General features: G+C 71.9%; 105 protein-coding genes (1 of these 105 cut by a window edge). 27 read left to right on the forward strand and 78 right to left on the reverse strand.

Annotated elements, in window-relative coordinates; translation table 11 throughout:
- Positions 1 to 550 precede the first annotated feature (550 nt).
- A complete protein-coding gene (locus ACIBF7_RS37485) occupies positions 551 to 1138 on the reverse strand; it encodes an HAD family hydrolase (RefSeq protein WP_397199264.1) in 588 nt (195 codons plus the stop codon).
- A gap of 119 nt (positions 1139 to 1257) precedes the next feature.
- Here ACIBF7_RS37485 and ACIBF7_RS37490 point away from each other — a divergent pair, with 119 nt between their 5' ends.
- The gene (locus ACIBF7_RS37490) at positions 1258 to 2700 is read left to right on the forward strand and encodes a glycosyltransferase family 39 protein (RefSeq protein ID WP_397199265.1); all 1443 of its coding nucleotides are present in this window, start codon (positions 1258 to 1260) and stop codon (positions 2698 to 2700) included.
- 3 nt (positions 2701 to 2703) lie between these two features.
- On the opposite strand, the gene tyrS is transcribed toward ACIBF7_RS37490, so the two are convergent.
- Positions 2704 to 3969, reverse strand: coding sequence for a tyrosine--tRNA ligase (gene tyrS, locus ACIBF7_RS37495; RefSeq protein WP_397199266.1), 1266 nt, complete (start codon positions 3967 to 3969; stop codon positions 2704 to 2706).
- A gap of 177 nt (positions 3970 to 4146) precedes the next feature.
- On the opposite strand from tyrS, the gene ACIBF7_RS37500 reads away from it, so the two are divergent.
- Positions 4147 to 4455 (forward strand): PH domain-containing protein, encoded by a 309-nt coding sequence (locus tag ACIBF7_RS37500; protein WP_219543298.1) that lies wholly within the window; start codon positions 4147 to 4149, stop codon positions 4453 to 4455.
- Here the strand turns inward: ACIBF7_RS37500 and ACIBF7_RS37505 are convergent.
- From ACIBF7_RS37505 to argC, 9 genes are all read right to left on the reverse strand, one after another.
- The gene (locus ACIBF7_RS37505; protein WP_378525347.1) at positions 4395 to 5153 is read right to left on the reverse strand and encodes a DNA-3-methyladenine glycosylase; all 759 of its coding nucleotides are present in this window, start codon (positions 5151 to 5153) and stop codon (positions 4395 to 4397) included. The genes ACIBF7_RS37500 and ACIBF7_RS37505 overlap by 61 nt on opposite strands.
- Before the next feature lie 8 nt (positions 5154 to 5161).
- Positions 5162 to 6559: an argininosuccinate lyase gene (gene argH, locus ACIBF7_RS37510; RefSeq protein WP_364234499.1), complete on the reverse strand. Its 1398-nt coding sequence runs from the start codon at positions 6557 to 6559 to the stop codon at positions 5162 to 5164.
- 67 nt (positions 6560 to 6626) lie between these two features.
- Positions 6627 to 7826 (reverse strand): argininosuccinate synthase, encoded by a 1200-nt coding sequence (locus tag ACIBF7_RS37515; protein WP_148031226.1) that lies wholly within the window; start codon positions 7824 to 7826, stop codon positions 6627 to 6629.
- A gap of 42 nt (positions 7827 to 7868) precedes the next feature.
- Positions 7869 to 8375 carry an arginine repressor gene (locus ACIBF7_RS37520; protein WP_148031225.1) on the reverse strand — a complete coding sequence of 169 codons (507 nt, stop codon included), beginning with the start codon at positions 8373 to 8375 and terminating at the stop codon, positions 7869 to 7871.
- Positions 8372 to 9313: an ornithine carbamoyltransferase gene (gene argF, locus ACIBF7_RS37525; protein ID WP_148031224.1), complete on the reverse strand. Its 942-nt coding sequence runs from the start codon at positions 9311 to 9313 to the stop codon at positions 8372 to 8374. The genes ACIBF7_RS37520 and argF overlap by 4 nt, the downstream gene beginning before the upstream one ends.
- Positions 9310 to 10479 (reverse strand): acetylornithine transaminase, encoded by a 1170-nt coding sequence (locus ACIBF7_RS37530; protein WP_364234474.1) that lies wholly within the window; start codon positions 10477 to 10479, stop codon positions 9310 to 9312. The genes argF and ACIBF7_RS37530 overlap by 4 nt, the downstream gene beginning before the upstream one ends.
- A complete protein-coding gene (gene argB, locus ACIBF7_RS37535) occupies positions 10479 to 11345 on the reverse strand; it encodes an acetylglutamate kinase (RefSeq protein ID WP_148031222.1) in 867 nt (288 codons plus the stop codon). The genes ACIBF7_RS37530 and argB overlap by 1 nt, the downstream gene beginning before the upstream one ends.
- Complete coding sequence (argJ, locus tag ACIBF7_RS37540) at positions 11342 to 12493, reverse strand: bifunctional glutamate N-acetyltransferase/amino-acid acetyltransferase ArgJ (RefSeq protein ID WP_397199267.1); 1152 nt, start codon at positions 12491 to 12493, stop codon at positions 11342 to 11344. Before argJ ends, argB begins: the two co-directional genes overlap by 4 nt.
- Positions 12490 to 13527 (reverse strand): N-acetyl-gamma-glutamyl-phosphate reductase, encoded by a 1038-nt coding sequence (gene argC / locus ACIBF7_RS37545; RefSeq protein WP_378525348.1) that lies wholly within the window; start codon positions 13525 to 13527, stop codon positions 12490 to 12492. The genes argJ and argC overlap by 4 nt, the downstream gene beginning before the upstream one ends.
- Before the next feature lie 202 nt (positions 13528 to 13729).
- Between argC and ACIBF7_RS37550 the strand changes: the two genes are divergently transcribed.
- The 4 genes from ACIBF7_RS37550 to ACIBF7_RS37565 all read left to right on the forward strand — a co-directional run bounded on the left by ACIBF7_RS37550 (position 13730) and on the right by ACIBF7_RS37565 (position 17644).
- Entirely contained in the window at positions 13730 to 15391 is a 1662-nt protein-coding gene (locus tag ACIBF7_RS37550) for a class I adenylate-forming enzyme family protein (protein WP_148031219.1), read from the forward strand.
- 166 nt (positions 15392 to 15557) lie between these two features.
- Positions 15558 to 15962: a hypothetical protein gene (locus ACIBF7_RS37555; RefSeq protein ID WP_271279871.1), complete on the forward strand. Its 405-nt coding sequence runs from the start codon at positions 15558 to 15560 to the stop codon at positions 15960 to 15962.
- 22 nt (positions 15963 to 15984) lie between these two features.
- Positions 15985 to 16341: a nuclear transport factor 2 family protein gene (locus ACIBF7_RS37560; RefSeq protein WP_271279872.1), complete on the forward strand. Its 357-nt coding sequence runs from the start codon at positions 15985 to 15987 to the stop codon at positions 16339 to 16341.
- 172 nt (positions 16342 to 16513) lie between these two features.
- A complete protein-coding gene (locus ACIBF7_RS37565) occupies positions 16514 to 17644 on the forward strand; it encodes a hypothetical protein (protein ID WP_397199268.1) in 1131 nt (376 codons plus the stop codon).
- 86 nt (positions 17645 to 17730) lie between these two features.
- Here the strand turns inward: ACIBF7_RS37565 and ACIBF7_RS37570 are convergent, their stop codons facing one another.
- Positions 17731 to 17964, reverse strand: coding sequence for a hypothetical protein (locus ACIBF7_RS37570; protein ID WP_148031215.1), 234 nt, complete (start codon positions 17962 to 17964; stop codon positions 17731 to 17733).
- Positions 17965 to 18037: 73 nt separating this feature from the next.
- Here ACIBF7_RS37570 and ACIBF7_RS37575 point away from each other — a divergent pair, with 73 nt between their 5' ends.
- The gene (locus tag ACIBF7_RS37575; protein ID WP_271279471.1) at positions 18038 to 18646 is read left to right on the forward strand and encodes a Uma2 family endonuclease; all 609 of its coding nucleotides are present in this window, start codon (positions 18038 to 18040) and stop codon (positions 18644 to 18646) included.
- A 41-nt stretch (positions 18647 to 18687) separates the two neighbouring features.
- Here the strand turns inward: ACIBF7_RS37575 and ACIBF7_RS37580 are convergent, their stop codons facing one another.
- From ACIBF7_RS37580 to infC, 7 genes are all read right to left on the reverse strand, one after another.
- Positions 18688 to 21243 (reverse strand): phenylalanine--tRNA ligase subunit beta, encoded by a 2556-nt coding sequence (locus tag ACIBF7_RS37580; protein ID WP_397199269.1) that lies wholly within the window; start codon positions 21241 to 21243, stop codon positions 18688 to 18690.
- Positions 21243 to 22283, reverse strand: coding sequence for a phenylalanine--tRNA ligase subunit alpha (gene pheS, locus ACIBF7_RS37585; RefSeq protein WP_246639256.1), 1041 nt, complete (start codon positions 22281 to 22283; stop codon positions 21243 to 21245). The genes ACIBF7_RS37580 and pheS overlap by 1 nt, the downstream gene beginning before the upstream one ends.
- A 120-nt stretch (positions 22284 to 22403) precedes the next feature.
- Positions 22404 to 23486, reverse strand: a complete 1083-nt coding sequence (locus ACIBF7_RS37590) for an ATP-binding protein (RefSeq protein ID WP_148031212.1) — start codon at positions 23484 to 23486, stop codon at positions 22404 to 22406.
- A gap of 50 nt (positions 23487 to 23536) precedes the next feature.
- Positions 23537 to 24340 carry an RNA methyltransferase gene (locus ACIBF7_RS37595; protein ID WP_271279473.1) on the reverse strand — a complete coding sequence of 268 codons (804 nt, stop codon included), beginning with the start codon at positions 24338 to 24340 and terminating at the stop codon, positions 23537 to 23539.
- A gap of 70 nt (positions 24341 to 24410) precedes the next feature.
- Positions 24411 to 24794, reverse strand: coding sequence for a 50S ribosomal protein L20 (gene rplT, locus ACIBF7_RS37600; protein ID WP_148031211.1), 384 nt, complete (start codon positions 24792 to 24794; stop codon positions 24411 to 24413).
- A gap of 23 nt (positions 24795 to 24817) precedes the next feature.
- Complete coding sequence (gene rpmI / locus ACIBF7_RS37605) at positions 24818 to 25012, reverse strand: 50S ribosomal protein L35 (protein ID WP_148031210.1); 195 nt, start codon at positions 25010 to 25012, stop codon at positions 24818 to 24820.
- Between the two features lie 122 nt (positions 25013 to 25134).
- Complete coding sequence (gene infC, locus ACIBF7_RS37610; RefSeq protein ID WP_219543471.1) at positions 25135 to 25722, reverse strand: translation initiation factor IF-3; 588 nt, start codon at positions 25720 to 25722, stop codon at positions 25135 to 25137.
- A gap of 331 nt (positions 25723 to 26053) precedes the next feature.
- On the opposite strand from infC, the gene ACIBF7_RS37615 reads away from it, so the two are divergent.
- Entirely contained in the window at positions 26054 to 26311 is a 258-nt protein-coding gene (locus tag ACIBF7_RS37615) for a type II toxin-antitoxin system Phd/YefM family antitoxin (RefSeq protein ID WP_148031209.1), read from the forward strand.
- Positions 26308 to 26724: a type II toxin-antitoxin system VapC family toxin gene (locus ACIBF7_RS37620; RefSeq protein ID WP_364234450.1), complete on the forward strand. Its 417-nt coding sequence runs from the start codon at positions 26308 to 26310 to the stop codon at positions 26722 to 26724. Before ACIBF7_RS37615 ends, ACIBF7_RS37620 begins: the two co-directional genes overlap by 4 nt.
- Here ACIBF7_RS37620 and ACIBF7_RS37625 read toward each other — a convergent pair.
- The 9 genes from ACIBF7_RS37625 to ACIBF7_RS37665 form a co-directional block, all read right to left on the reverse strand.
- Positions 26699 to 27553: a shikimate dehydrogenase gene (locus ACIBF7_RS37625; protein ID WP_397199270.1), complete on the reverse strand. Its 855-nt coding sequence runs from the start codon at positions 27551 to 27553 to the stop codon at positions 26699 to 26701. The two genes, ACIBF7_RS37620 and ACIBF7_RS37625, sit on opposite strands and share 26 nt — an antisense overlap.
- A 31-nt stretch (positions 27554 to 27584) precedes the next feature.
- Positions 27585 to 28748 (reverse strand): endolytic transglycosylase MltG, encoded by a 1164-nt coding sequence (gene mltG, locus ACIBF7_RS37630; protein WP_271279477.1) that lies wholly within the window; start codon positions 28746 to 28748, stop codon positions 27585 to 27587.
- Between the two features lie 717 nt (positions 28749 to 29465).
- On the reverse strand, positions 29466 to 29936 hold the full coding sequence (gene ruvX, locus ACIBF7_RS37635; RefSeq protein WP_148031205.1) for a Holliday junction resolvase RuvX: 471 nt from the start codon (positions 29934 to 29936) through the stop codon (positions 29466 to 29468).
- 1 nt (position 29937) lies between these two features.
- Positions 29938 to 32610: an alanine--tRNA ligase gene (gene alaS / locus ACIBF7_RS37640; RefSeq protein WP_364234441.1), complete on the reverse strand. Its 2673-nt coding sequence runs from the start codon at positions 32608 to 32610 to the stop codon at positions 29938 to 29940.
- 17 nt (positions 32611 to 32627) lie between these two features.
- Positions 32628 to 32858, reverse strand: a complete 231-nt coding sequence (locus ACIBF7_RS37645; protein ID WP_148031203.1) for a hypothetical protein — start codon at positions 32856 to 32858, stop codon at positions 32628 to 32630.
- Complete coding sequence (locus tag ACIBF7_RS37650) at positions 32855 to 33229, reverse strand: DUF948 domain-containing protein (protein ID WP_219543314.1); 375 nt, start codon at positions 33227 to 33229, stop codon at positions 32855 to 32857. Before ACIBF7_RS37650 ends, ACIBF7_RS37645 begins: the two co-directional genes overlap by 4 nt.
- A 453-nt stretch (positions 33230 to 33682) precedes the next feature.
- Positions 33683 to 34882 carry a hypothetical protein gene (locus ACIBF7_RS37655; protein ID WP_364234437.1) on the reverse strand — a complete coding sequence of 400 codons (1200 nt, stop codon included), beginning with the start codon at positions 34880 to 34882 and terminating at the stop codon, positions 33683 to 33685.
- 199 nt (positions 34883 to 35081) lie between these two features.
- Entirely contained in the window at positions 35082 to 36326 is a 1245-nt protein-coding gene (locus tag ACIBF7_RS37660) for a replication-associated recombination protein A (protein WP_246639258.1), read from the reverse strand.
- A gap of 70 nt (positions 36327 to 36396) precedes the next feature.
- Positions 36397 to 36858 carry a DUF2231 domain-containing protein gene (locus ACIBF7_RS37665; RefSeq protein WP_219543316.1) on the reverse strand — a complete coding sequence of 154 codons (462 nt, stop codon included), beginning with the start codon at positions 36856 to 36858 and terminating at the stop codon, positions 36397 to 36399.
- A gap of 167 nt (positions 36859 to 37025) precedes the next feature.
- Here ACIBF7_RS37665 and ACIBF7_RS37670 point away from each other — a divergent pair, with 167 nt between their 5' ends.
- Entirely contained in the window at positions 37026 to 37916 is an 891-nt protein-coding gene (locus ACIBF7_RS37670; protein ID WP_148031199.1) for a peptidylprolyl isomerase, read from the forward strand.
- A gap of 55 nt (positions 37917 to 37971) precedes the next feature.
- Here the strand turns inward: ACIBF7_RS37670 and aspS are convergent, their stop codons facing one another.
- The 3 genes from aspS to ACIBF7_RS37685 are packed head-to-tail and all read right to left on the reverse strand — an operon-like array spanning position 37972 to position 41647.
- Positions 37972 to 39708 (reverse strand): aspartate--tRNA ligase, encoded by a 1737-nt coding sequence (gene aspS, locus ACIBF7_RS37675; protein ID WP_148031198.1) that lies wholly within the window; start codon positions 39706 to 39708, stop codon positions 37972 to 37974.
- The gene (hisS, locus tag ACIBF7_RS37680; protein WP_271279056.1) at positions 39705 to 40964 is read right to left on the reverse strand and encodes a histidine--tRNA ligase; all 1260 of its coding nucleotides are present in this window, start codon (positions 40962 to 40964) and stop codon (positions 39705 to 39707) included. The genes aspS and hisS overlap by 4 nt, the downstream gene beginning before the upstream one ends.
- Positions 40964 to 41647: an MBL fold metallo-hydrolase gene (locus tag ACIBF7_RS37685; protein WP_148031196.1), complete on the reverse strand. Its 684-nt coding sequence runs from the start codon at positions 41645 to 41647 to the stop codon at positions 40964 to 40966. The genes hisS and ACIBF7_RS37685 overlap by 1 nt, the downstream gene beginning before the upstream one ends.
- 139 nt (positions 41648 to 41786) lie before the next feature.
- Here ACIBF7_RS37685 and ACIBF7_RS37690 point away from each other — a divergent pair, with 139 nt between their 5' ends.
- From ACIBF7_RS37690 to ACIBF7_RS37700, 3 genes are all read left to right on the forward strand, one after another.
- Positions 41787 to 42653, forward strand: a complete 867-nt coding sequence (locus ACIBF7_RS37690) for a peptidylprolyl isomerase (RefSeq protein WP_148031195.1) — start codon at positions 41787 to 41789, stop codon at positions 42651 to 42653.
- A gap of 61 nt (positions 42654 to 42714) precedes the next feature.
- Positions 42715 to 43944, forward strand: a complete 1230-nt coding sequence (locus ACIBF7_RS37695) for a DUF349 domain-containing protein (protein ID WP_148031194.1) — start codon at positions 42715 to 42717, stop codon at positions 43942 to 43944.
- A 93-nt stretch (positions 43945 to 44037) separates the two neighbouring features.
- Entirely contained in the window at positions 44038 to 45129 is a 1092-nt protein-coding gene (locus ACIBF7_RS37700) for a cupin domain-containing protein (RefSeq protein WP_397199271.1), read from the forward strand.
- Between the two features lie 10 nt (positions 45130 to 45139).
- Here the strand turns inward: ACIBF7_RS37700 and ACIBF7_RS37705 are convergent, their stop codons facing one another.
- From ACIBF7_RS37705 to pgsA, 21 genes are all read right to left on the reverse strand, one after another.
- Positions 45140 to 47332: a bifunctional (p)ppGpp synthetase/guanosine-3',5'-bis(diphosphate) 3'-pyrophosphohydrolase gene (locus tag ACIBF7_RS37705; protein WP_148031193.1), complete on the reverse strand. Its 2193-nt coding sequence runs from the start codon at positions 47330 to 47332 to the stop codon at positions 45140 to 45142.
- A 188-nt stretch (positions 47333 to 47520) separates the two neighbouring features.
- Positions 47521 to 48039, reverse strand: coding sequence for an adenine phosphoribosyltransferase (locus ACIBF7_RS37710; RefSeq protein ID WP_148031192.1), 519 nt, complete (start codon positions 48037 to 48039; stop codon positions 47521 to 47523).
- 142 nt (positions 48040 to 48181) lie between these two features.
- Positions 48182 to 49168 carry a protein translocase subunit SecF gene (gene secF / locus ACIBF7_RS37715; protein WP_148031191.1) on the reverse strand — a complete coding sequence of 329 codons (987 nt, stop codon included), beginning with the start codon at positions 49166 to 49168 and terminating at the stop codon, positions 48182 to 48184.
- Between the two features lies 1 nt (position 49169).
- Positions 49170 to 50960: a protein translocase subunit SecD gene (gene secD / locus ACIBF7_RS37720; RefSeq protein ID WP_261808501.1), complete on the reverse strand. Its 1791-nt coding sequence runs from the start codon at positions 50958 to 50960 to the stop codon at positions 49170 to 49172.
- Positions 50961 to 50994: 34 nt separating this feature from the next.
- Complete coding sequence (gene yajC, locus ACIBF7_RS37725; protein ID WP_246639244.1) at positions 50995 to 51339, reverse strand: preprotein translocase subunit YajC; 345 nt, start codon at positions 51337 to 51339, stop codon at positions 50995 to 50997.
- A gap of 219 nt (positions 51340 to 51558) precedes the next feature.
- The gene (gene ruvB / locus ACIBF7_RS37730) at positions 51559 to 52590 is read right to left on the reverse strand and encodes a Holliday junction branch migration DNA helicase RuvB (protein ID WP_271279058.1); all 1032 of its coding nucleotides are present in this window, start codon (positions 52588 to 52590) and stop codon (positions 51559 to 51561) included.
- A 52-nt stretch (positions 52591 to 52642) separates the two neighbouring features.
- Positions 52643 to 53263 carry a Holliday junction branch migration protein RuvA gene (gene ruvA / locus ACIBF7_RS37735; RefSeq protein WP_271279059.1) on the reverse strand — a complete coding sequence of 207 codons (621 nt, stop codon included), beginning with the start codon at positions 53261 to 53263 and terminating at the stop codon, positions 52643 to 52645.
- Entirely contained in the window at positions 53260 to 53790 is a 531-nt protein-coding gene (gene ruvC / locus ACIBF7_RS37740) for a crossover junction endodeoxyribonuclease RuvC (protein WP_148034510.1), read from the reverse strand. Before ruvC ends, ruvA begins: the two co-directional genes overlap by 4 nt.
- An 84-nt stretch (positions 53791 to 53874) precedes the next feature.
- Positions 53875 to 55041 (reverse strand): enhanced intracellular survival protein Eis, encoded by a 1167-nt coding sequence (eis, locus tag ACIBF7_RS37745; RefSeq protein ID WP_397199272.1) that lies wholly within the window; start codon positions 55039 to 55041, stop codon positions 53875 to 53877.
- Between the two features lie 11 nt (positions 55042 to 55052).
- A complete protein-coding gene (locus tag ACIBF7_RS37750) occupies positions 55053 to 56849 on the reverse strand; it encodes a carbohydrate ABC transporter permease (protein ID WP_397199273.1) in 1797 nt (598 codons plus the stop codon).
- Positions 56850 to 57055: 206 nt separating this feature from the next.
- Complete coding sequence (locus tag ACIBF7_RS37755) at positions 57056 to 57808, reverse strand: YebC/PmpR family DNA-binding transcriptional regulator (protein ID WP_148031186.1); 753 nt, start codon at positions 57806 to 57808, stop codon at positions 57056 to 57058.
- Positions 57809 to 57811: 3 nt separating this feature from the next.
- Positions 57812 to 58390, reverse strand: coding sequence for a pyridoxal 5'-phosphate synthase glutaminase subunit PdxT (gene pdxT, locus ACIBF7_RS37760; protein ID WP_148031185.1), 579 nt, complete (start codon positions 58388 to 58390; stop codon positions 57812 to 57814).
- 62 nt (positions 58391 to 58452) lie between these two features.
- Positions 58453 to 59325, reverse strand: coding sequence for an endonuclease/exonuclease/phosphatase family protein (locus ACIBF7_RS37765; protein WP_345483110.1), 873 nt, complete (start codon positions 59323 to 59325; stop codon positions 58453 to 58455).
- Between the two features lie 825 nt (positions 59326 to 60150).
- Positions 60151 to 60306: a hypothetical protein gene (locus tag ACIBF7_RS37770; protein WP_271278464.1), complete on the reverse strand. Its 156-nt coding sequence runs from the start codon at positions 60304 to 60306 to the stop codon at positions 60151 to 60153.
- A gap of 122 nt (positions 60307 to 60428) precedes the next feature.
- Complete coding sequence (locus ACIBF7_RS37775) at positions 60429 to 62096, reverse strand: alkaline phosphatase (protein WP_271278463.1); 1668 nt, start codon at positions 62094 to 62096, stop codon at positions 60429 to 60431.
- 209 nt (positions 62097 to 62305) lie between these two features.
- Positions 62306 to 63220 (reverse strand): pyridoxal 5'-phosphate synthase lyase subunit PdxS, encoded by a 915-nt coding sequence (pdxS, locus tag ACIBF7_RS37780; RefSeq protein WP_148031182.1) that lies wholly within the window; start codon positions 63218 to 63220, stop codon positions 62306 to 62308.
- Between the two features lie 112 nt (positions 63221 to 63332).
- Complete coding sequence (locus ACIBF7_RS37785; protein WP_261808499.1) at positions 63333 to 64349, reverse strand: DUF3048 domain-containing protein; 1017 nt, start codon at positions 64347 to 64349, stop codon at positions 63333 to 63335.
- Positions 64350 to 64411: 62 nt separating this feature from the next.
- Positions 64412 to 64942 carry a hypothetical protein gene (locus ACIBF7_RS37790; protein ID WP_222709133.1) on the reverse strand — a complete coding sequence of 177 codons (531 nt, stop codon included), beginning with the start codon at positions 64940 to 64942 and terminating at the stop codon, positions 64412 to 64414.
- An 8-nt stretch (positions 64943 to 64950) separates the two neighbouring features.
- Entirely contained in the window at positions 64951 to 66078 is a 1128-nt protein-coding gene (locus tag ACIBF7_RS37795; protein ID WP_148031180.1) for a glycosyltransferase family 4 protein, read from the reverse strand.
- Positions 66075 to 66980 carry a phosphatidylinositol mannoside acyltransferase gene (locus tag ACIBF7_RS37800; protein ID WP_148031179.1) on the reverse strand — a complete coding sequence of 302 codons (906 nt, stop codon included), beginning with the start codon at positions 66978 to 66980 and terminating at the stop codon, positions 66075 to 66077. Before ACIBF7_RS37800 ends, ACIBF7_RS37795 begins: the two co-directional genes overlap by 4 nt.
- Positions 66977 to 67579 carry a phosphatidylinositol phosphate synthase gene (gene pgsA, locus ACIBF7_RS37805; protein WP_397199274.1) on the reverse strand — a complete coding sequence of 201 codons (603 nt, stop codon included), beginning with the start codon at positions 67577 to 67579 and terminating at the stop codon, positions 66977 to 66979. The genes ACIBF7_RS37800 and pgsA overlap by 4 nt, the downstream gene beginning before the upstream one ends.
- A 166-nt stretch (positions 67580 to 67745) precedes the next feature.
- Between pgsA and ACIBF7_RS37810 the strand changes: the two genes are divergently transcribed.
- Together ACIBF7_RS37810 and ACIBF7_RS37815 are read left to right on the forward strand one after the other, a co-directional pair.
- The gene (locus ACIBF7_RS37810) at positions 67746 to 69887 is read left to right on the forward strand and encodes an elongation factor G-like protein EF-G2 (protein WP_187281128.1); all 2142 of its coding nucleotides are present in this window, start codon (positions 67746 to 67748) and stop codon (positions 69885 to 69887) included.
- A 120-nt stretch (positions 69888 to 70007) separates the two neighbouring features.
- Positions 70008 to 71576, forward strand: coding sequence for a glycoside hydrolase family 10 protein (locus ACIBF7_RS37815; RefSeq protein ID WP_148031177.1), 1569 nt, complete (start codon positions 70008 to 70010; stop codon positions 71574 to 71576).
- Here the strand turns inward: ACIBF7_RS37815 and ACIBF7_RS37820 are convergent.
- From ACIBF7_RS37820 to ACIBF7_RS37835, 4 genes are all read right to left on the reverse strand, one after another.
- Entirely contained in the window at positions 71573 to 72103 is a 531-nt protein-coding gene (locus tag ACIBF7_RS37820; protein WP_315970612.1) for an HIT domain-containing protein, read from the reverse strand. The genes ACIBF7_RS37815 and ACIBF7_RS37820 overlap by 4 nt on opposite strands.
- 67 nt (positions 72104 to 72170) lie before the next feature.
- Entirely contained in the window at positions 72171 to 72980 is an 810-nt protein-coding gene (locus ACIBF7_RS37825; RefSeq protein WP_261808498.1) for an alpha/beta hydrolase, read from the reverse strand.
- Positions 72981 to 73007: 27 nt separating this feature from the next.
- Positions 73008 to 73421 (reverse strand): hypothetical protein, encoded by a 414-nt coding sequence (locus ACIBF7_RS37830; RefSeq protein ID WP_397199275.1) that lies wholly within the window; start codon positions 73419 to 73421, stop codon positions 73008 to 73010.
- A gap of 74 nt (positions 73422 to 73495) precedes the next feature.
- Positions 73496 to 74503 (reverse strand): RNA polymerase subunit sigma-70, encoded by a 1008-nt coding sequence (locus ACIBF7_RS37835; protein ID WP_397199276.1) that lies wholly within the window; start codon positions 74501 to 74503, stop codon positions 73496 to 73498.
- A 78-nt stretch (positions 74504 to 74581) separates the two neighbouring features.
- Between ACIBF7_RS37835 and ACIBF7_RS37840 the strand changes: the two genes are divergently transcribed.
- A complete protein-coding gene (locus ACIBF7_RS37840) occupies positions 74582 to 75304 on the forward strand; it encodes a PIG-L deacetylase family protein (RefSeq protein WP_148031173.1) in 723 nt (240 codons plus the stop codon).
- A gap of 810 nt (positions 75305 to 76114) precedes the next feature.
- Here the strand turns inward: ACIBF7_RS37840 and thrS are convergent.
- Genes thrS through ACIBF7_RS37855 form a run of 3 tightly spaced genes read right to left on the reverse strand, consistent with a single transcriptional unit; the run spans position 76115 to position 79685 of the window.
- Positions 76115 to 78079: a threonine--tRNA ligase gene (gene thrS, locus ACIBF7_RS37845; protein WP_364234398.1), complete on the reverse strand. Its 1965-nt coding sequence runs from the start codon at positions 78077 to 78079 to the stop codon at positions 76115 to 76117.
- 43 nt (positions 78080 to 78122) lie between these two features.
- The gene (locus ACIBF7_RS37850; RefSeq protein WP_148031171.1) at positions 78123 to 78731 is read right to left on the reverse strand and encodes a glycoside hydrolase family 25 protein; all 609 of its coding nucleotides are present in this window, start codon (positions 78729 to 78731) and stop codon (positions 78123 to 78125) included.
- 42 nt (positions 78732 to 78773) lie between these two features.
- Positions 78774 to 79685, reverse strand: a complete 912-nt coding sequence (locus ACIBF7_RS37855) for an LLM class F420-dependent oxidoreductase (RefSeq protein WP_148031170.1) — start codon at positions 79683 to 79685, stop codon at positions 78774 to 78776.
- A 98-nt stretch (positions 79686 to 79783) separates the two neighbouring features.
- On the opposite strand from ACIBF7_RS37855, the gene pgm reads away from it, so the two are divergent.
- Positions 79784 to 81415 (forward strand): phosphoglucomutase (alpha-D-glucose-1,6-bisphosphate-dependent), encoded by a 1632-nt coding sequence (pgm, locus tag ACIBF7_RS37860; protein ID WP_364234393.1) that lies wholly within the window; start codon positions 79784 to 79786, stop codon positions 81413 to 81415.
- A gap of 10 nt (positions 81416 to 81425) precedes the next feature.
- Here pgm and ACIBF7_RS37865 read toward each other — a convergent pair whose 3' ends face one another.
- Positions 81426 to 82667, reverse strand: a complete 1242-nt coding sequence (locus ACIBF7_RS37865) for a hypothetical protein (protein WP_148031168.1) — start codon at positions 82665 to 82667, stop codon at positions 81426 to 81428.
- 446 nt (positions 82668 to 83113) lie between these two features.
- Here ACIBF7_RS37865 and ACIBF7_RS37870 point away from each other — a divergent pair, with 446 nt between their 5' ends.
- The 3 genes from ACIBF7_RS37870 to ACIBF7_RS37880 are packed head-to-tail and all read left to right on the forward strand — an operon-like array spanning position 83114 to position 85323.
- Entirely contained in the window at positions 83114 to 84286 is a 1173-nt protein-coding gene (locus tag ACIBF7_RS37870; protein ID WP_148031167.1) for a cytochrome P450, read from the forward strand.
- 18 nt (positions 84287 to 84304) lie between these two features.
- Entirely contained in the window at positions 84305 to 85045 is a 741-nt protein-coding gene (locus ACIBF7_RS37875) for an HAD family phosphatase (RefSeq protein WP_148031166.1), read from the forward strand.
- A complete protein-coding gene (locus tag ACIBF7_RS37880; RefSeq protein ID WP_148031165.1) occupies positions 85042 to 85323 on the forward strand; it encodes a DUF4031 domain-containing protein in 282 nt (93 codons plus the stop codon). Before ACIBF7_RS37875 ends, ACIBF7_RS37880 begins: the two co-directional genes overlap by 4 nt.
- Here the strand turns inward: ACIBF7_RS37880 and ACIBF7_RS37885 are convergent.
- The gene (locus ACIBF7_RS37885; protein WP_364234387.1) at positions 85255 to 86760 is read right to left on the reverse strand and encodes an ATP-binding protein; all 1506 of its coding nucleotides are present in this window, start codon (positions 86758 to 86760) and stop codon (positions 85255 to 85257) included. The genes ACIBF7_RS37880 and ACIBF7_RS37885 overlap by 69 nt on opposite strands.
- A gap of 70 nt (positions 86761 to 86830) precedes the next feature.
- The gene (locus tag ACIBF7_RS37890) at positions 86831 to 87436 is read right to left on the reverse strand and encodes a metal-dependent phosphohydrolase (protein ID WP_219543338.1); all 606 of its coding nucleotides are present in this window, start codon (positions 87434 to 87436) and stop codon (positions 86831 to 86833) included.
- A gap of 133 nt (positions 87437 to 87569) precedes the next feature.
- Here ACIBF7_RS37890 and ACIBF7_RS37895 point away from each other — a divergent pair, with 133 nt between their 5' ends.
- Positions 87570 to 88721 (forward strand): alpha-hydroxy acid oxidase, encoded by a 1152-nt coding sequence (locus tag ACIBF7_RS37895; RefSeq protein WP_364234384.1) that lies wholly within the window; start codon positions 87570 to 87572, stop codon positions 88719 to 88721.
- Positions 88722 to 88732: 11 nt separating this feature from the next.
- On the opposite strand, the gene ACIBF7_RS37900 is transcribed toward ACIBF7_RS37895, so the two are convergent.
- The gene (locus tag ACIBF7_RS37900; protein WP_187281127.1) at positions 88733 to 88906 is read right to left on the reverse strand and encodes a hypothetical protein; all 174 of its coding nucleotides are present in this window, start codon (positions 88904 to 88906) and stop codon (positions 88733 to 88735) included.
- 90 nt (positions 88907 to 88996) lie between these two features.
- Here ACIBF7_RS37900 and ACIBF7_RS37905 point away from each other — a divergent pair, with 90 nt between their 5' ends.
- Positions 88997 to 89593, forward strand: a complete 597-nt coding sequence (locus ACIBF7_RS37905; protein ID WP_364234381.1) for a hypothetical protein — start codon at positions 88997 to 88999, stop codon at positions 89591 to 89593.
- 209 nt (positions 89594 to 89802) lie between these two features.
- Positions 89803 to 91230 carry a PepSY domain-containing protein gene (locus ACIBF7_RS37910; RefSeq protein WP_364234378.1) on the forward strand — a complete coding sequence of 476 codons (1428 nt, stop codon included), beginning with the start codon at positions 89803 to 89805 and terminating at the stop codon, positions 91228 to 91230.
- A gap of 22 nt (positions 91231 to 91252) precedes the next feature.
- Here the strand turns inward: ACIBF7_RS37910 and ACIBF7_RS37915 are convergent, their stop codons facing one another.
- Genes ACIBF7_RS37915 through ACIBF7_RS37925 form a run of 3 tightly spaced genes read right to left on the reverse strand, consistent with a single transcriptional unit; the run spans position 91253 to position 93767 of the window.
- The gene (locus tag ACIBF7_RS37915; RefSeq protein ID WP_364234375.1) at positions 91253 to 91912 is read right to left on the reverse strand and encodes a 3-oxoacid CoA-transferase subunit B; all 660 of its coding nucleotides are present in this window, start codon (positions 91910 to 91912) and stop codon (positions 91253 to 91255) included.
- The gene (locus ACIBF7_RS37920; protein ID WP_148031159.1) at positions 91909 to 92583 is read right to left on the reverse strand and encodes a 3-oxoacid CoA-transferase subunit A; all 675 of its coding nucleotides are present in this window, start codon (positions 92581 to 92583) and stop codon (positions 91909 to 91911) included. The genes ACIBF7_RS37915 and ACIBF7_RS37920 overlap by 4 nt, the downstream gene beginning before the upstream one ends.
- The gene (locus ACIBF7_RS37925; RefSeq protein WP_364234372.1) at positions 92580 to 93767 is read right to left on the reverse strand and encodes a thiolase family protein; all 1188 of its coding nucleotides are present in this window, start codon (positions 93765 to 93767) and stop codon (positions 92580 to 92582) included. Before ACIBF7_RS37925 ends, ACIBF7_RS37920 begins: the two co-directional genes overlap by 4 nt.
- Positions 93768 to 93923: 156 nt before the next feature.
- Between ACIBF7_RS37925 and ACIBF7_RS37930 the strand changes: the two genes are divergently transcribed.
- On the forward strand, positions 93924 to 94559 hold the full coding sequence (locus ACIBF7_RS37930; RefSeq protein WP_364234370.1) for an ankyrin repeat domain-containing protein: 636 nt from the start codon (positions 93924 to 93926) through the stop codon (positions 94557 to 94559).
- Between the two features lie 5 nt (positions 94560 to 94564).
- Here the strand turns inward: ACIBF7_RS37930 and ACIBF7_RS37935 are convergent, their stop codons facing one another.
- From ACIBF7_RS37935 to ACIBF7_RS37955, 5 genes are all read right to left on the reverse strand, one after another.
- Entirely contained in the window at positions 94565 to 96139 is a 1575-nt protein-coding gene (locus ACIBF7_RS37935) for a FadD3 family acyl-CoA ligase (RefSeq protein ID WP_397199277.1), read from the reverse strand.
- The gene (locus ACIBF7_RS37940; RefSeq protein WP_397199278.1) at positions 96136 to 97311 is read right to left on the reverse strand and encodes a lipid-transfer protein; all 1176 of its coding nucleotides are present in this window, start codon (positions 97309 to 97311) and stop codon (positions 96136 to 96138) included. The genes ACIBF7_RS37935 and ACIBF7_RS37940 overlap by 4 nt, the downstream gene beginning before the upstream one ends.
- Positions 97308 to 97733 (reverse strand): MaoC family dehydratase, encoded by a 426-nt coding sequence (locus ACIBF7_RS37945; protein ID WP_148031154.1) that lies wholly within the window; start codon positions 97731 to 97733, stop codon positions 97308 to 97310. Before ACIBF7_RS37945 ends, ACIBF7_RS37940 begins: the two co-directional genes overlap by 4 nt.
- Entirely contained in the window at positions 97730 to 98686 is a 957-nt protein-coding gene (locus tag ACIBF7_RS37950; protein ID WP_397199279.1) for a bifunctional MaoC family dehydratase N-terminal/OB-fold nucleic acid binding domain-containing protein, read from the reverse strand. The genes ACIBF7_RS37945 and ACIBF7_RS37950 overlap by 4 nt, the downstream gene beginning before the upstream one ends.
- 93 nt (positions 98687 to 98779) lie before the next feature.
- Positions 98780 to 99388, reverse strand: a complete 609-nt coding sequence (locus ACIBF7_RS37955) for a TetR family transcriptional regulator (protein ID WP_397199280.1) — start codon at positions 99386 to 99388, stop codon at positions 98780 to 98782.
- Positions 99389 to 99540: 152 nt separating this feature from the next.
- Here ACIBF7_RS37955 and ACIBF7_RS37960 point away from each other — a divergent pair, with 152 nt between their 5' ends.
- A complete protein-coding gene (locus tag ACIBF7_RS37960) occupies positions 99541 to 100098 on the forward strand; it encodes a flavin reductase family protein (protein WP_364234359.1) in 558 nt (185 codons plus the stop codon).
- An 81-nt stretch (positions 100099 to 100179) separates the two neighbouring features.
- On the opposite strand, the gene ACIBF7_RS37965 is transcribed toward ACIBF7_RS37960, so the two are convergent.
- From ACIBF7_RS37965 to ACIBF7_RS37980, 4 genes are all read right to left on the reverse strand, one after another.
- A complete protein-coding gene (locus ACIBF7_RS37965) occupies positions 100180 to 100995 on the reverse strand; it encodes an IclR family transcriptional regulator (RefSeq protein WP_397199281.1) in 816 nt (271 codons plus the stop codon).
- Between the two features lie 106 nt (positions 100996 to 101101).
- The gene (locus ACIBF7_RS37970) at positions 101102 to 102262 is read right to left on the reverse strand and encodes an ABC transporter substrate-binding protein (RefSeq protein ID WP_187281126.1); all 1161 of its coding nucleotides are present in this window, start codon (positions 102260 to 102262) and stop codon (positions 101102 to 101104) included.
- 32 nt (positions 102263 to 102294) lie between these two features.
- Positions 102295 to 103134, reverse strand: coding sequence for an ABC transporter permease (locus ACIBF7_RS37975; protein ID WP_148031150.1), 840 nt, complete (start codon positions 103132 to 103134; stop codon positions 102295 to 102297).
- A complete protein-coding gene (locus ACIBF7_RS37980) occupies positions 103131 to 103931 on the reverse strand; it encodes an ABC transporter ATP-binding protein (protein WP_397199282.1) in 801 nt (266 codons plus the stop codon). Before ACIBF7_RS37980 ends, ACIBF7_RS37975 begins: the two co-directional genes overlap by 4 nt.
- Before the next feature lie 96 nt (positions 103932 to 104027).
- On the opposite strand from ACIBF7_RS37980, the gene ACIBF7_RS37985 reads away from it, so the two are divergent.
- Positions 104028 to 105254 (forward strand): CaiB/BaiF CoA-transferase family protein, encoded by a 1227-nt coding sequence (locus ACIBF7_RS37985; RefSeq protein ID WP_271278202.1) that lies wholly within the window; start codon positions 104028 to 104030, stop codon positions 105252 to 105254.
- A 141-nt stretch (positions 105255 to 105395) separates the two neighbouring features.
- Here ACIBF7_RS37985 and ACIBF7_RS37990 read toward each other — a convergent pair whose 3' ends face one another.
- From ACIBF7_RS37990 to ACIBF7_RS38000, 3 genes are read right to left on the reverse strand one after another with little or no spacing between them, the layout of a single operon-like run.
- Positions 105396 to 107549 (reverse strand): hydantoinase B/oxoprolinase family protein, encoded by a 2154-nt coding sequence (locus ACIBF7_RS37990; RefSeq protein ID WP_271278201.1) that lies wholly within the window; start codon positions 107547 to 107549, stop codon positions 105396 to 105398.
- Between the two features lie 24 nt (positions 107550 to 107573).
- Entirely contained in the window at positions 107574 to 109670 is a 2097-nt protein-coding gene (locus tag ACIBF7_RS37995; RefSeq protein ID WP_397199283.1) for a hydantoinase/oxoprolinase family protein, read from the reverse strand.
- Complete coding sequence (locus ACIBF7_RS38000) at positions 109667 to 110500, reverse strand: SDR family NAD(P)-dependent oxidoreductase (RefSeq protein ID WP_271278199.1); 834 nt, start codon at positions 110498 to 110500, stop codon at positions 109667 to 109669. The genes ACIBF7_RS37995 and ACIBF7_RS38000 overlap by 4 nt, the downstream gene beginning before the upstream one ends.
- Before the next feature lie 71 nt (positions 110501 to 110571).
- Between ACIBF7_RS38000 and ACIBF7_RS38005 the strand changes: the two genes are divergently transcribed.
- Positions 110572 to 112603, forward strand: the 5' portion of a protein-coding gene (locus ACIBF7_RS38005) for an acetate--CoA ligase family protein (RefSeq protein WP_397199284.1). 86 nt of this gene lie beyond the right edge of the window; only the first 2032 of its 2118 coding nucleotides appear in the window; it begins with the start codon at positions 110572 to 110574; the stop codon falls past the right edge of the window.

Consider the following 112603-nt stretch of genomic DNA (forward strand, 5'->3'; position numbering starts at 1 on the left):
AGGAATCCGTCACATGAAAAATCATGACGGGGTTGTGCATCATGCACTGGCTTTTAACACACTGTTGAGTTCTCAAGAAACGGACGCGTACACCCGCACCGAAGATTATCGCCTTCAGCGCCAGGGGCGCACATCTGCTCTTCTCCACTTTATCAGGTGGCCCGATATCCGGTCAAATCCGTTTATCGGTTCATCTGATCAAGATTTTGGCAGTCCCCGGAACTTACCGTGTCATCCTGCGCCTGTCGAATCAACCGATTTATTCGGTGATCACGCCGGACGCCCGAGACAACCCGATCAAGAGCGCATTGCAGCGCTCCGGCCGAGTGGCTTGTTCTCAAGGGACTCTGCCCTGGGGCCCGTCCGCCTGACCGGCGTCCGGCTCACTCCCGGGGCGAGTTATGAGGTTAGGTCGCGATCCGCCAGACGTCAAATCACACGCCGGACGGCCGGCCGGGCTGTCGTCCTCGCGCCACAGCGATGTGGTGCTGAAGGAAGCGTTCTCATCCCCCGAAGCCACCACGCCATGCGTCGGAGGGACGCGGGCCCGCTAACGGATGAGGGCGCGGACCTGGTCCGGTGAGGTGAACAGCTCGGCCGGCATCCCCGCCGCCCGCGCCCCCGCCACGTTGACCTCGTTGTCGTCGAAGAACAGCGCGTCCCGCGGAGCCACCCCGAGCCGCGCCGCGCAGATCTCGTACGCCCGCGGGTCCGGCTTGGCGACCCCGATCCGGCACGAGTACGTCAGCGCGTCGAACCGCCCCAGCCAGTCGCCGTGGTTGCGTTCCCACACCGGCACCAGGTCTTCGATGATGTTCGACAGCAGCCCCAGCTTGACCCCGCGGTCGGCGAGCTCGTGCACCAGCGCCACCATCTCCTGGTCCACCTGCGACCAGCTCTCCAGATCAGCCGCCGTCAGGGCCGCCACGTCGGCGAACTCCACTCCCAGCCGCTCGCCGACCGCCGCCCAGTACGCACCGGTCTCCTGCCCGGCGTCGTAGGCGGGCCGGCAGCCCCAGTATGCCTCCCAGAACGCCTCGGCGGAGACCCCGCCCAGGTCCACGAGCTGCTGCTTCGCCTCGTCCGTCTGGGTCCGGGCGATGACACCGTACAGATCGAAAACGATTACTCGATTCATGCATCAGAGCCTATGCGCCGTATTCTGCACCGATGATCTCTGCGGCCACACTTGCCCCTGACGCCCCGCCAGTTCCGCGACAGAGTCGCACCCGCGGCAGGCCGTACGCGGAGGGGGTGATGGCCGCGCTGGCCGGTGGGGTGGCGTTCAGCGGGTCGGGCGCGGCGACGCTGAACGGCGACGAGCTGGCCACGATCAGCGCCGCCACCCGCTCGCTGGCCGGGCTGTGGGAGCTGGTCCAGCACATCGACGGCCATTTCCTGCCCTACTACCTGTTCATGCACGTGTGGGCGCTGGCGGGCACGGCGGAGCTGTGGCTGCGGCTGCCGTCGGCGCTGGCGATCGGCGCGGCGGCGGGCCTGCTGGTGGCGCTGGGCAGGCGGCTGCACAGCACGCGGGCCGGGGTGACGGCGGCCGCGCTGCTGGCGGCGCTGCCGTCGGTGTCGTACTACGGGGCGTTCGCGCGACCGTACGCGTTCGCCGCGGCCGCGGTCGTGCTGTCGTTCTGGGCGTTGCACCGGGCGCTGGAACGCTCCGGCCCGCGCCGGTGGGCGGCGTACGGCGCGACTGTGGCGCTGGTCTGCTGCACGCACCTGTTCGCGGTGCTGGTGCTGCCGGCCCATCTGCTGCTGATCCGGCGGGAGACGGCGGCGCGGATGCTCGCCGCGCTGGCGGCGGGGTGCGTGCCCGCCGTGGTGCTGGGCCTCGTCGGGTACGGGGAGCGGCACGCGATCAGCTGGATCCCGCAGCGTGGCCCCGATGTGCTGCTGAAGTTCCCGAAGATGGCGGCGGGGGCGGCCGAGGCCGGGGTGCCGCTGTTCGTGGTCGCGCTGGCCGGGGCGGCGCTGCTGGGGCTGTCGCGGCGGGCGGCCGGGCCGCGGGGCGCCGCGAGCACGGGTCTCCCGCCCTGGCGCTGGGCGGGTGCGCTGCTGGGGTGGCTGGTGCTGCCGCCGCTGCTGTTGCTCGCGGTGTCCCACCTGGTCACGCCGGTGTACGTGGATCGCTACCTGTTCGTGACGGCGCCGGCGCTGGCCCTGCTGGCGGGGCTGGCCGCCGCGCACGCCGGAAGCAGGCGGGTGTCCGTGGCCGCCTGCTGGGCGCTGGTCGCGGTCTGCCTGGCGGCGGGAACGTACCAACATGCGGAGGTCCGGGATGAGAACGGGCGGTTCGAGAACTTCCCGTGGGCCATCTCCCGGATCCAGGCCCAGCCGGGCGACGCGATCGTGTACGGGCAGAGCCAGGTGCGGTCCGGGTTCGACTACTACGGCCCCGCCTACTACGGGCTCGACGGGTTCGGAGACGGCTCGATGCCGGAGGACGTGCTCCGGCTCGGCCACGACCCGTCGCCGACCGGCTTCGGCTACCGCGAGCGGAGCGCCGTCGCCGGCGCGCTGCGCGGGCGCGAGCGGGTGTGGGTCGTGTGGCGCGGCACCAAGGCCACGGGCGACCGTCTGGCCCGGGTGCGGGAAGTCGAGGAGGCCGGGTACGAGCGGGAGGGCTCGTGGCACTCGGCCGACCTGCCGGGCATGACGGTCGCCCTCTACACGAAGGCGGGCGGCTGAGGGTCAGCCGACCTCGACGCCGCCGACCGACTTCTTGCCGCGCCGCAGCACCAGGAAGCGGCCGTGGAGCAGGTCGGCGGCGGCCGGGACGTACGCCTCGTCCGTGATCTTGGTGTTGTTGAGGTAGGCGCCGCCCTCCTTGACCGCCCGGCGGGCGGCCGACTTGGACTCGACCAGCCCGCTGTCGGCCATGAGGTCGACCAGCGACGCGCCGAGCCCGGGGACGGTCGCCTTCGGCACCTCGGCCAGCGCCGCCGCCAGGGTGGAGGCCGGCAGCTCGTCCAGCGAGCCCTGGCCGAACAGCGCCTTGGACGCCGCCACCGCCGCGGCCAGCTCCTGCGGGCCGTGCACGAGCGTGGTGAGGTCCTCGGCGAGCGTCCGCTGCGCCTCGCGGGCGAACGGCCGGTCGGCGACGGCCTTCTCCAGGTGCTCGATCTCCTCCCGGGAGCGGAAGGTGAACACCTTGAGGAAGCGGATCACGTCGCGGTCGTCGGCGTTGAGCCAGTACTGGTAGAACGCGTAGGGCGTGGTCAGCGCCGGGTCGAGCCAGACGGCCCCGCCGGCGGTCTTGCCGAACTTGGTGCCGTCGGCCTTGGTGATCAGTTTGCCGGTGAGGGCGTGCACGTGGGCGCCCTCGACCCGCCTGATCAGGTCGACGCCCGCGGTGATGTTGCCCCACTGATCGCTGCCGCCGAGCTGGAGGGTGCAGCCGTGGCGCCGGTAGAGCTCCAGGTAGTCGTTGGCCTGCAGGATCTGGTAGCTGAACTCGGTGTAGCTGAGCCCTTCGCCGCCGAGCCTGGCCGAGACCGACTCGCGGGCGAGCATCCGGTTGACCGGGAAGTGCTTGCCGACGTCACGCAGGAAGTCGATGGCCGACAGCTCGGCGGTCCAGTCGAGGTTGCTGACGAGCGTGGCCGCGTTGGGGCCCGGCTCGAACGACAGGAACTTCTCCACCTGGACCCGGATCCGCGCCACCCATTCGGCCACCACCTCGCTGGTGTTGAGCGCCCGCTCGGTGCTGCGGCCGCTGGGGTCGCCGATCAGGCCGGTGGCGCCGCCGACCAGGCCGATCGGCCGGTGGCCCGCACGCTGGAAACGGGTCAGGATCAGCAGCGTGGCGAGGTTGCCGACGTGCAGCGACGGTGCGGTCGGGTCGAAGCCCGCATAGACCGTGATCGGACCCTTCGACAGCGTTTCGCGCAGGGCGTCGGTGTCGGTGGTCTGCGCGGTCACGTCGCGCCATTCGAGCTCATCGAGGATGTCGGTCACGATGCTGACTTTCCTGATAGATGGTGAGTGGGTACAGCGTGCCTGATCGCGGCCGGACGCCGCCACTTGGATAATGTCGGCCCCATGTGGAAGGTCCGTCGTGAACTGGCCGTTTTCAAGATCTTAGGGGCTCTGGCGTGCGCGGGGCTCGCAGCGTACTGGTATGCCGACGGTGACGTGCCAGGAGTGGTCCTCGCCGTGCCGGCGGCGGTGCTGCTGGGCGGGATGGGGTTGCGCGACATACTGGCCCCGGTGCGGCTGGCGATGGACGAGAGCGGCATCACGGTCGTGCACGGTTTCGCGGGCAGGCGGCACGTGCCGTGGGACGCCATCCGGGACATCGAGGTGGACGTCCGCAGGCGGTGGGGCCTGCGCAGCGAGATGCTGGAGATCGACACCGGCGACCATCTGCACATCTTCAGCGCTCACGACCTAGGCGCCTCACCCACGGAGGTGGCCGCGGCGTTGCGCCGCCGCGGCATGTGAGCGCGGTACGGGGAGACGGTCGGATCCCCGTCGACCCAGAACCGCCACGGGGTGTCCTTGGCCGTCGAGATCCCGGTGCGCGGCCCCGACCTGATCGCTCCGGGCTCCGGCGGGCGGCCCTCCAGGACCACCGCCGACCCGGCGGGCCACACCGGCGGGCCGTCGGCCTGCGGCGCGGCGCTGATCAGGCGGTCGACGGCGGGGATCGCGCCGGGCGGGCCCTCCCAGACGGCGTCGACGCCGTTGTGCTCGCGCAGCAGACCGAGCGCCACGGCCAGCCTGGCCGGCCCCCGGCCGAGGTCGCGGTCGGCCACCGGCCTGGGGCCGCCGTCGCCCGCGGGCGCTCCCCTGCCCGACCGCCGGGACCGGGCCAGGCCGACGCCGCCGACCACCTCACCGGCCCGCAGCAGCACCGCCGAGCCCTGGTCCTCGGGCAGGCAGACGAGGTTGGCGCAGAAGTGCATGCCGTAGGTGAAGTACACGTACAGGTGTCCGGGCGGGCCGAACATGACCGCGTTGCGCGCCGTCTTGCCGCGGTAGGTGTGGGCCGCGGGGTCCTCGCCCGGCCCGCCGTACGCCTCGACCTCGGTCAGGCGTACGGCCACGCCGCCGTGCACGATGAGGCGCCCGAGCAGGTCGGGCGCGACCTCGTGGGACGGCCGGTCGAAGAAGGCCCGCGGCAGCGGGGCCGTGCTCAGCACCCCGCTCAGGAGCCGGCCGCCCAGGCCGCCTGGGCGTCGACCGCCTCGCGCAGCGCCACGAGCTGGTCGCGGACGCGGTCGGGGGCGGTGCCGCCGGGGGCCTTGCGGGCGGCGAGCGCCCCCGGCACGTTGAGCACGTCGCGCACGTCGGGCGTCAGGTGCGGCGAGACCTTGACCATCTCGTCGTCGGTGAGGTCGCCGAGGTCCTTGTCGTTGACCTGGCACCACACCACGAGGTGGCCGACCGCCTCGTGCGCCTCGCGGAACGGCACCCCGCGCCGCACCAGCAGCTCGGCCAGGTCGGTGGCGAGGGCGAACCCGTCGGGCGCCGACGCCTCCATCCGGGCGGTGTTGACCCGCATGGTCGAGACGAGGCCGGCCATCGCGGGCAGGACCAGCAGCAGGGTGTCGACCGAGTCGAACACCGGCTCCTTGTCCTCCTGCAGGTCGCGGTTGTAGGTGAGCGGCAGGCCCTTGAGCGTGGTCAGCAGCGCCATCAGGTTGCCGATGAGGCGTCCGGACTTGCCGCGGGCCAGCTCGGCCACGTCGGGGTTCTTCTTCTGCGGCATGATCGACGAGCCGGTGGAGTAGGCGTCGTCCATCTCGATCCAGCGGAACTCCTGCGAGGCCCACAGGACGATCTCCTCGCCCAGCCGGGACAGGTGGGTGCCGATCAGGGCCGCGGCGAACAGGAACTCGGCCGCGAAGTCACGGTCGGCGACCGCGTCCATCGAGTTGGGCGCGGCCGAGTCGAACCCGAGCTCCTGCGCCACCGCCTGCGGGTCGAGCGGCAGCGACGAGCCGGCCAGCGCGCCGGAGCCGAGCGGCGAGACGGCCGCCCGCTTGTCCCAGTCGGTGAGCCGGTCGACGTCGCGGGCGAACGCGTGCACGTGCGCGAGCAGCTGGTGGCCGAACGACACCGGCTGCGCGTGCTGCAGGTGGGTCATGCCGGGCGCGGCCGTCTCGGCGTGCTGCCCCGCCTGCTCCATCAGCGCCGTCTCCAGCTCCACCAGCCGGGAGACGATCGTGCGGGCGTGGTCGCGGAGGTAGAGACGCAGGTCGGTGGCGATCTGGTCGTTGCGGCTGCGGCCGGCCCTGAGCTTGCCGCCGAGCGAGCCGAGCCGCTCCAGCAGGCCGCGCTCCAGCGCGGTGTGCACGTCCTCGTCGGCGACGGTGGGCCGGAACTCGCCCTCCTTGCAGGCGCGCTCCAGGTCGTCGAGCGCGCCGATCATGCGCTGCAGCTCCTCGGCGCTCAGCAGCCCCGCCCTGTGCAGCACGCGGGCGTGCGCCCTGGACGCCGCCAGGTCGTAGGGCACCAGCCGCCAGTCGAAGTGCACGCTCACCGACAGCCGGGTCAGCGCGTCGGACGGGCCCCCTTCGAAACGCCCGCCCCACAGCCGCATCGGCTTGCCATCACTCACCGTCTTCTCCTCAGCCTTCACCGCACGTCCTCCGCGACCTTAGTGCACTTCACCCCTGCTTCGCGTCGCGAGCCGCCGCGATCTTCGAAGGCAGGCTGAACAGTTGTACGAAACCCTTGGCCAGCGACTGGTCGAACGAGTCGCCGGTGTCGTAGGTGGCGAGCGAGAAGTCGTACAGCGACTGCTCGGAGCGCCGGCCCGTGACCGTGGCGCGGCCGCCGTGCAGGGTCATCCTGATGTCACCGCTGACGTACCGCTGCGCGTCGGCGATGAGCGCGTCGAGCCCGCGCTTGAGCGGCGAGTACCACAGCCCGTCGTAGACCAGCTCGCTCCACCGCTGGTCGACGCCCCGCTTGAAGCGGGCCAGGTCGCGCTCGACGGTGACGCTCTCCAGCTCCAGGTGCGCCGTGATGAGCGTGATCGCGCCGGGCGCCTCGTACACCTCGCGTGACTTGATGCCGACCAGCCGGTCCTCGACCATGTCGATGCGCCCGACGCCGTGCGCGCCGGCCCGCCGGTTCAGCTCGTCGATGATCTCGTACGGGGTGAGCGGGCGGCCGTCGAGCTTGACCGGGACGCCCCGCTCGAAGGTGATGACCACCTCGTCGGGCTCGCGCGGCACGGCGGGGTCGGCCGTGTAGGCGTAGACGTCCTCGCTGGGCGCGTTCCAGATGTCTTCCAGGAAGCCGGTCTCGATGGCGCGGCCCCACAGGTTCTGGTCGATCGAGAACGGGTTCTTCTTGGTGGTCTCGATGGGCAGGCCCCTGCGCTCGGCGTACTCGATCGCCTTGTCGCGGGTCCAGGCGAAGTCGCGGGCCGGGGCGACCACCTTGAGCTCGGGGGCCAGCGCCGCCAGCCCGGCCTCGAAGCGGACCTGGTCGTTGCCCTTGCCGGTGCAGCCGTGGGACACGATCGTGCCGCCGAGCTGCTTGGCCGCGGTGACCAGGTGCTTGACGATGAGCGGGCGCGAGAGCGACGACAGCAGCGGATAGCGGTCCATGTAGAGGGCGTTGGCCTGGAGCGCGGGCACGCAGAAGTCGGCCGCGAACTCCTCCTTGGCGTCGACCACCACGGACTCGACGGCGCCGCAGTCCAGGGCGCGCTCGCGGATGGCCTTCATGTCCTCGCCGCCCTGGCCGAGGTCCACCGCGACGGCGATGACCTCGGCGTTCATCTTCTCGGCGAGGAACGGGATGGCCACCGACGTGTCCAGGCCCCCGGAGAACGCCAGGACCACTCTCTCCGTCATTGCTCTGTCTCCATCGATTGCGATAAAGCGTGATAATTCGGTCTAAGTGCGCCGGTCTGCCGCCTTCAGCAGCGCCTCCGCGAGAGCCGGCCCGCCCTGCGGGTCTCGGCTGATGACCAGGATCGTGTCGTCACCCGCGACGGTGCCGAGAATCGACTCCCAGTCGGCGTGGTCGATGGCGGAGGCGAGGAACTGGGCCGCGCCCGGCGGAGTCCTGACGATGACCAGGTTGGCCGAGGCGTCGGCGCTGACCAGCAGCTCCTCCGCGATGCGGTGCAGCCGCGCGGCCGGGGACTCGCCGGTGCCGAGCCTGGCCAGCGGGATCCGCCCGCCGCCCTCACCGGGCAGCGCGTACACCAGCGAGCCGTCCTCGGCGCGCAGCTTGAGCGCGCCCAGCTCGTCGAGGTCGCGCGAGAGCGTGGCCTGGGTGACCTCGACGCCGCTCTCCGCCAGCAGCTTGGCCAGCTCGGGCTGGGAGCGCACCGGCTGGCGCTGGAGCAGGTCGGTGATCTTCGCCTGCCGGGCCGCCTTGGTCATCGGGATCGTCATGGTCTGGTCACCAGCCAGTGGAGCAGCGCCTTCTGCGCGTGCAGCCGGTTCTCCGCCTGGTCCCACACGGCGCTGCGCGGGCCCTCCAGGACGTCGGCGGTGATCTCGTTGCCGCGGTAGGCGGGCAGGCAGTGGAGCACGACCGCGTCTCCGTCGGCGTGTGCCAGCAGCTCGGCGTTGACCTGGTAGGGCATGAGATCGCGGACCCGGTCGTCCTTGCCGTCCTGGCCCATCGACACCCAGGTGTCGGCCGCCACGACCTGCGCCCCCTGGACGGCGGCGACCGGGTCGGAGACGGACACCACGGAACCGCCGGTGGTGGCGGCGATGGCCGCGGCCCTGGCCAGGACCACCGCGTCGGGCTGGTAGCCGACCGGGGCGCCGATCCGCACGTGCATGCCGGCGGTGGCGCCGCCCAGCAGGTAGGAGTTGGCCATGTTGTTGGCGCCGTCTCCCACGTACGCGAGTGTCAGCCCGGCGGTGCGGCCCAGCCGCTCGCGCACCGTCTGCAGGTCGGCGAGGATCTGGCAGGGGTGGAACTCGTCGGTGAGCGCGTTGACCACGGGCACCGCGGAGTTCGCCGCCATGGTCTCGATCAGCTCCTGGCCGCTGGTGCGCCACACGATGGCGGCCACCTGCCGGTCGAGCACGCGGGCGATGTCCTCGACCGGCTCGCCGCGGCCCATGAGGGTGGAGACGCCGTCGACGATCAGCGGCAGGCCGCCCAGCTCGCCGATGCCCACGTGGAAGGAGACGCGGGTCCTGGCCGACGGCTTGTCGAACAGCACCGCCACGGTCTTGGGCCCCTCGAACGGACGGTGGCCGAAGCGGTCCTTCTTCATCTCCGCCGCCAGGACGAGCACCTCTTCCTGCTCGGCCGGCGAGAGGTCGTCGTCCCGCAGAAAGTGCCTGACGTCCGCGTTGTTTCCTGCGGTCACTGGCTCGCCTCCGTGAGAATGTTCGGGAACGCGGCGGTGAAGGCGTCCACCTGGCCGGCCGTCACGACCAGCGGCGGCGCGATCCGCACCGCGTCCGGCTGCACGGCGTTGACGAGGAAGCCCGCATCCTGCGCCGCCTTCTGCACCTTCCCCGAAACGGGCTCGGCGAGCACGGCGGCCAGCCACAGGCCGCGTCCGCGCACCCCCTTCAGCAGCGGGTGCGCGATGGATTCGAGACCGCCGCGCAGCCGCGCGGCGACCTCGTTGACATGGCCGAGGTCCACGTTGTCGAGCACGGCCAGGGCCGCGGCGCAGGACACCGGGTTGCCGCCGAAGGTCGAGCCGTGGTCGCCCTTCTCGAACAGGGTGCCTGCCTCACCGAAGCCGACGCAGGCGCCGATCGGCAGCCCGCCGCCCAGCCCTTTGGCCAGGGTGAGGATGTCGGGGGTGAAGCCGTCGGCCTGGTGGGCGAACCAGTGGCCGGTCCTGCCGATCGCCGACTGGATCTCGTCGGCGACCAGCAGCGCGCCGGTCGCGTCGCAGATCTCGCGGGCCGCCGCCAGGTAGCCGTCGGGCGGCGGCACCACGCCGGCCTCGCCCTGCGTCGGCTCCAGGAACACCGCCGCGCAGTCGCCGGTCACGGCCTCCTTCAGCGCGTCCGCGTCCCCGTACGGGACGAACCGGACGTCGACCGGGAAGGGGCCGAACTGGTCGCGGATGGACTTCTTGCCGCTCAGCGACAGCGCGCCGATCGTGCGGCCGTGGAAGCCGTTCTCGGCCGCGACGAAGTAGGACCTGCCGGTGCGCTTGCCGTACTTGACCGCGAGCTTGTAGGCGGCCTCGTTGGCCTCGGTGCCGGAGTTGGCGAAGAAGACCCGGGCGGGGGCGCCGAGCAGGCCGGTCAGCCTCTCGGCCAGCAGCACCTCGGGCTCGTGCAGGAACAGGTTGCTGGTGTGGGCGATCGTCGCCACCTGCTTCGACACCGCCTCGACCAGCGCGGGGTGGGCGTGACCGAGCGAGACGACCGCGATGCCGGCGATGAAGTCGAGATACTCCCTGCCCTCGACGTCCCACACGCGGGCGCCCTCGCCCCTGGCCAGCGCGACCGGCGGGACGCCGTAGTTGGGCATGAAGACCTGCTCGAACCGCTCGTACAGGCTACTCATCAGGGCACCACCATGGTTCCGATTCCTTCGTTGGTGAAGATCTCCTGCAGCAGCGAGTGGGGCACCCTGCCGTCGAGCACGTGGGCCTGCGGGACGCCGTTGCGCACGGCGGTCAGGCAGGCTTCCATCTTGGGCACCATGCCGCTGGACAGCGTGGGCATCAGCCGCTCGAGCTCGGCCGCGTCGATCTCGTCGATGACGTCGGTGTCGTCCGGCCAGTTGGCGTACAGGCCCTCGACGTCGGTGAGGACGATGAGCTTGTCGGCCTTGAGCGCCACGGCCAGCGCGGCGGCCGCGGTGTCGGCGTTCACATTGTAGATTTCGCCGTCGGCGCCGCGGGCGATGCCGGACACGACCGGGACGCGCCCGTCGGCCAGCAGCGCCTCGACCGTGCCGGGCTCGACCTTGACGATCTCGCCGACCTGGCCGATGTCGACCGGGCTGCCGTCGACGATGGCGCTCTTGCGCTCGGCGGTGAACAGGTGGGCGTCCTCGCCCGACAGGCCGACCGCGAACGGGCCGTGGCGGTTGATCAGGCCGATGATGTCGCGGCCGACCTGGCCGACCAGCACCATCCTGACGACCTGCATGGCCTCAGGGGTGGTGACCCGCAGCCCGGCGGTGAACGTGGACTCGATGCCCAGCTTGTCGAGGTGGGCGTTGATCTGCGGTCCGCCGCCGTGCACCACGACCGGCCGCAGCCCGGCGTGGCGCAGGAAGACGACGTCCTCGGCGAACGACTCCTTGAGCGCCTCGTCGGTCATCGCGTTGCCGCCGTACTTGATGACGACGGTCGCGCCGTGGAAACGCTCCAGCCACGGCAGGGCCTCGATGAGCGCGGCCGCCTTCTCCTGTGCGTCCCTCATGTCGAGTACGCCGAGTTCTCGTGGACGTACTCGGCCGTCAGGTCGGTGGTGTGCACCGTGGCGGTGTGCGGGCCGGCCGACAGGTCGACGGTGATGGTGACGTCGCGCGGGCGCATGTCGACCTTGTCGCGGTCGTCGCCGACGGCGCCGCCGCGGCAGATCCAGATGCCGTTGATGGCCACGTTGAGCCGCTCGGGCTCGAACTCGGCGTCGGTGGTGCCGACCGCGGACAGCACCCGGCCCCAGTTGGGGTCCTCACCGTGGATGGCGCACTTGAGCAGGTTGGAACGGGCGACCGCGCGGCCGACCTTGACCGCGTCGTCCTCGGAGGCGGCGCCGACCACCTCGATGGAGATGGCCTTGCTGGCGCCCTCGGCGTCGACGAGGAGCTGCCTGGCCAGGTCGGCGCAGACCTCCGTCACCTTCTGCTCGAACTCCGCCAGGTCCGGCCTGACCCCGGCGGCGCCGCTGGACAGCAGCAACACGGTGTCGTTGGTGGACATGCAGCCGTCGGTGTCGAGCCGGTCGAACGTCGTGGACGTCGCCCTGCCCAGCACCGAGCCCAGCTCCTCGGCGGTCAGCTCGGCGTCGGTGGTGATCACGCAGAGCATGGTGGCCAGGGCGGGGGCCAGCATGCCGGCCCCTTTGGCCATCCCGCCGACCATGTAGCCGGCGCCGCGCTTGAAGGAGATCTTGGACACCGTGTCGGTGGTGCGGATGGCGTCGGCCGCGTTGAGCCCGCCGTCGCGGGACAGCTTGGCGGCTGCCTGCTCCACGCCGGACAGCAGCGCGTCCATCGGCAGCCGCTCGCCGATCAGCCCGGTCGAGCAGACCGCGATCTCGCCGGCGGAGTCGTCGAGCAGCGCGGCCGCCTTCTCGGCGGTCGCGTGCGTGTCCTGGAAGCCCTCGGGGCCGGTGCAGGCGTTGGCGCCGCCGGAGTTGAGCACGACCGCCCGCAGCCGCCCGCCTCGCAGGACCTGCTGCGACCACAGCACGGGCGCCGCCTTCACCCTGTTGGCGGTGAAGACGCCTGCGGCGGCGCGGCTGGGCCCGTCGTTGACGACGAGGGCCAGGTCGCGGGCGCCGCCGGACTTGATGCCGGCGGCCACGCCCGCGGCCCGGAAGCCTAGGGGGGCGGTCACGCTCATGGAGCTACTCCATTCGTGGGGAGACCGAGCTCTTCTGGCAGGCCGAGGGCGAGGTTGGCGCTCTGGATCGCGCCTCCGGCCGTGCCCTTGGTGAGGTTGTCGATGGCGATGACGGCCAGCACGCGGCCGGCCCGCTCGTCGAGCGCCACCTGCAGGGCGGCGGTGTTGGCGCCGTAGGTCATCGCGGTGGCGGGCCAGACGCCCTCCGGCAGCAGCGTCACGAACGGCTCGGCGCGCAGCGCCTCCTCGTACGCCTCGCGCAGCGCGGCCCCGGTGAGGCCGGGCGCGGCCGGGGCCGTGCAGGTGGCCAGGATGCCGCGGCTCATCGGGGCGAGCGTGGGCGTGAAGGAGACCCGCACCGGGACTCCCGCGGCCGCGCTCAGCCCCTGCTCCATCTCGGGGGTGTGGCGGTGGACGCCGCCGGCGCCGTAGGCGCTGACCGAGCCGATGACCTCACTGCCGAGCAGGTTGGGCTTGAGCGACTTGCCGGCGCCGCTGGTGCCGCTGGCGGCGACCACGACGACGTCCGGCTCGGCCAGGCCCGCGGCGAACGCGGGCGTCAGCGCGAGCAGGACCGAGGTGGGGTAGCAGCCGGGCACCGCGATGCGGCGGGCGCCCTTGAGCACCTCGCGCTGGCCGGGCAGCTCCGGCAGCCCGTAGGGCCAGGTGCCCGCGTGCTCGCCGCCGTAGAACTCCTGCCAGGCGGCCGCGTCGGCGAGCCGGTGGTCGGCGCCGCAGTCGACGACCAGCGTCTCGTCGCCGAGCCTGGCGGCGATGGCCGCCGAGTGGCCGTGCGGGAGCGCGAGGAAGACCACGTCGTGGCCGGCGAGCGTCTCTGGCGTGGTGTCTTCGATGATCCGCCCGGCCAGCGCCGGCAGCTGCGGCTGGTGGGCGCCGAGCGGGCTGCCCGCGCTGGAGGCGGCGGTGAGCGCGCCGATCTCCAGTCTCGGGTGGCCGAGCAGCAGGCGGAGCAACTCGCCGCCCGCGTAGCCGCTGGCTCCGGCGACCGCTGCTCTCATGCCTGCCTCCTGCATAGTCATGCATCTTACCTCATGGATTTGCTTTTTAAGAGGATGCACCGCAGGGGATGAACATGCAACCCGTAGACCGTATATCGGGACGGTGACGGAACGCGCACGGCCACGGATAATCCCCGGTGAATCACGGTCTAGCGCTACGTACCTACCGGTCGGTACTGTGATGTATCCGACAGCCGTCCAGCGGGAGTACTGCGTAATGACCCTTTCGCACGCCCAGGTGGAAGCCCAGCTCACCGGACCCGGACAGCTCTTCGAGATGGAGGAGATCGGCGGCACCGGCATTCGGACGTGGAAGCACGCACCCGCCCACTTCCGCGTGCTGCTGGAGAACAGCCGGTGGCACGGCGACAAGGTCTTCCTCGTCTACGAGGACGAGCACATCACCTTCGAGGACCACTACCGGCGCGCCGCCACCCTCGCCACCCGCCTCGCCGACGACTACGGGGTGCGCAAGGGCGACCGGGTGGCGGTCGCCATGCGCAACTACCCCGAATGGTCGATCGCCTTCTCCGCGGCGCTCGCTGCGGGCGCCGTCGCGGTGCCGCTGAACGCCTGGTGGACCGAGCCGGAGCTGGCGTACGGGGTGAGCGACTCCGGCGCGAAGGTGATCATCGCCGACGACGAGCGGGCCCCCAGGCTGGCCGGCACCGGCGTGCCGCTGATCGTCGCCAGGGGCGCGGCGCCCGAGGGGGCGCGGACGTTCGACGAGGTGCTCGGCGAGGTCAGAGCCGACGTGACGCTGCCCGAGGTGGAGCTCTCCCCCGACGACCCGGCCACCATCTTCTACACCTCCGGCACCACCGGGCGGCCCAAGGGCGCGCTCGGCAGCCATCGCAACCTGGGCCAGTCGCCGATGACCGTCGCCTACGGGCTCTACCGCGCCAGCGCGCTGGCCGGCAAGGACCCCGGGGAGGCCACGGCCGTGCGGCGGGTGACGCTCCTGACGGTGCCGCTGTTCCACGTCACCGGCTGCTTCTCGGCGCTGACCACGACCCTGTTCAGCGGCGGCGGCCTGGTGCTCATGTACAAGTGGGACCCGGGCCAGGCGCTGAAGCTGATCGAGCGGGAGAAGGTCAGCGCCATGATCGGCGTGCCGACCAACGCCTGGCAGCTGATGTCCCACCCCGACTTCGCCAAGCACGACCTGTCGTCGCTCAACACGCTCGGCTACGGCGGCGCGCCCGCCCCGCCCAGGCTGCTGGAGCGCATCACCGAGAACCTCCCCGCCCGCGCCGCGTCCAACGGCTACGGCATGACCGAGACGACCGCGCTGGCCATCGGCAACGGGGGCGCCGACTACCAGGCGCACCCCGACAGCATCGGCAGGCCCTCCCCCGTGGTCGACGTGCGCGTGGTCGACCCGATGAACAACGAGCTGCCGCCCGGCGAGGTCGGCGAGCTCTGCGTGCGCGGCCCCAACGTGATCCTGGGCTACTGGAACAAGCCGGAGGCCACCGCCGAGACGTTCGTCGGCGGCTGGCTGCACACCGGCGACCTGGCCAAGATCGACGAGGACGGGTTCGTCTACATCGTCGACCGGGCCAAGGACATGGTGATCAGGGGCGGCGAGAACGTCTACTGCGCCGAGGTGGAGGCCGCGCTGTTCGAGCACCCGGCCGTGGACGACGTCGCGGTGATCGGCGTGCCGCACGACGAGCTGGGCGAGGAGGTGGGCGCGGTGATCCGCCTCGCCGCCGGCGTCCCGGCCACCGGCGAGGAACTGCGGGCGTTCCTCGACGGGCGGATCGCCGCGTTCAAGGTGCCGCGCCACTTCTGGTTCCGGGAGGGCGAGCTGCCGCGCAACCCCGGCGGCAAGATCCTCAAGACCCACCTGCGCCGGGAGGTGCTCGGCGCCTGACGACGCCCGAAGCGGCCCGCCCTCGACCGGCGGGCCGCTTTTTTCATGACATATCACCAGGTCAGCATGTCTGCACCAGATCGCATTACCTTCCACGTAATCGCGTGGCCTATGTGCTCGCTGGCACCGTTGCGGGTGTCGGAACGAACACCTAAGGAGACGCGAGATGAGCACCCCCACCAGCGCCACTACCGGCCGCGCGAGCTTCCTGCGGCTCGTGCTCGCCGCGGACGCCGTCGTCACAGGGGTCAACGGCCTGGCCTACCTCGCCGCCGCCGGCCTTCTGAGCGACCTGCTCGGGCCGGACGCGGGCCCGCTGCGCGGGATCGGGATCTTCCTGCTCGCGTACGGGGTCGCCGTCGGTCTCCTCGCGGGCCGCCGCCAGGTCAGCGAGGCGGGCACCCAGGTCGTGATCGGTCTGAACGTCGTCTGGGCACTGGCAAGCATCGCCGCCGTCGTCACCGGTCTCCTCGCGTTCACCACGATCGGCGCGGTGTGGGCGATCCTCCAGGCCCTCGTGGTCGCCGGGTTCGCCGTGCTGCAGATCGCCGGTCTCCGCAAGCTTCGCTAACCATCTGAAAGGCTGATAAATCATGACGAACCTCGTCGAGCGTTACGTGGCCGCCTGGAACGAGACCGACCCCGCCGCCCGCGCCAAGGCCGTGGCCGGCGTCTGGACCGAGGACGCGACGTACACCGACCCGCTGGCGGACGTGGCCGGGCACGCCGGCATCGCCGCCGTCATCGAGGGCGCCCAGGGGATGTTTCCCGGCCTGGTCTTCACCCCCGGCGAGCTGTACGACGCCCACCACGGCATCGCCCGCTTCACCTGGCACCTCGGCCCGGAGGGCGGGGAGCCGGTGGCGACCGGCTTCGACGTGGTGGAGCTGGCCGAGGACGGGCGCATCAGCAAGGTGCTCGGCTTCCTGGACAAGGTGCCGGCCGCCTGACCCTCCTCCCCCCATGGCCCCCGCCCCGGCGGGGGCTTCCGCTTGCCGCTCCGATGTTTCCACGGATGGTCATGGACTTGTCAGGTGGAAGTCAGTAAAGATCTAACTTGCAGCTTTAGCGTGATTTGCGCTCAAGAAAGATCAAAGAAGGGTACGTAACGTACACATGCGGGTGGCAAACGCACTACTCACGGCAGTCCTGGCTTCGGCCCTCGTCACCAGCGCCTCCGCCGCCCACGCGGCGGCGCCGCGCTCCGAGTTCCCCGCGGAGGTGTACGGCGGCGCCTGGCAGGCGGGTCACGTGCAGGGGATCGCGGTGGACGAGAAGAAGGGCTTCATGTACTTCTCCTTCACCAACCTGCTCGTCAAGACCGACCTGTCCGGCAAGCCCGTCGGCTCCGTCACCGGCTTCACCGGCCACCTCGGCGACCTCGACTTCAACCGTCAGGACCGCCGGGTGTACGGGTCGCTGGAATACAAGGACGCGCAGGCGTTCTACATCGCCATCTTCGACGTCGACCGCATCACCAGCCTCGGCATGGACGCCGAGACCTCCGACGTGGTGACCGCCGTCTACCTCAAGGAGGTGGTCGACGACTACAGCGCCGACATGAACGGCGACGGCGTCTTCGACGGCAACGTGGCCAACACCCCCGACCACCGCTACGGCTGCAGCGGCATCGACGGCGTCGCGTTCGGCCCCGAGTTCGGCAAGCGGCACGGCAAGCAGAAGCTGACCGTGGCCTACGGCGTCTACTCCAACACCGCTCGCCAGGACAACGACCACCAGGTGCTGCTCCAGTACGACATCACCAAGTGGCGCAAGTACGAGCGCCCTCTCACCCAGAGCGCCCCGCACACCTCCGGCCCGGCCAAGGTCGACGGGAAGTACTTCGTCCGCACCGGCAACACCCGGTACGGAGTCCAGAACCTGGAGTACGACGGCCACACCGGCAAGTGGCTGATGGCCGTCTACAAGGGCGCCAAGCCGCAGTTCCCCAACTACTCGATGTTCACCGTCGACGGCGCCACCCGCCCGGTGCGCGGACCGATCGAGGGACAGCCCCAGCCGGAGCAGGGCGACCTGCTCACGCTCGCGCCCGAGGGCCTGCACCACGAGGCGTCGGGCGTCCGCGGCTGGGAGTCCTCCGGTGAGTACGGCCTGGCCTCGCTGGACGACGGCCGCTTCTACCTGGTGGACGCCGGCACCGTGACCGAGGACGGCGTCACCAAGCAGACGGCCCACTCCCGCCTCCACCGCTGGACCGGCAGCACCCCGACCCCGTTCGAGCGCCTCCCCTAGCCATCCGGGACAGGGCTCCCGACCGGCGAAGCCGGGGAGCCCCCGGCGCGGGCCCCGCCACCGCAGCGGCGGGAGCCCGCGCCACATCAGCCCTCCTCGCGCCACCCCTCGAACCGCTCGGTCAGCTCGTCCACCTTGGCCAGGCTCTCCCCGGCGAGCCCCTCCACGACGACGAGCCACTGCGCGTCCTCCGCGTCGTCCTCCCCCGCCAGCGTCTCCCGCACCACCCGCGGCACGCCCAGGCCCGGGAACCACTCGCCGAGCGTCGCCGCGACCTCCTCGGCGTCGTCCCGCTCAGAAAAGATCAGCAACTGCCTCATGAACGGCATTCTGGCAGCAGGCGAGAGCACGCGTTCACGAACAGTGAGCGGGGTACGTTGCTAACGTAAGACCATGACGGCCGAAGCGGTGAGCATTCCCATGGCGCCAGAGTCCTCGCTGCCCGACTGGATCTTCCCTCCCCCCGAGGGGTTCACGGCAGAAGACCTCGATCACCTTCCGCATTTGCCTGCGCACACGGAGTTGATTGACGGAAGCTTGGTCTTCGTGAGCCCGCAGCTAGACTTCCACACCTCGACGATCTACCTGTTGGAGGCCGGTCTGCGCCGTGCTGCTCCGAAGGGCTACCGCGTGCGCCGCGAGATGAGCGTCAAACTCGGTCCCAGACAGCGCCCGGAGCCGGATCTGATCGTTCTCAAGCCCGGCGCCGACGTCCGTTCCTCAGCCACCTACTACCCGGCCGGCGACGTCGCCCTCGCCGTCGAAGTGGTGTCCCCCGAGTCCGAGGAGCGCGACCGCAAGCGCAAGCCCCTGCTCTACGCGGAGGCGGGCATCCCCCACTTCTGGCGGGTCGAGAACGACTCCGGCAGGCCTGTCGTCTACGTCTACGAACTCGACCCTGCCACCCGCGCCTACGTGCCCACGGGTATCCATCACGACCGCGCCAAGGTGACCGTCCCGTTCGACATGGACATCGACCTCGCCGAGATCGACTCGATCTGACCGAAAAGGGCCGGTACGAACCCGTACCGGCCCTTGACGCGTCAGGCAGAGCGCAGCTGGGCGCCGACGCGGTCGGCGGCGAGCGCCACGGCGGCGTCGCGGGCGGCGGAGATCTCCTCGGCCGTCAGCGTGCGGTCGGGGGCGCGGAAACGCATCGCGTACGCGAGCGACTTGTTGCCCTCGCCCACCTGGGCACCGGCGTAGACGTCGAACAGCCGCACCGACTCCAGCAGCTCACCCGCGCCGTCGCGGAGCGCCGCCTCGACGTCGGCCACCGGGGTGAAGTCGGGCACGATCAGGGCGACGTCCTGGGTGGCGACCGGGTAGGCGGAGATGGACGGAGCCTGGGCCGGGCCGCGCATGGCCGTCTCCAGGCGGGTCAGCTCCAGCTCCAGCGCGGCCGTGCGCGGCGGCAGCCCGTAGGCCTCGATGACCCGCGGGTGGAGCTCGCCCGCGTGGCCGACGAGCAGGTCGCCGAGGTAGAGGGCGGCGCACCGGCCCGGGTGCCACGGCTCGTGCTGGTCGGCCACGACCGACAGCTCCAGCCCGGCCTCGGCCGCGACGATCCGTCCGGCCTGCACCGCGTCGGCCCACGACGCCTGCCGGCCCGCGCCCCACCAGCCGGAGCGCTCGAACTCGCCGGCGAGCACCACCGCGACCCGCCACGGCTGGTCGGGCAGCGCCGCCTCGATCGAGGCCAGCTCCTCCTCGGTGGGCCGCCGCTCGACGCCGAGCACGGGGGCCGCCTCGGGCGCCCCCTCGCGCGGCCGGTAGACGGCGCCGGCCTCGAACAGGGCCACGTCGGCGAAGCCGCGTCCGACGTTGCGTACCAGGGTCTTGAGCAGCCCGGGCAGCAGCGTGGTGCGCATCAGCGGCTCGTCCTCGCCCAGCGGGTTGGCCAGCCGCATCGCGCGGCGGCGGGCGTCGTCGGCGGGCAGCTGCAGCCGGTCGAAGTCGTCGGCGCTGATGAACGGGTAGGCCAGCACCTCGGCGTAGCCCGCTTCGGCCAGCGCCCGGCCGACCCTCCTGCGCAGCCGCTGGCCCTCGGTGAGCCCTGCCCCCGCGGGGGCGCTGGGCAGCACGGACGGCAGCCGCTCGTACCCTTCCAGCCGGATGACCTCTTCGGCGAGGTCGCTGGGGTCGGTGAGGTCGGGCCGCCACGACGGCGGGGTCACCGTGATCATGTCGTCGCCCTTGACGGCCAGCCTGGCCGCCAGCTCGCCGCCGGTGACCACGCCGGTCGGGTCGACGCCGCCCTCGCGCACGGCCGGGTCGTCGCCGTCGACCACGACGCAGCCGATCTGCTCCAGCCTGCGCACGACGGTCTCTTTCGCGTACGGCATGCCGGCGATGTCACCGGGGTGGGCGGCGGGGATCGACACGCGGGCGGGCCTGACCTCGACCTCGGCGTGCGTGACCCCGGGCACGATGGTGGCGCCGCCCAGCTCGGCCAGCATGCTCACGGCCCGCCAGGAGGCGACGAGCGGCAGCTCACGGTCGACGCCGCGCTCGAACCGCTTGGACGCCTCGGAGACGAGGTTGTGGCGGCGGGACTCGCGCGAGATGCCGGTGGCCGAGAAGTGGGCGGCCTCGATGACGATCTCGGTGGAGCCGTCGGAGATCTCGGTCTCCAGGCCGCCCATGGTGCCGGCCATGGAGATCGGCCCCGACTGGTCGGTGATGAGGATGTCGTCCGGGTCGAGGTCGCGCACGACGTGGTCGAGCGTCTCCAGCCGTTCGCCCGGCAGCGCGCGCCGCACCACGATCTCGCCGGTGAGCTTGTCGGTGTCGAAGGCGTGCAGCGGCTGGCCGAGCTCCAGCATGAGGTAGTTGGTGATGTCGACGGCCAGCGACACCGGCCGCATGCCGGCCCGGATGAGCCGGGTGCGCATCCACAGCGGGCTCTTGGCCTCCGGGTCGAAGCCGGTGACCTGGCGCAGCACGAACCGGTCGCACGCGGTCGGGTCGTCGATGTAGGCCGGCCAGGCCCGGCTGGTGTGCTCGGGCGGCCGCACGTCGGCGGGGTCGCGGAACGCCGCCCCGAACGCGATCGCGACCTCGCGGGCCACGCCCCGGATCGACAGCGCGTAGCCGATGTCGGGGGTGATCTCCAGCTCGATCACGTCGTCGCGCAGGCCGAGCAGCTCCACCACGTCGGCGCCGACGGGGGTGCCGGCGGGCAGCACCATGATGCCCGCGTGGTCCTCGCCCAGGCCCAGCTCGCGCTCCGAGCAGATCATGCCCTCGGACAGGCGGCCGTAGGTCTTGCGGGCGCCGACCTCGAACCCTCCGGGCAGCACGCCGCTGGGCAGCACCACGGGGACGCGGTCGCCGACGGCGAAGTTGGTGGCGCCGCAGACGATCTCGCGCGGCGTCGGCTCGCCGACCTCGACCCGGCAGTGGCGGATCGGCTTCTTGAAGCCGGTCAGCTCCTCGATCTCCAGCACCTCGCCGACGACGACGTTCTTGACGTCGTGGCCGTGGGAGGCGATGGACTCCAGCTTGAGCCCGGCGGCCGTGAGCTTGTCAGCCACCTCTTGGGCGGTGACCGCCGGGAGATCGACATACTCCCGCAGCCAGGAAAGCGGGACCCTCATCAGATCTCCATTCCGAACGGGAGCGTGAAGCGCACGTCTCCCTCGATCATGTCGCGCATGTCCTCGGCGTTGTGGCGGAACATCAGCGTCCGCTCGATGCCCATCCCGAAGGCGAACCCGGAGTAGACCGACGGGTCGATGCCGCAGGCGACCAGCACCCGCGGGTTGACCATGCCGCAGCCGCCCCACTCGATCCAGCCCTCGTTCTTGCAGGTGCGGCAGGGCGGGTTGCCGGGCACCGCCGAGGCGCCGCGGCAGACGAAGCACTTGAGGTCCATCTCGGCGGACGGCTCGGTGAAGGGGAAGTAGTTGGGCCGGAACCTGGTGGTGATGCCCTCACCGAACATGACCTCGGCGAACCGGTCGAGCGTGCCCTTGAGGTGGGCCATGGTGAGGCCCTTGTCGACGGCCAGGCCCTCGGTCTGGTGGAAGACCGGGGTGTGGGTGGCGTCGAGCTCGTCGGTGCGGAACGTCTTGCCGGGCGCGATCGCGTAACACGGCGCGCCGCGCTCCAGCAGGGCGCGGATCTGCAGCGGCGAGGTCTGCGTGCGCAGCACCATGCCCGAGTCGGTGGAGCCGACGAAGAACGTGTCGTGCTCGGAGCGGGCCGGGTGGTCCTTGGCGATGTTGAGCGCCTCGAAGTTGAACCACTCGCCTTCGAGCTCGGGGCCTTCGGCCACCTCGTAGCCCATCGCGACGAACGTGTCGGCGATGCGCTCCTGCAGCGTGGTCAGCGGGTGGCGGGCGCCGCGCGGGCGGCGGTCCCACGGCAGGGTGACGTCGACGGTCTCCTCGACGAGCACCCGGGCGTCGCGCTCGGCCTCCAGCTCGGCCTGCCGGGCGGCCAGCGCCTCGGCGACGGCTCTGCGGGCGGTGCCGACCCGCTTGCCCGCCTCGGCACGGGCGGCGGGCGGCAGGGCGCCGATCTCGCGGTTGGCCAGGGCGAGAGGCGAGCGGTCGCCGGAGTGCGCCAGCCTGGCCTGCTTGAGTGCGTCGAGGCTGCCGGCCGCCTTGATCGCCGCGATGGCGTCGGCCTCCATCCGGGACACCTCGTCGGCGTGCAGCGGGGTGACCTCGACCGGGTCGTAGTCAGACAAGAGTGAGCTCCGTATCCAGGGCTTGAGCGGGAAAAGTCTAGTGGTGGCCCACCGGTCCCGGTGTCACGCGAAGTCGGGCGTGCCGGTGGGCACGGTAAATCGGAACTCCGCCCCGCCCTCGGGCGCCTGCTGCACGGTGATGGTGCCGCCGTGGGCCTCCACCAGCCCCTTGACGATGAACAGGCCGAGGCCGGTGCCGCCACGCTTGCGGCTGTTGCCGCGCCAGAACTGCCTGAATACGCGCGGGGCCACCTCGGGCCTGACGCCCTCGCCCTGATCGCGCACCGACACGGCCACTCCCCACCCGACGGACTCGATCTCGATGGTCACGGTGCCTCGACCGTGACGCACCGCGTTTTCCACCAGGTTAGCCAGGATCTGGTCAACCTTGTCCTGGTCAAGCCACATTTCGGGAAGATCGTCACCCGTGATGAGGCGGAAGCGGTCCTCCTGCTCGCCCGCCGCGACCCGCCCGGCGACGACCCGTCGGGCCCTGGCGGGGATGTCGACGACCTGGCGGCGCAGCTCCAGCCGGCCGGACTCGATGCGGGAGACGTCGAGCAGCTCGGTGATGAGCCGGGTGACGCGGTCCGCGTCGTTGTTGACGGTCTCGAGCATGACGAGCTTCTGCTCTTCGGTGAAGCGGCCCCACTTGGCGAGCAGCGTCGCGGTGAACCCCTTGACGCTGGTCAGCGGCGAGCGCAGCTCGTGGGCGACCGTGGAGACCAGGTCGGCGCGGCTGCGCTCCAGCCGGGCCCGGGCGCCGCCGTCGCGCAGCGTGATCGCCACCCGCTCGACGTCGCCGCACCGCTCCGGCTCACGGACGAACCGCGCGGTCACGTACAGCTCCTGGCGGCCGGGCAGGTGGAGGGGCTTCTCCGGGACGCGGCTGCGGGTGCGCAGGCCGCCCTCGGGATCGAGCGCCTTCCACCAGTCGCGGCCGTCGTTGTCGCGGAACGGGAACACCTCGTTCATGTCGCGGCCGACGGCGCGTTCGGGCGTGACGCCGGTGAGCCGGGCGGCGGCGCGGTTGACCGCGAGCACGCGGCCGAACCGGTCGGCGACGACGAGCCCGTCAGGGAGATCGTCGATCGCTATCGTGCACGCGGCGGCAACCAGCCGCCCATCGGTGTCTGCGCCGTGCACGACCTCGCCTCCTCCGCCTCCAAGGCCGACAATAGCGGGTTTCCCGCCGCCTAGGGCACTCGCTGAGCCCTGGCGGAGGAGTAAAGGCACACCGCCGCGGCGGTGGCCAGATTGAGGCTCTCGGCCTGTCCGTAGATGGGCACGCGCACCACATCGTCGGCCACCCCGAGCACCTCTTCGGGAAGGCCCCACGCCTCGTTGCCGAAGATCCACGCGGTGGGCCCCGACAGGTCGACGTCGTCGAGCGTGTGGCGGCCCGCGCCGTCCGCCGCGAGCACGCGCAGCCCACGCTCCTTCAGCCGGCGCACGGCCTGCGCGACCGGGGCGCCGACGGCCACGGGCACGTGGAACAGGCTACCCGCGCTGGCGCGCACGCACTTGCCGTTGTACGGATCCACGCTGGCATCGGTGAAGAGCACCGCGTCCGCGCCCGCGGCGTCGGCGGCGCGCATGACGGTGCCGGCGTTGCCCGGGTCGCGCACGTGCGCGAGCACCGCCACCAGGCGGGCGGCCTCGGGCAGGGCGTCGTCGAGCGGCACGTGCACCGGCCGGCAGACGGCGACCAGGCCCTGCGGGGTGACGGTCTGCGACAGCTCGGCCATGACTTCGCCGCTGGCCCGGTGGACCGGGACGCCCTGGTCGGCGGCCGTGCCGACCAGCTCGGGATGGCGCGCCTCGGCCTCGGCGGTGGTGAACAGCTCCAGCGTGATCCCGTCCAGCTTGAGCGCCTCGCGCACCGCCTGCGGGCCCTCGGCCAGGAACTTGCGGTCCTGGTCCCGGAAGGCGCGTTTGGTGAGCCTGCGAGCCGCCTTGACCCGCGGCGACCGGACGTTGGTCAGCTCGGCTCCGGCCATCTCACTCCTGTTGGGTGCGTGCATGGAAAAGGGCCCACCACTCGGGTGAGCCCTTCCCGCAGAATTCGGGTCAGCCCGCGGCCGGCGCGTTCACGTTCGCGGGCAGCGCCTTCTTGGCGGCCTCGACGAGCGTGGCGAAGGTCTGGCTGTCGTTCACCGCGAGATCGGCGAGGATCTTGCGGTCCACCTCGATGTTGGCCAGGCGCAGGCCCTGGATGAGGCGGTTGTAGGTGATGCCGTTCTGACGAGCCGCGGCGTTGATCCGCTGGATCCACAGACGGCGGAAGGCGCCCTTGCGGTCCTTGCGGTCCCGATAGGCGTACGTCATCGAGTGGAGCATCTGCTCCTTGGCCTTGCGGTAGAGCCGCGACCGCTGGCCACGGTAACCGGTTGCCCGCTCGAGAACGACCTTGCGCTTCTTCTTGGCGTTGAGCGCCCGCTTCACGCGTGCCATTTTATTCTCCCCGGGGGTTCGCGCTACTTGCCGAGCAGCTTCTTGATCTTCTTGGTGTCGGCCTCGGAAAGGACGACCTCGTTCTTGAGACGGCGCGTCAGCTTAGACGACTTCCACTCGTTGTAGTGAGCGCGGTTGGCGCGGCGGCGCTTCACCTTGCCGGTGCCGGTAAGCCGGAACCGCTTCTTCGCACCGCTGTGCGTCTTCATCTTCGGCATCTCGCCGTCTCTCCTCAATTCGGTCGTGCCGCTGGCCGGGCCGGCGGCGGAGCCGGCCCGGTCTTCGGCGTCTTCGTCTGGCTGCTCGGGGGTGCGCCAGTAAGGCTAACCCGAGCCGCGGGTCACGCCTCCTGCTTGGAGGGCTCCTCGCTGCCATGCTGGGCCTTCGCGGCGGCCTTCTCGGCCTTGGCCTCGGCCTTCTTCTTGTGCGGACCGATCACCATGATCATGTTGCGGCCGTCCTGCTTGGGCTGGGACTCCACGAAGCCGAGCTCCTGGACGTCCTGCGCGAGCCGCTGCAGAAGCCTGAATCCCAGCTCGGGCCGGGACTGCTCGCGGCCCCTGAACATGATCGTGACTTTGACCTTGTCTCCCGCCTTGAGGAACCGGACGACGTGACCCTTCTTGGTCTCGTAGTCGTGCGGGTCGATCTTCGGCCGGAGCTTGATCTCCTTGATGATCGTGTGCGCCTGATTCTTGCGCGCCTCGCGCGCCTTCATCGCGGACTCGTACTTGAACTTTCCGTAGTCCATGAGCTTGCACACGGGCGGTCGAGCCGTCGCCGCGACCTCGACGAGGTCAAGGTCGGCTTCCTGGGCGAGCTTGAGTGCGTCGTGGATGGACACGATGCCCACCTGCTCGCCGTTCGGGCCCACGAGGCGCACCTCGGGAACTCGGATACGCTCGTTGATGCGGGGCTCAGTGCTGATGGGGCCTCCTAGGTTTGCGATCCCTACGTGCTCGTCGTGCCGGGAGCTCCCGCGAAAACGCGAAAAGCCCCGCACGTCGCGCATGCGGGGCCACTGAGCTCTTCGGCATCGTGGCCTTCAAGCTCCCCGGAGTAGTCCGGCGTGATCCTTGACCCGGCCACCTTTCGGCCGCTCGGGTGGGAGGGAGACCTCCGCTTGCGCGTCCAGCAATGGCATGCCGGACCGATCAGAGAGCTACGCTACCACAACACCGGCGCGACCTCGAATCTTCCCCGGTGAGCGGCGGCCTCCCTGGTAAACTTCTGTCCAGTCTGGACAGAAGGGGGGTTTCATGGGCGTTTGGCAGCTTCAGGAGGCCAAGCAGCGCTTCAGCGAGGTCGTCAGGAAGGCGCACGACGAGGGACCGCAGATCGTCACCCGTCACGGGTTGGACGTGGCGGTGATCATCGACATGGAAGAGTACCGCCGGTTCAAGGGCGAGCAGCCGGACTTCAAGGAATTCCTGCTCAACGGACCAGACCTGTCCGATTTGGAGCTGACCCGCTCCCGGGACCTGCCTCGGGAAGTCGACTTCGGTGACGGCTGGTGAGCCACCTCCTCGACACGAACGTCGTGTCAGAGATGACCAAGCGCTCGCGAGACCCGCATGTGCAGGCCTGGCTGGACAGCACCAACGGCCCCATCCTGCACCTGAGCGTCCTTGTGCTGGGTGAGATCCGCAAAGGCGTCGAGCAGCTGCGCCGCCGCGACCCGGCGCAGTCCGGGGTCTACGAGGCCTGGCTCGACAGGCTCCAGCGCGAATTCAGCACGCGGATCATACCGATCACGACCGACGTGGCCGAAGAGTGGGGACGGCTGCACTCCAAGCGACCGCTCCCCGTCGTCGACGGCCTCATCGCCGCCACGGCCCGCGCCCGTAGTCTCACGCTGGTCACTCGCAACGTCAAGGACTTCGACGGCCTGGCCGTGAAGATGGTCAACCCGTTCGACTGGCCCGTCTGAGGATCTCGGCCTCGCCGGCCGCTCGCATCGCCGCCACCGGGACGTCGGCGCGGCCCGTCATCAGCTCCACCTGGCGCACCGCCTGGTGGAGCAGCATCAAGAAACCGCCGATCACGATGCCGCCCGCCGCCTCGACGGCCGCCGCCGCCCGGGTCGGCCAGGGCGAGTAGACCACGTCGAACAGCGCGGGCACCCCCGCCAGCCGGTCGGCGTGCGCGTCGGCGGCGCCGCCCGGCAGGGTGGAGACCACCAGGTCGACCCCGAGGACCGTGTCGAGCTTGTCGAACGTCTGGACGGCCAGCGCCATCCCGAGCCGCTCGGCCGCGCCCGCCGTCTCGCCCGCCCGTGCCGGGTCGCGGACCACCAGCGTGGCCTCGTGCAGACCCAGGTCGCGCAGCGCGGCCAGGGTCGAGCAGGCGGTGGCGCCGCCGCCCAGCACGGTCGCCGAGCGCGGCGCGGGCACCCCCGCCTCGGCCAGGGCCTGCTCGATGCCGTGGACGTCGGTGTTGTGGCCGTGGGCGGCGCCGCCGGCGAACACCACGGTGTTGGCCCCGCCGACCTCCAGCGCCACCTCGGACACGGTGTCGAGCAGCGGCAGCACGGCGCGCTTGAGCGGCATGGTCAGCGACAGCCCGGCCCACGTGCCCGGCTCCTCCGGCCCTTCGCCGCGCACCGGGCGCAGCTCGCGCAGCAGGCCAGGCAGCGCCGCCTCGTCGCACTCGAACGCGTCGTAGCTCCAGCCGGACAGCCCCATCTCACGGTAGGCGGCCCGGTGCAGGTGCGGCGAGAGCGAGTGGGCGATCGGCGAGCCCATCACGGCAGCTCGCATGCACCCCCCTTTCGGTCCGCCATCATACGGGTCAGCCGCCGGACGAGTTCCGCTCCAGCTCGGCGAGGAGCGCCTGGAACTCCGCGTCGGTGGTGGCGAACTTGGTGACGTTGCTCTTCGGGTCGGTGGCGGCGAAGAACAGCCACGGCCCCTTGGCGGGGTTGAGCGCCGCCTCGATGGCGTGGTCACCGGGGTTGGCGATCGGGCCGGGCGGCAGGCCGAGGTTCTTGTACGTGTTGTACGGAGACTTGATCTCCAGCTCGGCGTGCGTCGCCCTGGTGCGGTAGCGGCGCCAGGCGTACATGACCGTGCTGTCCATCGACAGCGTCATCTCCGGCTCGTGGTTCATCCGGTTGTAGATGACCCGCGCGATCTTCGGCATGTCCTCGTGACGGCCCGCCTCCGCCTGGATGATGCTGGCGATGGTGATCATCTCGTGCGGCGTGTAGCCCATCTTCTTGGCGCTGGACTCCAGCTCGAACTTCTCGGCCGTCTGGTTGAACCGCTCGATCATCTGCGCGAGCATCTCGGCCGGGGTGGCTTTCGGCTGGAAGTCGTACGTGGCGGGGAAGACGTAGCCCTCCAGCTTGCCCTTGGCGTACGAGGGCAGTCCGAGATCCTCGGCGCTCTTGGCCGCGTTCTCGAAATCCTTCGGCTTCTTGCCGGTCTTCTCGGCGAGCTGCTTGAAGGTGTCGGACAGCCGTAGGCCTTCCTTGATCGTCGCCTTGGCCACGATCAGGTTGCCCGGGTCGAGCAGCTTGACCGCCTCGGCCGCGGCCATCTGCTTGCGCAGCTTGTACGTGCCGGGCTGCAGGGAGGAGCTCTTGCCCGCGCTGTCGATGGCGTTGGTGAAGGCCCTGGCGCTGGCGACGACACCCTGCCGCTGCAGCTCCTGCGCCACCTCGGAGGCGCTCTGGCCGTCCTTGATCTCGATGACGACCTCGCCCGTGCCCTGGCCGGTGTAGTCGTCGGGCACCAGCGCGTCGCTGACCCATCGGTAGCCGTAGTAGCCGCCGCCGCCGATGATGCCGGCCAGGATGATGAAGGCGAGCAGCGGGGCGAGGAAGCCGCCCCGGTTGCGGCGGCGCCGCCGCCTGCTGCCCCGCCGGCCGTTGCGGCCCCGGCCCCGGCGCCTGCCGCGGCCGTCGTCGTCATCCGAACCGAGCAGGAAGTCCATGTCGTCGAGATCGTTCATAGGTGAGCTGGCCAATCTCCCGGTACTGCTGGCCCGGCGCCGATTGGGAGCGCCTGGCGGCGGGGGGTCACCGAGCGGATGAGGGGGATGCGCCGGTCACGCCCTGACGACCGGCCGAGGTCACTGTGGGTAGCCATGCTAGAGGATGGAAAGAGCGCGTGTGTCCCGGCTCGGAAGGGTCGCCTGGATGGTGCGACGTCCTCCCGAACTGCGGTTACTGGCCCGGTGAGCATGAGTTCGTCCCGAGTCTCTCGTTCGGCTCTTTCCGGTATCTCACGAACTCGCTCTCTTTGCGGGTGAATTGGGTGATTCTATGCACCTGAGGTTGGCTACCAAACCTGCTGCCCGAACCCTCGGCTGTGTGTCCGCCGCCTGGCGTGCGAGCGGACGGTTCACCCAGAGTGACGGGTACACGCCGGTACGAGACGTCCGTTCCGGCATGAGCGTGCCCGCCCACTTTAGCGATCTTCAACGGCAGGGGCGTCCTGCTCACAAATGCGAGTCTTCCCCCGAAAACGGCACACACACGAACCCGTTCACAACCGCCTGTGTTTCCGGGCGAATCGGACGAAGCATCTGCGCGCGTCCTCTTCCGTACCACCGCGCGACCAGCGGGGACCTCGCGCGGAACCGGCGCGCGGGAAGCCGTCCGGGCAGGCCGGAGCGCGAAGGCGCGCGGATGGGTGGGTGAGATGTGCGGGGGTGGCCGGCGGCCCGTCATGAGGCGGGGTCGCCGGGCGGGGTGACGGGGTGGCCCGGCGGCCTGTCGGTGGCGCGTTCGGAGTCGAGGGCGTCCTGCAGCAGCACCACCGCCGCCGCCTGGTCGATGACTCCGCGCTGCTTCTTGGCCCGCACGCCGCTGGCGCGCAGCCCGTGCTGCGCGGCGACCGTGGTGAGCCGCTCGTCGAAGAGCCGGACCGGCGTCGGGGCCAGCCGGGCCGCGAGCAGGCCCGCGAACTCGCGGGCGAGCGCCGCGGCGGCGCCCTGGCGCCCCGAGAGCGACGTGGGCAGCCCCACCACCACTTCGATCGCCTCGTGCTCGGCGGCGATCGCGGCGATGCGGTCGAGGTCGCCCTTGCCGCGCTTGACGGTCTCCACCGGCGTGGCGAGCATCCCCGATGGGTCGCTGCGCGCCACGCCGATGCGAACCGACCCGACGTCGACGCCGAGCCGTGTGCCGAACCTCATGTCAGCCGAGCTGCTCCGTGATGGCCTGTTCGACGAGCCGCAGCGCGTCGCCGATCGCCTCGGGACGGCTGCCGCCGCCCTGTGCGACGTCGTCCTTGCCGCCACCGCCACCTCCAAGCGCCTTGGCGGCGACGCCGACCAGTCGTCCGGCCTTGAGCCCGCGCTCGCGTCCCGCCTCGTTGACCGCGGCGACCACCACGGGCCGGTCGGAGGGGACGCCGGCGACAACGATCACCGCCGGCCGGTCGGACGGGAACCTGCCGCGTACGTCCAGCGCGAGCTTACGCAGATCGTCGGCGTTCGTGCCATCAGGCGCGCGGTGTGTCACGACGGACACTCCGTGCAGGTCGGTGGCCTTGCCCGCGAGTTCGCCGGCCACCTGCAGCACCTGGGCGGAGCGGACCTTCTCCAGCTCCTTCTCCGCCGCGCGGAGCCGGGTGACGATGCCCTCGACGCGCTCGGGCAGCTCCTCGCGGCGCGCCTTGAGCTGCTCGGTGAGCTGCGAGACCAGCACGCTCTCCCGCGCCAGGTAGCGGAAGGCGTCGATGCCGACCAGCGCCTCGACGCGGCGCACGCCCGCGCCCACCGACTGCTCGGCCAGCACCTTGACCAGGCCGAGCTGGCCGGAGCTGTGGACGTGGGTGCCGCCGCAGAGCTCGCGGGAGTAGTCGCCGATCTCGACCACGCGGACCTCGTCGCCGTACTTCTCGCCGAACATCGCCAGCGCGCCCATCGCCCTGGCCTCGGCCTGCGAGGTGTAGAAGGCGTTGACCTTGAGGTCGTTGACGAGGACGGCGTTGACCTCGTCCTCGACGTCGCGCAGCACGCTCTGCGGGACCGCGCCCGCGGCGGTGAAGTCGAAGCGGAAGCGGCCGGGCGAGTTCTCGGAGCCCGCCTGGGCCGCCGTCTCGCCGAGCGCGTTCTTGAAGCCGCGGTGGACCATGTGGGTGGCGCTGTGGCTGCGCGAGATCGCCCGCCGCCGCTCCAGGTCGATCTCGGCGTGCGCCTCGTCGCCGGTCTTGAGCTCGCCGCTGCGGATCCTGCCGCGGTGGACGACGAGGCCCCCGATCGGCGACTGCACGTCGAGGATCTCGACCTCGGCGCCGCCGGTGCGGATGACGCCCTGGTCGGCGAGCTGGCCGCCGCCCTCGGCGTAGAACGGGGTGCGGCCGAGCACGACCTCGACCTCGGTGCCCGCGCCCGCCGCCGGCACCGGCGCGCCGTCGACGAGGATGCCGACGATCGTGGTGTCGGCCGCGGTCTCGTCGTAGCCGAGGAACTCGACCTTGCCCGCCTCCTCCAGGAGCCGGCCGAAGATGGAGACGTCGGCGTTGCCGATCTTCTTCGCCGCCGCGTCGGCCTTGGCGCGCTCGCGCTGCTCCTTCATCAGGCGGCGGAAGCCCTCTTCGTCGACCTTGAGCCCCTGCTCGGCCGCCATCTCAAGGGTGAGGTCGATCGGGAAGCCGTAGGTGTCGTGGAGCTGGAAGGCCTGCTCGCCGGAAAGCGTGGCCGCCTTCTTGCGCTTGGTCTCCTCGACGGCCACGTCGAAGATCGCGGTGCCGGTGCGGAGCGTGCCGAGGAACGACGCCTCCTCGGCGTCGATGACCGCGTGGATCTGCGGCGCGTCGGTCTTGAGCTCGTCGTACTGCTCCCCCATGACGTTGATCGCCACGTCGGTCAGGGTGTGCATGAGCCGCCGGTCGCCGGAGCCGAGCAGGCGCAGGTTGCGCACGGTGCGGCGGAGCAGGCGGCGCAGGACGTAGCCGCGGCCCTCGTTGCCGGGCATGACGCCGTCGGCCACCAGCATGGTGCCGGCGCGCACGTGGTCGGCGATGACCCGCAGGCTCACGTCGGTGCGCGGGTCACGGCCGTAGGCGGTGCCGGTCAGCTCCGCCGCCTTGTCGAGGATCTTGTAGGTGGTGTCGATCTCGTAGATGTTGTCGACGCCCTGCAGGATCGCCGCCATGCGCTCCAGGCCCATGCCGGTGTCGATGTTCTTGCTGGGCAGCTCGCCGGCCACGTCGAAGTCGACCTTGGAGCGGACCTCGCTGAGCTGGTACTGCATGAACACGAGGTTCCACACCTCGAGGTAGCGGTCCTCGTCGGCGACGGGGCCGCCCTCGCGCCCGTACTCGGGGCCGCGGTCGTAGTAGATCTCCGAGCAGGGGCCGCCGGGGCCGGGCACGCCCATGTGCCAGTAGTTGTCGGCCAGGCCGCGCCGCTGGATGCGGTCGGCGGGCAGGCCGACCGTCTTGTGCCAGATCTCGAACGCCTCGTCGTCGTCCTGGTAGACCGTCGCCCACAGCCGGTCCTCGGGGAAGCCGAAGCCGCCCTCGGACTCGGGCTTGGTGAGCAGCTCCCAGGCGTACGGGATCACCTCGGCCTTGAAGTAGTCGCCGATGGAGAAGTTGCCGAGCATCTGGAAGAACGTGGCGTGGCGGGTCGTCCTGCCGACCTCGTCGATGTCGGGGGTGCGCACGCATTTCTGCGCGGTGGCCAGCCGAGACGCCGGAGGCTTGCGCTGCCCCAGGAAGTACGGCTTGAAGGGCACCATACCGGCGGGAACCAGGAGGAGCGTCGGGTCCTCAGCGATCAGGCTGGCCGAGGGCACTACTTTGTGCCCACGCTCCTCGAAGAAGCGCAGGAAGCGGCGGGCGATCTCTGCCGACTCCATGGCGGCCGTCCTTTGCGTTAGTCGTTGTGTTCAGGGTTGTCGAGGCCGAAACGGGCCCGCAACTCGATTTCGCGGCCGGCGGCCTCGCCGAGCGCGTCAGAAGTAAAGTCTCTCACCTGTTCGAGCATGCCCGCGGCACCGTGGGCGGTCCTGCGGGCGACGTGGTTGGGGTGGAGCGCCTGCAGCTTGCGCATCACCCACAGGGAGAGGAACGCGCCGAGCGACAGGTAGAACAGCCGCCTGATCATCGCCGACGCCCCGTCCTGCGCGGCTTGCGGGCCTCGATGGCCCGGCGCACGCCGTAGCTGAGGGACGACACCTTGATCAGCGGACCGGTGAAGACGGTCTGGGTGACGGCGCTGAGCCGGGCGGCGTGGCCGGTCACCTGCTTGACGTCCCTGGCTATGGACTCGACGGCGACGAGCTGCCGGTTCGTCTCGTTGACCGTGAGGCTCATGTCGTCGAGCAGCGGCGTCAGGCGGGCGTTCAGCTCGGAGACCGCCTTGGTCGTCTCGGTGAGCAGCCTGGCGAGCTTGAGGAGCGCCATCGTGAGAACGCAGACCAGGACCACCCATCCCGTGGCCGCGATCAGCCCGGCGACCTCTCCAGCGGTAAGCATCCGCGCATCTCCCTCGTACGCTGGGCCGGAACGTCAAGACCCTATCGTGTCCGGCGGACGAGGTCGGCGATGACCGAGTCCTTGATCACGTGCCGTGCCAGGCCCGTTCCGGTCCTGACCTCGGCCATCCCGTCCCGCCGGCCCTCCTCTGGTACGGGAAATGGGCCTCCTCGCCGTGCGGGTGTGGCGGCTGGGGTCCCGTCCAAGTTCCCTGAGGGAATTCCGTTCGGATCCGTACGAGTGCGCATGCCTTCGCAACGCGGCCCCGTATGAGTGCGGATGCCTTCGAGACGCTGCCCGGTACGCGGGCTGCCCCCTCCCAGAGCAGGACACCATCGTCGCCCGGCCAGACTTCCGGCTGAAGATCGCGGACGAGGACGCGCCCTTGGCGGCCGAGGCCGGTGCAGGAACCCGTGGCGGCCTTCGCGGGTGGTATCGCGCCGGGAGGGACCGCTACGGGACGCGGGCGTACGCGCGGGCCGGGGTGGCACCCGACGCGGCGTGAGGCGGGACAGCGGTGAAGCAGGCGCCCGTGGGCGGCAGCGCTTCCAGGCCGGTGAGGGACTCGGCGACGGGTATGCCTGCCTCCAGGAGGAGGCTCCGCGATGCGCCGAGCGTGCGCGCATCGGTGGCGACCAGAGCGACAGCCTGTGAGACGAGCCAGCGAGCGGCTGCCTCGCTCAGACACTCGCCGGCCTGGGTCTGCAGGAGGACCGCGTGACCGCGGACGACGAAGGGCGCCAGAGCACCGACGCCGATCGTCTCCCAGTCCGCCCCAGAGGCACGCACCACCACCGCGGGAAGCTCGACCGTACGTGCAAGAACGTCAATAGCCTCCTCGCGGGTCACTGACGGCCCATCGCCACCAACCACCGTCTCCGGGCCGATTCCGGCAGCCTCCCCCTCAGCAGCAGAAGCCTCCCCTCGGCCCGTGTCCGACCCCGCCGAGGGCTCCGCAGGAGTTGCAGCGCGCTCGACACTACCCGAGCCCTCCCCGCCGACTACGGCAGATCCAAACCCACCAGCTCCGGTCTCCCTGCAGGCCGCGGCGAGCCCGGCCACACCCGCCGCGGCCTCTCCTCGGCCTGCGACCGGCCCGAGCATGCCGACCGCGACCTCCTCACGGACCGCAGCGTGCTCGACACCAGCCGAACGCTCCCCGCAGACTGCGGCAAGCCCGACCACACCCGCCGCAGCCTCCCCTCGGCCTGTGGCCGGCCCAAGCGGGCCGACCGCAGCCTCCCCACGGACTGCGACGCGCTCGACATCAGTCGAACCCTCCCCGCAGGCTGCGGCAGGACCGACTACGCCGGCTGCGGTACCCGTGAGCGCCGCTGGAGCGGCTACGCCGGCAGGGAGTTCCAGGCGGGTGGCGGGGGTGTCGAGAGGGAGGATGCGGCCGTGGAAGGCCGCGGGGGCGGTGCGGTCGCTCGGGCCGCCTCGGGTGCCTTTGTGCGGTTCGGGGAAGACGCGCACGTTGGAGAGCTCGACCGCGTCGGTCATCAACAGCCCGAGTGAGGCCACGAACAGGGCGGCGATCTCGTCCTCGGTGACGCCGGGCGAGGGCACGTCGACGCGGAAGTCGTGGACGGTCAGATCGCCGCCGTTGCCGAAGGTGATGGACGCGTCGAAGGCTGCGCGGTGGTCGGTCATTACCGGGCGTCCCTGAGATCGGGAATGTTGTGGTCGGTCATGCCCCCGGCATCCCCGAGTTCATGGAGGTCGTGGTCGGTCGTTCCCGAGCATCCCTGGGAACGTCGTGGTCGGTCATCCCCCGCGACCCCCGAGCTCATGGATGGCGTGCCCCGGCGACCCCCATGCCCATGAACGGCATGGCCCAGAGGCGGCGCGGTCATGGGGATCCGCGCAGGAAGTCGCGGATGCGCGCCCAGCGTTCGGCGACCGGCGCCTCGGCGCCGTGGCGGGTGGGCTCGTAGTAGCGCCGGTCGCGGATCTGCTCGGGCGCGTAGTCCTGGCGGACGAGGCCGTGCTCGAAGTCGTGGGGGTACTTGTAGGCCTCGCCGTGGCCGAGTTTGGCCGCGCCGGGGTAGTGGGCGTCGCGCAGGTGGCCGGGCACCTGGCCGATGAGGCCGCGCCGGACGTCGCCGACGGCGGCGCCGATGGCCTTCACCACGGCGTTGGACTTGGGGGCCAGCGCGCAGTGGATGACCGCGTGGGCGAGGTTGATCTGGCCTTCGGGCAGGCCGATGAGCTGCACCGCCTGGGCGGCGGCGACCGCGGTCTGCAGGCAGGCGGGGTCGGCCATGCCGACGTCCTCGGAGGCGAAGATGACGATGCGGCGGGCGATGAAGCGCGGGTCCTCCCCCGCCTCGATCATGCGGGCCAGGTAGTGGAGCGCGGCGTCGGCGTCGGAGCCGCGCATCGACTTGATGAACGCGCTGATGACGTCGTAGTGCTGGTCGCCCTGCCGGTCGTAGCGGACGGCCGCCTTGTCGACGGCCTTCTCCACCACCTCGATCGTGATGTCGTCGGACAGCAGGGCCGCCGCTTCGAGGTAGGTCAGCGATCTGCGGGCGTCGCCGCCGGCGAGGCGGACGAGCTGGTCCAGGGCCTCCGGGGCGAGCGTGGCGCGTCCGCCGAGCCCGCGCTCGTCGGACACCGCCCGTTCCAGCACCGCGCGGACGTCGTCGTCGCCGAGCGATTCGAGGGTGAGCAGCAGCGAGCGCGACAGCAGCGGTGAGATGACGGAGAAGAACGGGTTCTCGGTGGTGGCGCCGATGAAGGTGACCCAGCGGTTCTCGACGGCGGGCAGCAGGGCGTCCTGCTGGGCCTTGTTGAAGCGGTGCACCTCGTCGACGAAGAGCACGGTCTGGCGGCCGCTCATGCCGAGCTCGCGGCGGGCGGCGTCGATGGCGGCGCGGACGTCCTTGACGCCGGCGGAGACGGCGGAGATCTCCACGAAGCGGCGCTTGGTGACGTTGGACACGACGTAGGCGAGGGTGGTCTTGCCGGTGCCCGGCGGTCCCCACAGGAACAGCGACATCGGCGCCTCGCTCTCGACCAGCCGGCGCAGCGGCGTGCCGGGGCCGAGCAGGTGGCGCTGGCCGATCACCTCGTCGAGGCTGCGGGGGCGCATGCGCACGGCCAGGGGCTGAGGTGTGGCCTCCTCGGCCGCCGAATCGAACAAGCTCTCCACATCCGCGAGGTTACAGCTCCCACACGGCTCTCGCGCCCGAGTCCCCCGCCAGGAAGACGTAGTAGGCCGTCACCGCGGCCAGCACCACGGTCAGGGCGGACAGCACCGCCGTGCCGGGCCTGCCGAACCGGTCGCCGCGGGAGGCGTAGACCAGGACGAGCGACACCGAACCGAGACCCGCGGCCGACAGCAGCAGGGGGACGGCGTGCGCCTCGTGGGCGCTGATCCGCTGGCCGAGCTCGCCCCCGGCGGTGGCGAAGCGGGCGGCCTTGAGGCTCTGCCCGCTCTGCCAGGCGGCGAAGACAGCCACGGGGGCGGCGATCGAGAGCAGCGTCACCGCCCACGCCGTCGCGGCCCGCCAGCGGGGCACGAGGGCGTAGGCTACGGCGACCGCCACGAGCATGGGCGTCAGCACCACCGCGAAGTGCACCACGAGAGGGTGTGCGGGCAGGCCGAGAACCTGATCGAACATCCGGGGCTCCTTAGTTTCGTTTTCAACTACGAATCCCGGATCGATATGGTTCCCACCCTTCCGGCCACACAGGTGGCTTCTGGTCACTTACGTCCAGCACATATCAGGGGCCGGTAGCATTCCCGAAGTTGTTTGGTCATGTGTAGGCAAAGATGGAGGACATACCGGTGAGCGGCGACGACGACGACCGCCAGAGCGAATTGGCGCGTCAGCACAAGGAGCGGCAGCGGCAACGCGCCGCCGAGCAGTCGTCCAAGGCGAGGCGCAACACCTTCATCGGCGCGGGCGTGGCCGTCGCTGTGGTGGCCGGTGGCATCTTCGCCGTGACGACCCTGGTCAACAACAACGCGCCAGGCACGCCGGCGGCGGCCGAGTCCTCGGCGTCCGCCAGTCCCACGGAGGAGCCCATCACGGCGCTCCCGACGCCGACCAAGACCGGCCCGGTGACCTGCCAATACAAGCGGGACACCTCGGACGTGCCGATGAAGTACGTGGGCATGCCGGGCAAGAAGCCGAACCTGAAGCTGTCGAAGATGACGGTCACGACCAACCACGGTGACATCGTCATCGAGGTCGACCCGCAGCTCACGCCCTGCTCGGTGAACTCGATGGCGTTCCTGGCCAAGAAGGGCTTCTACGACAACACCAAGTGTCACCGGCTGGTGACGCCCGAGGTGTCGGGACTCTACCTGCTGCAGTGCGGCGACCCGAAGGCCAAGGCCGACGGCGAGAACCCGACCGACGGCCAGGGCACGGCGGGCTACACGTTCCTCGACGAGGCCGCGGGCGCGATCCCGTACGGCAGGGGCGTGGTGTTCCTGACGCAGCCGGCCGACGCGGCGGGCCAGAACAGCAGCCAGTTCGCCATCTCGCTGTCGGACGAGAACACCCAGATCGACCCGGTCTACTCGGTGCTCGGCATGGTGACCTCCGGCCTGGAGATCATCGACAAGGTGGCCAAGGACGGCGTGATCGTCAACGACGACGACATCACCGGAGACGGCGGCTCCACGGCGCCCAAGACGCCGATCATCATCAAGAAGGTCAAGCTCTCCTAAGAGGAGCCGCGAAAGATACGGCAGGCGCCGCGGTGGGCGCCTGCCGTTTCGCATGTCAGGCGTCGGCCTTGGGCCGGGCGTCGACGCCCGCCTCCTTGCGCTGGCCTGCCGTGATGGGCGTGGGCGCGCCGGTGAGCGGGTCGAAGCCGGAGGCCGTCTTCGGGAACGCGATCACGTCGCGGATCGACTCGCCGTCCGACAGCAGCATGCAGATGCGGTCCCAGCCGTAGGCGATGCCGCCGTGCGGCGGCGGGCCGTACTTGAACGCCTCCAGCAGGAAGCCGAACTTGCTCTCCGCCTCCTCCTTGGAGATGCCGAGCACGTCGAAGACGCGCTGCTGCATCTCGGCGCGGTGGATGCGGATCGAGCCGCCGCCGATCTCCATGCCGTTGCAGACCATGTCGTAGGCGTAGGCGAGCGCCTCGCCCGGATGGTCCTGGAAGTTGTCGGACCACTCCGGCTTGGGGCCGGTGAACGGGTGGTGCACGGCGGTCCAGCCGCCCTCGCCGTCCTCCTCGAACATGGGCGCGTCCACGACCCACAGGAACGACCAGAGCGACTCGTCGATGAGCCCGCAGCGGCGGCCGATCTCCAGGCGGGCGGCGCCGAGCAGGTCGCGGGCCGCGCCGCGGGCGCCCGCGGCGAAGAACACCGCGTCGCCGGGCGCGGCGCCGACCTTGCCCGCCAGGCCGGAGATCTCCTGCTCGGACAGGTTCTTGGCGACCGGGCCGCCGAGCGTGCCGTCTTCCTGGACGAGCACGTAGGCCAGGCCCTTGGCCCCGCGGCTGCGCGCCCACTCCTGCCAGCCGTCGAGCTCCTTGCGGGTCTGGGAGGCGCCGCCCGGCATGACCACCGCGCCGACGTACTCGGCCTGGAAGACGCGGAAGGAGGTGCCGGAGAAGTAGTCGGTCATGTCGACGAGCTCCTGGCCGAAGCGCAGGTCGGGCTTGTCGGAGCCGTAGCGGGCCATCGCGTCGGCGTAGGTCATGCGGGGCAGCGGCAGGGGGATCTCGTAGCCGAGGATCTCGCGCCACAGCCGGCCGATCAGCTTCTCGCCGACCGCGATGACGTCCTCCTGGTCGACGAAGGACATCTCGATGTCGATCTGGGTGAACTCCGGCTGCCGGTCGGCGCGCAGGTCCTCGTCGCGGTAGCACTTGGCGAGCTGGTAGTAGCGCTCCAGGCCGGCCACCTGCAGCAGCTGCTTGAACAGCTGCGGCGACTGCGGCAGGGCGTACCAGCTGCCCGGCTGGAGCCGGACCGGCACCAGGAAGTCGCGGGCGCCCTCGGGGGTGGAGCGGGTCAGCGTCGGCGTCTCGACGTAGACGAAGCCGAGCTCGTTCATCACCTCGTTGGCGAGGTAGGTCGCCTTGGAGCGCACCCGCATCGCCTCGGCCACCTGCGGGCGGCGGATGTCGAGGTAGCGGTACTTCAGCCGGGCCTCCTCGGAGACGCCCGTGCCGCCCTCGATGGGGAACGGCAGCGGCGCGGACTCACTGAGCACCTCGACCGCGTCGGCCACCACCTCGACCTCGCCGGTGGGCAGGTCGGGGTTCTCGTTGCCCTCGGGGCGCACGCGGACCTGGCCGACCACCTTCACGCAGTATTCGGCGCGCAGGTCGTGGGCGTGGTCCTCCTCCCGGAAGACCACCTGCGCCGAGCCGGAGGCGTCGCGCAGATCGATGAAGACCACCCCGCCGTGGTCACGGCGGCGGGCCACCCATCCGGCGAGCGTCACCTGCTGCCCGGCGTGCTCCTTGCGGAGCGACCCGGCCGTATGCGTGCGGATCACTGCACTTTCCCCTTCAAGACTTCCACGACCCGGGCCAGCGGCACCTCGGTCTGCTCAGCGGTGGTCAGGTCTTTCACTTGCACGGCTTGCGCCGCCAGGTCACGCTCGCCCAGGATCAGCGCGTAACGGGCCCCCGAGCGGTCGGCGCCCTTCATCGCTCCCTTGAGCCCCTTGCCGCCGAAGGCCATGTCGGCGCTGACGCCGGCCTCGCGCAGCTCGGCCACGAGCAGGAACATCCGGCGGCGGGCGTCGTCGCCCAGCGCGACACCGTACACCTGGACGCCGCCGGGCGTGGCATCGCCGAGCAGCCCCTCGGACTCCATGGCCAGGACCGTGCGGTCGACGCCGAGCGCCCAGCCGACGCTGGGCAGCGGCGGGCCGCCGAGCATCTCGCTGAGCCCGTCGTAGCGGCCGCCGCCGCCGATCGCCGACTGCGAGCCGAGCCCGCCGTGGACGAACTCGAACGTGGTGCGGGTGTAGTAGTCGAGCCCGCGCACCAGCCTCGGGTCGTCCTCGTACGCGACGCCGGAGGCCTTCAGCAGGGCGCGGACCTCCTCGTGGTAGGCCTTGCAGGCGGCGCACAGGTGGTCGACCACCAGCGGCGCGCCGCCGAGCTGGGCCTGCACCTCGGGGCGCTTGTCGTCGAGCACCCGCAGCGGGTTGATCTCGATCCGGGCCCGCGTCTCCTCGTCCAGGTCGAGCCCGCGCAGGAACTCCTGCAGCGCGGCGCGGTAGGCGGGGCGGCAGGTCTTGTCGCCGAGCGAGTTGAGCAGCAGCGTGAACTGACGCAGGCCCAGCGAGGCGAAGGCGCGGGCGGCGAGCACGATCAGCTCGGCGTCGAGCGCCGGGTCCTCGGCGCCCAGCGCCTCCGCGCCGACCTGCCAGAAGTGGCGGTAGCGGCCCTTCTGGGCGCGCTCGTAGCGGAACTGGCTGCCCGAGTACCACAGCTTCACCGGCAGCTGGCCGTTGTGCAGGCCGTGCTGGAGCACGGCGCGGACCACCGACGCCGTGCCCTCCGGGCGCAACGTCAGCGAACGGCCCTTCTTGTCGGGGAAGGTGTACATCTCCTTGGAGACGATGTCGGTCGACTCGCCCACTCCCCTGGCGAACAGCTGGGTGTCTTCGAAGACCGGCGTCTCGACGTAGCCGTATCCCGCGCGCCTGGCCGGGGCGACGAGCGCCTCGCGGACGGCGAGCACCTGCTCGGAGCGGGGAGGCAGCCAGTCGAAGGTGCCTTTGGGTGCTTGGAAGGTCATCAGATTCCTCTTGTGGGACCGGCGTGCGGCGCGGCCTCCTTGAGATAAGGATTGGTGGCGCGCTCGCGGCCGATCGTGGTCTGTGGTCCGTGGCCCGGCAGGACGACCGTATCGTCAGGCAGCGGCAGGCACTTGGCGGCGAGGCTGCGCAGGATCGTCGGATAGTCGCCGCCCGGCAGGTCGGTGCGGCCGATGGAGCCGGCGAACAGCAGGTCACCGGAGAACATCACGCCGCGGCCCGCGTCTCCCCTGAAGCTCACCGACCCCCTGGTATGGCCGGGCGTGTGGTCGACGACCAGCTCCATGCCCGCGAGCTCCAGCGTGGCGCCGTCGGACAGCTCGCGCACGTCGTCGGGCTCGCTGAGGGTGAGGTCGCCGAAGAGGGAGGAGCTCGTGGAAGACCAGCCCGCCGCCGGGTCGCTCAGCAGGTGGCGGTCGTCGGGGTGGATCCAGGCCGGCACGCCGCGCGCGCCGCACACCGGGGCGACCGACCAGACATGGTCGAGGTGGCCGTGGGTGAGCAGGACCGCGACCGGCTTGAGACGATGCTCACGCAGCAGTTCGTCGACCCCCTCGACAGCGTCCTGACCGGGGTCTATGATCACGCACTCCTCGCCTTCCGCGGGCGCGATGACGTAACAATTGGTCTGGAAGGCCCCTGCGGGGAAGCCGGCGATGAGCATCTGCCTCAGCTGATCTCGTCAAAAAAGCCAATGGGAATGTAACCGAAGGGTACCGGTGCGGGTCGCCGGGCTGCGAATCATCGGCCTTTGGCCGATACGATTCGCCCACCTCAGTTGATTGACTACGGGAGGCAAAGCGGTGGCCACGGGCAAGGACCGGCAGAAGCAGCTGGCACGCGAGCACTACGAGCGCCAACAGCAGCGCCGGCTCGAGCGCGAGCAGCGCAACAAGCGCATGGCGATCATCGGCTCCACCGTGGGCGTCGTCGTCGTGGTCGGCGGCATCGTGGCCTCGGTCGCCCTGCTGGGCGGCGGCGACGAGCCCACAGAGGCGGCCGCCGAGCCGTCGGCGCAGGCGAGCACGTCCGCCCCGGCGGTCGCTCAGCCGAAGCCCTACGACGAGAAGACCGGCACCTGCGGCTATGTCGCCGACACCGGCGGCGGTCAGGTCAAGGACGTCGGCATGCCGCCGGAGAAGGTGGACCTGAAGCCGGCCAAGAAGACGATGACGATGAAGACCGGCCTCGGCGACATCGTGGTCGAGCTCGACAACGCCAAGGCGCCGTGCACCGTCAACTCGCTGCAGTTCCTGGCGGAGAAGGACTATTACGACGGCAGCAAGTGCCACCGGCTGGGCAACGAGCAGTTCCCGATGCTGCAGTGCGGCGACCCGACGGCCAAGGCCGACGGCAAGAGCCAGACCGACGGCTCGGGCGGCCCCGGCTACGTGCTGGTGGAGGAGAACACCAAGGACGCCAAGTACAAGCGGGGCGTGATGGCGATGGCCAAGACGCAGGCCCCGGGCAGCACGGGCAGCCAGTTCTTCCTGGTGTACGGCGATATCCAGCTCGACCCGCTTTACACACCGGTGGGTACGATCACGAAGGGGCTCGACATCCTGGACAAGGTGAACAAGGCGGGTGTCCTGGCAGGTACGGCTGACGGCACCGGAGCGCCGAAGGAAACCGTGGAAATCAAAGACGTGACAATCGCTGGCAAGAGCTGACGTAATACAAACTAGGGACGAACAGTCCCGAAGGGTCTGATGGAAAGTGCGGGAGGACACGGTGAGCACCGACCCGTGGGGCCGGGTAGACGACGACGGCACCGTCTACGTGCGAACGGCTGAGGGAGAGCGGGCCGTCGGGTCCTGGCAGGCCGGCGAACCCGAAGAGGCGCTGGCCTACTTCCATCGCAAGTACGACGAGCTGGCGGGCCAGGTCCAGCTGCTGGAGCAGCGGGTGCGGGGCACCGACCTGGCGCCCGCGCAGGCCGAGGCGAGCATCGTCAAGCTGCGCGAGGCCGTGGCCGACGCGCACGCCGTCGGTGACCTCGGCGCGCTGACGGCCCGGCTCGACGGGCTGACCGCGCTGGTCGCGCAGCGCCGCGAGGAGCTGAAGGCGGCGCGCGAGGTCGCCCGCGCCGAGGCCAGGGCCGTCAAGGAGCGGATCGTCGCCGAGGCCGAGCGCATCGCCGAGGAGACCACCCACTGGAAGTCCGGCGGTGAGCGGCTGCGCCAGCTCGTCGAGGAGTGGAAGGCCGCCGACCGGATCGACAGGGTGACGGAGGCGCAGCTGTGGAAGCGCCTGTCGACCGCCCGCACCGCCTTCGCCAAGCGGCGCAAGGCCTACTTCGCCACCCTCGACGAGCAGCGCGAGGGCGTGCGTGCCACCAAGGAGGCCATCGTCGCCGAGGCCGAGGCGATCGCCGACTCCACCGACTGGGGGCAGACCGCGGCCGTCTACCGGGATCTGATGCAGCGCTGGAAGAGCGCCGGCCGGGCCTCCAGGGAGGTCGAGGACGAGCTGTGGGGTCGCTTCAAGGCCGCCCAGGACCAGTTCTTCCAGGCCCGCTCGGCGGTGTTCGCCGAGCGTGACGCCTCGCTCGCCGCCAACGCGCAGGTGAAGGAGGAGCTGCTGATCGAGGCCGAGAAGCTGCTCCCGGTCACCGACGTGCGCACCGCCAGGGGCCAGCTCCGCCACATCCTGGAGCGCTGGGAGGCGGCCGGCCCGGTGCCCCGCGAGCACCGCGACCGCCTGGAAGGCGGGCTGCGCAAGGTCGACGAGGCCGTGCGCAAGGCCGAGGACGCCGAGTGGAAGCGCTCCAACCCCGAGGCCCGCGCCCGCGCCCAGAGCACCGTCGACCAGCTGCGCACCTCCATCGAGCAGTTGGAGAAGCGCCTGGCCAAGGCGCAGGCGGCCGGACGGGCCAAGGACGTCAAGGAGGCGGAGGAGGCCATCACGGCCCGCCGCGCCTGGCTGGAGGAGGCCGAGCGCACGCTCGCCGAGTTCAGCTGACCGAGCCCGGCTCGCGGTCCCTGCCCAGCGGAGGCGGGGCCGGCGAGCCGGAGGTCTCGATCATGGTGTGCCCGGTTGGCTATCGTGGCCGCCATGGATCCTGTGAGCGAGGCCCGTGCCCTGGTCGACGAGCTGTTCCCGGAGGCGCTGTACGCCCTGCTCGGCGGCAGCGTGGCGGCCGGGCGCCGGACCCCCACCTCCGACCTCGACATCCTGGTCGTCGTCGACGGGCTCGCGGCACCGTACCGGGAGTCCCTGCGCCGGCACGACTGGCCGGTCGAGCTGCTCGTGCACAGCCAGACCAGTTTCGGGGCCTGGCTGGAGCGTGACTTCGGCAACCGGCAGCCCGTGCTGGCCCGCCTCTGCGCCGAGGGGATCGTGCTGGCCGACCGGAGTGGCGGGCGGCTGGAGGCGCTCAGGGAGGACCTGAGAGGGCGGCTGGAGCGCGGCCCCGGGGCTCCGCACGACGCCGCGCTCGGCAGGGCCCGCTACGTGCTGTCCGATCTGCTGGACGATCTGGCCGGGGTGACCGACCCGGGCGAGCGGGCGTTCATCGAGTGGAACGTGGTCGAGGAGGCCGCGCGGCTGGCGCTGTCGCTGGGCGGGCGCTGGCAGGGCGGCGGCAAGTGGCTGCTGCGTGAGCTGCGCGCGCACGACCCCGAGCTGGCCCAGGCGCTGCTGAAGGCACGGGAGACGCCCGGCGAGCTGGCGGCGGTGGCCGGAGGGGTGCTGGAGCGGGCCGGTGGACGCCTGTGGGAGGGATACCGGGCCGACGGCGACGTCTTCCACCGTCCGCTGCGGCACGTCACTCCTGAGGACCTGTCCGGGGCGACGGCGCAGAGCGCGGGCATGCGCCGGCTGGCGGCGGTCAGCGACGCCACCACCGGCTCGCGGCGGCTCTGGATGGGCCAGACGCACGTGGCGCCCGCGACCCGCTCGGCCGACCACCATCACGGCGAGTCGGAGACGGCCATCTACGTGGTGAGCGGCAGGCCGGTGTTCGTGTTCCTGGAGGACGGCGGGGAGCGGCTCATCGAGACCGGGCCGGGCGACTACGTGTTCGTGCCGCCGTTCGTCCCGCACCGCGAGGAGAACCCGGACCCGGAGCAGGAGGCGGTGGTGGTCATCGCCCGCAGCACCCAGGAGGCGATCGTGGTCGACCTGCCGGACCTGCGGATGCGGTGACGGCGGCCCCTCAGCCGCCCGCGCCGCTGACGCGGTAGACGTCGTAGACGCCCTGGATGCCGCGCACGGCCTTCAGGACGTGGCCCAGGTGCTTGGGGTCGCCCATCTCGAAGGTGAACTTGCTGACGGCCACCCGGTCGCGCGAGGTGGTCACGGAGGCGCTCAGGATGTTGACGTGCTGGTCGGAAAGCGTACGGGTGACGTCGGACAGCAGCCTGGGCCGGTCGAGCGCCTCCACCTGGATGGCCACCAGGAACACGCTGTCGTCGCCGGGCGACCAGCTGACCTCCACCAGCCGGTCGGGCTGCGACCTGAGCTGCTGGATGTTGGTGCAGTCGGAGCGGTGGACCGAGACGCCGTGGCCGCGGGTGACGAAGCCGACGATCTCGTCGCCGGGCACGGGGGTGCAGCACTTCGACAACCGCACCCACACGTCGGCGTCGCCCGCCACCACCACGCCCGCGCCGCCTCCGCCCCGGGGGCGGCCGCGCAGCCGGGTCGGCAGCGAGGTCTCGGCGATGTCCTCCTCGGCGCTCTCCACGCCGCCGATGGACGCCACCAGCTTCTGCACGACCGTCTGGGCGGCCGTGTGGCCCTCTCCGACGGCCGCGTACAGCGCCGACACGTCGGGGTAGCGCAGGTCACGGGCGAGCGCCAGCAGCGCCTCGCCGGACATCAGGCGCTGGAGCGGCAGGCCCTGCTTGCGCATCGCCCGGCCGATGGCCTCCTTGCCCGCCTCGATCGCGGTCTCGCGGCGCTCCTTGGAGAACCACTGGCGGATCTTGTTACGGGCGCGGCCCGACTTGACGAACTTCAGCCAGTCGCGCGAGGGCCCGGCGTCGGGCGACTTGGAGGTGAAGATCTCGACCGTGTCGCCGTTGCCCAGCCGCGACTCCAGGGGCACCAGCCGGCCGTTGACCCGGGCGCCGATGCAGCGGTGGCCCACCTCGGTGTGGACCGCGTAGGCGAAGTCGACGGGGGTGCCGCCCTCGGGCAGGGCGATGACCTGGCCCTTCGGGGTGAAGACGTAGACCTCCGACACCGACAGGTCGAACCGGAGCGACTCCAGGAACTCGCCCGGGTCGGCCGTCTCCTTCTGCCAGTCGAGGAGCTGGCGCAGCCAGGCCATGTCGCTGCCGGGCTTGACCTTGCCGACGGGGCCGGGCCCGCCGACCTCCTCCTTGTACTTCCAGTGCGCGGCCACGCCGTACTCGGCCCTGTGGTGCATGGCGTGGGTGCGGATCTGCAGCTCCACCGGCTTGCCCTCGGGACCGATCACCGTGGTGTGCAGCGATTGGTACATGTTGAACTTGGGCATCGCGATGTAGTCCTTGAACCGGCCGGGGACCGGGTTCCAGCGCGCGTGGATCGTTCCGAGCGCCGCATAGCAGTCGCGTACGGAGTCGACCAGGACCCGGATGCCCACCAGGTCGTAGATGTCGTCGAAGGCGACGTCGCGGGCGATCATCTTCTGGTAGACCGAGTAGTAGTGCTTCGGCCTGCCCTTGACCACGGCCCTGATGCGGGCCTCGCGCAGGTCGCCGGAGACCTTCTCGATGACCTCCTGCAGGAACAGGTCGCGCCGCGGCGCCCGCTCCGACACCATGCGCGCGATCTCGTCGTAGCGCTTGGGATAGAGCATGGCGAAGGCGAGATCTTCTAGCTCCCACTTGATCGTGTTCATGCCCAGGCGGTGGGCCAGCGGGGCGAAGATCTCCAGCGTCTCGCGGGACTTCTGGTGGCGCTTGTGCTCCGGCAGGTAGCGCATCGTGCGCATGTTGTGGAGCCGGTCGGCCAGCTTGATGATCAGCACCCGGATGTCGCGGGACATGGCCACGACCATCTTGCGCACGGTCTCGGCCTGGGCCGCGTCGCCGAACTTGACCTTGTCGAGCTTGGTGACGCCGTCGACCAGCGAGGCGATCGTGTCGCCGAAGTCACCGCGCAGCTCGTCGAGGCCGTAGGCGGTGTCTTCGACGGTGTCGTGCAGCAGGGCCGCGCAGAGCGTCTCGTCGTCGGTGCCGAGCTCGGCCAGGATCGTCGCCACCGCCAGCGGGTGGGTGATGTACGGGTCGCCGCTCTTGCGCTTCTGGTCGCGGTGGTGGTGAGCCGCCACCTCGTAGGCGCGCTCGATGACACGCAGGTCGGCCTTGGGGTGGGTGGCCCGGACGGTGCGGAAGAGCGGCTCCAGCACCGGGTTCATGGCCCCACCCCCAAACCGCCGACGGCGCGCCGCGGGTGCGGCCGGCGCGGCATCGGCTTGCGCGGCGGCACCACTCGCGTCCGTTACGTCGGGCACGACCACATCACGGGGCACTCAGACTCCTTACGTTCGAGTCCAGATCCCCAGTGTATCCAGGCGACGCACCCGGACCGCCTCGGGTCCTCTCCTCAGACGATCAGCAGGGAGCGGGTCTCCACTCCCGTGAGGCGCTCGCGCCCCTTCAGGAAGGCGAGCTCCATCAGCACGGAGACGCCGACCACCTCGGCTCCCGTCCTGCGCACGAGCTCCACCGCCGCCGCCGCCGTGCCGCCCGTGGCCAGCACGTCGTCGACGATGAGCACCCGGTCGCCGGGCGAGAAAGCGTCGTCGTGCACCTCGATGGTCGCCGAACCGTATTCCAGATCGTAGGACTCTTCGAGCACGGCGGCAGGCAGTTTGCCCTTCTTACGCACAGGTACGAAGCCGGCACCCTCCTGGTAGGCCACCGGCGCGGCCAGGATGAAGCCGCGCGCCTCGATGCCCACGATCTTGTCGGCCTCGAACCCGTCGGCCAGAGCGTCCACCACGGCGCAGAACACGGCGTGGTCGGCGAGCAGCGGGGTGATGTCCTTGAACACCACGCCGGGCTTGGGGTAGTCGGGCACGTCCCGGATGCGGTCCAGGATCAGCGCGGTCAGGTCGCTCATGAGGTGCTCCTCGGAGGGGTCAAGGTGGGTGGCGACGTGGAGGGGTCCGCGTCCGCCGGGCTTCATGATGGCGCATTCCCGCCCCTGACGTCCCCACGGCTGCGCCCCCGCCCGGGAGGGGACGGGGGCGCGTGCGGACAGGTCAGCCCTTGGCCGCGGCGGCGCGCCTGGCGCCCTTGCCGCCGCCGGTGGAGGCGAGCCTCCTGGCGATGGCCTGGTACTTCGGCTCCCGCTCCTTGAGCGTCACCAGCAGCGGCGTGGCCACGCAGATCGACGAGTAGGTGCCGACCACCATGCCGACGAACAGGGCCAGCGCGAGGTCCTTCAGCGTGCCGGCGCCGAGCACGGTGGTGCCGATGAACAGGATCGCCGCCACCGGCAGGATCGCGACCAGCGACGTGTTCAGCGAGCGGATCAGCGTGTGGTTGAGCGCGTCGTTGGCGGCCATCGAGTAGGTCTGCTTCGACGTGGTGCCGAGCTTGGCCGTGACCTCCTTGATCATGTCGAACACCACGACCGCGTCGTAGAGCGAGTAACCCAGGATGGTCAGGAAGCCCAGCAGCGTCGCCGGCGTGACCTCGAACCCGGACCAGGCGTAGACGCCGGCCGTGATGACGAGGTCGTGCAGCAGCGCGACGATCGCGGCGAGCGCCATCTTCGGCTCGAACGCCATCGACAGGTAGGCGATGATCGCCACCATGAACGCGACCAGGCCCCACAGCGCCTTGGTGGAGACCTCACCCCCCCACGAGGCGCCGATCGACTGCACGTTGACCTGCTCGACCGGGGTGCCGAACTCCTTGGAGATCACGTCCTGCATCCGCAGGCTCTGGCTCTCGACGAGCGTCTCGGTGGTGACGCGGTAGCGGTCGCCGGCGGTCTGCACGATCGGCTGGTGGATGCCCTGCTCGCTGAACGTCTCGCGCACCTCCTGGACGCTGACGGTCTGCGTCGGCTGGAAGGAGAAGACCGAGCCGCCCTTGAACTCGACGCCCAGGTTGAGCCCGTTCCAGAGCAGGCCGGCGAAGGAGATCACCAGCAGGATGGCGGACAGGCTGTACCACAGCCGCCACTTCCCGACGAAGTCGACGTCGATCTCGCCCCGGTAGAGGCGTCGCCCCAGTCCCATCTCAGGCCTCCCGCGGGGTGGTCTTGCGGACGGATCCGCTGGTGTCGGCCACGCTCATGCGCTCGGCGTCCAGGCCGGACAGCGGATGACCCTTGGCGAAGAACTTCAGTCTGGCCAGCAGCGCGATGAAGGGCTTGGTGAACATGAACACCACGACGACGTCGATCAGCGTGGTCAGGCCCATCGCGAAGGCGAAGCCGGCGACGCCGCCCACCGACAGCAGGTAGAGCACGATCGCGGCGATGAACATGACGGCGTCGGCGATCAGGATCGTGCGCCGGGCGCGGACCCAGGCCACTTCGACGGCCGCGCGGAGAGTCCGCCTGCCCTCCTTCATCTCGTCGCGTATGCGTTCGAAGTACACGATGAAAGAGTCGGCAGTGATGCCGATGGAGACCACCAGGCCGATGATGTGCGGCAGGGAGAGCCGGAAACCGGCGTTCTGCCCCAGCACGACCACCGCGGTGTAGGTCAGGATCGAGGCGACGACGAGGCTCAGCACGGCCACGATGCCGAGGCCGCGGTAGTAGAGCAGGCAGTAGACGACCACGAGGGCCAGGCCGATGACGCCGGAGATGAGGCCGCCCTGGAGCTGGTCCTGGCCGAGCGTCGAGGAGACCGTGTCGATGGAGCTGCGCTCGAACTTCAGCGGAAGCGCGCCGTACTTGAGCTGCTCGGCGAGTTCGGTGGCGGACTGCTGGTCGAACTGGCCGGTGATCTCGGCGCGGCCGCCGGGAATCGGGCTGATGATGTTGGGAGCGGTGATGACGACGCCGTCGAGGACCACCGCGACCTTGTTGCGCGGTTCCTGCGAGTTGTAGGCGGTGGAGGTGAGCTTGCTCCACTCCTGGGCGCCGGCGCTCTTGAAGTCGAGCTGGACCACCCATTCGGTGGTGCCCTGCTGGACTCCGGCTGTGGCGGTGCTGATGTCGGTGCCGACGACCTTGGCTACGTCGAGGACGTACTTGAAGCTGCCGTTGGACTCACACGCCGCGTACTGCTTGCCGGGGTCGTCCTGGACTCCCTGGCCTCGGTTCTTCGGGTCGGTGCAGTCGAGCGCGGCGTACTGCTTGAGCACGGCCGGGTCGATGCCCTTGGTGTCGATCTGCGGGTTGGGGGTCTGAGCGTTGGGATCTGGTGCGGGCTCGTCGGTCGCTGACGGCGACGGTGTCGACTTCTTGTCCCTGTTGCCCCTGTCGCCCTGAGAGGGAGTCGGGGAAGTCGACGGCGCCGGGTCGGTCAGCGCCGACGAGAGCGCCTTCCCGGTCGGAGAGACTGACGGTGACCCCGAAGGCTGCGGCCTGGCCGACTGGCTCGGCGCGACCGACGGCGTCGACGACGGGGCCGTCGACGCCGTCGGGGAGACGTCCGGACTGGGCGCCTCGGTGGCGAGCTGTTCCTGCGCGATCGGAGTCATCTCCATCGCCAGGACCTGCCGGAAGCGGAGCTCCGCAGTGGTGGCGACCAGCTTGATGGCCTCGCTCTGCCCGACGCCCGGGATGGAGATGATGATGTTGTCGCCTGACTTGGCGACCTCGGCGTCGGAGATGCCGGTGCCGTTGACCCGGTCGCGGATGATGTTGACCGCGCGGTCGAGGATCTCCTCAGGAGGAGAGGCACCGTCCTGGGTGACCGGTGACAGTGTCACCGTCGTACCGCCGGCGAGATCGAGTCCTAGTTTCGGCGTGAACGCCTTCTGCAAGAACATCGTCCCGCCCAGGGCGAGGATGAGCGCCAGGAGCAGCAGGAGCGTTCGCCCCGGCTTGCTGTGGCTGCTGGTCGGTCGGGCCACTGGTCGTCAGTTCTTTCGGATTGGGGTCATGGGTTCAGGACTTCTTGCGGGAGTCCTGGTCGTCGTTGTGCTCCGCGCTCGTGTCACCGTCGGCCGGCTCGTCGGCGATGGGCTCGTCGGCCACCGGGTCACCCGGCGTGACGATACGGCCGATGGCGGCCTTGACCCAGCGCGTCTCGATGTTGGGCGCGATCTCGAGGACGACGTCTTCATTGTCCACCGCGACGACGGTGCCGAACAGGCCTGTCGTCGTCATGACACGAGTGCCCGGCGTCAACGAGTTCTGCATCTGGATCGCCTCCTGCTGGCGCTTGCGCTGCGGGCGAATCAGCAGGAAGTAGAACACCACCACCAGAAGGATCAGCGGCGCGATGCTCATGAGTTGGTCCATCAGGGGCGACCTTCCATCGTCGTACAGTGAGTTGACACCGGCTTCCCGCCGGAAATTCCGCGGTTGCGGGCGGCGCCGCTCAGCGCATCAGCCTACACAGCCAGCCAAGCCACGGAGTGTAGGCGCTTGTTGCGAAACGCGGCAACGAGGCAGCGTTTCGGCGCGCGGGGAAGTTCCCGATTCGCAATGGTTGCAACCGATTCGTGATCAGGTGGAGGGTCCGGCACCGAACGCGTCGGGCGGTGGCGTCATGCCGAGATGCGTCCAGGCGGCGGCGGTGGCGACCCGGCCGCGCGGGGTGCGCGCGATCAGGCCCTGCCGCACCAGGAACGGCTCGGCCACCACCTCGACGGTCTCCGGCTCCTCCCCCACGGACACGGCGAGGGTGGACAGGCCGACGGGGCCGCCGCCGAACTTGCGCAGCAGCGCGCCGAGCACCGCCCGGTCGAGCCGGTCGAGCCCTTCACCGTCGACCTCGTACAGCTCCAGCGCCCTGGCGGCCACCGCGCGGTCGACCACGCCGCCGGCGCGCACGTCGGCGTAGTCGCGCACGCGGCGCAGCAGCCGGTTGGCGATGCGGGGGGTGCCGCGCGAGCGCCTGGCGATCTCGTTGGCGGCGTCGTCGGGCAGCTCGACGGCGAGCAGCGCGGCCGAGCGGCGCAGCACCTGCTCCAGCTCGCCGGTCTCGTAGAAGTCCATGTGGGCGGTGAACCCGAACCGGTCGCGCAGCGGCGCCGGCAGCAGGCCGGCCCGGGTGGTGGCGCCGACGAGCGTGAAGGGGGCGATGTCGAGCGGGATGGCGGTGGCGCCGGGCCCCTTGCCGACGACGATGTCGACGCGGAAGTCCTCCATCGCCATGTAGAGCATCTCCTCGGCGGGGCGGGCCATCCGGTGGATCTCGTCGATGAACAGCACCTCGCCGTCGCCCAGCGTCGACAGGATGGCCGCCAGGTCGCCGGCGCGCTCCAGCGCGGGGCCGGACGTGATGCGCAGCGGCGCGCTCAGCTCCGCCGCGATGATCATGGCGAGGGTCGTCTTGCCGAGCCCCGGCGACCCGTTCATCAGCACGTGGTCGGGCGGCCTTTGCCGCCGCAGCGCGCTCTCCAGCACCAGTGACAGCTGTTCGCGCACCCGGGCCTGGCCGATGAACTCCGCCAGCCGCTTGGGCCGCAGCGCCGCCTCGATCTGCCGCTCCTCGCCGTCGGCGTCGGGCGACACGAGCTCCCGCTCGAAAGTCACCACGCCACCTCCGCCGAGGATCGGGACGGGCCCACGCCTCCGGGGTGGCGAGTCATCGGATGCTCAGCGCCCGGAGCGCGGCCTTCAGGAGGGCGGCGATCTGCGGCGCGCGGCCGGCGGCCAGGTCGGCCTCCGCCTGGGGCTCGACGGCGGCGACGGCCTCGTCGGCGTCCTTGCCGGAGTAGCCCAGCCCGACCAGCCCCGAGTGGACCTGCTCGCGCCACAGGGTGTCCTTGCGCGAGCCGTTGAGCGCGGCGTCGACCGCCTCCGGGGAGGCGCCCAGGCGGTCTTTCAGCTCCAGGACAATGCGCTGGGCGCCCTTCTGGCCGATGCCCGGCACCTGGGTGAGCGCCTTGAGGTCGGCTCCGGCCACGGCCACGCGCAGGGCCTGCGGGGAGTGGACGGCGAGCATGGCCAGGGCGAGCTTGGGGCCGACGCCGCTGGCCGTCTGGAGCAACTCGAAGACGGCCCGCTCGTCGTCGGTCGCGAAACCGTACAGGGTGAGTGACTCCTCGCGCACCACGAGAGAGGTGGCCAGGCGCGCCTCCTGCCCGGTCCTGAGCGTGGCGAGAGTGCCTGGCGTGCAGTGGACGAGGACGCCGACGCCGCCGACCTCGACGACGGCCGCGTCGGGGGCGACGGCGGCCACCCGGCCGGTCACGGAGGCGATCACGGCCGCACGCCCTTCCGCGAGGCGCGGGCGACGGCCTCGGCCAGGCGGTGCTGGGCGCCGCCGCGCCACACGTGGCAGATGGCCAGCGCCAGCGCGTCGGCGGCGTCGGCCGGCCTGGGCATCTCGCTCAGCCGCAGCAGCCGGGTGACCATGGCGCCGATCTGCTTCTTGTCGGCGGTGCCGCTGCCGGTGATGGCGGCCTTGACCTCGGACGGCGTGTGGAGCGCGACCGGCAGGCCGCGGCGGGCGGCGCACAGCACGGCGATGCCGGCGGCCTGGGCGGTGCCCATGACGGTGCGGACGTTGTGCTGGGCGAAGACCCGCTCGACCGCGACGGCGTCGGGGCGCACGTCGTCGAGCCACTGCTCGATGCCGGCCTCGATGCCGACGAGCCGGGCGCCCAGCTCGTCGCCGGCGGCGGTGCGGACCACCCCGACGGCCACCAGGCTGAGCGGCGCGCCCGGGCGCCCCTCGACGGCTCCCAGGCCGCACCGGGTCAGCCCCGGATCGACGCCCATCACCCGCACCGGCATGCCTCCCCGCCCCGCCGAACACTAGTTCGGCACGAGACTCTACCCCGCCCGGCCTGCTCGCGCACCGGGAAACGCCTGTCAGAAGTAGTCGAGCATGTACGGGCGAGCGGCGAACGCGGCGTCGAGCACCTCGTCGTGCCGCTCGTCGCCGGTCATGAGCCCGCCGCGCCGCAGCGTGGCGGTGGGGATGCCGGCGTACAGGGCCGAGAAGGCGTTCACGCTCAGCACGGGCGCGTCTCCCCCTGCGGCGTCCGCCTGGCCGAGCCGGGTGGCGGCGCCGGAGCCGCCCGCGAACTCCAGGCGCCACAGGCCCGCGTTGCCCGCCCGCAGCGGGTCATCCACCCGCACGACGACGGCGGCCCCGACCGCGGCCGGATAGCCCCGGCGCGCCACCGCCTCCACCAGGTCGATGACCCGGAACATCCACCGCACCTGCTCGGTCTTCTCCTTCGACCGCTCGCGCAGCAGCCACAGCACCGGGTCGTCGGGCGCGACCACGGCCTTGACCTGCTTGGCGACCGACGAGGACGTGCCGACCAGCGACCACAGCGCCCTGGCGGTGTCGGCGGAGCCGGCGACCACGCCGTCGACCTCGATGTCCTGGCCGTCCCACCGGTAGACGACGAACCCGTCGTCGGCCAGGTAGAGGAAGTCGTCCTCCTCGGACAGCCACAGCCGCCAGATGTCCTCCCCGTACGTGATGGGGCCGCTGGCGCGGGCGGCGCCGTGCAGCCGGTGCAGCAGGGCGATGACCTCGGCGGCGTCGTCGGGCCCCATCCGGCGGAGCTTGACGTCCTTGCCTGGCGGGATCGTGCGCAGCGCCTCGGCGGGCAGGGTCATCAGGTTCTGGGCGCCCGCGTGCTCGTAGCCGAGCGACCGGTAGATGGGGGTGGTGGCGGGATAGAGCGCCGACACGGCGTCGCCGAGCGCGGCGGCCCGCTCGATCACGGCGCGCATGATGAGGCTGCCGACGCCGCGCCCGCGGTCTTCCGGGCTGACGGTCACGCCGGCGACGCCGGACATGGGCTGCGGCCTGCCGTGCCACCACTGGGTGAAGGGCCGCAGCCGGGCGGCGGCCGCCATCCGGCCGCCGTCGAAGGCGCCCAGGTAGCGGCCCGCGGCCAGGGTCGGGTGCACCAGCTTGCGGAAGGTCTCCACGTGTCCGGCGGGGATGGGGCCGAAGGCGCGCTTGCGAAGGTCGAGCACGGCGTCGAGGTCGTCGGCCGTCAGGTCACGAATGTCCACAACCGTCCAACCTAAGCATCCGGCCCGTGCTCCCGCGACCCGATATCGCGCCCGACGGTGAGGGCGAGCCGGTCCAGGTACAGCAGTTGCGCCGCGACGGCGGCGGCGAGCGCGAGCACGATCGCGATCAGCGGTGTGGCGAGACCCACGTCGGCGCCGCCGCCGGGGAACTGGCTCGACGCCATGAACTGGGCGAGCGGCGCGGTGGACAGGTCCGGCTGCTGGGTGACCAGGAGCGGCCAGAGCAGGTCCTGGGCGTTCACCAGCGTGACGGCGACGACCAGGACGCAGGCCATCGGGAACGAGGGCCTGACGACGCCTGAGAGCAGGTCGCCGGTGTTGCGCTCGGCCAGGCCCTTGCAGAGCAGGGTGAGGATGACCAGGGCTGGCACGCTGACGAGCAGCGGTGGCACGAGGGCGGCGACGGTGTCGACGAGACCGAGGCCGCGCAGGGTGTTCCAGTTGGCGATGCTGAGCGGGCCCGCGCCGACGAACAGCCAGGGGGCGAACGGCAGCAGCAGCCACTCGCTGCGCCTGCCCAGCGGGCGCACGCCGCCGATGCCGAGCGCGCCGAGATAGGCGACGCCGACGGAGACCAGCGCGCCGGCGAAGGCGGGCAGCCAGGTGTTCAGGTGCACGTTCCGCCCGTGGAGCGCGCTCGCCTCCGCCGGCTGGAGAAGGGCGGACAGCCAGGGCCGGCTCCACAGGAAGATGAGGACGGCCGCCGCGACCAGCGCAGCCACTCCGACGGCCATGCCCGCCACCGAGGGCTTCCGGGCGGTGTCCGGCTTCCCGGCCCCGGTCTCGTACGGGGTGCCCGGCGCGTACGGGTTGCCCGGAAGGGGCGCGGCGCCGTACGGGATGGCCGCGCCCGGCGGCTGCCCGATTGTGAGTCCGGCGTCCTGCGGCTGGGCCTGGAAGTACGGACTGCCCGGGCCCGCCGCGGGAGCCTGCGGGGAGTGATCCTCGTCCGGAGCGGAGGCGGAGGTAATGGTGAGGCGCATGCGGGTGGCGATCGCGAGGATCGTGGCGGCGATGCCGAGCACGCCGAGGATCACGCCCGTCAGGGTGGCGATCGCGGCTCCCATGCCCAGCCTGGCCGCCCGCCAGGTGAACGTGTACTGCAGGAGCGCGAGCGTCTGGGTGGAGTCGCGCGGCCCGCCCCCGGTCAGCACCAGCCCGAGCGTGAACAGTTGCAGCCCCGCCGCGACGGTGGCGAGCGCGACGATCCCGGCGACCGCGAGCATGGCCGGGGTGACGGTGCCGCCGCGCAGGGCGGGCAGGAACGCCAGGACGGCCAGCGCGCACACCACGCCGAAGGTGGCCGCGGCGACGATGAGCCGGAGCGTTCCCGGGGCGGTCGCCGGTTCGGCGAGGGAGCGTGCCATGGCCGTCAGGCCCTCGGCGTCCGGCCGGAGCCCGCGCAGCCAGGAGACGGCGACAGCGGCCGGCGAGAAGGTCACCAGGGACAGCGACAGCAGGATGCGCCCGGCCCGCCTTATCCAGGCGCCGCCCCGGTCGAGGGCGAGCGCCAGCAGCGGCGCTACCACCAGGGCGACGAGCAGCGGCATGATCGTCACCGACAGGGTGAAGCCGAGCGCCGGCCAGAACGAGTCGTCGCCGAGCAACCGGCCGTAGTTGCCGAGCCCGGCGAACGCGCTCGGCCCCACGAGCCCGCCCGAGCGCAGGCTGAAGCCGATCGTCAGGACCGTGGGCAGGAGCAAGGTGATCAGCATGCCCAGCACGGCCGGCATGAGGAGCAGCCAGCCCAGCACCGGGGCCGGGGAGTCAGGAGTGCGGGAGGTCACGACGCCCGACCCTATGCCGATTCCGGCCCGCCCTGCTACGCGTCCGGGAACGCGCCGAGCGGGAACGACGGCCCCCCTGGGACGGCCCCCAGGAGGTCGCTGACGGCACGCCGTGAGCCCTCGGCTACCCAGGCCGGACGACGCGCCCGCCTCCGCGCGACGGCGCACTGAGCGCCCGCGAGGAGCAGGCTCGCGACGGCGGCCCGTCAGGCGTCGAGCTTCTCCATGACCTCGTCGGAGACGTCGAAGTTGGCGTAGACGTTCTGCACGTCGTCGCTGTCCTCGAGCGCGTCGATGAGCCGGAACACCTTCTTGGCCGCCTCCTCGTCGAGGGGCACGCTCATCGTCGGCAGGAAGCTGGAGTCGGCCGAGTCGTAGTCGATGCCGGCGTCCTGCAGCGCCTTGCGCACCGGCACCAGGTCGCCCGCCTCGCACACCACCTCGAACGACTCGCCCAGGTCGTTGACCTCCTCGGCGCCCGCGTCGAGGACGGCCATGAGCACGGTGTCCTCGTCGAGCCCGTCGCCGGGCACGATCACGACGCCCTTGCGGTTGAACATGTAGGACACCGAGCCGGGGTCGGCCAGCGAGCCGCCGTTGCGGGTCAGCGCGACCCGGACCTCCGAGGCGGCGCGGTTGCGGTTGTCGGTCAGACACTCGATGAGCACCGCGACGCCGCCGGGGGCGTAGCCCTCGTACATGATGACCTGGTAGTCGGCGCCGCCGGCCTCCAGGCCGCCGCCACGCTTGCGGGCCCGCTCGATGTTGTCGTTGGGGACCGAGTTCTTCTTCGCCTTGAAGATCGCGTCGAACAGCGTGGGGTTGGCATCCGGGTCAGGCCCGCCAGTCCTGGCCGCCACCTCGATGTTCTTGATGAGCTTCGCGAACAGCTTGCCGCGCTTGGCGTCGAGCGCGGCCTTCTTGTGCTTCGTCGTCGCCCATTTGGAGTGGCCGGACATCGCCTATAGCTCCCTCACCATGTCTACGAAGTATCGGTGCACGCGCGTGTCTCCCGTCAGCTCGGGATGGAACGACGTCGCGAGCAACGGCCCCTGTCGGACCGCGACGATCCTATCCCCAGGCTCGGCCCGCCCCAGCACGTCGACTCCCGGCCCGACCGATTCGACCCAGGGGGCGCGGATGAAGACGGCGTGCACGGGGGCGCCGGCGAAGTCGAGGCCGGCCTCGAAGGAGTCGACCTGGCGGCCGAAGGCATTGCGCCTGACCACCATGTCGATGCCGCCGATCGTCTGCTGGCCGGCGACGCCGTCCTCGATGCGGTCGGCCAGCATGATCATGCCGGCGCACGAGCCGTAGGCGGGCATGCCTTCCTTGACCCGCATCCGCAGCGGTTCGAGCATGTCGAAGGTCTCGGCGAGCTTCCACATGGTGGTCGACTCGCCGCCGGGGATGACCAGGGCGTCGACGGCGTCGAGCTCGGCCGGCCGGCGCACGGGGCGGGCCTCGGCGCCCGCCTCCTGGAGCATGCGCACATGCTCACGCACGTCGCCTTGCAGAGCGAGTACCCCGATTTCGGGCACGGTCGTCCTTCCGTCAGCTTCAGGGTGTCGTCCGTTCAACACCGCACATACCTGACATCTTCCTACAGAGCCAGTTCGGCGTAGAGCGGCCGGTGATCGGAGAGCGTGACGCCGTGGCCGACGTGGCAGCGGCGGACGGCGCCGGGCGGCGCGAACACGTAGTCGAGTTTCTTGCGCCCGCCGCTGCCGAGGTGCGTCCACCGTCCGGTGCGGTCGCCGCCGCGCTGGTCGCACTCCCGGTGACGCCGGTAGGCGGGGGCGACCGCGCGGCGGCCGGCGGCGGCGCCGGTGCGGCTGTCCGGCGGCGCGGCGTTCAGGTCGCCGCCGAAGACGGCCCGGTGGCCCTCCTTGGCGGCGATGTCGAGCAGCCTTCTGATCTGTTTGGTGCGGTAGGGGGCGCCCGGCTGCCTGTCGTCGTACGGGGTGCCGGCCGACAGGTGGGTGTTGCAGGCGTGCACGCGGATGGCCCGAACGGTGGCGCAGAGGACGGCGCGGCGTACGTACCAGGGCGGGGAGGGCAGCGGATGGACGCGGAAGTCGGCCTCGTGGCGGGCGACGGCGACGGCGATGCTCTGCGCGCCGCGCGGGCGGCCTAGGCGGTCGGGGTGGCACGGGTACGGGACGCCGGCGGAGTCCAGCAGGCTCCAGGAGCCGACCGTCCAGGCGCGGCCGGTGCGGATCTCCAGCGTGCGTTCGAGGGTGTGGGTCGCGCCGGAGCAGAACTCCTGCAGGAAGATCACGTCCGGGCGGACGGGGGTGCCGATCGCGTGCCCGCTGATGTTCCAGGCCAGTTCCTGGGCTCCGGCCCGGTACAGGGCGCACGCCGCGTTCGTGCCCGCGCACACGTTCCAACTGAGCACCGACAGCCGGACCCGCCCGTCCGTCGCGACGCCCGTGACGGTCAGGGCCAGCGTGAGGATCAGCCGTGCGACCACGAACGCATCCAACCAGATGGCCAGACTCCCGCGGATCCCGTACGAGCAGACAGCAACCCAGCCCCACCCCGGCGAAACGGAGCCTGGGAACCCCACCAGCCTCATCACCGGGCGAGACCCGCAACTCCCGCTTCCGGGACGACGCCACGAGCGAGAGTCCGCGGCCCCCCGACACGAACGTCACGAACCAGAGTCGGGAAAACCTAGTCTCGCGCGAGTGTCACCAGCCAAGGCCCGAAAACCCCGCCTTGGCACGGACGTCACAACTGCGGTCCCAGCTCACCTCCTGCGCGGACATCAAACCGCGGTCCCAGCTCACCTCCCGCGCGGACATCAAAACCGCGGTCCCAGCCCACCTCCCGCGCGCACCTTCACAACGCGCCCCAAAACTCCACCTCACGCGGGCATCACAACCGTCCGCGCCCGAGAAGCCTCCCCGCGCGAGCGTGACGCGCCAGGACCCGAAAACCCCCACCTCGCGCGCGAGCGTCATGGGGCGATCCCACCTCCTCGAGGTCCTCACGGGCGAGGCTCTGGGATCCGCGTCGGCGGAGAACGCCGCGCTCAGGATCTGCGGGTAACAGCCCTCGGGCCTCACGGGCCGGCGTTGGGAATCCGCGTTGGAGGGAACGCCGCGCTCAGGACCCGTGGGGGCCGTCCCCCGGCCCCACGGGCAAGCGTGAGCTCGGGGTGGATGGTCGCGCAGTGGTAGCGGCCGGCCCCCGGGCCGCACGGGCGAGCGTCCGGGATCCGCGCCGGAGAGAACGCCACGTTCAGGATCTGTGGGTAGCCGTCTCCTGGGGCGGGGTTCCGCCCTCAGAGGGGTCACGGGCATTCGATCGTCCAGCGGACGGTGTCCTCGGCCGTCATCTGGCCGCTGACACGGGCCGACGGGTCGAATCGGCGCAACGCCCGGGATCCGGTCATCACGAAGGTGGCCTTGGTGTACGCCTCCGCACGGGGCTCGCGTACGGTCGGCACGACCTTACGGAGTGCGGCATCCCAGCTCCTGGGAGGACCTCAGAGGCGAGGGTCTGGGATCCCCTCCCGGATAGCCGTCTCCGGGAGGGGAGGGCTGGGGGCGGGGTTCCGCCCCCAGAAGATCACGGGCGTTCGGTCTCCCAGCGGACGGTGTCCTCGGCCGTCATCTGGCCGCTGGAGCGGGCCGACGGGTCGAGCGGACGCAGGTAGGTCTGCTGGACGCCCGGGACCCGGTCCTCGATCACGAAGGTGGCCTTGGTGTGCGCCTCCGCGCCGGGCTCGCGTACGGTCGGCACCACCTTGAAGTCGGCGGTGAGCCGCTCGCGCTCGACCCGGGTGATCACGTAGCCGCGCTGGTTGTTGTAGAAGCGCAGGTGGGGGTTGATGCCCAGGAAGGGGTGCGTGGCGGGGTCGGAGTCGGCGCCGTCGCCGCCGCTGGTGATGGAGGTGGCGACGAGTTCGGAGCCGACCGAGGGCCCGGTCGGGTCGTCGTAGTCGAGCTTGAGGTCGGCGGCCCAGTGGGCGTGCACGTCGCCGGTGAGCACGACCGGGTTGCGCACGCCGGCGTCGATCCAGCCCTGGGTGATGCGCCGCCGGGAGGCGACGTAGCCGTCCCAGGCGTCCTGGCTGGTGACCTTGGCGGGTCCGGCGTTGTTGTCGCGCTGGGCGAAGAACACCTGCTGGCCGAGGACGTCCCACCGGGCGCCGGAGCGGCGGAAGCCGTCGAGCAGCCACTCCTCCTGCCGGGCGCCGGTGATGGACCTGGCGGGGTCGGTGGCGTCGGGGCAGTCGCGGTAGCCGTCGCCGCAGCCCTGGTCGTCGCGGTACTGGCGGGTGTCGAGCATGTGGAAGGTGGCCATCCGGCCCCACCGCACCCGCCGGAACAGCTGCATGTCGACGCCGCGCGGGATGGAGTCACGGCGCAGCGGCATGTTCTCGTAGTAGGCGCGGAAGGCGGCCTCGCGCCGGGCGAGGAAGTCCGGCTGCGGCCGGTCGGGGCGCTCGGGGACCTCGCCGGCCCAGTTGTTGTCCACCTCGTGGTCGTCCCAGACGACCAGCCACGGCGCGGCGGCGTGCGCGGCCCGCAGGTCGGGGTCGGTCTTGTACTGGGCGTGCCGGAGCCGGTAGCCGGCGAGGGTCTCGGTCTCCGGGCCCTCGTGGTCGCGGACGTTGCCGCCGGGGGCCTCGTAGCTGTTCCTGGCGTACTCGTACTGGTAGTCGCCCAGGTGCAGTATGAGGTCGGGGTGCTCCTCGGCGAGCCTGCGGTAGGCGGTGAAGTAGCCGTGCTCGTACTGGCTGCAGGAGACGAAGGCCATCGCCAGCGGGCCGCCGTAGGAGTGCGGGTGCGGCGCGGTGCGGGCGCGCCCGACAGGCGAGACGTACGGGCCGGCGCGGAAGCGGTACCAGTAGTCGCGCCCGGCGCTGAGGCCGTCCAGCTCGACGTGCACGCTGTGGCCCCATTCCGGCGCGGCGACGGCGACGCCGGAGCGGACCAGGCGGCGGCAGCGCTCGTCGGCGTACACCTGCCAGCGCACCTGGACGGGCCGGGCCGGCATGCCGCCGAGGCCGTCCTCGGCCAGCGGCTGCGGGGCGAGCCTGGTCCACAGCACGAAGCCGTCGCTGCCGGGGTCGCCGCAGGCGACGCCGAGGGTGAAGGGATCGGTGCGCGGATCGCGTGAGGCGAGGGCCTGCGCGGTCCCGGGGTCCGCGTGCGCGGCGGCGGGGATGGCGGCGGCCGCGCCGGCCGCCAGACCGGTGACGAGGAAGTGCCGGCGGTTGAGCTCGGGCATGGGAGGCTCCTGAGGAGGCGATCATGGCCAGGGGGACGTCCGTATCCTGACTGGTGATCCTGACTCCCGAGTGAACGCCGATCAACACAAAAATGGCGACATCCTTCGCGGATGTCGCCATTTTCGGAAATAAGCACCCACTGTACGGGTCACCCGCCGGACAAGATCGTCTCATCCGGCGGGCCCGGACACGGGGTGCGACGCGCCGGTTACCAGCCGCGCTCGGCCAGGCGGTGCGGCTGCGGGATCTCGTCGACGTTGATGCCGACCATGGCCTCGCCCAGGCCGCGCGAGACCTTGGCGATGACGTCGGGGTCGTCGTGGAAGGTGGTGGCCTTGACGATGGCGGCGGCGCGCTTGGCCGGGTCGCCCGACTTGAAGATGCCGGAGCCGACGAACACGCCCTCGGCGCCGAGCTGCATCATCATCGCGGCGTCGGCCGGGGTGGCGATGCCGCCCGCGGTGAACAGCACGACCGGCAGCTTGCCGGCCTTGGCCACCTCGGCGACCAGCTCGTACGGGGCCTGCAGCTCCTTGGCGGCAACGTACAGCTCGTCCTCGGGCAGCGAGGCGAGGCGCTTGAGCTCGCCGCGGATGGTGCGCATGTGGGTGACGGCGTTGGAGACGTCGCCGGTGCCGGCCTCGCCCTTGGAGCGGATCATGGCCGCGCCCTCGGTGATGCGGCGCAGGGCCTCGCCCAGGTTGGTGGCGCCGCACACGAAGGGCACCGTGAACTGCCACTTGTCGATGTGGTTGGCGTAGTCGGCCGGGGTGAGCACCTCGGACTCGTCGACGTAGTCTACGCCGAGCGACTGCAGCACCCGCGCCTCGAGGAAGTGGCCGATGCGGGCCTTGGCCATGACGGGGATCGAGACGGCGTTGACGATCCCGTCGATCATGTCGGGGTCGCTCATCCTGGAGACGCCGCCCTGCGCACGGATGTCGGCGGGCACGCGCTCCAGGGCCATGACGGCGACCGCACCGGCGTCCTCGGCTATCTTCGCCTGCTCGGGGGTGACGACGTCCATGATGACGCCACCCTTGAGCATCTCCGCCATGCCTCGCTTGACGCGGGCGGTGCCGGTGCCGGTGGTCGACGGGGTTTCGGGCGTGCTGGTGGACAACGGTCTTCCTCACGAGCTAGGGGGGAACGGTAAGTTTTCAAACCCATCGTAGGTCCTGAGGCACTTCTCCCCCGCATGCCACCATGTCACGAATGGCGCGGAGTTTTGTACGTCACGGCGTCACGGGCTTGCGGCTGGCGAGCGCCACCCAGACCTGACCGGGCGCGAAGTTCATCGGCTCGCCGCTCTGTGTGGTGAACGTCGTGCCGCCCTCTTCGGATTCCCGCTCCCACCTCGCCTTGTACGCCTTGCCGTCGCGCAGCACGATGGCCGAGCCCTTGCCGACCGTCTTCACCAGCGGCGTGTAGCTCTGGTTGGAGTCGTGGAACTCGGAGCGCTCGGTCTTGGTGTACTGGATGACGACCGTGGACGCGCCGAGCTGGCCGCCCTCCGCCGCCACGTCCTTCTTGCCGTCCTGCCAGATCAGCCACTGCTTCTCGTCCTCCGACCAGCGGAAGGTGAAGCGCGCGGCGGGCCACTTGACGGTGTACGACGTGCGGTCGACGCCGCCCTCCGCGGGCGGATCGCCGAAGGTGAAGCCGATGTCGCCGGCCTTGCTCGCCTGGCGGGCGGCGGCCAGGAGCTTCTTGGGCCTGGCGAACAGGTTGTAGGGGGCGTAGCGGCCGGGCTCGCGGTAGTAGGCGCCGGGCACCCGGCTGTCGGAGACGTCGTGCAGCGACGCCTCGGCGATGAACGGCAGCATCTTGGTCTGCGCGCCCGAGTACGCGAACGCGGGCTCGCCGAACATGGGCGCCACGTGCAGGTCGGTGATGCGGGCGCTGCGGACCGGCCCGATCTTGGCCGGGATCTTCGAGGAGAAGACCGCGATCAGGCGGGTCAGGCCGGCCTCGACCTGCGTGACGTACACGATGTCGGCGCTCTTGAGACCCATCTGCGGCTTGCCCGCCGCGGTGTTCTCGATCTTGACGGCGAGCACCGGCTTCATCTTGTCGGCGGGCTGCCCGGTGAAGGGATGCAGGTTCTCCGGCGTCGGCTCCTCGGTCGGCGTGGCCGACTCGCTGGCCTGCGGGGCGGCGCCCCCCGCGGGCTCGTCCGACGAGCAGGCCGTGACGGGGAGCAGAACAGCCAGCCCGGCCAGCGTCACGGTGATCATCCGGGGTAGCCGCACCTGTACACTCCTCCGCTTTTGCCCAGAACGGATGGAAGCTTACCGGTCTCCCTCAAACCGGGTCATTCAGTTGCCATCGTCGCGGGCGGATTGTCATCGATCTCGAAGAATTGCGGATACTCCGTATGACCCGCCAGGCGCAGCGTGCGCGCCAGCCACCGCCGCTGCGCCGCCCGCGTGACCGCGACCGCGTTGTTGTAGAAGCGGCGCGAGTAGACCACCTTGGCCACCGCGGCGTCCAGCTCCTCCAGCAGGTCCTGGCCGCCGGGCGACTCGCCCAGCCTCTCCCTGAACCGCTCCTGGTCCGCCACCGCGCGCAGCGCCCCCGACAGGTCGCTCTCGGCGTGCTCGCGCTCCTCGGGACCGGCCATCCTGGCCTCGTGCGCGGCCGCCGCCAGCACCAGCGAGGTCGCCGGGTCGAGCAGCCGGGAGCCGGCCAGCTCCAGCACCACGGCCCGCCGCCGCACCAGCGCCGCCTCCAGCGCCTCGCGGGCCAGCTCCAGCCGGATGTGCAGCCGGTCCAGGCGGCCCGCCCGCCAGGAGATGTAGACGGCCGTGAGCACCACGACGATGCCCACGACCAGGACGATCATCGTGGGTGTCACAGGTCTTCCTCCACGCCGGCGCCGGCCGCCGTCACCGTCTCGTAGACGCGCACCACGTCACGCGCGACCGTCGACCAGTCGTACTTCATGACCGCGACCAGGGCCTCCTCGGCGAGCTTGGCCCGCCGGTCCGGCGCGTCGAGCAGCGCGCCCGCCTCGCGCGCCAGCGAGGCCGGGTCGCCGTTGGCGAACAGCGCGCCCGCCTGCCCCTCGCCGAGCACCTTGCGGAACGCCGGGATGTCGCTGGCCAGCACCGTCGCGCCGGAGGCCATGGCCTCGGCGAGGACGATGCCGAAGCTCTCGCCGCGGGTGTTGGGCGCGCAGAACACGTCGACCGAGTGGTAGGCACGGATCTTGTCGGCCTCGCTCACCATGCCGAGCACGGTCACCCGGTCGCGGAACTCCTTGCGCACCCGGTCGTAGACGTCGCCGGTGTCGCCGGGCCCGGCGATCAGCAGCTTGACGTCAGGCCGCTCGGCGGCCAGCAGGTTGAAGGCGTCGAGCAGGATCGGCAGGCCCTTGCGCTCCTCGTCCATGCGGCCGAGGAAGCCGATCGTGGCGCCGCCGGGCCCCCAGCCGTCGAGCGGCTCGGCGTCGGTGTAGCGGCTGACGGTCACGCCGTTGGGGATCACCACGGTGTCGCCGCCGAACTGCTCGACCAGGCTTTTGCGGGCGGCGTCGGAGACCGCGATGCGGCCGCTCAGCTTCTCCAGCGCGCTCTGCAGCAGCGGCTCGGCCATCGCGATCGCCCGGGAGCGGGTGAAGGAGGCGTGGAAGGTGGCCACGATCGGTCCCTTCGCCGCCCAGCAGGCCAGCACGCCCAGGCTGGGGATCAGCGGCTCGTGGATGTGGAGCACGTCGAAACGGCCGTTGCGCACCCAGCGGCGCACCCGGGCGGCCGACAGGAAGCCGAACGACATCCGGGCCACCGACCCGTTGTAGGGCACCGGCACCGCGCGGCCGGCGCCCGTCACGTAGCCGGGGAGCTCGTCGTCGTCACTGGCAGGCGCGATGACGGAGACCTCGTGGTCCTGCGCCATGAGCGCCTGGGCCAGGTCGTCGACGTGCTGCTTGACACCGCCGGGCACGTCCCACGAGTAGGGGCAGACGATGCCGATCCTCACCGCGGGTCGTCCAGCCACAGGCGCTGCAGCATGTGCCAGTCTTCGGGGTGTTCGGCGATGCCCTTCTCAAAGACGTCGGCCAGGCCCTGCGCCACGGCCGCGACCTTCTCCTGCCGGGTGCCCTCCTCGGGCACCGGCACCTCCTCGTGGATGTGGATGCCCCAGTCGGCGCCGTCGAAGTAGACGACGGCGGGCAGCAGCGCGGCGCCGGTCTGCACGGCCAGCAGCGGCGGGCCGGCAGGCACCTTGGTGGCCGCGCCGAAGAACTGCACCTCGACGCCGCTCTTGGTCAGGTCACGCTCGGCCGGCAGGCACACCACGCCGCCCTTGCGCACCCGGGAGGCGAGGGTGCCGAAGTTGTGGCCGTCGCCGCCGGTCAGCGGCAGCACCTCCATGCCCAGCCCCTCGCGGAAGCGCACGTAGCGGCGGAACAGCGACTCGGGCCGCAGCCGCTCCGCCACGGTGGTGAACGGATGGCCGACGCCGACCAGCCAGGCGCCCGCGGCGTCCCAGTTGCCCATGTGGGGCAGCGCCAGCACCACGCCGCGGCCCGCGGCGACGTTGCCGTGGACGTGTTCGGCGCCGACCACGTGGGTGCGCCGGACGATCTCCGCGCGGTCGATGGAGGGCAGCCGGAAGATCTCGTGGAAGTAGCGGAAGTAGGACCGCATGCCGGCCCTGGTGAGCTCGCCGAGCTCGCTGCTGCCGGGCCGCAGCCCGGTCACCCTGGCCAGGTTGGCCTCCAGGCGGCGCACCGACCTGCCGCGCCGCCGCCACACCCGGTCGGCCAGGAACCCGAACGCCGCGGCCGTCGGGCGTTCGGGCAGGTAGGGGACCAGCGTCCAGCCCGCCGCGAACCCCGCGGCGACGACGCGATCGGTGACTGACGGCTTGCCGCTCATCGCTCCCTCGTCTGCCGGTAGACATGGACCACGCGCTGTACAACGGTGACGGCTCCGGCCGCCGCGAGCAACCACATGCCGGCCGCCAGCAGGTAGGGCACCCCCAGCCCGGAGAAGCAGGCGGCGACCAGGACCCCCACCAGCCGCTCGGGACGCTCGGCCAGCCCCACGTCGCAGGTCAGCCCGAGCCCTTCGGCCCGCGCCTTCGCGTAGGACACCAGCAGGCCCGCCACCAGGGCGAACAGCGTCACTCCCGCCAGCAGGGCGTCACCGTCGGCGATGAAGTAGAGGATCAGCCCGGAGAAGATGGCCGCGTCGGCGACCCGGTCGAGCGTGGAGTCGAGGAACGCCCCCCACGTGCTGCCCCCTCCCCCGCCGAGCCGCGCCACCACGCCGTCGAGCAGGTCGAACAGCACGAACACGGTGATCACCAGGGCGCCGGCGGTGAGCAGGCCCATGGGGAAGAAGAACAGGGCGGAGACCACCGTGCCGAGAGTGCCGATCGCCGTGACGGCGTCCGGGCCGATCCCGCGGCGGACCAGTGCCCTGCCCAACGGGGTGAGTAGCCGGGTCACGGCCGGGCGCAGGAGTTTCAGCATCGCGATGTCGATCGTAGGCCATCCCGGCACCGGCCACTTTCTTTGCCCCGGCCCCCTTGTGATATCCGCCACATGGGTATTTGGTGAACACACCGCGTCCATGCGGTTTTCTCACTCCCCGCGCGGGCGCGGCGTTGGCACGCAAACCGACGACGCGGGAGGCGTAGTGGCGGACAAGAACGCGGGCGGGGCCATGGGAGCCGCGGGCAGGGCACCAGCGGCCGACAAGGCGGATGCGATACGCAATGTCGTCCTGGTCGGCCACTCTGGAGCGGGCAAGACGACCCTGGTCGAGCAACTGCTGGCGGCGACCGGCACCATCCAGCGGGCAGGCCGGGTGGAAGACGGCAACACGGTCAGCGACTTCGACGAGGTGGAGGTGCGCCAGCAACGCTCGGTCAACCTGACACCGGCGCCGCTGACCTTCAACGGCATCAAGATCAACCTTCTCGACACCCCCGGCTACGCGGACTTCGTCGGCGACCTGCGGGCCGGGCTGCGCGCCGCCGACGCGGCGCTGTTCGTGGTGTCGGCCACCGACGGGATCGACGGGCTCACCCAGATGCTGTGGGAGGAGTGCGCCCAGGTCCGCATGCCCAGGGCCGTCGTCATCACCAAGCTCGACCACCAGCGGGCCGACTTCGACGGGGTGCTCGCCACCTGCCAGGAGGTCTTCGGCGACGGGGTCGCTCCCCTGTATCTGCCGGTCATCACGAACGGGAACGTGAACGGCCTGATCGGGCTGCTGACGCAGAAGTTCTACAACTACGCCGGCGGCACCCGTACGGAGAAGGAGCCGGGAGCGGAGTACGAGGCCCGCATCGAGGAGCATCGCGGCGTCCTGATCGAGGGGATCATCCAGGAGAGCGAGGACGAGTCGCTCATGGAGCGCTACCTCGAGGGCGAGCCCATCGACATCAAGGTGCTCGTCCAGGACCTGGAGAAGGCGGTCTGCGAGGGCGACTTCCACCCGGTGCTCTGCACCGGGCTCGGCGTGGGCGCGATCGAGCTGCTGGAGCTCGTCACCCAGGGCTTCCCCGCGCCCCACGAGCACCCGATGCCCGAGATCACCACCCTCGACGGCAAGCCGGTGGCGAACATCGCCTGCGACCCCGACGGCCCGCTGGTGGCCGAGGTCGTCAAGACGACCAGCGACCCGTACGTGGGCCGCATCAGCCTGGTGCGCGTCTTCTCCGGCACGCTGCGGCCCGACATGACCGTGCACGTCTCCGGCCACGGCCTGGCCGAGCGCGGCCACGAGGACCACGACGTCGACGAGCGCGTCGGCGCCCTGAGCTGCCCGCTCGGCAAGCAGCAGCGCCAGACCGCCAAGGGCGTGGCGGGCGACATCGTGGCCGTGGCCAAGCTGTCGCGGGCCGAGACCGGCGACACGCTGTCGGAGGTCGAGCGGCCGCTGCTGATGACGGCCTGGGACATGCCCGAGCCGCTGCTGCCGGTGGCGATCCGCGCCAAGTCGAAGGCCGACGAGGACAAGCTGGGGCAGGCGCTGGGCCGCCTGGTGGCCGAGGACCCGACGCTGCGCCTGGAGAACAACGCCGAGACCCGGCAGCTCGTGCTGTGGTGCATGGGCGAGGCGCACACCGACGTGCTGCTGGACCGGCTGGCCAAGCGCCACGGGGTCGAGGTGGAGCGGATCGCCCTGCGGGTGCCGCTGCGGGAGACGTTCGGCGGCCGGACGCAGGCGATGGGCCGCAACGTCAAGCAGACCGGCGGCCACGGCCAGTACGCCATCTGCCATCTGGAGGTGGAGCCGCTGCCGTCGGGCGGCGGGTTCGAGTTCGTCGACAAGATCGTCGGCGGCGTCGTGCCGCGCCAGTTCATCCCGTCGGTCGAGAAGGGCGTGCGGGCCCAGATGGACCGGGGGGTGCGCGCCGGCTATCCGGTCGTTGACGTCCGGGTCACGCTGTACGACGGCAAGGCGCACTCCGTCGACTCCTCCGACATGGCGTTCCAGATCGCCGGTCAGCTGGCGTTGAAGGAGGCGGCGTCGAAGGTGCCGACGCTGCTGCTGGAGCCGGTCGACGAGCTGTCGGTGCTGGTCTCCGACGAGCACGTGGGCGCCGTGATGTCCGACCTGTCGTCGCGGCGCGGGCGGGTGCTCGGCACCGAGCCGGTGGGCCGCGGCCGCACCCTGGTCAAGGCGGAGGTGCCGCAGCTGGAGGTCACCCGGTACGCGATCGACCTGCGCTCCATGTCGCACGGCACCGGCACCTTCCAGCGCGCGTTCCTGCGCTACGAGCCGCTGCCGCCGCATCTCGCCGACAAACTGGCCGCGGAGTCGGGCTAGGGTCCCGCCGGGTCGCCGGGAGGGCAGCCCCTCCCGGCCCACCGGTCACGATGGTGTCACGAGTCGATTTCTTTTTTCCGTACGGAGCATGCCGGCTCCGATGCGAGACTGGTTGGCACTATGCGAACCGGACGCCCACTCCTCGCCGCCACCGCCCTCGCCGCCGTGGCCGTCGGCGCTGCCTACACCTTCGGGCCCGCCGAGGCCGGCCAGCGCAAGGCGGAGGCGGCCAAGAAGAAGTCGACCGAGAGCGCGGTGGTCACCGCGGCGTGCACCCCCGACCCGCGCCACCCGAAACGCCAGTTGCGCGGGGTGTGGATCGCCACGGTCAACAACATCGACTGGCCCTCGCGCAAGGGCCTGTCGGCCGACCGGCAGCGCGCCGAATACACGAGGCTGCTCGACGCCGCCGCCAAGCGCAACTTCAACGCCGTCTTCGTCCAGGTCAGGCCGGCGTCCGACGCCCTCTACAAGTCGTCGATCGAGCCGTGGTCGCAGTTCCTCACCGGCACCCCGGGCAAGGACCCCGGCTGGGACCCGCTGCCGTTCCTCATCAAGGAGGCGCACAAGCGGGGCCTGGAGTTCCACGCCTGGTTCAACCCGTACCGCGCCGCCTACGACGCGAGCGTCGCCGAGCTGCCCGCCTCCCACCCGGCGCGCAAGAACCCCGGCTGGACCGTCAAGTACGGCGACCGCCTCTACTACAACCCGGGCCTGCCCCAGGTGCGCCGCCACGTGGTCAAGGTCGTCACCGACGTGGTCGAGCGCTACGACGTCGACGGCGTCCACTTCGACGACTACTTCTACCCCTATCCCGCGCCCGGCAGCACGTTCGACGACCGCGCGGCCTTCAAGAAGCACGGCAAGGGCATGAAGCTGGCCGACTGGCGGCGGCAGAACGTCGACAAGCTCGTGGCCGAGGTCGACGAGGCCGTCCACGCCGCCAAGGGACACGTCAAGTTCGGCATCAGCCCGTTCGGCATCTGGCGCAACAAGGCGCAGGACCCGTCCGGCTCCGACACCTCCGGCATGTCCGCCTACGACTCGATCTACGCCGACGCCAAGGCGTGGATCGAGGCGGGCACCGTCGACTACGTGATGCCCCAGCTCTACTGGTCGCGCTCGCACAAGCTGGCCGGCTACGGCAAGCTGGCGCCGTGGTGGGCCGACGCGGTCGAGGGCACCGACGTCCACCTCTACATCGGCCAGGCGCTCTACCGGGTCGGCGCGAAGGACGAGGCCGCCTGGACCAAGCCGGGCGAGCTGCCGGCCCACCTCACGCTCAACCGCAAGCTCGACCGGATCAGCGGTGACGTGTACTTCAGCGCCAAGCAGCTGCTGACCAACCCGCTGGGCGCCATCGACCGGGTGGCCAAGGCCCACTACGCCCGCCCGGCGCTGCTGCCGCTGATGGAGGAGCGCGGCGGCGCCGCCCCGGCGAAGCCGTCGGGCGTCAAGGCGGCCGGCTCCGCCGTGTCGTGGGCGCCGGTGAAGGGGGCCCGCGCGTACGCGGTCTACCGGGTGCCGAAGTCGGGCGACGACTGCCACACGACCGACGCCCGCAACCTCGTGGCCGTGGTGTCGGACCCGTCGTTCACCGCGAAGTCGGCAGGCACCTACCTGGTGACCGCGCTCGACCGGCTCCACAACGAGAGCGGCGCGGCCCGGGTGAAGGTCGAAGCCGGCTAGTCGCGCCACGCCTCGGCGAGGAGCCGGCGGGTGTCGCGGAGCAGCTGCGGGAGCACCTTCGTGCGCGCCACCACGGGCATGAAGTTGGTGTCGCCACCCCACCGGGGCACCACGTGCTGGTGCAGGTGGGCGGCGATGCCCGCGCCCGCGACGTGGCCGAGGTTCATGCCGACGTTGAAACCCTGGGCGCCGCTGGCCTCGCGCAGCGCGCGCAGCGCCCGCTGGGTGAACTCGCCCAGCTCGACGATCTCGGCGGCGGTCAGCTGGTCGTAGTCGGAGACGTGACGGTAGGGCACGACCATCAGGTGGCCGGAGTTGTAGGGGTAGAGGTTGAGCACCGCGTACACGACCTCGCCCCTGGCGACGACCAGGCCGTCCTCGTCGCTCATCTCGGGGATGGCGTCGAACGGGCACCCGTCGGGGCTGGTGTCGATCGGCTTGTTCTCGCCCTTGATGTAGGCCATGCGATGCGGGGTCCACAGACGCTCGAAGTTGTCGGGCTCCCCTGCCCCTGCCTGATCGTGCATATCTAGCAGCATAGGGCCCCCGTGCAACGGACCGACGAGGTGCTCATCAGGCCGGCTCCACGCCCTTCTAGCGGGTGTCGCGGATCCGGTCGGCGAGGTCCGTGACGGCGCCGATCATCCGGGGCCCGGACAGGAACACCGGGTCGTTGTGCCCGGCCCCGGCGATCTCGACGACCGTGACCGGGCCCGCGGCGGCCGCGGCGACCGCGCGGCTCTGGCCGGCCGGCACGATCGTGTCGGCGGTCCCGTACACCACCACGATCGGCGCCTTGATGGCCGCGACCCGCTCCGCGACCGGGAAGCGGTCGCGGAGCATGGCCCGTACGGGGAGGAAGGGGTAGTTGGCCTGCCCCGCCGCGGCCAGGTCGGTGAACGGCGAGCGGAGCACCAGCCCGTCCGCCGGGCGCTCGGCGGCGAGCCCGGCCAGCACGGCCGCGCCGAGGCTCTCGCCGAAGTAGATCACCGGCACGTCGCCGAGGAAGTCGCGCGCCGCCAGGACGTCCAGGCGCAGCCCTTCCTCGGTGGGGCTGCCGGGGTTGCCGCCGTAGCCCCGGTAGTCGACGACCAGCACCGGCAGCCCGCGGGCGGCGAGCGCGCGGGCCAGCGGCGCCCGATGCAGCCGGTTGCCGGCGTTGCCGCCTGCCACCAGCACGGTCACCGGGTGGTCGCCCGGCACGTACCAGGCGCCGAGCCGCAGCCCGTCAGCGGTCGTCAGCGTCACCTCGCGCGCCCCCGGCACGACCTGCCCGGCCGGCGGCACCGGGGCCGGGTCGGGCAGGTAGATCAGCCGCCGCTGGAAGACCCACAGCAGCCCGAGCAGCAGCACCGCCACCACGAGGACCACGAGGGCGGCGCGCAGCGCGCCGGGCAGGTTCACGGGGCCAGTCCACCACAGGTGAAGCCGTCACTTCACCCGGGTCATATTGGACTCGTAGCCGCCTCCGCCCGGGTAGACCCAGGCGCCGGTGACGGAGTCGCCGTCGAACGTGCCCCGGTAGTAGGCGGGCGAGCCCTTCTCGCCGCCCCAGATGGTGAGCGTGTCGCCCGCCATCTCGTAGACGTAGTCGAAGGTCTCGCCCTGGCTGCCGTAGTAGCGGGACTTGACGTCCTCGCCCGGCTCGCCGCCGAAGGGCCGCTCCCTGCCGATCATCTCCACGCCCTTGACCGCGTGGCCGTCCTGGACGAGGTCGATGTCCTGGATGATGAAGAAGCCGCCGTCGAGCCAGCGGTACGTGACGGTGCCCTCGCTGCCGCCCGTCACCCGCCAGGTGCCGACCAGCCGGTCCAGGGCCTCAAGCTGCTTGTCGCCGGTGTTCATGTCGCCGTCCTTCACAGGTCGTCGTCGGTTGTGCCCGTATGACGGCGCTGGCGCGGAAAAGGAATCGGCGGGACTCAGATTTTCTCCGGAAGCCCGAAGGCGGCGAGCACCTCGGGGCCGAACGTGGTGATCTCGGCGATCAGGCCATCCTCGATCCGCAGCACGTCGAGGTTGACCGCGCTGAACGACGTCTCGCCGCGGCGGCGCACGTAGCTCGCCACGGCGGGCTGCCGGTTGGCTCCGGTCTCGATCAGCCGCCACTCGCCCCACGCCTCGGGGCCCTCCATGACCGGGCGCCACATCTCGAGGATCGCGGCGCGGCCCGCGTACAGCAGGGTCGCGGGCGGCATGGCCTGGCGGGCGTCCTCGCGCAGCAGCGCGGCCAGCGTGTCCAGGTCGCCCGCCTGGGAGGCCTTGAGGTAGCGGCGCAGCACCTGCCGCTCCTCCGCGCTCGGTTCGGTGGCCGGCTTCCAGTCGGCGCGGCGTTCGGGCAGGTGGGCGCGGAGGGTGGCGCGGGCCCGCTGGAGCGCGCTCTTGACCGCAGGCACGCTCAGCTCCAACGCGTCCGCGGTCTCCTCGGCCCGCCATCCGGCCACGTCACGCAGGATCAGCACCGCCCGCTGGCGCGGCGGCAGATGCTGGATCGCCGCGAGGTAGGCGAGCTCGATCGTCTCCCGCGCGGCCGCCACCGCGTGCGGCTCGCCTTCCCCCGGGGCGGCCAGGTCGAGCACCCGGTCGGGGATCGGCCGCAGCCACGGCACCTCGGCCTGCGCCGACCGCTCGCCGCCCGCCATCGCCATGACCACCTCGCGCGAGCGGGCCGGGCCGGACAGCGCGTCGAGGCAGGCGTTGGTGGCGATCCGGTAGAGCCAGGCGCGCGGCGTGGCGCGGCCCTCGAACGTCTCGCGCCGCCGCCACGCCCGCAGCAGCGTCTCCTGCACCATGTCCTCGGCGTCGCTGTAGGACCCGAGCATGCGATAGCAGTGGACCTCCAGCTCGTGCCGGTGGCACTGGGCCAGCGCGGCGAACCGCTCCTGGTCGCCCGCCCGGATCGCCTCGGTCACCTCGCCGGTCTCGCTCACCGCTCCTCCCCTCGTCGCGCAGGTCATCGTACGCGCCGCCGCCGACAATCCGGGCGCCCGGCGTCTAGGGTGGCGGGCATGGCCGATCAACTCGAACCCATGCCCACCGACTGGCAGCGGGCGCTCGCCGTGGTGGCCCACCCCGACGACCTGGAGTACGGCTGCGCGGCCGCCGTCGCGACCTGGACCGCGGCGGGCCGCGAGGTCGCCTACCTGATGGCCACCCGCGGTGAGGCGGGCATCGACACGCTCGCCCCGGCCGAGGCGGGTCCGGTGCGCGAGCGGGAGGAGCGGGCCGGCGCCGCCGTCGTGGGCGTGACCACGGTGGAGTTCCTCGACCACGCCGACGGGGTGATCGAGTACGGTCCGGCGCTGCGCCGCGACATCGCGGCGGCGATCCGCCGCCACCGTCCCGAGCTGGTGGTGACCCTCAACTTCGACGACACCTGGGCCGGCGGCGCCTACTGGAACACCCCCGACCACAGGGCTGTCGGCCGGGCCGTGATGGACGCCGTCGCCGACGCCGGCAACCGGTGGATCTTCCCCGACGCGGGCGAGCCGTGGGGCGGCGTGCGCTGGGTGGCGGTCGCGGGCAGCGACTCCCCCACCCACGCCGTCGACGTCACGGACGGGCTGGAGGCCGGTGTGCGCTCACTGGTGGCGCACCGCGCCTACATCGAGGCGCTCACCGGCGACGACCCGGAGAAGTACGCGCGCGAACTCGTCGAAGGCTTCGCCCGCGAAAGCGCCACCCGCTTCGCCGGCCGCCCCGCGATCCCCTTCAGACTGTTCAACCGCTGACCCGGACACTCCAACGCCCGCACATCCGGACGCGTCCAGCACGGCACGCGCGATGCGCCCCGCGCGGCCAGACCCTAGGACGCGTCCAACGCGGCACGGTCGCGGTACCACCAACGCGCACGGGTCCCGACGGGTCCCACGAGGTCCGCCCCCGAACGGACACCGTCGCGATGCGTTCAACGCGGTCCGACCCCTGACGCGTCGAGCACGGCGCGGTCGCGGCACCACCAGCGGCACGGTCGCGACGCGTCCGCACGGTCCAGCCCCCGAACGGACACGATCGCGATGCGTCCAGCGCGGTCCGACCCCCGAGGCGTCCAGCACAGCACGATCACGACGCGTCCCGCGCGGCCAGACCCTAAGACGCGTCCAACGCGGCACGGTCGCGGTACCACCAACGCGCACGGGTCCCGACGGGTCCCACGAGGTCCGACCCCTGAACGGACACCGTCGCGATGCGTTCAACGCGGTCCGACCCCTGACGCGTCGAGCACGGCGCGGTCGGGGTACCACCAGCGCGGCACGGTCGCGACGGACCCCACGAGATCCGACCCCTGAACGGCCACGGTCGCGATGCGTTCAGCGCGGTCCGACCCCCGACGCGTCGAGCGCGCCACGGCCGCGGTGCGGCCCGCGCGCGGCCCGCCCCGGACACGTTCGGGAAGGACGGCTGCCCGCGGACGGGCAGCGGGGGCGTCTCGCGGAGCGCAGGCGCCCGCGTGAAGTGGGTGTCGCGTCCAGCGCGGTGCGTCCCGGGTGCGGCTTACCCCGGATGCGGCCGGCGCGTCCGGCGCGTCCGGGGGTTGGGTGTCAGACCTGGATGCGGCGTTCGATGGCGTCGGCGATCTCGGCGACCGCTCGGTCGACCGGGACGCCGTTGTTCTGCTCGCCGCTGCGGTAACGGAAGGACACCGCGCCGCCCGCGACGTCGTCGTCGCCGGCCAGGAGCATGTAGGGCACCTTGGCCTTCTGGGCGTTGCGGATCTTCTTCTGCATGCGGTCGTCGGAGGCGTCGACCTCGACCCGGATGCCGCGCTCACGCAGCTTCTTGGCGACGTCCTGCAGGTAGGGCACGTGCGTGTCGGCGATCGGGATGCCGACCACCTGGACGGGCGCGAGCCAGGGCGGGAAGGCGCCCGCGTAGTGCTCGGTCAGCACGCCGAGGAAGCGCTCGATGGAGCCGAACAGCGCCCGGTGGATCATGACCGGGGTCTGGCGGCTGCCGTCGGCGGCCTGGTATTCGAGCCCGAACCGCTGGGGCTGGTTGAGGTCGAGCTGGATGGTCGACAACTGCCAGGTGCGGCCGATGGCGTCCTTGGCCTGCACGGAGATCTTGGGGCCGTAGAAGGCCGCGCCGCCCGGGTCGTCGACCAGTTCCAAGCCCGACTCCACGGCCGTCTCGCGCAACGCCTCGGTGGCCTCGTCCCAGTGGGCGGGGTCGCCGATGAACTTCTCGGAGTCGTCGCGGGTGGACAACTCCAGGTAGAACTCCGACAGGCCGAAGTCGCGCAGCACGCTGAGCACGAAGGTGAGCAGGCTCTTGATCTCGCCGACCATCTGCTCACGGGTGCAGTAGATGTGGGAGTCGTCCTGCGTCATGCCGCGCACCCGGGTCAGGCCGTGGACCACGCCCGACTTCTCGTAGCGGTAGACGCTGCCGAACTCGCACAGCCGCAGCGGCAGCTCGCGGTAGGAGCGCCCGCGGGCCCGGAAGATCAGGTTGTGCATCGGGCAGTTCATCGGCTTGACGCGGTATTCGACGCCCTCCAGCTCGAAGGGCGGGAACATGTCGTCGGCGTACCACGGCAGGTGGCCGGAGGTCTCGAACAGCGTCGACTTGGTGATGTGCGGGGTGTTGACGAACTCGTAGCCCGCCTCCGCCTGGCGGCGGCGCATGTAGTCTTCCATCTCCTTGCGGATGATGCCGCCCTTGGGATGGAAGACGGGAAGGCCGCTGCCCAGCTCGGGCGGGAAGCTGAACAGGTCGAGCTCGGCGCCGAGCTTGCGGTGGTCGCGCTTCTCGGCCTCCTCCAGCAGCTTGAGGTATTCGTCCTGCTTGTCGCGGGACTCCCAGGCGGTGCCGTAGATGCGCTGGAGCTGCGGGTTCTTCTCGCTGCCGCGCCAGTAGGCGCCGCCGGAGCGCATGAGCTTGAACGCGGGGATGGACCGGGTCGACGGGACGTGCGGGCCGCGGCACAGGTCCTTCCAGTGCAGCTCGCCGGTCTTGGCGTCGAGGTTGTCGTAGATGGTGAGCTGGCCGGCGCCGACCTCGACCGACTCCTCGGCGTCAGCGCCGCCCTTCAGGCCGATGAGCTCCAGCTTGTAGGGCTCGTCGGCCAGCTCCTCGCGGGCCTCGTCGTCGCCGACGGGACGGCGGGAGAACAGCTGGCCCTGCTTGACGATCTCGCGCATGCGCTTCTCGATGCGCTTGAGGTCGTCGGGGTGGAAGGCCTCGGCCACGTCGAAGTCGTAGTAGAAGCCGTTGTCGACCGGCGGGCCGATGCCGAGCTTGGCCTCGGGGAACAGCTCCTGGACGGCCTGCGCCATGACGTGCGCGGTGGAGTGGCGGACGATCGCCCGGCCCTCCTCGCTGGAGATCTCGATCGGCTCGACCACGTCGCCGTCGGCGAGCGGGCAGGCCAGGTCGCGCGCCTCGCCGTTGACCCGGGCGGCGATCACGGTGCGGCCGTCGGCGTCGAGCGCCTGGCCGGCCGTCGTGCCGGCCGCGACCACACGCTCGGCTCCGGCGAGGGTGATGCGTAGCTCGGCTGACACGATGGCTCCCTTGGATAGCGCTCGTCGGTGACGGAAAACGATGCTATCGCGGGTCGAACCCCATCCTGGTCAGCCTTCTGCGGCTGCCCAGGAACACGTTCCGGTCGATCGGGCTGTTGGCGTGCTGGTGGATCGACCAGTCCCGCCACGGTCCCGGCACCGCCGGCCGGCCGCGCGGGCGGTGCGGGCTGGCGATCCACAGCGGGTACTCGCCCAGGCCCGCGCAGTTGCCCTCCTCGGCGAAGGACTGGAAGGTGTAGACGAACGGCCGCGTGCCGGTGCGCGCTTCCACGTACTGGCACCAGCGGCGGGCGAAGCCGGCGACCCGCTCGGGCTTGATCCCGTCGTCGGTCTCCAGGTCGAGCGCGATCAGGTCGCCCCGGCGCAGCCCGCCCGCCTGGTTGATCGTGCGCAGGAAGTGGCGCGCCTGCTCCACGGGATCACCCTTGGGTCGCGCGAAGTGGTAGGCGCCGCAGACGATCCAGTTCTCCCGCATGCGGTCCCAGTTGCGGGAGAACCAGTGATCGGTCCAGTCGCCGCCCTCGGTGGCCTTGGCGAAGGCGAACGCCACTCCACTGCGCGCGTGCTCGGCCCAGTCGACGGATTTCTGCCAGTTGGACACGTCGATGCCGTGCAGCAAGCGCTTGTCCATGTCGGAGTACACCCTGCCGGAGTTTATGGCGACTCCGGCTGATCAGCCCTTCGACGCGCCGATGAGCAGCTTGTGCGCGCGCTCGCGGTCGCCGTAGACCGCGGCCACGAAGTCGGTGACCCCGGCCTGGGCCAGGGCGTCGATCTGGGCGCGCACCGCGTCCTCGTCGCCGACCACGGCGACGCCGCCGGGGTTCTCGACGCCCTCCCTGTCGAGCATGGCCCGGTAGGACGGGAGCTGCCCGTACATGACGAAGATCTCGTCGGCCTTGGCCCTGGCGGCCTCCGGGTCGTCGGTGACGCAGACGGGCAGGGTGCAGACGACGCGCGGCGCGGGCCGGCCCGCCTCCTTCGCGGCGGCGGTGATGGTGGGCACGATGTGCTCGGCGACGGTCTTGCGGCCGGTCATCCAGAGGACGGTGCCGTCGGCGACGGTGCCCGCCAGCTTGAGCATGCGCGGGCCGAGTGCGGCGACCAGCACCGGCAGGCCGGCCCCCGGCGTGCTGAGCCGCACGTTGGCCTTGAGCGTCTCGCCGGTGTAGTCGACCTGCTCGCCGCGGGTGACGGGCAGCAGGACGTCGAGGTACTCCTTCATGTGCCGGGCGGGCCGGTCGAAGCTGTAGCCGTACATGCCCTCGATGACGACCTGGTGGGACAGGCCGATGCCGAGGGCCAGCCGGCCGCCGAGCGCGGCGTTGACGGTCATGGCCTGCTGGGCGAGCACGACCGGGTGGCGGGGGTAGGTCGGCACGACGCCGGTGCCGAACTCGATGTCGCGGCCCCCGGCCAGGGCGGCGCTGCCGGCCACGGCGAGCGAGGTGAGCGCGTCCAAGCCGAAGATCTGGGACATCCAGACCGAGTCGAAACCGTCATCGGCCGCGCGGGCGATCCGGTCGCGCAGGTCGGGGAACGGATCCTGGCCGTTGGGCTCATTGATCAGAAGTCCGAATCGCATGCTGACAGAACTCCATTCTAGTCGGCTGGGGCGAGTGTAACCCCGGTCGCGCCGGGTGGTGCCGAGGCCGGGCCGTACCCCCTTTGTAAAGTGGCTTCATGACCCACGAACGTGCGGGACAGCCCGCTCAGCCCGCGGATCTGGTGGACGTGGCCCGGCTGGTGACCGCCTACTACGCGTTGCGGCCCGACCCGGGCGACCCGGGGCAGCGGGTGACGTTCGGCACCTCGGGCCATCGCGGGTCGTCGCGGGCCTCGGCCTTCAACGAGGCCCACATCCTGGCCACCACCCAGGCCATCTGCGAATACCGGCTGACGCAGGGCACCGACGGCCCGCTCTACCTGGGCATCGACACGCACGCGCTGTCGGAGCCCGCGCGGGTGTCGGCGCTGGAGGTGCTCGCGGCCAACGACGTGCGGGTGCTGATCGACTCCCGCGACGGCTACACGCCGACGCCGGCCGTCTCCCACGCGATCCTCACGTACAACCGCGGCAGGAAGTCGGGGCTCGCCGACGGGGTGGTCATCACGCCGTCGCACAACCCGCCGTCCGACGGCGGCTTCAAGTACAACCCGCCGAACGGCGGCCCGGCCGACACCGAGGCCACCACGTGGATCCAGGACCGCGCCAACCGGCTGCTGGCCCAGGACCTCGCCGGGGTGCGCCGGGTGCCCTACGCCAGGGCGCTGGAGGCGGCGGGCCGCTACGACTTCCTCGGCTCGTACGTGGACGACCTGCCCTCGGTCGCGGACCTGGACGCGATCAGAGCGGCCGGGGTGCGGATCGGCGCCGACCCGCTCGGCGGCGCCAGCGTGGCCTACTGGGGCGAGATCGCCGAGCGCCACCGCCTCGACCTGACCGTGGTCAACCCGCTGGTCGACCCGACGTGGCGGTTCATGACGCTCGACTGGGACGGCAAGATCCGCATGGACTGCTCGTCGCCGTACGCGATGGCCTCGCTCATCGACGGCCGCGACCGCTTCCAGATCGCCACCGGCAACGACGCCGACGCCGACCGGCACGGCATCGTCACCCCCGACGGCGGGCTGGTCAACCCGAACCACTACCTGGCGGTGGCGATCTCCTACCTGTACGAGCACCGCGACGGGTGGCCGCGAGACGCCGGGGTAGGCAAGACGATGGTCAGCAGCGGCGTCATCGACCGGGTGGCCGCCTCGCTGGGGCGGCGGCTGTACGAGGTGCCGGTGGGTTTCAAGTGGTTCGTGCCGGGGCTGCTCGACGGCTCGCTCGGGTTCGGCGGCGAGGAGAGCGCGGGCGCGTCGTTCCTGCGCCGCGACGGCTCGGTGTGGACCACCGACAAGGACGGCCTGATCCTGGCCCTGCTGGCGGCCGAGATCCAGGCGGTCACGGGCAGGTCGCCGAGCGAGCACTACCGGGGCCTGACCGAGCGGTTCGGCGAGCCCGCCTACGCGCGGGTGGACGCGCCGGCCACCCGCGAGGAGAAGGCGGTGCTCGGCAAGCTGTCGGCCGACCAGGTGACGGCCTCCAGCCTGGCCGGCGAGCCGATCACGTCGGTGCTCACGGCCGCGCCGGGCAACGGGGCGTCCCTGGGCGGCGTCAAGGTCTCCACGGAGAGCGCCTGGTTCGCCGCCCGGCCGTCGGGCACCGAGGACGTCTACAAGATCTACGCCGAGTCGTTCCGCGGCCCGGACCACCTCGCCAAGGTGCAGGAGGAGGCCCGGTCGCTGGTCTCCGCGGCGCTGGGCTGATCAGGACCCTTCAGGACTTCGCGAGCACCCGGCCGTCGTCGTCGATGGCCGGGAACGCGCCGGTGTCGACGATGCCGTGCTGGTGGTAGAGCTGCTCGATGAGGGCGTGGGCCGCGGGCTCCAGCTTCCACAGCGCGCGCCACTCGCGGGCGACGGGCACCGGGATGCCGATCTCCTGGGCGATGTCCACGGTGCGCGGCACGATCCCCTTGGCGATCTGCCGGTTCCAGTAGGCGCGGGCCTGGCGCATGAGCACCGCGCGCTGGGCGGTGTCGACGATCTGCGGGGCCGCGTCGATGACCGCGATCTCCTCGTCGTCCTCCTCCCGCACCAGCTCGGCGAGCGCGGGCGGCAGCTCGGGCCTGGCGGGCACCGGCCGGTGGTCGCGCTCGGGCTCCCACGGCACCCGCGGGTCGGCGTCGATAAGCGCGGTGGTGTTGTAGAGGGCGGCGATCTGGGCGAGCAGCGCCTCCTGGCGGCCCTGGTCGACGGCCAGGCCGGTGTGCTCGACGGCCTGGTCCATGGCCTTGTCGAGCTTGGCCAGGGCGGCGCGCATCTTGCGGTCGGGGGCGCCGGCCTCGCGCAGCGCCTTGGCCCGCTTGGCGGCCAGCGCGACCCGGGTGAGCCTGCGGTGCGCGTCGACCTCGCTGGCGGTGCGGTCGCTGACCTCGGCCAGGCCGAGCCGGACGAGCAGCCGCTCGGGGGTGAGCCGCCAGTTGATGCGGCCGGTGCCGCGGATGCGGTGGCGCTCGATGGCCATGCCGCGCTCCCAGAGCCAGGCGGCCACCAGCGGTGCGGCGAGCCGGAACACCGCCTCGGGGAAGCTGCTGGCGTCCATGCTGGACAGCACCGCGGTCAGGCAGGTCAGCGCCCACACGGCGATGCCGTCGATGCCCGCGGAGAAGTTCTCCCGCATGTTGCGGCGGGCGCGCACGGCGGAGGTGATGATGGCCACTTCGATGAAGGCGAACAGCAGCAGCCTCAGCGGGCCGTCCAGGCCCAGCACGTCACCGGAGAAGCGCCACATGCCCTGGGCGGACACGCCCGTCGCGATGGAGGCGGCCACGATGGTCAGCACGTCCTCGATGGGACGGTTGGCGACGTAGCGGGCGAACAGCCAGGCGGTGACCCGCCAGGCGACGCGAAGCACCAGGAAGGCCAGGATGAGCCCGGCCAGGCTCAGCAGCGCGATCACGGCGGTCGCGAGCGGCTTCTCGGTGATGAAGGTAGTGATTTCCTCAAATGTGGGCATCAGTCACTATCCGTTGAGGCTCAGTCTCGGGGGGCTCGATGACGAGATCATTGCAGACTGTAGCCACCTTGTACGCCAAACTCCGGCTGCTGCCCAGTTTGCACTGATTTCCCCATACGTCCCACCAGCACCGGAGCTGTCGGGGAACGCGCCAAACGGACCCGGAGTGGCCAGTCCTGTGGACGCCACGGCGTCTCCCCGATCCTCACGGAGCGCACCCGGCTCGCCACCCCCTTACCCGGCGGTCGGGGCTCCGTCCGCGAACCCGCCCGTCTACGCTCATCACCGGACGGTTCCGCCCTGGGGGCGAGGTGACCAGGGCTCTTACCTGAGGCTGAGATGAAATCTCGTCCTTCGGGAGGTCACCAGCACGGCTTCCAGGATGGGACCATCTAGCGAGGGATTTATCCCAGCATCGTGCGATGTATCCCAGCAGGACGGAATCCATGTCAGAGTCAGAAGAGTTTCCTCTCGTCCAGTTCATGCGGGAACGGTTCGATCCAGCGGATGAACTGCTCCGCATCCAGGCGGATCACCCCGTCTACCCGATGGAGATCCCCGGCGGGCAGACGGTCTACCTGGTCACCCGCTGGGACGACGTCCGCGGCGTGCTCGGCGACCACGAGCGGTTCAGCAACGACTTCGCCGGCGTCATCGGCCTCGGCTCGAACCAGGAGGACCCGGGCGGCCTGGGCTTCCGCGACCCGCCCGAGCACACCCGGCTGCGCAAGTTCCTGACGCCGGAGTTCACCATGCGCCGGCTGCGGCGGCTGGAGCCGCGCATCGAGGCGCTGGTCACCGAGTGCCTGGACCGGATCGAGGCCAAGGGCTCCCCCGCGGACCTGATGGAGGACTTCGCGCTCCCCATCCCGTCCCTGGTGATCTCCGAGCTGCTCGGGGTCCCGTACGACGAGCAGGCCGACTTCGTCAAGGTGAGCACGAACCGGTTCGACTTCACCGCCGGGCCCGAGGCGTCGCTGCAGGCGATCAACGACGCGATGACGTACCTCACGGACCTGGTCGCCCGTGAGCGGCGCGACCCCGGCGACGGCCTGCTCGGCCAGCTGCTGCGCGACCACGGCGACGCGCTGGACGACCGCACCCTGGCCAGCATGGCCGACGGCATGCTCACCGGCGGTCACGACACCAGCACGAGCATGCTCGCGCTCGGCTCCCTCTGGCTGCTGGAGAACCCCGACCAGGCCGCCAAGGTGCGCGAGGTCGACGGCTACATCGACGAGGTGATCGAGGAGCTGCTGCGCTACATGACCGTGGTGCAGGTGGCCTTCCCCCGCTTCGCCCGCGACGATCTGGAGCTGCACGGGCAGCAGATCAAGAAGGGCGAGCTGGTGCTCTGCTCGCTCGCCGCCGCCAACCGCGACCCGAACCTGGGCGAGGACATGAACCAGGTCAAGCCGGGCCGCCACACCGCCGGCTCCCACCTGGCGTTCGGGCACGGCATCCACCGCTGCATCGGCGCGCCGCTGGCGCAGATGGAGCTGCGCATCGCCTACCCGATGCTGCTGCGCCGCTTCCCGACGCTGCGCCTGGACGGGGAGGTCCCGTGGCGCAAGCTGGCCATCGTCTACGGCGTGGAGAAGCTACCCGTGGCGTGGTGAAGCGGTTACGTTCGCAGGGTGAACGAGCTTGTCATCGACCTGAGCGCGATCGGCGCCGTGGTGTTCGACACCGACGGCACGGTCACCGACACCGCCCGCGGGCACGCGGCCGCGTGGAAGCACGTGTTCGACGGGTTCCTGCGCGGCCGCTCCGCGCCGTTCGAGCCGTTCGACGTCCGGGAGGACTACCTGCGGTACGTCGACGGACGGCCGCGACTCGACGGCGTCCGCGCCTTCCTGGCCTCACGTGGCCTCACCGCGCCGGAGGGCGCGCCGGACGACGAGCCTGGCGCGCCGACCGTGCACGGTCTCGGCCGGGCCAAGGAGCAGCTGTTCATGGAGCAGGTGAGGCTGCACGGGGTGGCCGCGTTCCCCGCGGCCGTGGCGCTGCTGCACGAGCTGCGCAACCGGGGCGCCCGCACCGCCGGGGTGTCCGCCAGTCTGCACGGGCGCACGCTGGTGGCCGCGGCGGGCGTGCTGCACCTGTTCGACACGCTGGTCGACGGCGGCGACGCGGCGCTGATGAACCTGCCGGGCAAGCCCGATCCGGCGCTGCCGCTGGAGGCGGCCCGCCGTCTCGGCGTGCCGCCCGGCAGGACCGCCGTGGTGGAGTCGGCGCCGGCGGGCGTCGAGGCGGGCAGGAAGGGCGGATTCGCCCTGGTGATCGCCCTGGCGCCGGCCGGGGAGGGCGCCGACCTGGTGGTGAAGGACCTCGGTGAGCCGGTCGTGCGCGGCCGCGTTCTACCCTTGACCTCGTGACGGTGCTCATCGATCCCCCGCAGTGGCCGGGGCCGCGCGGCCTGATGTGGTCACATCTGGTCAGCGACACGTCCCTGGACGAACTCCACGTTTTCGCCGCCCGGCTGAGCGTGCCCGTGCGCGCGTTCGACCGCGACCACTACGACGTGCCCGAGACCGTGCACGCGTTCGCCGTGTCGCTGGGCGCGCAGGCGGTCACCTCCCGCGAGCTACTGCAGCGGCTGGTCGCGGCCGGGCTCCGCCGCCGGAAGGTGCACGCCGTACGCGCCGGGGAATGACGCCCCGCCCAGAGAGGCGTACGCGTCCTCGGGCACCGGCTCCTCTTCCTCGCCCGGCTCGCCCGACCCGAGCAGGGTGCGGGTCAGCGCCGCGCGCTCGTGCAGCATCCCGTCGAGCGCCCGGTTCAGCAGGTCGCCGGTGATCGCGGGCGTCCCGCCGTCGTGCGCGAGCGCGTCCAGCACGGCCCGGCGCAGCAGCTCCTTGAAGAACGAGGCGGTCGCGCCCTCGGTACGCGCCACGATCGGCTCCAGGTCGGCCCGCAGGGGCAGGTCGCGGGCGTAGAGGCGGAGCAGCGCCGCCCGCCCGGCGGCGTCGGGCCTGGGGATCTCCACGGCCAGGTCGACCCGGCCGGGACGGTCGGCCAGCGCGCGTTCGAGCACGTCGGCCCGGTTGGTGGTGAGCACGAACGTCACGTCGGCGTCGGCGCCGACCCCGTCCATGGCGTCGAGGAGCGCGAACAGCAGCGGGTTGCCGTCGTCGCTGAACGACCGGTCGCGCGCCACCAGGTCGACGTCCTCCAGCACCACGATCGCCGGCTGCAGCCGCCTGGCCAGCCCGGCCGCCTGCGACACGAACCGGATCGCCCCGCCGGTCATCACGATCACCGTGCAGCCGGTCATCCTGGCCATGAGGTAGCGGACGGTGTGGGTCTTGCCGGTGCCGGGCGGACCGTGCAGCAGCAGGCCGCGCTTGAGGTGCTGGCCGTGCGCGCGCAGCCGCGGCGCCTGCTCGGCGACTCCGACGATGTGCCGTTCGATCGTCTCCAGCACGCCGTCGGGCAGCACCACCTGGCCAGGCCTCAGGTCGGGGCGGGGCAGGAAGGTCACCAGGTCGTTGCCGCGGTACTCGCTCCACGCGAACGACAGGATCTGCCCCCGGTAGACGTCGTGCTCGCGCATCAGGCGCTCGATCTCGTCGCGCGACTCCTTGGCTGCGGCCCTGTCCGGCGCCAGCACGACCACCTGGCAGTCGGTCGACATGTGCTCCTGGGCGCCGCGCAGCGCCAGCACCACGGGCGTCCCGCCGGGGGCCCGGGTGAGCACCATCCCCAGCGAGACCACCTCGGTCGTCTCGTCGGGGCCGATCGCCACGGCCTCGTAGTCGACCGCGCCCGGCTCGTACCGCTCCCAGCCGCGGGCGGCGCGGGCCAGCATGTTGACGATGTCGTCGTGCTCGCGGCCCTGACCGGCGATGCCGAACCACCCGGCGCCGGGGGTGTGCGCGGCGAGGTAGGCGTCGACGCCGCGCTGCAGGTTGGCGTGCTCCCAGCCGGGGAACGCGGCCACCACGTTGACCACGTGTCTCAGCTCGCAGCCGAGGTGGCCGGTCACGCGGGTCACCAGCTCGGGTGGCGTGTCGAGGGCGAGGGTGTGGTGGGCGTCCTGGATCAGCTCTCTCAGCGACCGGGCCAGTGACCGGGCGTCGTCGGTGTCCATGACCGCCCACACTGACAGATCGCCGGGCCGCGCGCCGCTCCTTGTCCGTCAAGCGCGGTCATGCCGCTCGTCAGCGCTCCAGCTCGGCCAGCTCCGCGCTCACGGCCTCCCGGGCGCGCGCCTCCCACAGCTCTCGCGCCGGCGGCGTCCTGTAGAGGCGGGGTACGGCCAGCAGACGGCGGAGCACCTGGGCCCGGCCCCGCCTGAACAACTCGCCGGGGACGTGCGCGTACTCCTGCCTGATCTTGGCCGCGTAGTCCGCGTACCCGTCGCCGCCCAAAACCGCCAGGTCGGCGTCGCAGAGCACGGCCCCGTCGCGGTCTCCTTCGGCCAGCGTGTCGTGCGCCGCGGTCAGCCGTACCAGCCTGGCCACCTCGGCCACCCGCCGCGCCGGCACGCCGCAGCGGGGCAGGCGGGACCGGGCGAGCTGCGCGCTGCGCTCCTCGTCCCACCCGGGCCTGCCGTCGTAGACGGCGTCGTGGAACCAGGCGGCCAGGCGCACGGCCACGGGGTCCGCGGCCCACTCCTGGATCAGGCCGACGGCGCGCAGGACTGCCCGCAGGTGGTCGAGGTCGTGGTAGCGCCGGTGCGGCTCGGACCACCGGGCGACCAGCTCGGCTCCCACCGCGTCCCCGGCCCGGGACCCGCCCACCAGCGCACGCCACTCCTCCAGCACCCGGCCACCCTAGCCGCGCGCCGTGACCGCCGGGAAGGTTCACGGGTCGCCGCCCGCTTGTTAGCGTGGCGGCATCGAGCAGGGTCAGGGTGCGGGCCGGCGGCTGCCGCGGTGGCGGGAGCTGCGCGCGTTCGTGCCCCGGAGGCGGGCGCGGGGCGGGCTGGCCGGGGCGGCTGACGTGGCGGACGTGCGCCGGCTGGCGCGGCGGCGGGCGCCCCGGGTGGTGTTCGACTACGTCGACGGCGCGGCCGAGGGCGAGCTGTCCACGGCCAGGGCGGCGGAGGCGTTCGCGCGGGTGGAGTTCCGGCCGCACGTGCTGCGGGACGTGTCCCGCGTCGACACCGGGACCGAGATCCTGGGGCGGCGGGTGGCGATGCCGGTGGTGCTCGGGCCCACGGGGTTCACCCGGATGATGCACCGGGCCGGTGAGCGGGCCGTGGCCAGGGCCGCCGCCCGCGCCGGGGTCCCGTACGCACTCTCCACGATGGGCACCACGAGCGCCCGGGACGTGGCCGCGGCGGCGCCCGGCGGGTGGAACTGGTTCCAGCTGTACGTGGTGCGTGACCGGGGGCGGGTCAGGGACTGGCTGCGGCAGGCCCGTGAGGCGGGCATGGACGTGCTGGTCGTCACTGTGGACGTGCCGGTGGCCGGCGGGCGGCTGCGTGACGTGCGCAACGGCATGACCATGCCGCCGTCGCTGCGCTGGGGCGGGCTGGCGCAGGCGATGACCCGGCCGGCCTGGTGGTTCGGCTTCCTGACCGGCGAGCCGTTGCGGTTCGCGACGGTGGAGGGGGCGCCGGACGACCTGGCGGGGATCACGAACCTGATGTTCGACCCGGCGGTGACCCTCCGCGACCTGGAGTGGATCCGCGCGGAGTGGGGCGGGCGGCTGCTGGTGAAGGGCGTGCAGCGGGTCGACGACGCCGAGGAGCTGGTGGCGGCGGGGGTGGACGGCCTGGTGGTGTCGAACCACGGCGGCCGGCAGCTCGACCGCTCCCCCACGCCGCTGGAGCTGCTGCCGGAGGTGGCGGCGGCGGTGGGCGACAGGACCGAGGTGTTCCTCGACGGCGGCGTGCGCAGCGGCGCGGACGTCGCGGCGGCGGTGGCGCTGGGCGCGCGGGCCTGCCTCGTCGGCCGCGCCTACCTGTACGGCCTGATGGCGGGCGGGGAGGCGGGCGTGGACCGGGTGCTCGCGATGCTCCGCGGCGAGCTGGTGCGCACGCTCGCGCTGCTGGGCGCGTCCGGGGTGGACGGTCTGGACGCGGACGTGGTGCGGCTGCGCTGAGCCTGGGCGGACTACCTGAGCCGGGACAGCCGGTGCTCCATCAGCTCGTCCTCGGCCTGCTCGGCGGCGGTCCGCAGCTTGCGGACCGCCCGCAGCGCCTCCTCGACGCCGGTGCCGCTCCGCTCGACCTCCGCGGCCGCCTCCCGGACCCGGCGGAGCGTGGTGGCGATGAACGTGTCATTCATGACCCGACGGTACGCCGGACATATCTCCCCGAACAGGGCCCCTGCGCGGGGCTGTTGAACCCGGGCCGTGCGCTGCGCGTATCCCCGCGTGTGAGTGGTGTTCGCGCACGCGGCGCCCGGGAGGCGCAGGCGACCGGCCGGTCCGCCGTGCGGCTCCTGGGCGCCGCCGTGTTCGCGACGGTCTGCGTGTACGCGGCGCTCGGGACGCACGTGCTGGCCGGTGGTTCCGGGGCCTCCCTGGGGGTGGTGGCCGCGACGACCGTGGCCGCCGGGGCGGGCGCTTACCTGCTGGGCCGGCGCCGCCGGGGCAGGGGTGTGCTGGTGGCGGCCTCGTTCTCTGCCCAGTACGGCATGCACCAGGTGTTCAGCGCGGATCTCCCCGGTGCGGCGCACGTCCTGGGCCACGGCGCGGGCCACCATGGCGGGGGCCCGCTGCCCGGGATGGCGATGCCGCTCGCGCACGTGCTGGTCGCCGTGCTGTGCGCCTGGTGGCTGGAGCGGGGCGAGACGGCGCTGGTGACCGTGCTCGTCCTGCTGGGCTGCTCGCTGGCCGGGCTGTCGCGGCCGTCGCCGCGCGGCCCGCTGACTCCTACGCCTCTCCGGATCGTGCCCGCCGCCGGAGAGCCACCGGTACGCGGGCCACAGGTGCTCGCGTGGGCCGTGAGCCATCGGGGGCCACCCCGCTAGAGCAGGGAAAGACATCACCCGCCGACGGACCCGCGCCCTGACCACGGCACCGGTCTATCGCGCCGTGATCACGGCGCCGGAACCGCCGTCGGTCCGATCGTGCCGCGGGATGCCCGCCGCTGTGACCGGTCGCCGTCGCGCGGCCTGATCGTCATGGCCGGATACCGGCTGTGGCGGCCCCCCTCGCTCTCGTTCTTCCGGAGTTGACCATGACCACTGTCCACGCGCGCCCGGAGACCGTCACCGTCCGGCCCGCCCCGTCCTCCTCGCGGCGGTACCGCGCCTTCTGGCGCTGGCACTTCTACGCGGGCCTGTTCGTCGCCCCCGTCCTGCTCGTCCTGGCCGTCACGGGGTCCGTCTACCTGTTCAAGGAACCGTTCGAGGAGTGGCGCTACCAGGACGTGCGCACGCTCGCCGAGCCCGTCACCACCGCCCGCCCGCTGTCGGAGCAGATCACGGCCGCGCAGCGGAGCATGCCCGGCGCGCCCGTCATGTCGGTGATCCCGCCGGCCGCTCCCGACCGCACGACCCGGATCATCTTCCAGGGCGAGGACGCCGGCCCGTGGGCGGAGGGCGTCTCGGTGTACGTCGATCCGGGTTCGGCCACGGTCGTCGGCACGATCGACGACGCGGCCACGTTCATGCGGGTGGTGCGCACCATCCACGGCGAGCTGATGGCGGGCACCGCCGGCGACCGGGTGGTGGAGACCGCGGCGTGCTGGTCGCTGATCCTGGTCGCGACCGGCACGTACCTGTGGTGGACCAGCCGCGGCAGGCGCCCGGCCCGCTCGCCGAGGGCCAGGCTGCGCCGCGTGCACGCGCTGACCGGGGCGGGCGCCGGCGTCGTCATCGTGTTCCTGGTGATCTCGGGCCTGCCCTGGTCGGGCGTGTGGGGTGACGCGCTGCAGCGGATCCAGGAGCGGACCGGCTCCACCTACCCCGACGCCGGCGACTACCCGAACCGTTCGGCGGACCTGTCGGACAACCCCGACGCCAAGGTGCCGTGGGCCGCGGAACGGCTGCCGGTGCCGACCTCCCAGGACGGCGGGCACGCGGGCCACGACACGGGAGGCGGAAGCGCCTTGCACCCGGGCGCGCTCCCCCTGGAGCAGGCGCTGGCCGCCGCCCGGCCCGCCATCCGGGACTGCTCGCCGGCCGAGTGCGACCTGAAGATCCTCCTGCCGAAGGACCACGAGGGCGTCTACACGGTCGTCACCGCCCCGCGCCGCGACCCGTCGGCCGCCCAGACCCTGCACGTGGACCAGTACAGCGGCCGCGTGCTCGTCTCGTACGGGTGGGACGAGTACGGGGTGCTGGCCAAGGCGGTGGAGCAGGGCGTGGCGCTGCACGAGGGCCGCCGCTACGGCACGGTCAACCTGCTGGTGATGCTGGGCGCCTGCCTGGCACTGATCACGCTGGTCGTCTCGGGGGCGTGGATGTGGTGGAAGCGGCGTCCGAAGGGCCGGATGGGCGCGCCCGCCCGCCTGATGGACAGGCGCGCCGCGTACGGGGTGACGGCGATCATGGTGGTGCTGGGGGTGCTGTTCCCGCTGGCGGGCGTGACGATGCTGGCGGTGCTGCTGCTGGACCGGCTGGTGCTGCGCCGGATCCCGCGCCTGGCCGAGATCGTCGGCTGACGGCGCGGGCCGATCCGGGCGTTCAGCCGCGGCGGACGGGGACTTCCAGCCGGGCGGCCAGCTCGTCGAAGCCGATGCCGTACGTCTCCGCCACCGTGACGCCGTCCGGGCCGAGGTGGAAGATCGCCTGGTCGGTGTAGAGGCGGCTCACGCAGGCCAGGCCCGTCAGCGGGTACGTGCACTCCGGGACGAGCTTGGCCGTGCCGTCCTTGGCGAACAGCGTCATCATGACGAACACCTGCTTCGCCCCGATGGCCAGGTCCATGGCGCCGCCGACGGCCGGGATGGCGTCGGGGGCGCCGGTGTGCCAGTTGGCCAGGTCGCCGCGCCGCGACACCTGGTAGGCGCCGAGCACGCACACGTCGAGGTGACCGCCGCGCATCATGGCGAAGGAGTCGGCGTGGTGGAAGTAGGACGCCCCCGGCAGCTCGGTGACGGGCAGCTTGCCGGCGTTGATGAGGTCCGGGTCCACCTCGTCGCCCTTGGCGGCGGGGCCCATGCCGAGCATGCCGTTCTCGGTGTGCAGGATGACGCCCGAGTCGGCCGGCAGGTGGTCGGCGACCGTGGTGGGCTGGCCGATGCCGAGGTTGACGAACGCGCCGCGCGGGATGTCGCGGGCGACCACGGCGGCCAGCTCCTCGCGGCCGAGCGGGCCGCGGCCCGGATGCTCGACGGTGCTCATGCTGCCTCCCCCGCCTTCGTGTCCAGGATCCGGTCGACGTAGACGCAGGGGGTGACGACGGTCTCGGGGTCCAGGTCGCCGACCTCGACCACGTGGCTCACCTGCGCGATCGTCAGGGCGGCCGCGGTCGCCATGACCGGGCCGAAGTTGCGCGCGGTCTTGCGGTAGACGAGGTTGCCGAGCCGGTCGCCGGCGTGCGCTGCGATGAGCGCCACGTCGCCCTTGATCGGGTACTCCAGCACGTGGTCGCGGCCGTCGATGGTGCGCGTCTCCTTGCCCTCGGCCAGCGGCGTGCCTGCGCCGGTGGGGCAGTAGAACGCGCCGATGCCGGCCCCGGCGGCGCGCATCCGCTCGGCGAGCGTGCCCTGCGGCACCACCTCAAGCTCGATCTCGCCCGCGCGGTAGAGGCCGTCGAACACCCACGAGTCGCTCTGCCTCGGGAACGAGCAGATCATCTTGCGTACCCGGCCTGCGGCGAGCAGCGCCGCCAGGCCGGTGTCGCCGTTGCCCGCGTTGTTGCTGACCACGGTCAGGTCCTTGGCGCCCTGCCGGATCAGCGCGTCGATGAGCGTGACCGGCATGCCGGCCATGCCGAAGCCGCCGATCAGGACGGTCGAGCCGTCCTCGACGCCCGCGAGCGCCTCGTCCGGGTCGGTGAGTATCGCGGTCATGCGACGCTCACGTTCTCCAGGACGACCGCCAGGCCCTGGCCGACGCCGATGCAGATGGCGGCGACGCCCCACCGCTCGCGCCGCTCGCGCAGCACGTGGGCGAGGGTGCCGAGGACGCGGCCGCCGGAGGCGCCCAGCGGGTGGCCGATGGCGATGGCGCCGCCCTTGACGTTGACGATCTCCGGGTCGATCCCCCAGGCGTCCACGCAGGCCAGCGACTGCACGGCGAAGGCCTCGTTCAGCTCGACCGCGCCGACGTCGTCCCAGCCGATGCCGGCCCGTCTCAGGGCCTGGTTGGCGGCCTCGACCGGGGCGTACCCGAACGCCTGGGGTTCGAGGGCGGCGGCGCCGCGGCCGGCGACGCGCGCGATCGGCTCGGCGCCCAGCCGCCGGGCGGCCGTCTCGGAACCGAGGACCAGCGCCGACGCGCCGTCGCTGAGCGGCGAGGCGTTCCCGGCGGTGATCGTGCCGCCGGGCCGGAAGGCGGGCTTGAGCCCGGCCAGCACCTCGGGCGTGGAGCCGGGCCTGACGCCCTCGTCGCGCGCGAGCTCCGTGCCCTCGACCGGGACCGCCAGGTCGTCGTAGAACCCGGCGCTCCAGGCGGCGTCGGCCAGCGCGTGCGAGCGGGCCGCGAACGCGTCCTGCCGCTCCCTGGAGATGGAGAACTTCTCCTGCAGCTGCTCGTTGGCCTCGCCGAGCGAGACCGTCCACTCCTTGGGCATGCGCGGGTTGACCAGGCGCCAGCCGAGCGTGGTCGACACGGCGGTGACGTCGCCGGCGGGGAAGGCCCGCGACGGCTTGGGCAGGACCCACGGCGCCCGCGTCATCGACTCCACCCCGCCGGCCACCACGACGTCGGCGTCGCCGCTCTCGATCGTGCGCGAGGCCATCATGGCGGCGTCGAGGCTCGACCCGCACAGCCGGTTGACGGTGGTCGCCGGGACCGTCACCGGCAGCCCCGCCAGCAGCACGGCCATCCGGCCCACGTTGCGGTTGTCCTCCCCGGCGCCGTTGGCGTTGCCCCACACCACGTCGCCGATGCCGGCCGGATCCAGCTCGGGCACCCTGGCCAGTACGCCGCGCAGCGCGGCGGCCGCCAGGTCGTCCGGTCGGACACCGGCGAGCGCGCCGTTGAACTTGCCGAACGGCGTGCGCGCGGCGGCGTAGACGAAGGCCGAACCCATCACGTCCTCCCCTTCTGTTCGCTATACGAACACACGTTCTTTATGCGAACAGTGTGTAGCTTAGCGCAGCACCCGCACCTACCGAAGAGGCATGAGATGTTGCCTTTGTCAGGGTGTCCGCATTTCCCATCGCGGCACCAGAGGGAGCGCGACACAGTGATCTGGGACGGCATCACCCTCCGGCCGGGCCACCACGAGGCCGGGGAGCGCGACGCGCTCGCCGACGCCGCGCGGCACGGCGACTGGGACGCGGTCTTCGCCCTGCTCGGCGAGCACCCCGGCTGGGTGAACAGCGGCAGACTCGGCGGCGCGACTTGGTACGCCCCGTTGCACCAGGCGGCCTGGCGAGGGGCCGCGCCGGAAGCCGTGCGGCGGCTGGTCGCGCTCGGCGCCTGGCGTACGCTGCGCACCGCCAGCGGGGAGCGTGCCGTGGACGTCGCCCGCCGTAAGGGGCATCGGCACCTGGTCGAACCGCTCACGCCCGCGATCCTCCACCCGGTGCCGGAGGGCACGCTGGCGACGATCCAGCGCCACTTCCACGGCCTCATCCGCCAGCGCGCCGAGGACCTGGTCACCCTCCACCGGCTCCGGCTGCCCGAGCTGGAGCCGCTCACCGAGCAGGCGGACCCGTCCTGCTGGTTCCCCGTGCCCGGCATGTACGGCGGGTTCGGCTACCGACTGGAGCCGCCCGGGCTCGTCGTGGAGAGCTGGTGTCGCGTGGTGGGCGGGTCGGGGCAGAGGCACGCGATAGACGAGGGCGGCGTACGGCTCCTCGACGAGGGCTTCGTCTGAGGCGGTCAGGGCTTCGCCGAGCCCGCCAGGGCCGCTTTGTCGATCTTGCCGGTGGCGTTGCGGGGCAGGGCGCCGACCAGGACGATCTCACGGGGCACCTTGAAGCCGGCCAGCCGCTCCCGGCAGTGGCCGATCAGGTCCTCCGGCGTGACGGCCAGGCCCGGGCGGGGCACCACGTAGGCCCGCCCCACCTCGCCCATCCGCGCGTCCGGCACGCCGGTCACCACGGCTTCGGCGACCGCGTCGTGCCCGGCCAGCGCCTGTTCGACCTCGGCCGGGTAGACGTTGAAGCCGCCGGTCACGTACATGTCCTTGGAGCGGCCGGTGATGGTGAGGTAGCCGCGCCCGTCGAGCCGGCCGCGGTCGCCGGTGACCAGCCAGCCGTCCCGCACGGCGTCCGCCGTGGCGGCCTCGTCGCCGAGGTAGCCGAGCATCACGTTGTGGCCGCGTACGAGGATCTCGCCGTCCTCCCCGGCGGGCACCGGCTCGCCGTCGGCGCCGGTCACCCGCACCTCGACGCCCTCGATGGGCCTGCCCGAGGTGGTGGCCACGGTCCGGTCGTCGTCGTCCACGGAGCAGGCGGTGACCGTGCCGCACGACTCGGTGAGCCCGTACGCGGTGACGACCTCGGGGAACAGCTCGGCCCGCATCCGGCGGACCAGCGCGACCGGCACCACCGACGCGCCGGTGACCGCGAGGCGCAGCGACGACAGGTCGTGCCGCGCGCGTTCCGGGGCGTCCAGCATGGTGATGTAGATGGTCGGCGCGCCGGGCAGGACGGTGATCCGCTCGGCCTCGATCAGCCGCATCGTCTCGCCCGCCTCGAAGACCGGCTGCAGCACCATGGTGGCGGCCCTGATCAGGCAGGCGAAGACGCCGGCCTTGTAGCCGAAAGAGTGGAAGAGCGGGTTGACGATCAGGTAGCGGTCGCCGTGGCGCAGCCCGGTCCTGTCGGCCCAGGCGCGGTTGGTCCTGACGTCCTGGGCGTGGGTGCACATGGCGCCTTTGGAGCGGCCGGTGGTGCCCGAGGTGAAGAGGATGTCGGCCACGTCGCCGGGCCGGACGGCGGCGGCGCGGGCGTCCAGCTCCTCGTCGCCGACCGAGGCGCCGGCGGCGAGGAAGTCCTCCCAGGTGGTGGCGCCCGGACGGGGTCCGGCGTCGTACGTGACAGCGGTCAGGCCGGGCGGAGCCGGGACGCCCGCGCCGGGCGTGAGGCCGAGCATGGCGAGATAGCCGTTGCCGAGGAAGCCGTCCTCGGTGAAGAGCAGCCGCACGCCGCCGCGGCCGAGCATCCAGCGGGCCTCGTCGCCCTTGTAGCGGGTGTTGACGGGCACGACGACGGCGCCGGCGGTCAGTGCGCCGAGCGCGGTCACCACCCAGCGGTGGCTGTTGGGCGCCCAGATGCCGATCCGGTCGCCGTGCCGGACGCCGGCCGCGACGAACGCTTTGGCCGCCTCCCGCACGCGGGCTCCGAGCCTGGCGTAGGTGAGCCGGACCAGGCCGTCGACGACGGCCTCGGCGTCCGGGTGCTCGCGGACCGCACGGGCCAGGACGGCGGGGATCGTCAGGTCCTCGTTCATCGGTCCGCTCCCAGCATCAGGCCGCTGGTCGGCACGCCGGTCCCGGCCGTGACGAGGACGTGCCGTACGGACGGGGGCTGGTTCACGGAGGTGCCGCGGACCAGCCGCACGCCCTCGGCGATGCCGTTCATGCCGTGGATGTACGCCTCGCCGAGCTGGCCGCCGTGGGTGTTGACCGGCAGCCTGCCGCCGACCTCCAGGTGGCCGTCGGCGATGAAGTCCCGGGCCTCGCCCCTGCCGCAGAAGCCGAGCTCCTCCAACTGCGGCAGCACCAGCGGCGTGAAGTGGTCATACAGGACGGCCGCGTCGACGTCGGCGGGGCGGAGCCCGCTCTGCCCGTAGAGCTGCCGTCCGACCAGCCCCATCTCCGGGATGCCGGTGATCTCGGGACGGTAGTAGCTGGTCATCATGTGCTGGTCGTCGCCGGAGCCCTGGCCGGCCGCGAGGATCAGCGCGGGCGGGTGCGGCAGGTCGCGGGCGCGTTCGGCGGAGACCACGACCAGGGCCTGGCCGCCGTCGCTCTCCTGGCAGCAGTCGAGCAGGCGCAGCGGCTCGGCGATCCAGCGCGAGGCCTGGTGGTCGGCGAGGGTGATCGGCCGCCCGTAGAACCAGGCCGCCGGGTTGGTCGCGGCGTGCTTGCGGTCGACCACGGCGACCCGGCCGAAGTCCTCCCCGGTGGCCTTGTACTCGTGCATGTAACGGCGGGCGAACATGGCCACCCACTGGGCCGGGGTGAACAGCCCGAACGGGCTGACCCAGGCGAAGGCGGCGTCGTCGGCCCCGGCGCCGGAGGGCGCGTCGGCCCTGCCGAGTCCGAAGCGCTGCCCGGACCGTTCGTTGAAGGCCCGGTAGCAGACGACCACCTCGGCGACGCCGGTCGCCACCGCCATCGCGGCCTGCTGGACGGTGCCGCAGGCCGCGCCCCCGCCGTGCGGGACGCGGGAGAAGAACCTCAGCTCGCCCATGCCGGTGCTGCGGGCGATGTGGATCTCGGAGCTGGAGTCGGCGGTGAACGTCACCATCCCGTCCACGTCGGACGGCCGCAGCCCGGCGTCGGCGACGGCGGCGAGCACGGCCTCGCAGGCCAGCCGGAGCTCGCTGCGGCCGGAGTCCTTGGAGAACTCGGTGGCGCCGATCCCGGCGATCGCCGCCCGCCCGGACAGCCCGCTCACGACTCCGCCCCGCCGGGCAGCCGCACCGCGACGGTGCCGGTGACGTGCGCGCCGAGGCGGTTGGCGCCGCGTACGGCGATCTCGACCCGGCGGTCCTCGTCGTGCTTGGCGGTGACGGTCCCGGTCAGCACCATGGTGTCGCCGGGGTAGTTGGGCGCGCCGAGCCTGATCTTGATGGCCTTGACCTCGGCGGCCGGTCCCGCCCACTCCGTGACGTACCGGTCGATGAGGCCGTTGGTGGTAAGGATGTTCATGAACACGTCCGGGGAGCCGCGCTCGGCGGCCAGGCCGGGGTCGTGGTGCACGTCCTGGTAATCACGACTGGCGATCGCCGTCGCCACGATCAGCGTGCGGGTCAGCGGGACGGGCAGCTCGGGCAGCGTCTCGCCGACCGTCACCTCGTCGTACGCGCGGCTCCTCATGCCGTCACCGGCCGGAACACCGGGAGCGACAGCTCAGGGTCCGGGTCGAGCCATTCGAGGGCGACCGGCATGTCGATCTCGACCTCCTCGGGGGCGACGCCGACCAGGTTGGTGACCAGCCGGGTGCCTTCCTCCAGTTCCACGAGCGCGACCACGTACGGGGGCTCGAAGGCCGGGTGGCGGGGATGATGGCTGACCACGTAGCTGTAGACGCGTCCCCGGCCGGACGCCTCGGCGGTGTCCCATCCGTACGAGCCGCACCGCGGGCAGCAGGGGCCGGGCGGGTGGCGCAGGGCGCCGCAGCCGTCGCAGCGCTGGATGACCAGGCGGTGCTCCCGCGCGGCCTCGAACCAGAACGCGTTGTCGCGGTTGACGGCGGGCCGCGGCCGCAGGGCCGCCGGCTCCCGGCCTCCGGGCGGCGTCCGAGCGGGGCGGAACCACAGCATGCGCCAGCGCTGGACGGCCACGGTCTCGCCGTGCTGGTCCAGGTACGTGCGCTCGGTGGTCACGAAGCGCCCGGCGCCGAGCGCGGTCTTCTTCTCGGGCGAGATCGACTCGATGATCTCGCGCACCCCGACGTGGTCGCCCACGGTCAGCTCGCGGTGGAAGGCGAACTCCGAGTCCGTCGCCACCACCGAGGTGTAGCCGCCCTCGGCCAGCAGCGCGATCAGCTCGCCCAGGCCGGACCCGTCGTCCTGCCCGGCGGTCGCGGCGGCGTACCCGCGCATGGTCCAGGCCTGCATCATCGAGGCCGGGGCGACGATCCCGGCGCGGCCGGTCCGGCGGGCGGCCTCCTCGTCGAGGTAGACGGGGTTGCGGTCGCCCATCGCCTCCACCCAGTGGCGGATCATCGGCACGTTGACCGGGTCGGGTCCGGGCCGCGGCGGCGCCGCCTCCCGGCCGGCGAACTCCCCCAGCCGTTTCTCGTAACCGTCCTGCTCTGTCTGGGCCAACGGGGTCCCTCCCTGAGCAACGCCTGCCGGCCTCCGACGTTAACCATCCGGGAGCCCCGGCAGGAGGGCGAATCCCGCTGAACGGGAGCGACGTCAGGCGTTCGAGCGACCGGCGAGCAGGAGGCGGCAGGCGATGCGCAGGTCGCTCTCCATCTGGGGGATCGGCAGCCGACCGTTGAGCCCGGACTGCAGCACCCCGTACCAGCACTGCACGAGCAGCCGCACCAGCGTGACGTCCATCGGGGTGGGCTCGTCGACGGCCAGCGTCCGCAGGATGATGTCGCGGGAGGTGTCCTCGACGCGTGCGGCGTCGGCGACCACGGACGGGTTGGCGGTGCTGGCCGACTGGAGCATCGCGGCGGCCAGCGCGGGCCGGCGCAGCAGCTGGCGGCTGGCCTGGACGAGCACGTCGGCGACCGCGTCCTCCGGGCGGCTGGCGGGCTCCGGGCGGCGGATGCTCTCGCTGAACCGGTCGATCTGCTCGGCCAGCACCGCGGTGAACAGGTGGGTCTTGGACGGGAAGTAGCGGTAGAGGGTGGCGATGGCGACCCCCGCCTCCTTGGCCACCTCGTGCATCTGCACGCGCTCCAGGCCCCTGTCGGCGCCGATCCGCGCGGCCGCCCCGAGGATGCGCAGGTGGCGGGCCCGCTGCTCGGGCGAGCTGGGCTCGGCCGGTGTCCTGACCTCGGCGATCCTCGGCACCTTCTCCCCCCGACCGGTCTGTGGGATGGCACGACCCTACACACCCGCGCGCCCGTGGACCTGGGAGTCTTCCACTCAACGGGATCCCGGGGGTGGAATGCCGGAGGGGGGTTTGTAGGTTCGAGTCGTCAAGCGCACGTTGAGGGGAAGCGATGACAGCCGAGTTCGCCGACGCCGAACCCCTGATCGACCCACCTACCACGGCCGAGTTCCGCAGGGCGATGGGCATGTTCGCCAGCGGGGTGACCGTGGTCACCGGCCTCGACGACGGCGAGCCGGTCGGGTTCACCTGCCAGTCGTTCGCGTCGGTGTCGCTGGAGCCGCCGCTGATCCTGTTCTGCGCCGATCACCGGGGGCGCGCCTGGCCGCGCATCAGGAAGAGCGGCCGCTTCTGCGTGAACGTGCTGGGCGAGGACCAGGTCGAGCTCTGCGGCCGGTTCGGGGCCGGCACCGGCCGGAAGTTCGACGGCCTCGGGTGGGATCTGTCCCGCTGGGGCGTCCCCGCGCTGCGCGACGTGCTGCTGCGGGTGCACGGCGAGGTGCGCGACGTGCACGTCGCGGGCGACCACGACGTGGTCATCGGTCTGGTACGGGAGCTCGAACCGGTCACCGAGCAGCAGCCGATGCTGTTCTACCGCGGCCGGTTCGGTCTCGGCGAGCAGCGGCCCGGCGAGCCCGGCGCCAACCTGTGGAGCTGGGGCGACTACTGAGTCCGGCCCGCGATCCCCTGGACAGGAGCAAGGACCGGCGCACGACGATCGTCCGGGCAGGAGCGTGGGCTGCCGCGGGGATCAGGACCGGTCGCCTCGTCCGGCGGTGAGCAGCCGGTCGATCGGTCCGGGGAGCCGTCCCCGATGCGGCACGCGGGCGGCGTGCCGGAGCGGCTCCGGCTCGGGGAACAGCGCGCGCGACGCCTGACGCGCGGCGTCGCGCACCAGCGGCGCCACCCGCTCCAGCGGCGCGCGGGAGTCGCCCGCCAGCGAGATGCCCGCGACCGGGCCCTCGGGCCCGCGGATCGCCGCCGCGACCGACGCGATGCCGGGGAAGCAGTCGCCGCGTTCGAAGGCCAGCCCGCGGCGCTGCCGGACGCGGTGCAGCTCCTGGTGCAGCGAGCCAGGGTCGCCGATGAGCGCCTCCACCCGTTCCGGCTCCAGCCAGGCGAGGATCGCCCGGCCGAGCGCGGTGGCGTGGGCGGGCGCGCGGCCGCCGACCCTGGACGGCACCGACCGCGCGAACGGGCCGCCCGCCTTGTCCAGGAAGCGCACGTCGGCGCCGTCGAGGACCGCGAGGTGGACGACCAGGCCGGTGCTCAGCTGCAGCTCGTGCAGCAGCGGCGCGGCGGCCTCGCGGATCCGGCCGTGGCCGCCGTCGCCGCCGAGCCCGAGCGCGCGCCGGCCCAGGCGGTAGCCGGACGAGGTGTGCTCCAGCCAGTCGAGCCTGACGAGCTGGTCGAGGATGCGGTGCGCGGTGGAGCGCGGCAGCCGGGTGCGGCGGGCGACGTCCTCCAGGGTGAGGAGGGCGGCGCGGCCGGCGAACGCGTCCATGATGAGCGTCATCCGCTCGACCATGGACGGCGGCGGCTCCGCGCCCGCGTTGAGAGGGGTCATCACACCTCCCAAATCTGAAATGAATTCTTGCGTGGACCCTAACAACGGGACGTACCCGTGGGAAGGCCCGGCGCCGTCACGCGCCGGGCCCGGGACTCCGGTGGGGTCAGGAGGCGCTGTGGCCCACCGCCCTCGCGTAGAACGAGCGGTCCACGTACCGGTCCTCCGCGATGACGTCCGCGTACTTCACGGTCTTGAAGGCGATGAACACCTTCTGCTCCGACTCGCCGGTCCCCTGGCGGATCTCCCAGTCGAAGGTGAGCGACGGCGTGCGGGTCAGCGAGTCGCGCGGCTGCTGGGTGCCCTCCGCCATGGCGTCCAGCACCTTGTCGTCCTTGATGTAGTCGCCGTCCAGGTAGGTGTTGACCGTGCGGATGTACGCGCGGACGAACGCCTGGAGCACCTCGGGCCGCTCCTCGATCATCGACTTGCCCGCGTAGAAGCCGCCGAGCGGCTCACCCGCCGGCTGCCCGCCGACGAGCACGTAGCTGTCCGGCTGGTCGGCCGCGGCCAGCCAGTACGGGTCCAGCAGCCAGGCGGTGTCGATGGCCTTGTTGGACAGCGCGGTCATCAGGTCGGCGGCCGGGAGCTGCTTGATCTCCATGTCCCCCAGCGTGATGCCGTGCTCGCGCAGGGCCTTGTCCATCGGGTAGGCGATCGCGGAGGCGGCGCCCACGGTGGAGCCGAGGGTCTTGCCCTTCAGCTCCTTCAGGTCAGGATCGGCCGGATCGGAGAAGATGTCGCGGCGGGCCCACAGCCCGGTCTGCGGCTGGGACAGGTCGGCCGCCTTCGGCTCGACGAAGTTGCCCAGCACCCACTTGATGTCCAGCCCCTGGCTGACCGCGTTGAACAGGCCCGCCTCGGTCCCGCCGTACGAGACGTCCACCCGGCCGGCGGCGAGCTGCGGCATCGCGTCGGCGAACGGCAGGACGGAGAACTCGATCTTCAGGTTCTCCTTCTCGAACTCGCCCTGCGCCATCCCGACGAAGATCGGCGCGAGGCTGCTGGAGCGGGACGCCGAGGTCATGCGGATGGTCGCGGGCTCCTTGAGCGGCTGCGCCGCGGGCGTGCCCGCCTCGCACCGGGCGATCTTGCGGTCCGGGCTCAGGTCGGCAGGATCGACGTACGAGTCCGGCCCGCAGCCCTCGACGGGCACGACCGCGCCGAGGTCGGTGGCGGGCGCGGCCGACGGCTCCCCGCCGCCACCGCCACACGCCGCGGCGGACAGTAACAGCAGCGCGGCGCCCAGGACGCGGAATCTGGACATGGGTTCCTCCAGGGTGAACATGCGGAAGGGGGTCAGGTCGGGATGATCGCGTTGTCGTCGGACGTCCACCGGATGAACAGCCGGCCGATGGCCTTCACCAGGAGCGCGAACAGGTAGCCGATGAGGGCGACGAGCACGATGCCGACGTAGCTCTGTTCCAGCAGCAGCAGGGTGCGGCCCTGCTCGATGAGATAGCCGAGACCCTGGTCGCTGATCACGAACTCGATGCCGACGAGCATCAGGACGGAGACGCCGGCGGAGATCCGCAGGCCGACGAAGATCTCCGGGAGCGCGGCGGGGAGCAGCACGTGGCGGAACATCTCCCACCGGTTGGCGCGCAGCATCAGCGCGGCCTCGCGGTAGCCGGTGGGCACCGCCATGACGGCCGACATGACCGAGATCCAGACGAAGAAGTAGACGGTCGCCGCGATCAGGACCACGACCGAGGTGTCACCGAAGCCGAAGATGGTCAGGAAGATCGGCAGCAGCGCCAGCTTGGGCACGGTGTACCAGGCCCAGGAGAAGGGTTCGAGCGCCGCGCGCAACACCCGCGACATGCCCATGAGCAGGCCGACCACCAGCCCGCCCGCGGCCCCCAGCAGGTAGCCGAGTATGACCCGGCGGACGCTGGTGACGGTGGCCTCGACCAGCTTGCCGTCCTCCCACAGCGCGACGAGGCCCGGGATCAACCGGCTCGGCGGCGGATAGAGGAACGGGTCCACCCATTCGAGCACGGCGCTGAGCTGCCACAGCACCACGAACCCGACGGGCACCGAGACGCCGAGCACGACCTTGGTCGCGTTCCAGCGGCGGCGGGTCCGTACGGGATGCAGTTCGGCCACCCCGGGACGGCGGTACAGCGTCGTGCTCATCGCGGGTCCTTCCCGGCGTCGAACTGGGCGACGACCTCGGAGTGCAGGCTCGACCAGAGCTCGCCGCGCAACTTGGCGAACAGGGGATCGGTGCGGATGGCGCTGGAGCGGGGGCGTTCGAACGGGACGTCGATGTCGGCGATGACGCGGCCGGGCCGCGCGCTCATCACGACCACCCGATCGCCGAGCAGCAGCGCCTCCTCCAGGCTGTGGGTGACGAACACGACCGTGCGCCGCCTGGCCTGCCAGATGGCCAGCAGCTCGTCCTGCAGCACCTCGCGGAGCTGGGCGTCGAGCGCCGCGAACGGCTCGTCCATGAGCAGGACCTCGGGGTCGATGGCCAGCGCGCGGGCGATGGAGACGCGCTGGCGCATGCCGCCGGACAGCGCGCTGGGGTAGACGTCGGCGAAGTCGGTCAGCCCGAGGCGGCCGAGCCAGTCGTCCACCGTCTCACGCCGTTCGGCGGGAGGCCGGCCGCTGAGCCGGAGCCCGAGCTCGACGTTGGCGCGGACGGTCTTCCACGGGTAGATGCCGTAGTCCTGGAAGACCATCGCGATCGGGATGCGGTTGTCTCGTGAGATCTCGACCGCGACCTCTCCCGAGGACGGCGCCAGCAGGCCCGCGATGATCTTGAGCAGGGTGGACTTGCCGCAACCTGACGGCCCCACCACGCAGAGGAACTCGTCATCGCCGATCGACAGGTCGACTGGTCCCAGGGCGTGCACGGTCGAGCGGCCGGTCGTGACGAAGGAGCGGGTGACGTCGCGGGCGGCGATGCGCCGGCCAACGTGATCCATGGGTCTCCCTGTCGGCGAGGGGATATTAGATTTAGCATTGCTATTATTAACAAGATAGTAATGAGAATAGAGACAAGTCAACGATCAGGAGGCAACGTGGCGGTCCGGCTGCTCGAAGGTGTCCGCGTGGTGGAGTTCGCTCTCCTCGAAGCGGGAGGTGTCGGCACCGTCCTCGCCGACCTCGGCGCCGACGTGGTGAAGGTGGAGCGTCCCGGCGGGGGCGACTACATCCGCCAGGTCGGGTGGCCGTTCGTGAACGGCGTCTCTCTCATGCACCACCACCTGGGCCGGGGCAAGCGCAGCCTCGCCCTCGACATCCAGCGGCCGGAGGGCGCCCGGCTGGCCGCCCGCCTCGTCGAGGCGAGCGACGTCGTCATCGAGGGCATGCGGCCGGGCGTGCTCGCCCGGCGCGGGCTCGGCTCGGCCGAGCTGCGCGAGCGCCATCCTGCGCTGGTGTGGTGCACGGTCTCCGGGTACGGCACCACCGGCCCGTACGCCGGGCTGGCCGCGCACGGGGTGGCGTTCGACGCCTGGGCGGGCGGGCTGCGGCTGGGGACCGACGAGCGGGGGTTCGCCTCGGCCGAGCTGAACGTGCCGCTCGGGACCCGGGTGGCGCCCCTGCTGGCGGCGAGCGCGATCCTGGCCGCGGTGCTGCGGGCGGCGCGCACCGGGCGCGGGTGCGCGATCGACATCGCCCAGGCCGAGGCGGCCGCGTCGGTGGACTGGCTGACGATCGAGGGGCACCGGGCGCATCTGCGGCCGGCGACCGAGGTGACCGGCAACCCGTCCGACGGCGGGGTGCGCCGCGAGCCGGGCACGGCGGGGATGGGTGACAGCGTGCGCTATCAGGTGTACCCGAGCGCCGACGGGCACGTCCTGATCATGGCGACGGAGCGGAAGTTCTGGGAGCGGTTCTGCCACGCGGTCGAGCGGCCCGACCTGCTCGGCGACACCCCCGGCGGTGAGGTCGCCGACCACGCGCTCGGCGACCACCGGCTGCGCGCCGAGCTGACCGAGATCTTCCGCACCCGTGACACGGCCGGCTGGATCCGGCTCGGGCTGACCGCCGACGTGCCGATAGCGCCGGTGAACTCGCCCGCGACCCTTCCCGCCGATCCGCACTTCGCCGCCCGCACCCCGTGGCTGCCCGCCGCCGAGTACGGCGCCGACCTGCTGCCGCTCCCCGTCCACCTGGAGGACGAGGAACTCGCCCGCCCCTCCCCCGCCGCCACCCCCGGTCAGCACACGGACGAGGTCCTGACCTCTCTGGGCGTCCCGGCATCCGAACTGGCCGAACTACGCGAATCCGGCGTTCTGGGCTGACCTCCAGCGGTCCCTGAAGACGACGCACCGCGAAACCGCCACCCTGGGTCTATTCAGGGCGGCGGACCGCGCCGTGAGGTCGGGGCGTCGTGGCCGGCGGTGACGGAGCCCGCCTGATCTGGACGCCCTTGCTCGGCGAGCTCAGAGCACCTCGATGGCCGCCAGGACCGGGTCGCCCGTGCGGCAGACCTGGACGTCGATCTGGACGGCGCAGGCCGGGCAGTAGAGGCGCCGCAGGACGAAACGGTCAGCGCCCTCGTACACGGCGCCGAGCGGGCTGCGCTCGGCCGGGGACGCGTCGGACACGACGAGGTGCTCGTACACGTTCCCGGCCGCGCCGCACAGCACGGTGCCGCACCGCCCGCACGCCACGACGCCCTCCCGGTGCGGCGCGTCGCCGGCCGGTGGGAGGAGGTCGAGGACGGCCGAGAGGGGACGGCCCTGGCGGGAGGGGGCAGGGGGCGCGGGCGGTCGGCCGATCCTGGCGTGCCTGCGGTCGTCGCGGCACCGGGACGTGGCGGGATCGTCGACGCGCAGCCCGTCCGGCCGCCGAGGGTCGCCGGTGACGACGACGCCGTAGTCGCGCAGCGCGCCGCGTACCGACACCAGGCCGTCCAGGACGTCGTCCAGCACGGCGGCCGGGTCGCGGTCCAGCGGGTCGCCCAGCCCGCCGCCGCCCTGGGAGACGGAGACCAGCAGCTCGCCCGTCCGGATCGGCACGGTCGCCGACGGCATGGGCAGCCGCCGCTCCCCCTCGTCCGCCAGTCCCGCGAGATCGGGCACGACGGCCACGACGCTCTGACCGCCGTACTCGCCCCCGCACACCCCCGCCGCCAGCGGATGCTGCAACCCCTGGCCGAACGACATCATGGTCATCGAGGCCCCGTCCCCGTGCGGGGTCAGCGCGTGCAGGGTGCCGACGCCGCCGCGGTGCCGTCCGGGTCCGCCGGTATCGGCCAGTTCGGCGCGCCGCTCGTACAGCAGCGGCAGGTACGCCTCGTTGACCTCGACGTTCGCGCACGAAGCGCCGGGCGAGGTGGTGTAGCCGGAGGAGTCCGCGCCGTCGCCGGACCAGGTGGCGCCGCCGCCGCCGGTGATCTCGTCGAGCGTCATGGTGGCGTACGAGGTGCCGTCGCCGCGCTCCCCGTGCACGGTCCCGCCCCCGCCGCCCGCGGCCTGGCAGCTCGCCATCACCAGGTGCGCCAGGTCCCGCGACGCCTCCAGCATCCTGGCGAGGCACGCGTTGACGGAGACCCGGACCGCCTGACAGGTGGCGGCGGTGCTCATGGCCACCCCGGCGGGCCACCGGGCGTGCACGACGGTGCCCTCGCGGCTGCGGATCCGCACGACCGGCCACACCCCGCCGGGCACCCAGGGCAGGCCGCCGCACAGGTAGATGAGCACGCCGCCGATCGCGAACCCGGCCAGCGCGGGGTAGGCGGCGTTGATGGTGCCGGGCGCCTGCGGGTCGCTGCCGGTGAAGTCCAGCTCCAGGTCGTCGCCGCGCTTGGTCATGGTCAGCCGCACCGCGTACACGGCCTCGGTGGTGCCGCCGTGCGGGCGGTACTCGACGTAGGCGACGTGCCGCCAGCGGCCGTCCGGCAGCGCGCGCAGCCGCTCGCGCAGCAGCGCCTCAGTACGCTCCAGCAGCCGGTCCATGACGGCCGCCACCGCGTCGGCGCCGTACTGCCCGCACAGCCGGCCCACCTCGGCGGTGACGCTCCGGTTGGCGGCCACCTGGCCGACCAGGTCCAGCCGGTTCAGTTCAGCCGTACGGGAGCGTACGAGATATTCGCGTTCGAGGTCGCGGCGCAGCCGGCCGCCCTCGACGATCCGCACCGGAGGCATGGGCACGGCCTCGTCGAAGATGGAGCGGGCGTCGTAGGTGATGCCGCCCGGGTTGGGGCCGCCCACGTCCGCCTGGTGGGCGGTGGAGCCGCACCAGCCGACGAGCTCGCCGTCCACGAAGATGGGCGCGACCACGACCACGTCGGGCTGGTGCAGGGTGCCGATGTAGGGGTCGTTGGTGACGAACTGGTCGCCGGGGCCGAAGCCGGGGTTGTCCGCGTAGTTCTCCAGGATGTCCCGTACGACCAGGTGCATCGAGACGACCTGGGCGAGCACGTACCGGCCGCAGCAGACGACCCGCCCGTCCGGCGCCATGATCGCGGTGTTGAGGTCCCTGGCCTCGGCGGCCAGGTGCGAGCCGGACAGCCGGGCCAGCACCGCGGCCGCGTCGTCGTTGATCGTGTCGAGCCGGTGCCTGAGCACCTCGAACGTGATCTCGTCGATCATCGCTGTTCCTTGTCAGCTCGGGGATCAGGTCAGGTGGAGGTGGCCGCCGGCGTCCATGCGCGCCCGGCGCCCCGGGGGGAGCACGACGGTGGTCTGGCCGGACTCGACGAAGGCGGGCCCGGTGATCTCGCAGCCGGCGCTCAGGCGGCGCCAGTCGTAGACGGCGCAGCGGTGCTCGGCTCCGGCGAACCAGGCGGCCCGCTCGTCCACCGGCTCGGCCGCGCCGCCCGGCCGCGTGACCGGGGGCGGCACCGGCACCGGGGCCACCAGCTCGACCCGGACGCCGACCGCCTCGACCGGGGTGCCGTCGGCGGCGGTGCCGGCGCCGACGATCTCCTCGTACCGCTTGCGGAACTCCGACTCCAGCCGCGCCAGCTCGGCGGCGTCCACCGGCACGGCGACCGGCAGCTCGATGCGGCGCTGCTGCCGGTAGAAGCGCAGGGCCACGCTGTGACGCAGGACGGGGGCGCGGCCGGACACCGCCGTGACACTGTCCACCGCGCCGGGCAGGTCCGCCTCGATGCCGCCGGCCAGCTCCGCCAGCGCGGCCGCCACGGCCGGGCCGGCCTCGGCGACGGGCCCGGGGACGAGGCCGCGCTCGACGCCGATGCTCAGGTCGCTGGACACCGCCCCGTACGCGGACAGCTCGGCGGCCAGGTTCGGGATGATCACGTCCGTCGCGCCGAGCCCGTCGGCGTACCAGCTCGCGTACTGCGGTCCCGCGCCGCCGAAGGCGACCAGCGCGAACGCGGACGGGTCGTGCCCGCGCTGGATCGTGGTGCGGCGGATCAGGTCGCGCATCTGGTCGGCGGCGATGCGGACGATCCCCTCGGCGGCGGCCACGACGCCGATGCCGAGCGGCTCGGCGATGTGCGCGCGGATCGCCTCGTGGGCGGCCGCCACGTCGAGCGGCATCGACTCGCCGAGCCTGCTCAGGTAGCCGAGGACGGCGGAGGCGTCGGTGAGCGTCGGACGGGTGCCGCCCCGGCCGTAGCAGGCCGGTCCGGGGTCGGCGCCCGCGCTGCGCGGGCCGACCCGCAGCGCGCCCAGGCCCCGGTCGAGCCAGGCGAGGCTGCCGCCGCCCGTGCCGATGGACTCGACCTCGACCACCGGGATGGCCAGCGCGTGCCGGTGCACCATCGGGGTGCTCGCCCGCTGCATGGCGCCGCCGATGACGAGCCCGACGTCGAAGCTGGTGCCGCCGACGTCGGTGGCGACGACGTTGGCGTGCCCCAGCTCGGCGGCGAGCGCGGCGGTGGCGGCGAGCCCGGCGACGGGGCCGGAGCGCAGGGTGTTCACCGGGGCGCGCAGGGTGTGCTCGACGGGTTCGGCGCCGCCGCCGGTGCGCAGGATCATCAGCACCCCGCCGAAGCCGTCCTCGCGCAGCCGTTCCTGCAGCGCGCGCAGGTAGGTGGCGACGACCGGGGCCACGTACGCGTCCAGCACGGCGGTGGACGTGCGCTCGTACTCGCCCACCACCGGGGCGATGGCGGAGGAGCAGGAGACGTGCACGCCGGGCAGTTCCTCGGCGACCAGGGCGGCCAGCCGCCGCTCGTGCCCGTCGTTGACCGGCGACCAGAGCAGGCAGACGGCGACCGAGTCGGCGCCGCGCTCGGCGAGGCGCCGGATGGCGGCCCGGGCCTGCTCCTCGTCGAGCGGCCGCACGACGGCGCCGGACACGTCGACGCGCTCGCTGACGCCGGCGATGCGGGAGCGGGCGACGAGCTGGTCCGGCTTGCGCCAGCGGACCGGCATGGTGACGTCCAGCTCGTCCAGGCCGTGCAGCTTGTTGGCCTTGGCGATGGGCAGCGTGGACTCGAACCCGGCGGTGGTGAGCAGGCCGACGCGGGCGCCGCCGCCGGTGAGGAGCGCGTTGAGCCCGACCGTGGTGCCGTGGGTGAGGATCACCGTACGGGACAGCAGCTCGGACAGGGTGAGGCCGAGCCCGGCGGCGGCCTGCCCGATGGAGTCGAGCACGCCCTGCTCGACCCGGCCGGGGGTGCTGAGCGCCTTGCCGACGCCCAGGCGGCCGTCGGAGAGGGTGACCACGGTGTCGGTGAAGGTGCCACCGGTGTCGACCCCGATGAACGCCTTGACGCCGCTCGTCTCCGTCTGGTTCATGCGGCGGCCCCGCCCGCGACCGGGAGGTTCACTCCGCTGACGAACGAGGCGGCGTCGGAGACGAGGAACTCGACGGCGGCGGCCACCTCGTCCGCCGACTGGCCGCGGCCCAGCGGGATGGTGCGGGCGAGCCAGTCGGCCAGCGGGAGCCCTTCGCGTTCGGCCAGCCTGACCAGGCCGGGGTTGGGGAACCGGGGGTCGCCCGGGTGGACGCCGAGCGGGCAGACCGTGTTGACCCGGATGCCGAGCGGGCCGAGCTCGCCGGCGAGCGCCGCGGTGAGGTGGTTGACCGCGGCGCGGGCCACGCCGACCACGCCGGCGTCGGCGACCGGGGTCAGGCCGGCGTACGAGGAGAGGGTGACGATGGCGCCGCCGCCGGCCGCGGTGAGCGGGGGCACGCAGGCGCGGGCGATGAGCCAGGCGGCGGTGAGGTTCCAGTCCAGGCCGCGCTGCCAGGCGTCCGGGCCGGTGGCCGCGAGAGGACCGTCGCCGAGCGCCGGGCCGGTGGCGCCGACCAGGTTGCAGCAGGCGTCGAGGCGGCCCAGCTCCCCGACGGCACGGGCCACGAGCTCCTCGACCGAGGCCGGGTCGGTGGGGTCGACCGGGAACGCGGCCACCGGCCGCCCGGCGGCCTCGGACACCTCGGCCGCGACCTCCGCCAGCTTCGCCGCCGCCACCCTGCCGGTGCCCGCGTCTCCTTGGGACACGTCCACGGCGTCGGCGAGGACCAGCCGCGCGCCGGCCCTGGCCAGCCGTAGCGCCGTGGCCCGGCCGATGCCGGGCGGGCGGGCCGCTCCCACCACCAGGATCGCCTTCGCGCTGAGGTCCATGCCACCTCCACTGATATTATTGTCTTATCAATCTTAACCATGATTGCTCTCTTTGAGCTAGGCTTGATCACATGACTTCACCCCCACTCGACGTCAGCGGCCGCCCGCTCGCCCTGCGGGCCATCGACTGGGACCCCCTGTTCGCCCCGCGCTCGGTCGCGGTGATCGGGGCCACCGACACCGAGGGCAGCCCGCAGCGGGCCCAGTGGCGCCAGGCCAGGGAACGACTGCTCGCGCGGGGGGCCCGCGCCGTCCACCCGGTCCACCCGGTCAAGCCCGCCATCGACGGCGTCCCCGCGTACCGCAACGTCCTGGACGTCCCCGGCGACGTCGACGTGGCGATCGTGCTCGTCCGCGACCCGCTGCCGGTGCTGGAGGACTGCCTGGCCAAGGGCGTGCGGTTCGCGTACGTGTTCGCGGCCGGCTTCGCCGAGCTGGGCACCGAGGAGGGGCACGCGGCGCAGCGGCGGCTGGAGGAGCTCGCCCGCGGCCCGATGCGGATCATCGGCCCCAACACGAACCTCAACCTCATCGAGCCGTGGCGCGAAGGCCTGCCCGGCCGCAAGCTCGCCGTGGTGACCCAGTCGGGCAACCAGGGACGGCCCGTCGTGCAGGGGCAGGAGCTGGGCATCGGCGTCCACGCCTGGGCGACCGTCGGCAACGAGGTGGACCTGGAGTTCGCCGACTTCGCCGCGCACTTCGCCAGGACGCCGGGCGTCGGCGCCATCGCCGCGTACGTCGAGGGCTTCGTCGACGGCCGCACCATGCGGCTGGCCGCCGACGAGGCGGTGCGCGCGGGCGTGCCCATCGTCTGCATCAAGGTCGGCCGCAGCGACCAGGGCCAGGCCATGGCCAAGGCGCACACCGGGCACCTGACCGGCCCCGACGCGGTGCACGACGCCGTGTTCCGCCAGTCCGGGGTGATCCGGGTGGACGACATCGACGAGGCGATCGAGGTCTCCGGCGCGTTCTGCCACACGCCGCCGCTGGCCGGGGACCGGGTGGCGCTGTGCGTCATGTCAGGCGGCACCGGCTCGCACGTGGCCGACCTGTGCGGCCTGGCCGGGGTGCCGCTGCCCCGGCTGGAGGAGCGTACGATCGCCCGGCTGCGCGAGCTGCTGCCCGGCTACCTGCACCTCGGCAACCCGGTCGACACGGGCGGCGTCGCGACCGCCCGGCCCGAGGGCCGAAAGGTGCTGGAGGCGCTGATCGAGGACGCCAACACCGACGTCCTGCTCGCGCCGATCACCGGCGTGTTCCCCGGCATGAGCGACGCCATCACCCGCGACCTGATCGCGCTGCACGAGCGGGGCGGCAAGCCGATCGTGGTCGCCTGGACGTCGCCGATCAGGGACGCCGACCATCGGGCGCTGTGCGAGGCGGGCATCCCGGTGTTCCACTCCTTCCGCACGGCGGTCCGCGGCATCCGGGCGATGGCGGACTTCTGGGCGCTGCACCGCGGCTACCGGGGCCCGTTCGCGGACGCGCCGCGCGAGCCGTCCGCCGCCTTGGCCGCCGTCCGTGGACGGCTCGTGCCCGGCTCGACGCTGGACGAGGTGGCCGCGAAGGACGTGCTGCGCGCGTACGGGATCCCGGTGGTGGAGGAGGCGGTCGCCGCGTCGCCGGACGAGGCGGTGGCGGCGGCGGCCCGCTTCGGGTATCCCGTGGTGCTCAAGGCGCTCGCCGACGGCCTGGCCCACAAGTCCGACCTCGGGCTGGTCCGGGTGGGGCTCCGCGACGCGGACGGGGTACGGGACGCGTACGCGGAGATCGTGGCCGGGGCCTCGGGGCTGCGGCTGACGGGGGTGGTGGTCCAGCCGCAGGTGACCGACGCGGTGGCCGAGCTCATCCTGGGGGTCAGCCACCAGGCGCCGTTCGGGCCGACGATCACGTTCGGGCTGGGCGGGGTGTTCACCGAGGTGGTGCGGGACGTGTCGTTCCGGGTGCCGCCGTTCTCCCGTGAGGAGGCGCTGCGGATGATCGGCGAGACCCGCGCGCCGGCGCTGCTCGCCGGCGTCCGCGGCCGGCCCGCCGGCGACCTGGACGCGGTCGCCGACGCGGTCATGCGCCTGCAGACCCTCGCGCTGGAGCTCGGCGACTCCA

The organism is Nonomuraea sp. NPDC050478, from assembly GCF_044458265.1.
Lineage (GTDB): Bacteria > Actinomycetota > Actinomycetes > Streptosporangiales > Streptosporangiaceae > Nonomuraea > Nonomuraea ferruginea.

What these genes read in the sequence shown, in the direction of transcription:
- ACIBF7_RS37650 (WP_219543314.1), bottom strand. Translation starts at nt 33,229, where the DNA reads ATGCTTACCGCTGGAGAGGTCGCCGGGCTGATCGCGGCCACGGGATGG.
- argJ (WP_397199267.1), bottom strand. Translation starts at nt 12,493, where the DNA reads ATGAGCGTGACCGCCCCCCTAGGCTTCCGGGCCGCGGGCGTGGCCGCC.
- ACIBF7_RS37520 (WP_148031225.1), bottom strand. Translation starts at nt 8,375, where the DNA reads ATGACGATCCCGATGACCAAGGCGGCCCGGCAGGCGAAGATCACCGAC.
- ACIBF7_RS37655 (WP_364234437.1), bottom strand. Translation starts at nt 34,882, where the DNA reads ATGACCGACCACCGCGCAGCCTTCGACGCGTCCATCACCTTCGGCAAC.
- ACIBF7_RS37515 (WP_148031226.1), bottom strand. Translation starts at nt 7,826, where the DNA reads ATGACGGAGAGAGTGGTCCTGGCGTTCTCCGGGGGCCTGGACACGTCG.
- ACIBF7_RS37580 (WP_397199269.1), bottom strand. Translation starts at nt 21,243, where the DNA reads ATGAGGGTCCCGCTTTCCTGGCTGCGGGAGTATGTCGATCTCCCGGCG.
- ACIBF7_RS37560 (WP_271279872.1), top strand. Translation starts at nt 15,985, where the DNA reads ATGACGAACCTCGTCGAGCGTTACGTGGCCGCCTGGAACGAGACCGAC.
- rpmI (WP_148031210.1), bottom strand. Translation starts at nt 25,012, where the DNA reads ATGCCGAAGATGAAGACGCACAGCGGTGCGAAGAAGCGGTTCCGGCTT.
- ACIBF7_RS37990 (WP_271278201.1), bottom strand. Translation starts at nt 107,549, where the DNA reads ATGATCGACGAGATCACGTTCGAGGTGCTCAGGCACCGGCTCGACACG.
- ACIBF7_RS37775 (WP_271278463.1), bottom strand. Translation starts at nt 62,096, where the DNA reads ATGCCCGAGCTCAACCGCCGGCACTTCCTCGTCACCGGTCTGGCGGCC.
- ACIBF7_RS37815 (WP_148031177.1), top strand. Translation starts at nt 70,008, where the DNA reads ATGCGAACCGGACGCCCACTCCTCGCCGCCACCGCCCTCGCCGCCGTG.
- argC (WP_378525348.1), bottom strand. Translation starts at nt 13,527, where the DNA reads ATGCAGGAGGCAGGCATGAGAGCAGCGGTCGCCGGAGCCAGCGGCTAC.
- ACIBF7_RS37660 (WP_246639258.1), bottom strand. Translation starts at nt 36,326, where the DNA reads ATGCGCCCCCGCAGCCTCGACGAGGTGATCGGCCAGCGCCACCTGCTC.
- pheS (WP_246639256.1), bottom strand. Translation starts at nt 22,283, where the DNA reads ATGGAGGCCGACGCCATCGCGGCGATCAAGGCGGCCGGCAGCCTCGAC.
- ACIBF7_RS37945 (WP_148031154.1), bottom strand. Translation starts at nt 97,733, where the DNA reads ATGAGGAGCCGCGCGTACGACGAGGTGACGGTCGGCGAGACGCTGCCC.
- mltG (WP_271279477.1), bottom strand. Translation starts at nt 28,748, where the DNA reads ATGAACGATCTCGACGACATGGACTTCCTGCTCGGTTCGGATGACGAC.
- argH (WP_364234499.1), bottom strand. Translation starts at nt 6,559, where the DNA reads ATGCGGCTGTGGGGCGGGCGTTTCGAAGGGGGCCCGTCCGACGCGCTG.
- ACIBF7_RS37830 (WP_397199275.1), bottom strand. Translation starts at nt 73,421, where the DNA reads ATGAACACCGGCGACAAGCAGCTTGAGGCCCTGGACCGGCTGGTCGGC.
- ACIBF7_RS37755 (WP_148031186.1), bottom strand. Translation starts at nt 57,808, where the DNA reads ATGTCCGGCCACTCCAAATGGGCGACGACGAAGCACAAGAAGGCCGCG.
- ACIBF7_RS37490 (WP_397199265.1), top strand. Translation starts at nt 1,258, where the DNA reads ATGGCCGCGCTGGCCGGTGGGGTGGCGTTCAGCGGGTCGGGCGCGGCG.
- ACIBF7_RS37485 (WP_397199264.1), bottom strand. Translation starts at nt 1,138, where the DNA reads ATGAATCGAGTAATCGTTTTCGATCTGTACGGTGTCATCGCCCGGACC.
- pgm (WP_364234393.1), top strand. Translation starts at nt 79,784, where the DNA reads ATGACCCACGAACGTGCGGGACAGCCCGCTCAGCCCGCGGATCTGGTG.
- ACIBF7_RS37645 (WP_148031203.1), bottom strand. Translation starts at nt 32,858, where the DNA reads ATGATCAGGCGGCTGTTCTACCTGTCGCTCGGCGCGTTCCTCTCCCTG.
- ACIBF7_RS37885 (WP_364234387.1), bottom strand. Translation starts at nt 86,760, where the DNA reads ATGGACACCGACGACGCCCGGTCACTGGCCCGGTCGCTGAGAGAGCTG.
- ACIBF7_RS37935 (WP_397199277.1), bottom strand. Translation starts at nt 96,139, where the DNA reads ATGAACGAGGACCTGACGATCCCCGCCGTCCTGGCCCGTGCGGTCCGC.
- hisS (WP_271279056.1), bottom strand. Translation starts at nt 40,964, where the DNA reads ATGACCTTCCAAGCACCCAAAGGCACCTTCGACTGGCTGCCTCCCCGC.
- ACIBF7_RS37870 (WP_148031167.1), top strand. Translation starts at nt 83,114, where the DNA reads ATGTCAGAGTCAGAAGAGTTTCCTCTCGTCCAGTTCATGCGGGAACGG.
- ACIBF7_RS37685 (WP_148031196.1), bottom strand. Translation starts at nt 41,647, where the DNA reads ATGCTCATCGCCGGCTTCCCCGCAGGGGCCTTCCAGACCAATTGTTAC.
- ACIBF7_RS37575 (WP_271279471.1), top strand. Translation starts at nt 18,038, where the DNA reads ATGACGGCCGAAGCGGTGAGCATTCCCATGGCGCCAGAGTCCTCGCTG.
- rplT (WP_148031211.1), bottom strand. Translation starts at nt 24,794, where the DNA reads ATGGCACGCGTGAAGCGGGCGCTCAACGCCAAGAAGAAGCGCAAGGTC.
- ACIBF7_RS37840 (WP_148031173.1), top strand. Translation starts at nt 74,582, where the DNA reads ATGGCCGATCAACTCGAACCCATGCCCACCGACTGGCAGCGGGCGCTC.
- ACIBF7_RS37615 (WP_148031209.1), top strand. Translation starts at nt 26,054, where the DNA reads ATGGGCGTTTGGCAGCTTCAGGAGGCCAAGCAGCGCTTCAGCGAGGTC.
- ACIBF7_RS37965 (WP_397199281.1), bottom strand. Translation starts at nt 100,995, where the DNA reads ATGACCCCTCTCAACGCGGGCGCGGAGCCGCCGCCGTCCATGGTCGAG.
- ACIBF7_RS37710 (WP_148031192.1), bottom strand. Translation starts at nt 48,039, where the DNA reads ATGAGCGACCTGACCGCGCTGATCCTGGACCGCATCCGGGACGTGCCC.
- ACIBF7_RS37705 (WP_148031193.1), bottom strand. Translation starts at nt 47,332, where the DNA reads ATGAACCCGGTGCTGGAGCCGCTCTTCCGCACCGTCCGGGCCACCCAC.
- yajC (WP_246639244.1), bottom strand. Translation starts at nt 51,339, where the DNA reads ATGAGCATCGCGCCGCTGATCCTTCTGGTGGTGGTGTTCTACTTCCTG.
- ACIBF7_RS37700 (WP_397199271.1), top strand. Translation starts at nt 44,038, where the DNA reads ATGGATCCTGTGAGCGAGGCCCGTGCCCTGGTCGACGAGCTGTTCCCG.
- ACIBF7_RS37850 (WP_148031171.1), bottom strand. Translation starts at nt 78,731, where the DNA reads ATGGACAAGCGCTTGCTGCACGGCATCGACGTGTCCAACTGGCAGAAA.
- ACIBF7_RS37910 (WP_364234378.1), top strand. Translation starts at nt 89,803, where the DNA reads ATGACCACTGTCCACGCGCGCCCGGAGACCGTCACCGTCCGGCCCGCC.
- ACIBF7_RS37570 (WP_148031215.1), bottom strand. Translation starts at nt 17,964, where the DNA reads ATGAGGCAGTTGCTGATCTTTTCTGAGCGGGACGACGCCGAGGAGGTC.
- ACIBF7_RS37855 (WP_148031170.1), bottom strand. Translation starts at nt 79,685, where the DNA reads ATGCGATTCGGACTTCTGATCAATGAGCCCAACGGCCAGGATCCGTTC.
- ACIBF7_RS37995 (WP_397199283.1), bottom strand. Translation starts at nt 109,670, where the DNA reads ATGAACCAGACGGAGACGAGCGGCGTCAAGGCGTTCATCGGGGTCGAC.
- ACIBF7_RS37900 (WP_187281127.1), bottom strand. Translation starts at nt 88,906, where the DNA reads ATGAATGACACGTTCATCGCCACCACGCTCCGCCGGGTCCGGGAGGCG.
- ACIBF7_RS37800 (WP_148031179.1), bottom strand. Translation starts at nt 66,980, where the DNA reads ATGAGCGGCAAGCCGTCAGTCACCGATCGCGTCGTCGCCGCGGGGTTC.
- ACIBF7_RS37625 (WP_397199270.1), bottom strand. Translation starts at nt 27,553, where the DNA reads ATGCGAGCTGCCGTGATGGGCTCGCCGATCGCCCACTCGCTCTCGCCG.
- alaS (WP_364234441.1), bottom strand. Translation starts at nt 32,610, where the DNA reads ATGGAGTCGGCAGAGATCGCCCGCCGCTTCCTGCGCTTCTTCGAGGAG.
- ACIBF7_RS37975 (WP_148031150.1), bottom strand. Translation starts at nt 103,134, where the DNA reads ATGAGCACGACGCTGTACCGCCGTCCCGGGGTGGCCGAACTGCATCCC.
- secF (WP_148031191.1), bottom strand. Translation starts at nt 49,168, where the DNA reads ATGGGACTGGGGCGACGCCTCTACCGGGGCGAGATCGACGTCGACTTC.
- ACIBF7_RS37790 (WP_222709133.1), bottom strand. Translation starts at nt 64,942, where the DNA reads ATGATCGTCCTGGTCGTGGGCATCGTCGTGGTGCTCACGGCCGTCTAC.
- ACIBF7_RS37925 (WP_364234372.1), bottom strand. Translation starts at nt 93,767, where the DNA reads ATGGGTTCGGCCTTCGTCTACGCCGCCGCGCGCACGCCGTTCGGCAAG.
- ACIBF7_RS37820 (WP_315970612.1), bottom strand. Translation starts at nt 72,103, where the DNA reads ATGCACGATCAGGCAGGGGCAGGGGAGCCCGACAACTTCGAGCGTCTG.
- ACIBF7_RS37960 (WP_364234359.1), top strand. Translation starts at nt 99,541, where the DNA reads ATGACAGCCGAGTTCGCCGACGCCGAACCCCTGATCGACCCACCTACC.
- ACIBF7_RS37550 (WP_148031219.1), top strand. Translation starts at nt 13,730, where the DNA reads ATGACCCTTTCGCACGCCCAGGTGGAAGCCCAGCTCACCGGACCCGGA.
- ACIBF7_RS37865 (WP_148031168.1), bottom strand. Translation starts at nt 82,667, where the DNA reads ATGCCCACATTTGAGGAAATCACTACCTTCATCACCGAGAAGCCGCTC.
- ACIBF7_RS37980 (WP_397199282.1), bottom strand. Translation starts at nt 103,931, where the DNA reads ATGGATCACGTTGGCCGGCGCATCGCCGCCCGCGACGTCACCCGCTCC.
- argB (WP_148031222.1), bottom strand. Translation starts at nt 11,345, where the DNA reads ATGAGGGACGCACAGGAGAAGGCGGCCGCGCTCATCGAGGCCCTGCCG.
- ACIBF7_RS37970 (WP_187281126.1), bottom strand. Translation starts at nt 102,262, where the DNA reads ATGTCCAGATTCCGCGTCCTGGGCGCCGCGCTGCTGTTACTGTCCGCC.
- pgsA (WP_397199274.1), bottom strand. Translation starts at nt 67,579, where the DNA reads ATGCTGAAACTCCTGCGCCCGGCCGTGACCCGGCTACTCACCCCGTTG.
- ACIBF7_RS37665 (WP_219543316.1), bottom strand. Translation starts at nt 36,858, where the DNA reads ATGTTCGATCAGGTTCTCGGCCTGCCCGCACACCCTCTCGTGGTGCAC.
- ACIBF7_RS37555 (WP_271279871.1), top strand. Translation starts at nt 15,558, where the DNA reads ATGAGCACCCCCACCAGCGCCACTACCGGCCGCGCGAGCTTCCTGCGG.
- ACIBF7_RS37530 (WP_364234474.1), bottom strand. Translation starts at nt 10,479, where the DNA reads ATGAGTAGCCTGTACGAGCGGTTCGAGCAGGTCTTCATGCCCAACTAC.
- ACIBF7_RS37915 (WP_364234375.1), bottom strand. Translation starts at nt 91,912, where the DNA reads ATGAGCACCGTCGAGCATCCGGGCCGCGGCCCGCTCGGCCGCGAGGAG.
- ACIBF7_RS37595 (WP_271279473.1), bottom strand. Translation starts at nt 24,340, where the DNA reads ATGGCCGGAGCCGAGCTGACCAACGTCCGGTCGCCGCGGGTCAAGGCG.
- ACIBF7_RS38000 (WP_271278199.1), bottom strand. Translation starts at nt 110,500, where the DNA reads ATGGACCTCAGCGCGAAGGCGATCCTGGTGGTGGGAGCGGCCCGCCCG.
- ruvX (WP_148031205.1), bottom strand. Translation starts at nt 29,936, where the DNA reads ATGAGGTTCGGCACACGGCTCGGCGTCGACGTCGGGTCGGTTCGCATC.
- ACIBF7_RS37920 (WP_148031159.1), bottom strand. Translation starts at nt 92,583, where the DNA reads ATGACCGCGATACTCACCGACCCGGACGAGGCGCTCGCGGGCGTCGAG.